This window comes from Parabacteroides sp. AF21-43 (assembly GCF_003635435.1).
Taxonomy (GTDB): domain Bacteria; phylum Bacteroidota; class Bacteroidia; order Bacteroidales; family Tannerellaceae; genus Parabacteroides; species Parabacteroides distasonis.
Map to the genome: position 1 here is coordinate 1 of NZ_QTMG01000013.1, position 115,343 is coordinate 115,343.

The 115,343-nt window shown below is 44.8% G+C and carries 87 protein-coding genes, 3 tRNA genes and 1 riboswitch (1 of these 91 running past the window's edge); of the genes, 36 read left to right on the forward strand and 54 right to left on the reverse strand.

Going from position 1 to position 115,343, the window contains the following annotated elements; genetic code table 11:
- Positions 1 to 27: 27 nt before the first annotated feature.
- On the reverse strand, positions 28 to 960 hold the full coding sequence (locus DWX84_RS10795) for a site-specific integrase (protein ID WP_008772726.1): 933 nt from the start codon (positions 958 to 960) through the stop codon (positions 28 to 30).
- A 98-nt stretch (positions 961 to 1,058) separates the two neighbouring features.
- Entirely contained in the window at positions 1,059 to 4,058 is a 3,000-nt protein-coding gene (gene secDF / locus DWX84_RS10800) for a protein translocase subunit SecDF (RefSeq protein WP_122377510.1), read from the reverse strand.
- Positions 4,059 to 4,230: 172 nt separating this feature from the next.
- Here secDF and DWX84_RS10805 point away from each other — a divergent pair, with 172 nt between their 5' ends.
- Entirely contained in the window at positions 4,231 to 5,205 is a 975-nt protein-coding gene (locus tag DWX84_RS10805) for a DUF4468 domain-containing protein (RefSeq protein ID WP_122377511.1), read from the forward strand.
- A 20-nt stretch (positions 5,206 to 5,225) separates the two neighbouring features.
- Positions 5,226 to 5,780 carry a DUF4468 domain-containing protein gene (locus DWX84_RS10810; protein ID WP_005859247.1) on the forward strand — a complete coding sequence of 185 codons (555 nt, stop codon included), beginning with the start codon at positions 5,226 to 5,228 and terminating at the stop codon, positions 5,778 to 5,780.
- Positions 5,781 to 5,790: 10 nt separating this feature from the next.
- Here the strand turns inward: DWX84_RS10810 and DWX84_RS10815 are convergent, their stop codons facing one another.
- The 3 genes from DWX84_RS10815 to DWX84_RS10825 are packed head-to-tail and all read right to left on the reverse strand — an operon-like array spanning position 5,791 to position 8,479.
- Positions 5,791 to 6,888 (reverse strand): endonuclease/exonuclease/phosphatase family protein, encoded by a 1,098-nt coding sequence (locus DWX84_RS10815; protein WP_008779258.1) that lies wholly within the window; start codon positions 6,886 to 6,888, stop codon positions 5,791 to 5,793.
- Positions 6,889 to 6,897: 9 nt separating this feature from the next.
- Positions 6,898 to 7,776: a rhomboid family intramembrane serine protease gene (locus DWX84_RS10820; protein ID WP_008777894.1), complete on the reverse strand. Its 879-nt coding sequence runs from the start codon at positions 7,774 to 7,776 to the stop codon at positions 6,898 to 6,900.
- A complete protein-coding gene (locus DWX84_RS10825; RefSeq protein WP_005867662.1) occupies positions 7,757 to 8,479 on the reverse strand; it encodes a rhomboid family intramembrane serine protease in 723 nt (240 codons plus the stop codon). Before DWX84_RS10825 ends, DWX84_RS10820 begins: the two co-directional genes overlap by 20 nt.
- Positions 8,480 to 8,665: 186 nt before the next feature.
- Here DWX84_RS10825 and DWX84_RS10830 point away from each other — a divergent pair, with 186 nt between their 5' ends.
- The 3 genes from DWX84_RS10830 (at position 8,666) to DWX84_RS10840 (ending at position 11,722) form a co-directional block, all read left to right on the forward strand.
- A complete protein-coding gene (locus tag DWX84_RS10830; protein ID WP_005859256.1) occupies positions 8,666 to 8,938 on the forward strand; it encodes an HU family DNA-binding protein in 273 nt (90 codons plus the stop codon).
- A 102-nt stretch (positions 8,939 to 9,040) separates the two neighbouring features.
- Positions 9,041 to 10,834 carry an arginine--tRNA ligase gene (gene argS, locus DWX84_RS10835; protein WP_005867661.1) on the forward strand — a complete coding sequence of 598 codons (1,794 nt, stop codon included), beginning with the start codon at positions 9,041 to 9,043 and terminating at the stop codon, positions 10,832 to 10,834.
- A gap of 9 nt (positions 10,835 to 10,843) precedes the next feature.
- A complete protein-coding gene (locus DWX84_RS10840; protein ID WP_005867660.1) occupies positions 10,844 to 11,722 on the forward strand; it encodes a VIT1/CCC1 transporter family protein in 879 nt (292 codons plus the stop codon).
- Positions 11,723 to 11,799: 77 nt separating this feature from the next.
- On the opposite strand, the gene topA is transcribed toward DWX84_RS10840, so the two are convergent.
- The gene (gene topA, locus DWX84_RS10845) at positions 11,800 to 14,148 is read right to left on the reverse strand and encodes a type I DNA topoisomerase (protein WP_008772731.1); all 2,349 of its coding nucleotides are present in this window, start codon (positions 14,146 to 14,148) and stop codon (positions 11,800 to 11,802) included.
- Positions 14,149 to 14,309: 161 nt separating this feature from the next.
- On the opposite strand from topA, the gene DWX84_RS10850 reads away from it, so the two are divergent.
- Complete coding sequence (locus DWX84_RS10850; protein WP_005859264.1) at positions 14,310 to 14,573, forward strand: tetratricopeptide repeat protein; 264 nt, start codon at positions 14,310 to 14,312, stop codon at positions 14,571 to 14,573.
- A 284-nt stretch (positions 14,574 to 14,857) separates the two neighbouring features.
- Here the strand turns inward: DWX84_RS10850 and DWX84_RS10855 are convergent, their stop codons facing one another.
- The 13 genes from DWX84_RS10855 to DWX84_RS10915 all read right to left on the reverse strand — a co-directional run bounded on the left by DWX84_RS10855 (position 14,858) and on the right by DWX84_RS10915 (position 32,801).
- Positions 14,858 to 15,154, reverse strand: coding sequence for a hypothetical protein (locus DWX84_RS10855; RefSeq protein ID WP_229040593.1), 297 nt, complete (start codon positions 15,152 to 15,154; stop codon positions 14,858 to 14,860).
- A 113-nt stretch (positions 15,155 to 15,267) separates the two neighbouring features.
- The gene (locus DWX84_RS10860) at positions 15,268 to 16,431 is read right to left on the reverse strand and encodes a PP2C family protein-serine/threonine phosphatase (RefSeq protein ID WP_005859268.1); all 1,164 of its coding nucleotides are present in this window, start codon (positions 16,429 to 16,431) and stop codon (positions 15,268 to 15,270) included.
- An 11-nt stretch (positions 16,432 to 16,442) separates the two neighbouring features.
- Positions 16,443 to 17,294, reverse strand: coding sequence for a sensor histidine kinase (locus DWX84_RS10865; protein ID WP_005867658.1), 852 nt, complete (start codon positions 17,292 to 17,294; stop codon positions 16,443 to 16,445).
- A 2-nt stretch (positions 17,295 to 17,296) separates the two neighbouring features.
- Positions 17,297 to 18,427, reverse strand: coding sequence for a sensor histidine kinase (locus DWX84_RS10870; protein ID WP_048927188.1), 1,131 nt, complete (start codon positions 18,425 to 18,427; stop codon positions 17,297 to 17,299).
- A gap of 15 nt (positions 18,428 to 18,442) precedes the next feature.
- Positions 18,443 to 19,543 carry a sensor histidine kinase gene (locus DWX84_RS10875; protein WP_057326177.1) on the reverse strand — a complete coding sequence of 367 codons (1,101 nt, stop codon included), beginning with the start codon at positions 19,541 to 19,543 and terminating at the stop codon, positions 18,443 to 18,445.
- A 17-nt stretch (positions 19,544 to 19,560) separates the two neighbouring features.
- On the reverse strand, positions 19,561 to 21,369 hold the full coding sequence (locus DWX84_RS10880; RefSeq protein WP_121960640.1) for a TonB-dependent receptor: 1,809 nt from the start codon (positions 21,367 to 21,369) through the stop codon (positions 19,561 to 19,563).
- Between the two features lie 9 nt (positions 21,370 to 21,378).
- The gene (locus tag DWX84_RS10885) at positions 21,379 to 24,378 is read right to left on the reverse strand and encodes a tetratricopeptide repeat protein (RefSeq protein ID WP_048927185.1); all 3,000 of its coding nucleotides are present in this window, start codon (positions 24,376 to 24,378) and stop codon (positions 21,379 to 21,381) included.
- A gap of 96 nt (positions 24,379 to 24,474) precedes the next feature.
- Positions 24,475 to 24,996 (reverse strand): NUDIX domain-containing protein, encoded by a 522-nt coding sequence (locus tag DWX84_RS10890; protein ID WP_008772740.1) that lies wholly within the window; start codon positions 24,994 to 24,996, stop codon positions 24,475 to 24,477.
- A gap of 103 nt (positions 24,997 to 25,099) precedes the next feature.
- A complete protein-coding gene (locus tag DWX84_RS10895; RefSeq protein ID WP_005867650.1) occupies positions 25,100 to 26,086 on the reverse strand; it encodes an ROK family protein in 987 nt (328 codons plus the stop codon).
- Positions 26,087 to 26,254: 168 nt separating this feature from the next.
- On the reverse strand, positions 26,255 to 26,632 hold the full coding sequence (locus tag DWX84_RS10900) for a VOC family protein (protein WP_005867648.1): 378 nt from the start codon (positions 26,630 to 26,632) through the stop codon (positions 26,255 to 26,257).
- A 48-nt stretch (positions 26,633 to 26,680) separates the two neighbouring features.
- On the reverse strand, positions 26,681 to 27,403 hold the full coding sequence (locus DWX84_RS10905) for an MBL fold metallo-hydrolase (protein ID WP_057326178.1): 723 nt from the start codon (positions 27,401 to 27,403) through the stop codon (positions 26,681 to 26,683).
- Between the two features lie 125 nt (positions 27,404 to 27,528).
- The gene (locus DWX84_RS10910; protein ID WP_057326179.1) at positions 27,529 to 29,376 is read right to left on the reverse strand and encodes a RagB/SusD family nutrient uptake outer membrane protein; all 1,848 of its coding nucleotides are present in this window, start codon (positions 29,374 to 29,376) and stop codon (positions 27,529 to 27,531) included.
- A gap of 44 nt (positions 29,377 to 29,420) precedes the next feature.
- On the reverse strand, positions 29,421 to 32,801 hold the full coding sequence (locus DWX84_RS10915) for a TonB-dependent receptor (protein WP_121960641.1): 3,381 nt from the start codon (positions 32,799 to 32,801) through the stop codon (positions 29,421 to 29,423).
- Positions 32,802 to 33,361: 560 nt separating this feature from the next.
- Between DWX84_RS10915 and DWX84_RS10920 the strand changes: the two genes are divergently transcribed.
- From DWX84_RS10920 to DWX84_RS10945, 6 genes are all read left to right on the forward strand, one after another.
- On the forward strand, positions 33,362 to 36,766 hold the full coding sequence (locus tag DWX84_RS10920) for a TonB-dependent receptor (protein WP_057326181.1): 3,405 nt from the start codon (positions 33,362 to 33,364) through the stop codon (positions 36,764 to 36,766).
- Between the two features lie 47 nt (positions 36,767 to 36,813).
- The gene (locus tag DWX84_RS10925; protein WP_048927181.1) at positions 36,814 to 38,667 is read left to right on the forward strand and encodes a RagB/SusD family nutrient uptake outer membrane protein; all 1,854 of its coding nucleotides are present in this window, start codon (positions 36,814 to 36,816) and stop codon (positions 38,665 to 38,667) included.
- A gap of 153 nt (positions 38,668 to 38,820) precedes the next feature.
- A complete protein-coding gene (locus DWX84_RS10930) occupies positions 38,821 to 40,560 on the forward strand; it encodes a DUF6057 family protein (protein ID WP_048927180.1) in 1,740 nt (579 codons plus the stop codon).
- A 9-nt stretch (positions 40,561 to 40,569) separates the two neighbouring features.
- On the forward strand, positions 40,570 to 42,039 hold the full coding sequence (locus tag DWX84_RS10935) for a PD40 domain-containing protein (RefSeq protein ID WP_048927179.1): 1,470 nt from the start codon (positions 40,570 to 40,572) through the stop codon (positions 42,037 to 42,039).
- 36 nt (positions 42,040 to 42,075) lie between these two features.
- Positions 42,076 to 43,848, forward strand: coding sequence for a DUF6057 family protein (locus DWX84_RS10940; protein ID WP_048927178.1), 1,773 nt, complete (start codon positions 42,076 to 42,078; stop codon positions 43,846 to 43,848).
- 7 nt (positions 43,849 to 43,855) lie between these two features.
- Positions 43,856 to 45,334 carry a PD40 domain-containing protein gene (locus tag DWX84_RS10945; RefSeq protein ID WP_048927177.1) on the forward strand — a complete coding sequence of 493 codons (1,479 nt, stop codon included), beginning with the start codon at positions 43,856 to 43,858 and terminating at the stop codon, positions 45,332 to 45,334.
- A 354-nt stretch (positions 45,335 to 45,688) separates the two neighbouring features.
- Here the strand turns inward: DWX84_RS10945 and purT are convergent, their stop codons facing one another.
- Entirely contained in the window at positions 45,689 to 46,870 is a 1,182-nt protein-coding gene (gene purT, locus DWX84_RS10950; RefSeq protein ID WP_048927176.1) for a formate-dependent phosphoribosylglycinamide formyltransferase, read from the reverse strand.
- Between the two features lie 431 nt (positions 46,871 to 47,301).
- Here purT and DWX84_RS10955 point away from each other — a divergent pair, with 431 nt between their 5' ends.
- The 8 genes from DWX84_RS10955 to DWX84_RS10995 all read left to right on the forward strand — a co-directional run bounded on the left by DWX84_RS10955 (position 47,302) and on the right by DWX84_RS10995 (position 60,747).
- On the forward strand, positions 47,302 to 47,985 hold the full coding sequence (locus DWX84_RS10955) for an ABC transporter ATP-binding protein (protein ID WP_005867634.1): 684 nt from the start codon (positions 47,302 to 47,304) through the stop codon (positions 47,983 to 47,985).
- Complete coding sequence (locus DWX84_RS10960) at positions 47,978 to 49,252, forward strand: ABC transporter permease (RefSeq protein WP_005867632.1); 1,275 nt, start codon at positions 47,978 to 47,980, stop codon at positions 49,250 to 49,252. Before DWX84_RS10955 ends, DWX84_RS10960 begins: the two co-directional genes overlap by 8 nt.
- 20 nt (positions 49,253 to 49,272) lie before the next feature.
- On the forward strand, positions 49,273 to 50,532 hold the full coding sequence (locus tag DWX84_RS10965; protein WP_048927175.1) for an ABC transporter permease: 1,260 nt from the start codon (positions 49,273 to 49,275) through the stop codon (positions 50,530 to 50,532).
- A gap of 33 nt (positions 50,533 to 50,565) precedes the next feature.
- Entirely contained in the window at positions 50,566 to 51,687 is a 1,122-nt protein-coding gene (locus DWX84_RS10970; RefSeq protein ID WP_005867627.1) for an efflux RND transporter periplasmic adaptor subunit, read from the forward strand.
- Positions 51,688 to 51,699: 12 nt separating this feature from the next.
- Positions 51,700 to 53,058 carry a TolC family protein gene (locus DWX84_RS10975; RefSeq protein ID WP_034531600.1) on the forward strand — a complete coding sequence of 453 codons (1,359 nt, stop codon included), beginning with the start codon at positions 51,700 to 51,702 and terminating at the stop codon, positions 53,056 to 53,058.
- Positions 53,059 to 53,475: 417 nt separating this feature from the next.
- Positions 53,476 to 56,691, forward strand: coding sequence for a TonB-dependent receptor (locus DWX84_RS10985; RefSeq protein WP_121960642.1), 3,216 nt, complete (start codon positions 53,476 to 53,478; stop codon positions 56,689 to 56,691).
- Between the two features lie 30 nt (positions 56,692 to 56,721).
- Positions 56,722 to 58,242 carry a RagB/SusD family nutrient uptake outer membrane protein gene (locus tag DWX84_RS10990; RefSeq protein ID WP_048927167.1) on the forward strand — a complete coding sequence of 507 codons (1,521 nt, stop codon included), beginning with the start codon at positions 56,722 to 56,724 and terminating at the stop codon, positions 58,240 to 58,242.
- An 87-nt stretch (positions 58,243 to 58,329) separates the two neighbouring features.
- Positions 58,330 to 60,747 carry a S9 family peptidase gene (locus DWX84_RS10995; protein ID WP_005867623.1) on the forward strand — a complete coding sequence of 806 codons (2,418 nt, stop codon included), beginning with the start codon at positions 58,330 to 58,332 and terminating at the stop codon, positions 60,745 to 60,747.
- Between the two features lie 227 nt (positions 60,748 to 60,974).
- On the opposite strand, the gene nagB is transcribed toward DWX84_RS10995, so the two are convergent.
- From nagB to DWX84_RS11030, 7 genes are all read right to left on the reverse strand, one after another.
- Positions 60,975 to 61,787, reverse strand: a complete 813-nt coding sequence (gene nagB / locus DWX84_RS11000; RefSeq protein WP_005859323.1) for a glucosamine-6-phosphate deaminase — start codon at positions 61,785 to 61,787, stop codon at positions 60,975 to 60,977.
- A 42-nt stretch (positions 61,788 to 61,829) separates the two neighbouring features.
- A complete protein-coding gene (locus tag DWX84_RS11005; protein ID WP_005867620.1) occupies positions 61,830 to 63,041 on the reverse strand; it encodes an FprA family A-type flavoprotein in 1,212 nt (403 codons plus the stop codon).
- A gap of 62 nt (positions 63,042 to 63,103) precedes the next feature.
- On the reverse strand, positions 63,104 to 63,937 hold the full coding sequence (gene lgt, locus DWX84_RS11010) for a prolipoprotein diacylglyceryl transferase (protein ID WP_005859327.1): 834 nt from the start codon (positions 63,935 to 63,937) through the stop codon (positions 63,104 to 63,106).
- Positions 63,938 to 64,032: 95 nt separating this feature from the next.
- Positions 64,033 to 64,929, reverse strand: coding sequence for a diaminopimelate dehydrogenase (locus DWX84_RS11015; protein ID WP_005867618.1), 897 nt, complete (start codon positions 64,927 to 64,929; stop codon positions 64,033 to 64,035).
- A 103-nt stretch (positions 64,930 to 65,032) separates the two neighbouring features.
- A complete protein-coding gene (locus DWX84_RS11020; protein WP_083434096.1) occupies positions 65,033 to 66,034 on the reverse strand; it encodes a metallophosphoesterase family protein in 1,002 nt (333 codons plus the stop codon).
- A 32-nt stretch (positions 66,035 to 66,066) separates the two neighbouring features.
- Positions 66,067 to 67,059 carry a sugar phosphate isomerase/epimerase gene (locus DWX84_RS11025; RefSeq protein ID WP_005859333.1) on the reverse strand — a complete coding sequence of 331 codons (993 nt, stop codon included), beginning with the start codon at positions 67,057 to 67,059 and terminating at the stop codon, positions 66,067 to 66,069.
- Between the two features lie 13 nt (positions 67,060 to 67,072).
- Complete coding sequence (locus tag DWX84_RS11030; RefSeq protein ID WP_048927165.1) at positions 67,073 to 68,227, reverse strand: Gfo/Idh/MocA family protein; 1,155 nt, start codon at positions 68,225 to 68,227, stop codon at positions 67,073 to 67,075.
- A 155-nt stretch (positions 68,228 to 68,382) separates the two neighbouring features.
- Between DWX84_RS11030 and DWX84_RS11035 the strand changes: the two genes are divergently transcribed.
- Positions 68,383 to 69,342 carry a hypothetical protein gene (locus DWX84_RS11035; protein ID WP_048927164.1) on the forward strand — a complete coding sequence of 320 codons (960 nt, stop codon included), beginning with the start codon at positions 68,383 to 68,385 and terminating at the stop codon, positions 69,340 to 69,342.
- Positions 69,343 to 69,399: 57 nt separating this feature from the next.
- On the opposite strand, the gene DWX84_RS11040 is transcribed toward DWX84_RS11035, so the two are convergent.
- Positions 69,400 to 69,711, reverse strand: coding sequence for an STAS domain-containing protein (locus tag DWX84_RS11040; protein WP_005859339.1), 312 nt, complete (start codon positions 69,709 to 69,711; stop codon positions 69,400 to 69,402).
- Between the two features lie 11 nt (positions 69,712 to 69,722).
- Positions 69,723 to 70,136 carry an ATP-binding protein gene (locus DWX84_RS11045; RefSeq protein ID WP_005859341.1) on the reverse strand — a complete coding sequence of 138 codons (414 nt, stop codon included), beginning with the start codon at positions 70,134 to 70,136 and terminating at the stop codon, positions 69,723 to 69,725.
- Positions 70,137 to 70,233: 97 nt separating this feature from the next.
- On the opposite strand from DWX84_RS11045, the gene DWX84_RS11050 reads away from it, so the two are divergent.
- Positions 70,234 to 70,635, forward strand: a complete 402-nt coding sequence (locus tag DWX84_RS11050) for a hypothetical protein (protein ID WP_008772763.1) — start codon at positions 70,234 to 70,236, stop codon at positions 70,633 to 70,635.
- Entirely contained in the window at positions 70,636 to 71,508 is an 873-nt protein-coding gene (locus tag DWX84_RS11055; RefSeq protein ID WP_048927163.1) for a DMT family transporter, read from the forward strand.
- Between the two features lie 10 nt (positions 71,509 to 71,518).
- Here DWX84_RS11055 and DWX84_RS11060 read toward each other — a convergent pair whose 3' ends face one another.
- The 4 genes from DWX84_RS11060 to recO form a co-directional block, all read right to left on the reverse strand.
- Complete coding sequence (locus DWX84_RS11060; RefSeq protein WP_008772765.1) at positions 71,519 to 71,860, reverse strand: DUF86 domain-containing protein; 342 nt, start codon at positions 71,858 to 71,860, stop codon at positions 71,519 to 71,521.
- Positions 71,844 to 72,140 (reverse strand): nucleotidyltransferase family protein, encoded by a 297-nt coding sequence (locus DWX84_RS11065; protein WP_005865085.1) that lies wholly within the window; start codon positions 72,138 to 72,140, stop codon positions 71,844 to 71,846. The genes DWX84_RS11060 and DWX84_RS11065 overlap by 17 nt, the downstream gene beginning before the upstream one ends.
- A gap of 180 nt (positions 72,141 to 72,320) precedes the next feature.
- Positions 72,321 to 72,392, reverse strand: a tRNA-Arg gene (locus tag DWX84_RS11070).
- 187 nt (positions 72,393 to 72,579) lie between these two features.
- Positions 72,580 to 73,305: a DNA repair protein RecO gene (gene recO, locus DWX84_RS11075; protein ID WP_048927162.1), complete on the reverse strand. Its 726-nt coding sequence runs from the start codon at positions 73,303 to 73,305 to the stop codon at positions 72,580 to 72,582.
- A gap of 77 nt (positions 73,306 to 73,382) precedes the next feature.
- Between recO and DWX84_RS11080 the strand changes: the two genes are divergently transcribed.
- The 9 genes from DWX84_RS11080 (at position 73,383) to DWX84_RS11120 (ending at position 81,632) form a co-directional block, all read left to right on the forward strand.
- Entirely contained in the window at positions 73,383 to 73,787 is a 405-nt protein-coding gene (locus tag DWX84_RS11080) for a DUF2721 domain-containing protein (RefSeq protein WP_005867604.1), read from the forward strand.
- 116 nt (positions 73,788 to 73,903) lie between these two features.
- Positions 73,904 to 73,975: transfer RNA gene (locus DWX84_RS11085), tRNA-Glu, on the forward strand.
- Between the two features lie 41 nt (positions 73,976 to 74,016).
- Complete coding sequence (rpsT, locus tag DWX84_RS11090; protein ID WP_005859369.1) at positions 74,017 to 74,271, forward strand: 30S ribosomal protein S20; 255 nt, start codon at positions 74,017 to 74,019, stop codon at positions 74,269 to 74,271.
- 68 nt (positions 74,272 to 74,339) lie between these two features.
- Positions 74,340 to 74,414 (forward strand) — tRNA-Glu (locus tag DWX84_RS11095).
- Between the two features lie 171 nt (positions 74,415 to 74,585).
- On the forward strand, positions 74,586 to 76,541 hold the full coding sequence (gene gyrB, locus DWX84_RS11100; protein ID WP_122297500.1) for a DNA topoisomerase (ATP-hydrolyzing) subunit B: 1,956 nt from the start codon (positions 74,586 to 74,588) through the stop codon (positions 76,539 to 76,541).
- Entirely contained in the window at positions 76,534 to 78,318 is a 1,785-nt protein-coding gene (locus DWX84_RS11105) for a gamma-glutamyl-gamma-aminobutyrate hydrolase family protein (RefSeq protein WP_122377512.1), read from the forward strand. The genes gyrB and DWX84_RS11105 overlap by 8 nt, the downstream gene beginning before the upstream one ends.
- Before the next feature lie 22 nt (positions 78,319 to 78,340).
- Entirely contained in the window at positions 78,341 to 80,191 is a 1,851-nt protein-coding gene (locus DWX84_RS11110) for a fused gamma-glutamyl-gamma-aminobutyrate hydrolase/peptidase (protein WP_008772769.1), read from the forward strand.
- Between the two features lie 13 nt (positions 80,192 to 80,204).
- The gene (locus DWX84_RS11115) at positions 80,205 to 81,194 is read left to right on the forward strand and encodes a M28 family peptidase (RefSeq protein ID WP_044545406.1); all 990 of its coding nucleotides are present in this window, start codon (positions 80,205 to 80,207) and stop codon (positions 81,192 to 81,194) included.
- A gap of 12 nt (positions 81,195 to 81,206) precedes the next feature.
- On the forward strand, positions 81,207 to 81,632 hold the full coding sequence (locus tag DWX84_RS11120) for a SufE family protein (RefSeq protein WP_005867596.1): 426 nt from the start codon (positions 81,207 to 81,209) through the stop codon (positions 81,630 to 81,632).
- A 117-nt stretch (positions 81,633 to 81,749) separates the two neighbouring features.
- Here the strand turns inward: DWX84_RS11120 and DWX84_RS11125 are convergent, their stop codons facing one another.
- The 5 genes from DWX84_RS11125 to DWX84_RS11145 all read right to left on the reverse strand — a co-directional run bounded on the left by DWX84_RS11125 (position 81,750) and on the right by DWX84_RS11145 (position 88,833).
- A complete protein-coding gene (locus tag DWX84_RS11125) occupies positions 81,750 to 82,349 on the reverse strand; it encodes a ribonuclease HII (protein WP_005859375.1) in 600 nt (199 codons plus the stop codon).
- Between the two features lie 126 nt (positions 82,350 to 82,475).
- Positions 82,476 to 82,877, reverse strand: coding sequence for a VanZ family protein (locus DWX84_RS11130; protein ID WP_008777889.1), 402 nt, complete (start codon positions 82,875 to 82,877; stop codon positions 82,476 to 82,478).
- Positions 82,878 to 82,879: 2 nt separating this feature from the next.
- On the reverse strand, positions 82,880 to 84,094 hold the full coding sequence (locus DWX84_RS11135) for an aminotransferase class V-fold PLP-dependent enzyme (protein WP_122143924.1): 1,215 nt from the start codon (positions 84,092 to 84,094) through the stop codon (positions 82,880 to 82,882).
- A 131-nt stretch (positions 84,095 to 84,225) separates the two neighbouring features.
- Positions 84,226 to 85,641 carry an arylsulfatase gene (locus DWX84_RS11140; protein ID WP_005867593.1) on the reverse strand — a complete coding sequence of 472 codons (1,416 nt, stop codon included), beginning with the start codon at positions 85,639 to 85,641 and terminating at the stop codon, positions 84,226 to 84,228.
- A gap of 24 nt (positions 85,642 to 85,665) precedes the next feature.
- The gene (locus DWX84_RS11145; protein WP_122297498.1) at positions 85,666 to 88,833 is read right to left on the reverse strand and encodes a TIM-barrel domain-containing protein; all 3,168 of its coding nucleotides are present in this window, start codon (positions 88,831 to 88,833) and stop codon (positions 85,666 to 85,668) included.
- Positions 88,834 to 89,006: 173 nt separating this feature from the next.
- On the opposite strand from DWX84_RS11145, the gene DWX84_RS11150 reads away from it, so the two are divergent.
- A complete protein-coding gene (locus tag DWX84_RS11150; RefSeq protein WP_008772777.1) occupies positions 89,007 to 90,854 on the forward strand; it encodes a glycoside hydrolase family 13 protein in 1,848 nt (615 codons plus the stop codon).
- A 102-nt stretch (positions 90,855 to 90,956) separates the two neighbouring features.
- On the opposite strand, the gene DWX84_RS11155 is transcribed toward DWX84_RS11150, so the two are convergent.
- The 8 genes from DWX84_RS11155 to rimP form a co-directional block, all read right to left on the reverse strand.
- A complete protein-coding gene (locus DWX84_RS11155) occupies positions 90,957 to 91,793 on the reverse strand; it encodes a GNAT family N-acetyltransferase (protein ID WP_121960647.1) in 837 nt (278 codons plus the stop codon).
- A 112-nt stretch (positions 91,794 to 91,905) separates the two neighbouring features.
- On the reverse strand, positions 91,906 to 93,258 hold the full coding sequence (gene sufD, locus DWX84_RS11160) for a Fe-S cluster assembly protein SufD (protein WP_048927152.1): 1,353 nt from the start codon (positions 93,256 to 93,258) through the stop codon (positions 91,906 to 91,908).
- On the reverse strand, positions 93,251 to 94,006 hold the full coding sequence (sufC, locus tag DWX84_RS11165) for a Fe-S cluster assembly ATPase SufC (protein ID WP_005859388.1): 756 nt from the start codon (positions 94,004 to 94,006) through the stop codon (positions 93,251 to 93,253). Before sufC ends, sufD begins: the two co-directional genes overlap by 8 nt.
- Positions 94,007 to 94,048: 42 nt before the next feature.
- Positions 94,049 to 95,494, reverse strand: a complete 1,446-nt coding sequence (gene sufB, locus DWX84_RS11170; RefSeq protein WP_005859390.1) for a Fe-S cluster assembly protein SufB — start codon at positions 95,492 to 95,494, stop codon at positions 94,049 to 94,051.
- 30 nt (positions 95,495 to 95,524) lie between these two features.
- Positions 95,525 to 96,016 carry a CvpA family protein gene (locus DWX84_RS11175; protein WP_005859392.1) on the reverse strand — a complete coding sequence of 164 codons (492 nt, stop codon included), beginning with the start codon at positions 96,014 to 96,016 and terminating at the stop codon, positions 95,525 to 95,527.
- 2 nt (positions 96,017 to 96,018) lie between these two features.
- Entirely contained in the window at positions 96,019 to 98,940 is a 2,922-nt protein-coding gene (gene infB / locus DWX84_RS11180; protein ID WP_121960648.1) for a translation initiation factor IF-2, read from the reverse strand.
- Between the two features lie 20 nt (positions 98,941 to 98,960).
- Entirely contained in the window at positions 98,961 to 100,226 is a 1,266-nt protein-coding gene (nusA, locus tag DWX84_RS11185; RefSeq protein ID WP_005859396.1) for a transcription termination factor NusA, read from the reverse strand.
- 4 nt (positions 100,227 to 100,230) lie between these two features.
- Positions 100,231 to 100,698 (reverse strand): ribosome assembly cofactor RimP, encoded by a 468-nt coding sequence (gene rimP, locus DWX84_RS11190; protein WP_005859398.1) that lies wholly within the window; start codon positions 100,696 to 100,698, stop codon positions 100,231 to 100,233.
- 237 nt (positions 100,699 to 100,935) lie between these two features.
- Positions 100,936 to 101,046, forward strand: a riboswitch (TPP riboswitch).
- Between the two features lie 42 nt (positions 101,047 to 101,088).
- On the opposite strand from rimP, the gene DWX84_RS11195 reads away from it, so the two are divergent.
- Genes DWX84_RS11195 through DWX84_RS11205 form a run of 3 tightly spaced genes read left to right on the forward strand, consistent with a single transcriptional unit; the run spans position 101,089 to position 104,572 of the window.
- Positions 101,089 to 103,287, forward strand: coding sequence for a TonB-dependent receptor (locus DWX84_RS11195; RefSeq protein ID WP_121960649.1), 2,199 nt, complete (start codon positions 101,089 to 101,091; stop codon positions 103,285 to 103,287).
- 20 nt (positions 103,288 to 103,307) lie between these two features.
- A complete protein-coding gene (gene pnuC, locus DWX84_RS11200; RefSeq protein WP_121960650.1) occupies positions 103,308 to 103,895 on the forward strand; it encodes a nicotinamide riboside transporter PnuC in 588 nt (195 codons plus the stop codon).
- 17 nt (positions 103,896 to 103,912) lie between these two features.
- Complete coding sequence (locus tag DWX84_RS11205; RefSeq protein ID WP_121960651.1) at positions 103,913 to 104,572, forward strand: thiamine diphosphokinase; 660 nt, start codon at positions 103,913 to 103,915, stop codon at positions 104,570 to 104,572.
- Between the two features lie 80 nt (positions 104,573 to 104,652).
- Here the strand turns inward: DWX84_RS11205 and DWX84_RS11210 are convergent, their stop codons facing one another.
- The 8 genes from DWX84_RS11210 to DWX84_RS11245 form a co-directional block, all read right to left on the reverse strand.
- Entirely contained in the window at positions 104,653 to 105,033 is a 381-nt protein-coding gene (locus DWX84_RS11210; RefSeq protein ID WP_008779217.1) for a hypothetical protein, read from the reverse strand.
- A 51-nt stretch (positions 105,034 to 105,084) separates the two neighbouring features.
- A complete protein-coding gene (locus DWX84_RS11215) occupies positions 105,085 to 106,569 on the reverse strand; it encodes a DUF3868 domain-containing protein (protein ID WP_122297497.1) in 1,485 nt (494 codons plus the stop codon).
- Positions 106,570 to 106,577: 8 nt separating this feature from the next.
- Complete coding sequence (locus tag DWX84_RS11220; RefSeq protein ID WP_005859412.1) at positions 106,578 to 107,135, reverse strand: DUF3575 domain-containing protein; 558 nt, start codon at positions 107,133 to 107,135, stop codon at positions 106,578 to 106,580.
- A gap of 42 nt (positions 107,136 to 107,177) precedes the next feature.
- The gene (locus tag DWX84_RS11225) at positions 107,178 to 107,465 is read right to left on the reverse strand and encodes an HU family DNA-binding protein (protein ID WP_122297496.1); all 288 of its coding nucleotides are present in this window, start codon (positions 107,463 to 107,465) and stop codon (positions 107,178 to 107,180) included.
- A gap of 1,050 nt (positions 107,466 to 108,515) precedes the next feature.
- Complete coding sequence (locus DWX84_RS11230; protein ID WP_122297495.1) at positions 108,516 to 110,990, reverse strand: DUF4906 domain-containing protein; 2,475 nt, start codon at positions 110,988 to 110,990, stop codon at positions 108,516 to 108,518.
- Positions 110,991 to 111,007: 17 nt separating this feature from the next.
- Positions 111,008 to 112,534: a hypothetical protein gene (locus DWX84_RS11235; RefSeq protein ID WP_122297494.1), complete on the reverse strand. Its 1,527-nt coding sequence runs from the start codon at positions 112,532 to 112,534 to the stop codon at positions 111,008 to 111,010.
- A gap of 21 nt (positions 112,535 to 112,555) precedes the next feature.
- Entirely contained in the window at positions 112,556 to 113,647 is a 1,092-nt protein-coding gene (locus DWX84_RS11240) for a hypothetical protein (RefSeq protein WP_122297493.1), read from the reverse strand.
- Between the two features lie 254 nt (positions 113,648 to 113,901).
- Positions 113,902 to 115,343 carry the 3' portion of a fimbrial protein gene (locus tag DWX84_RS11245; protein WP_122297519.1) on the reverse strand. The gene runs 85 nt beyond the window's last position, so only the last 1,442 of its 1,527 coding nucleotides appear in the window; the start codon falls outside the window, past its right edge; it ends in the stop codon at positions 113,902 to 113,904.

Genomic DNA, 115,343 nt, shown 5'->3' on the forward strand with positions numbered 1-115,343 from the left:
GCTACTCGCCAAGTAGCGTACTTTTCTTCACCCTACTTTCGGCGCATAATTATACACACTCTCGAAACAAAGTTTGTTTACGGTTGAGAGCTTTTCTAAAGAGAAACTCTTCAAGTATATTTGCGTAGTCTTGATAGATTTATGCCCTAACAGTTCACTGATCATCTCAATCGGTACGTTTTGCTCCTTCAAGGTCGTGGCGAAAGAGTGACGAATCGTGTATGAGGTAACCCGAGTATGAATGCCAATGGATTCCGACAGTATTTTCAATCTGCGGTTAAAACCTCCTAATACGGTATTATATTCCTTGTAGGCATCCTCACCGGTCTTCATTCCCTCTAAAAATGGAAACAGATAGGGCGAATCCTCGGTTGTATCGGCTGCCAACTCATTCAGCAGCCCTTGTGCCTCCGCTGGAATCTCCACCTGTATAAGGGATCCGCTTTTCTGCCGATAATAAGACAAGATCCCTTCCTTGATATCCTCCTTTCGCAAATGCGCCAAATCTACGAAAGCCATCCCGCAAAACAAAAACATCAGGCAAAAGGCTGATTGGGTCCTCTTCTGTTGCGGATCTGTCACCGGGCTTGTCATCAGCAAGCGTAAGCTTTCCGAAGGCAACGCCTTTTTACGTTTACTCTCAACCCCCGTAAACACATTCTTAAACAAATGAGGAATATAGGCAGCCTCACCCACCTCTACCGCTAAATTATAGATGTGACGAATCCGGCGCATATAAGTAGATACCGTGTTACGAGCACATCCCTTGGCCAACAGCCAAGATTGATAACGCAAAAGTGTATCCCGATTAATATACGCATAAGGAATCTCTTCCCGGCCACAAAAACATTTAAACGACCTCAACGCATCTTGATAACTCTTCGCCGTGGAATAACGCTTTTTCTCACGCAGGCAGGTGATATACGTAAGTACACCCACCACAAAATCATTCTCATTCATACTTTATCTCCTTAAGAATTAATACATAAAAAAATCCTCTATCTCTCCGTTGGCACGGGAAAGATAGAGGATCTTCATAAAATCCTTAAAGAAATATATTATTTTCCTGCTTTCTCAGCAGCAGCTTTCTTATTGATCTTCTTCTTCTGCAACTCGTAAGCGATCGGAGTAGCGATGAACAAAGTAGAGTATGTACCGATAATGATACCTAATAAGATAGCGAACGTAAAGCTTCGGATCGTGCTACCGCCCAAGATGAAGATACACAATACAACCACCAACGTAGTCAATGATGTATTAAATGTACGACACAAGGTAGAGTTCAACGCATCATTGATCACTTGATAACGATCACGCTTCGGATACAAAGCGATCGTCTCACGGATACGGTCGAATACAACCACGGTATCATTGATAGAGTAACCGATAATCGTCAAGATAGCTGCGATAAACGTCTGGTCTACCTCCATTGAGAACGGAAGAACCTTCCATAACAAAGTATAGAAAGAAATGATACACAATGTAGTCGTAGCAACAGAGGCGAACGCACCAACAGAGAATGACACATCACGGAAACGAAGCAGGATATAAGCGGCCATACAGATCATGGCGAAGATTACCGCTAAGATAGCGCTATTCTTGATATCGTCTGCCATGCTAGGACCCACCTTCTGCGAACTCTGTATGAAAGTAGTCGTGAACTCATCTAATGTAGTTCCTTCCGGAAGTAAGGACTTCACGCCCTCAAACAATTTATTCTCGATCTCTTGATCTACCGTAGGATCATTGTCTTCGATCTTATAGTTGGTAGATACACGCACTTGATCCGCTGTACCGATCTGGATAACACTAACAGAACCGTCTAACTGGGCATCCAGCATATTACGAACATCGTCTGTCTTCACCTCTTGATTAAAACGAATCACGTAGTTACGTCCACCCGTGAAATCGATACCGTTATTCAAACCGATCGTCATCATAGAAATAGCACCCAATACGATAATAGCGGCCGGAATCAAATAACCGACTTTGCGAGCACCCAAGAAATTGATCTTCGGGTTTGTCAGCAAGTCTTTCGTCAGAGAAGTCGTGAATGTCACGTTCTTCAATTTATCTTTCGCTAACAATGCCTCATAAACGATACGAGTCAAGAACACGGCTGTAAGGAAGGAAGCGAACAAACCGATGATCATCGTCGTAGCGAAACCACGGATAGGACCCGTACCGAAATAGAACAATACGATACCGGTAATGATAGATGTCAAGTTTGAGTCGAAGATAGCGGAGAACGCATTGCTGTAACCGTCGGCGATCGCCTTTCCTAAAGACTTACCGGCGCGAAGTTCCTCTTTCGTACGCTCATAGATCAATACGTTCGCATCGACTGCCATACCTAGCGTCAACACCATACCGGCAATACCCGGCAAGGTAAGAACCGCTTGGAAAGAAGCAAGGATACCCATCGTGAAGAAAATGTTCAATACCAAAGCACCATCGGCGATCAATCCCGGTACCAATCCATAGAATGCGCACATATAGATCATCAACAGCACCAATGCCAACACGAAAGAGATCACACCGGCATTGATAGCCTCTTGTCCTAATGACGGACCAACGACGTCTTCTTGAACGATATGTACGGAAGCAGCCATCTTACCCGATTTCAATACGTTCGCTAAGTCCTTCGCCTCTTCCGGTGTAAAGTGACCGGTGATTTGTGAACGACCTCCCGTGATCTCATCGTTTACGTTCGGAGCGGAATAAACCATCTCATCCAAAACGATAGCGATCTGGCGACCGATATTCTCTTTCGTCAAACGAGCCCAAGCCTTAGAGCCTTCGGCATTCATAACCATGTTAACCATTTGCTCTGAACGACCGGCTTGTTGCATAAAGTCAGCGTTAGCATCTGTTACTACGTCACCACCTAAAGCGGGACTTCCGTCACGGTTCGTTACCTTCAAGGCATATAACTCAAAGAACTGCTCTTTATCATCGATCGCCTTTACACCCCATTTTAAAGCCAAGTTACGAGGCAATACCTCTTTCACTTGTTTCATGTTCAGGTATTCGCTGATCTTCTCCATATCTTTTGCTTGAGCGATACCTACCGTCGAACCCGGAGACAACTGACCGTTGTACTGGCTAATCTGCAATAAAGCAAATAATGGATGTTGCTTAGCGAACTCTTCCATGCTTTGATTAGCTTCCGTATCTTTTTTATCTTGACCAAGCTCAGCCAACAAAGAATCGGCCTCACTTACATTCGCATCAGCGGCATCAGCGATTTTCTTAACATTATCGGTAGCTACAGAATCAGCGGAAGCCTCCTTACTTAGGATAGTAGCCAATACATTATCAGCGGCAACCAATTGTTGATAGATTTCCGGTAACTTATAAGTTTCCCAGAATTCCAAGTTAGCGCTACCTTGAAGCAACTTACGAACACGTTCCGGTTCTTTCACACCCGGCAACTCAACCAAGATACGACCCGCTGTCTCCAAACGTTGGATGTTCGGAGAAACCACACCGAAACGGTCGATACGAGTACGCAGTACGTTGAATGAGTTATCAATCGCACTCTGCAACTCTTGTTTCAAAACAGAAACAACCTGAGCGTCTGAACTCTGGGGCGTGATTTTATCTTTTAACTCGAATGTACTGAAAATAGCGGAAAGACGTGCGCCGCTATCCAACTTCTTATACTCCTCAGCGAAAAGGTCGATGAAATCTTTTTGGCTAGTCGCTTGATGCGCGTAAGCTAAATCCAACGCCTTGTTGAAATTCTCGTCTTGGTTGTTGTTAGACAACGAACGGATTACATCCGCCACGTTCAACTCAAGGACAACGTTCATACCGCCCTTTAAGTCAAGACCTAAACTAATTTCCATTTCACGGCATTGCTTAAGCGTATAGCCTAACCATACCTTCTGAGTAGATAGTGAGTCTAAATAAGCACTCTCTTTCGCAGGATCTCCACCCGCATACTCAGCGGCTTTACTGTTGTAATGTTGCGTCACGAACGAGAACGACAAATAGAACAAACAGACAAGCGTAAGTAACACCGCGAAGACCTTTACAAATCCTTTGTTTTGCATCTGAATCTTAGGTTTATGTTATTACATTATTTATATTCGTTTTTTCACAGGGTGCAAATATAGACTTTTTTTCTTTGATAAAGAGCAATTAGTATAATTATTTGTCACGCTCATAGTTTATTTCAAACGCAAATGTATATCTTTGGGGCTAAAATAATAAGGAAAATATACCATGAAACAGTTATTATTCGCTCTGTTATTTATCCCCGCCCTGCTATTCGCGCAAGAGGATCAACACTATCTGGCAGGGGCCGTTCCGGTTGCAGACGGTAAAGTCGTTTTTACCCGAGAGATTAATGCCCCCTCTTTAAGCAAGGCACAAATCTACCAACAACTATTAAAATGGGGACAAGAAAATTTTAACACAAAGGAAAGTAGAGTAGCTTATCAAAATGAGGCAAAAGGCGAGATCGCCATTATCGGGGAAGAATATATAGTATTCTCCAGCACAGCCTTATCCCTCGATCGGGCGATGATGAAATACCGTATTATCATTGAATGCAAGGAACATGCTTGTACCCTGCAACTTGCGGGCATCCGATATGAATATAACGTGTCTTACCAGAACGAGCCGGAGAAATACCTAGCCGAGGAATGGATCACGGACGAGTATGCCTTGAATAAGAGCAAGACGAAATTGAACCGTATCAGCGGTAAGTTCCGTAAGGCCACGATTGACTTCGCGGATAAGACGTTCGATAGCGCAGCCAACGCATTAGGCGCACAGTTGCTGACAGCTGCACCGGTAGAACCAGTATCCGCTCCGCAACGGGAAACACGACCTGTGGCACCGATGGAAGGTTTCGTAGCGTTCCAAGCGGACAAAATACCTAGCACGATCCTCCAAATGTTACCGGACAACGCTTTACAGATCAAAGCCGTAAAAGGAAATACGACCGACGCAAACGTTGAATGGAAAGGCATAGGCAATATGTTCGGTAAAACGATCAGTACAATCTCCATATCCAAAGATAGTCCTGCTTATAAAGCGATTGGCAATAACGACGTATATCGATTATCCTTCTCCAACCCCGGCACATCTGCCGATGCGCCATGGATTATTATCGAGTGCCGTAAACAAGGCGAGACCTCCGAAGGACAGCAAACGATGTTAATCGGCGAGATTACGAATGTATGGATCAAATAACGAAAAAGAGAGTTGCATTTATGAAAAAGATTCTATTATTAATATATATGATGTTCCCTGTGCTAGTCATGGCGCAGGGGCATAAAGGCGAGGTAGACGAATGCGCCCCCATGAAAAACGGGAAGGTATGCTATAGTGATGATGTAGAGATCGAGAATACCTCTAAACTAGAAATATTCAACGCTATTAACGCATGGGCTAAGAAATCTTATGGAAAAGATGTCTTCTTATCCAACGTAAACTCGAACAAGAACAAAGGGACCATCTTCGTAAGCTCTAAGGTTGAATTATTGTTGAATGATACAGACAAGACTATCATTAAATATAAAATGCGTATCACCTGCTTCGACAACCGATACACGATCGAGGCGAGCGATATCGTATATCAATACGATCCGCTAAACGATAAAAAGTACAAGACCTATAAAGCGGAAGATGTGATCGCCAATAATGGGGATAGCAATACGATAGCGCTGATCAAAGATCCTAAGCTATTCTGTAACGCTACCTTCTTCTTTGTCGAGAACTTGTTCGCCGACGTATTTGACGCTGCGCAGAACGCAGAATCCGAGTGATGAAACCCTTTTATTCAAGTTTCAGATAACACCATAACGGGTAGTGGTCTGAATAAGCGACCTTATCCACGGAACAATTCATAGAGGTCATGTTCGGGGAATGCAGGATATTATCGATACGGAACCAGAAGAAATTTTGATTATAGGTAATACCCATTCCCCGGCCAGACTCGGCAAAGGCATCCGTCAAATCCCCTTGGATCGTACGGTGCGCATAAGAAATAGGCGTATCATTAAAGTCACCGCATACCAAGACATAATCTCCTTTAGCGTTCTTAATCTCTTCTGATACCGCTTCCGCTTGCTTAGCCCGAATCCGGAAAGCAGGTCCTAGCTTTTGCTCGAACGCTCCTTTCAAATCGTCCAACCCATCCGAGCTAAAGCTCTTTATAAGGGATGAATAACGGGTCCGATCCTCCATCGTCAGTTTAAACGATTCCAAATGGTTATTAATCAAGGTCAACTTCTTTCCCTTGATGTTCACTTCATGTACGGAAGAGCCGTTATAATCCGAATCGTATTTCACCATCCGGGAATTCGACAGCGGATATTTGGAGAACACAGCGATGCCGAAACTCTGGAATTTCGTGGAGCTTTGATAAAATACGGAACGATAAGGATACATGCTCAACGCATCATAGATCTTAGAGGCAGTAAGGCTCTTCTCTGATTTAGCCGTGGCATATTCCTGCAAACAAACAATATCTGCGTCCGAGTTAGCGATATATTGGATAATCTTGTTCGGAGCTATCTTCGTATGATTCTTGTACCCAAAAGCCATCACATTATAAGTCAGCACCTTCAGTACCTCTTCCCGAGGAACATCCTTATGCGAGTGAAACGGAAAATAGCGTTTCACGGGACCCCAACATAACAAGAAGGAGAATATGCCGATCAATAAGAACTTCCATTCCCATAAGAACAGCCAATAGATAATAAAGCAAAGATTGACTACACATAAGACAGGAAAGGCTAATCCCAGATAAGATAACGTCATACTCGTCTCAGGAGACACCCGATCCGAATAAGCCGAGACTATCAACAATACGACAGCCACCACATTCGCTACGACGAATAAGAATTGAAGAAAAATCCGTAGAGTTTTCATAAGTATCTGTTATTTCTTACTGGCGTCGAAAAGTCGCTTTTTCTCTTCAGCGGAAAGGCTCTCATAACCGGAACGTTTCAATTTATCCAGTATAGTATCTAGATCCACCGACTCCTGATGTTTGCGTGCGTTATACTCATAATCCGTCTCGTTACGTTTATAAGTCACACGCATCTTCGGTTTCCGTTTGCCCAAATTCACGAACCAGTCGATCAACCGATTCATCGGAGCGGTCAAGTCCTTTCCATTACGAATACGGGAAGCGAACCACATACCAAACAAAGCCCCGCCGATATGGGCGATATGTCCTCCCGCATTATCAGAAGTCATCGCCAACAAATCGATCACCAGCGTAAAGATAGCCAAATAAATTAATTTGATCCTTCCGATCAAGAATAAATTAATCTCCAAATCCTTCCGGTAAAACGACACGGCGAAAACGATCGCCATAACAGATGCCGAAGCCCCCATCAAATAGCTAAAAGAAGCCACGTTCTGGAAATAAGGGAAAATATTATAAGCAAGGACAAACAATACCGCACCGGCAAGACCTCCCAATATATACAAGCCTCCCAACTGCCGCTCACTGAAGAAATTCAAGAACAATCCCCCGAACCAATACAACCAAAGCATATTGAACAAGATATGCAAGAAGTCAAAATGAGTGAACATATAAGTAAACAACGTCCACGGACGGAAGAGCAAAAGTTCCGGAGAAGCCGGTAACTGCAAATACTGCAAAAAAGGTACCCCTTGCACATTAAAGAGCATAAACAATACGCTGGCCAAACGTATCAAGATAAACAAGCCTACATTTATATATATCAGTTTCGACAGGATATTACCCGACTGAAACATACGCTTCAAATTAGTAAAAATACCGTCCATTGTCTGCATCTTTCTTTTTCCAATAACGAATTAGGAAATAACCGAATAACATACCCCCCAAATGAGCGAAATGCGCTACCGTATCGCCACCAAAACTAGCCACACCCATAAATAGTTCGGCAAGACCATAAAATATTACGAAATATTTGGCTTTAATCGGGATCGGTATGAACATCAAGTACAAAGGAACATTCGGGAAGATCATCGCGAATGCCAACAAGATTCCGAATACGGCACCCGAAGCGCCAATGGTCACGAAATAATTCAAGAACTCGCTTTTGCTGATAATCTGGGCTCCATTCAAGTTTATCATGTCTTGGCTAGCGAAGATCACATCCCGCAAATTAAAGAACCATACCACCTCTTGTACCAAACCGGCGCCTATACCCGTCACGAAGTAAAAAATCAAGAAACGTTTGGGGCCCCATACGTTCTCCAATACCCGGCCGAACATATAAACGGCGAACATATTAAAAAACACATGCGCAAACGAATGGGTATCGTGCATGAACATATAAGAAACGATCTGATAAGCCTTGAAGTCGGTAGCACCCGGGACGTGAAGCCCTAATAAATCCACTAAATCGACGCCGACTTTCGGCAGTGCAAGGCTGGCTACCCAAAATAGCAAGTTTATAATGATAAGATTTTTCGTTACCGGCGGGATACTATTCAAGAACCCCGAATTTGTCTGATTCATCATATACTACGTTAATTTAGCGGCAAAGGTAAATATATTTTAGCCGTTTTTGCCCATAATAATACTAAAACATATGTAAATCGGTAAAAAAAGTAGGTTTTTCTTTTGTGATATTTCAAAATAAAACTACATTTGGAGCCGTCTATCGGTTATCATAGTTTTGTTTAATATATTAACAGTCAAACCATCATGAACAAATCAGAATTTATTAGTGCAGTCGCTGAAAAATCAGGTCTCAGCAAAGTGGATGCTAAAAAGGCAGTAGAAGCTTTTGTTGACACAGTTTCTAACGAATTAAAAGAAGGCGGTAAAGTCGCTCTACTTGGCTTCGGTTCATTCTCTGTGTCAGAGAAGGCCGCTCGTAAAGGTGTTAACCCGAAAACTAAAGAAACCATTGAAATCGCAGCTCGCAAGGCCGTGAAGTTCAAGGCTGGTGCTGAATTGAACGAGCTAATCAAATAAGAAACACCATTATTCTCTATAGAAGAAGGATACGATGCAAATTGTATCCTTTTTTTGTGTACCTTCGCGTACAAATAAAATCCGAATTATAGTTAGACGAATATGGTTATCGAACAACAGATTACCGGGGCTATCATAGCCGGCATCAAAGAGCTGTACGGAGCGGATGTCACCGCTAGCCAAGTGCAGTTACAAAAAACGAAAAAAGAATTCAAGGGGCACTTGACCCTAGTCGTATTCCCATTCCTTCGCATGTCGAAGAAATCTCCGGAGCAGACCGCTCAGGAAATCGGTGAGTACTTGTTGAGAAACGAGCCAGCGGTAGCTGAATTCAATGTAATCAAAGGATTCCTTAACCTGACGGTCGCTTGCTCTTGCTGGATCGATTTACTAAACTCGATCAATGAGCAGCCCGCTTACGGTATCATTCCGGTTACCGAGCAATCGCCTTTGGTTATGATCGAATATTCCTCTCCCAATACAAATAAACCGCTTCACTTGGGCCATGTCCGCAATAACTTATTAGGATACAGCTTATCGAAGATCATGAAAGCGAACGGTAACCAGATCGTAAAGACGAATATCGTAAACGATCGTGGTATCCATATCTGTAAATCCATGTTGGCTTGGCAGAAATGGGGAAATGGAGCTACCCCAGAGTCTACCGGAAAGAAGGGTGACCATCTGATCGGTGACTTTTACGTATTATTCAGCAACAAATTAAAAGAGGAAACCCATGCGTTAGAAGCGAAAGGCCTTACCAAGGAAGAAGCCGAGGCTCAATCCACCTTGATGGCGGAAGCCCGTGAGATGCTTCGTAAATGGGAAGCCGGAGACAAAGAGGTGCGTGCGCTTTGGGAAATGATGAATAATTGGGTATACGCCGGGTTCAACGAGACCTATAAGATGATGGGCGTAGATTTCGATAAGATTTATTACGAGTCTCAAACCTATCTGGAAGGAAAAGGCAAGGTGATGGAAGGCCTAGAGAAAGGGATTTTCTATCGCCGTGAAGACGGCTCCGTATGGGCTGATTTGACGAAAGACGGGCTGGATGAGAAATTATTGCTTCGTGCGGATGGAACTTCCGTCTATATGACGCAGGATATCGGTACCGCCAAGCTGCGCTTCGATGATTACCCGATCAATAAGATGATCTATGTGGTAGGGAACGAGCAGAATTATCACTTCCAAGTATTATCGATCTTATTGGATAAGTTAGGCTTCGAGTTTGGCAAGGGATTGGTCCACTTCTCCTACGGAATGGTAGAGCTACCGGAAGGTAAGATGAAGAGCCGTGAGGGAACGGTCGTAGACGCCGATGATTTGATGGCCGAGATGATCAGTACCGCACGCGAGATTTCCCAAGAATTAGGGAAATTGGACGAGATGACTCCGGAAGAGGCTGAGAATATCGCCCGTATCGTAGGTCTTGGCTCCTTGAAATATTTCATATTAAAGGTAGACCCTCGCAAGAATATGACGTTCAATCCGAAAGAGTCTATCGACTTCAACGGAAATACGGGACCATTCATCCAATATACCTACGCCCGTATCCGTTCCGTATTGCGCAAAGCAGCGGAACAGGGCATCGCATTACCGGAGCAGTTACCGCTTACTTTCGCCATTTCCGAGAAAGAAGAGAACCTGATCCAAATGATCGCCGATTATGCAGAGATCGTGAAAGAGGCAGGTAAGCTATACAGCCCGGCCTGTGTCGCCAACTATATTTATGATCTGGTAAAGGAATACAATCAATTCTATCACGATTTCTCCATCCTTCGCGAAGAGAATCCGGAATTGAAGAACTTCCGTTTAGTCTTATCCGCCAATGTAGCTAAGATCGTGAAATCCGGTATGGATTTATTAGGCATCGAGGTCCCGGAAAGAATGTAACGATAGAAGATGAACATAAACGAGAAAACAAGAAAGGCTCTCCTTCGATTTCAACAAAATGAAATCACGGAGAGCCTTCTCTATACGCAACTCGCCGCTATCGAGAAAGATCCAAGCAACAAGGAAGTATTACTACAGATAGCGAATGACGAGAAAGGACATTATACGATCCTGAAAAAGTATACGGGGCAAGAGATCTCCCCGAATAAATTACGCGTCACCAAATACTACTGGTTGGCACGTATCTTGGGGATTACTTTCGCCATTAAGCTAATGGAAGGTAGCGAGGAAAGCGCCAAGAATGATTACGCCTCTTATGATGAGTATCCGGATTTGCAACAAATCGCACGTGACGAGGATGAGCATGAGCAGAGGTTGATCGCCTTGATCAATGAGGAACGGTTGGAATATATGGGTTCTGTCGTACTGGGGCTAAATGACGCTTTAGTAGAATTTACAGGTGCTTTAGCTGGCTTTACCCTTGCCTTGAGCGACTCTAGATTAATAGCGTTGACCGGAAGCATCACTGGAATAGCCGCCGCATTATCCATGGCTTCCTCCGAATATCTATCTACCAAGTCCGAGAATGGAAATGAAAACGGGAAACATCCTGTTAAGGCATCGATCTATACGGGAATAGCTTATATCTTTACGGTAGTCGCCTTGGTCGCTCCATTTATCTTTATATCGAACGTATTAATGGCTTTAGGGCTTATGCTCATCATAGCGTTAAGCATCATCGCCCTTTTCAACTATTATTATTCCATAGCGAGAAGCGAGAGTTTCCGGAAGCGTTTTACCGAGATGGCAGTACTTAGTTTTAGCGTGGCCGCATTAAGCTTCTTGATCGGATATGCGTTAAAAGAATTTACGGGCATCGATGTCTAAAAAAATCATAGTTATGTTTTGAAAAATTCATAGTTATGAGTTTAGTAAATCATAACTATGAATTTTTAGAGCTATAATCAAGCCTTTTTCCGTGTCGTACGTTTCTTCGTCGCAGCAGGTTTTTCTCCCGCCTCGGCGATTATCTTCTGGCATTCCTCCAAGGTCAAGTTCTCTGGTTTCTCTATCGTCTTAGGAATTCTGTAATTCTTTTTCTTATAAGAGATATAAGGGCCGAAGCGACCATTCAAGATTTCCATTTCCGGATCCTCATCGAACTTCTTGATAAATCGTTGCTCATCTTTTTGTTTTTTTGCCTCGATCAACTCGATAGCTTCCTCGGCTGTTATCGACAAAGGATTCAAGCCCTTCGGTATGGATACGAACTTTCCGTCATGACGGATAAATGGGCCAAAACGTCCGACAGCGGCAACCATGACCTTACCTTCATATTCACCGATCGTACGGGGTAGATCAAACAATTTCAAGGCTTCTTCCAAAGTAATCGTCTCGATAGACTGCCCCTTCATCAAGGTAGCGAATTGAGGTTTAGGAGCCTCTTTATCCTCTGGGTGCGCCTGCCCGATCTGTACGACTGGGCCATAACGACCGATCTTCACGAAAACAGGTTTGCCGCTCTTCGGATCGATACCCAATTCACGCTCACCCACTTTATGCTCCGTACGGACAGAGGCTGCCTCTTCCACGATCGGATGGAATAGTTTATAGAATTTATCGATCGCGTCCGTCCATACCATCTCGCCTTCCGCTACGGCATCGAATTCCTTCTCCACGCTCGCCGTGAAGTTATAATCCATAACACCCGGGAAATACTCCATCAAGAAATCATTCACGACCGTACCGATATCGGTTGGCATCAACTTATTCCGGTCCGCTCCTACGATCTCCGTCTTTTGGACTTCCTTGATCGTATGCTGAGCCAAGGTTATGATATTATAAGTACGCTCCGTTCCTTCCTTATCCCCTTTCACGACATACTCCCGATTCTGGATCGTCTGGATCGTAGGCGCATAGGTAGAAGGACGACCGATTCCCAATTCCTCCAAACGGCGAACCAAACTTGCTTCCGTATAGCGGGGAGGACGTTGCGTGAAACGTTCGGTAGCGACGATGTCCTTCATACTCAATACCTCGTTCAAGGTAACCGGAGGAAGAAGGCCGTTTTCCTGTTCCTTCTCATTCTCGTCATCAAAACTCTCGCGGTACACCTGAAGGAAACCGTCGAAAGTAATGACCTCACCGGTAGCCACGAACTTCTCTTTCTTGCCGCCGATGCCTACGGAGATCGTCGTACGCTCCAACTCGGCGTCCGCCATCTGGCAAGCGATCGTACGTTTGCGGATCAATTCGTATAATCTCTTTTCCTGAGCGGTCCCGCTTATCTCATCATTGCTGATATAGGTCGGACGAATCGCCTCGTGCGCTTCTTGCGCTCCCTTGCTCTTGGTATGATATTGACGGAATTTATAATATTTCTCACCGTAGGTATCCAAGATAGCTTCTTTTGCCGTCCCCAAAGCCAAATCACTTAAGTTCACGGAGTCAGTACGCATATACGTGATCAATCCGGACTCATACAGGCGTTGGGCGATCATCATGGTCTGCGAGACCGAATAACCCAACTTACGGGCGGCCTCCTGCTGCAAGGTAGATGTCGTAAAAGGAGGGGCTGGTGTCTTGCGCACCGGCTTTTTCGAGATATCATCGATCGTGAAAGAAGCGTCCTTGCAAGATTCAAGGAATGCCTCCACCTCTTCCTTATCTTTCAAACGACGGTTCAGCTCTGCCTTGAGGATTGTCGTACCATCCGGCAAGATAAAGCTGGCGATCACACGGTAAGCGGCCTCCGAGACAAACTCGTTGATCTCTCGCTCCCGCTCTACGATCAGACGTACGGCAACCGATTGCACGCGCCCCGCGGATAAAGCCGGCTTCACCTTACGCCAAAGAATGGGGGATAGCTCGAAACCCACGATACGGTCTAAGATACGACGGGCTTGCTGCGCATTCACCAAATCGATATTGATATCTCTCGGCGTCTCGATCGCATGTAATATAGCGTTCTTGGTAATCTCATGAAAAACGATACGTTTCGTATTCTCAGGTTTCAATCCTAATACCTCATATAAATGCCAAGAGATGGCCTCTCCCTCCCGGTCCTCATCGGAAGCCAACCAAACCTGCTCGGCTTTCTTCGCTTCGTTCTTCAATTCGGTCACGAGTTTCTTCTTGTCAGAGGGAATCACGTATTCCGGGGCATAATTGTGTTCGAGGTCTATACTGAAATCTTTCGTTTTCAAGTCGCGGATATGACCATAGCTAGACATAACCTTATAGTCCTTTCCGAGGAACTTCTCGATGGTTTTTGCCTTGGCGGGTGACTCCACTATTACCAAATTCTTTTGCATATCTATTTTTTGCTGGTTAGAAATCGGGTGCAAACTTACACAAATAATTAACGTACGCGGTATATCGGTCACTAAAAAAGCGTTTTTTCCTATACATTATATATATAGTCACTCGTTTCTATTTACCTTCGCGAGACAAAATCAAAAGGTTATTCAAAAATATGGAAGAGATAAAGCGACTTATTTCAGAGAATAAACTAGAAGAAGCGATCCGGCTCTTGGACGCTTACCTCACGGAGCAACCGAGATCCGACGAGGCTTGGTTTCTCCTCGGAAAAGCTCATTATAAACTAGGCAACGTACGCCTAGCCCTCAACAGCTACCTACAAGCGATAGAGATCAATCCGGAAAGCCCGGCACAAGCGGCCTACGATATGGCGATCAAGGTGCTGGACTTTTATAATAAGGATATGTACAACCATTAAGAAGACAGAGCACCCGCACCCAAATAAATTCCAGAAGTACAAGTAGCCCTACTTTATACGTTTATGAAGTTAGTTGTTATTGATATAGCGTTTATTTGTATAATGCTCATTTACAACCTATAACGTAAGCTCTTCATAATAGGCATCGTTAAAGGCTTACAATGGGCATTATAAAGTGCTTATAATGGGCAATGTTAGGTGCTAAGAATGCCCATCGTAATTTGTAGAGACGGGGCGTGCCCCGTCTCTACAAGATATACAATGAATTTATGTTTCTTTAGATTTCAATCTTCCATGGGAGTAATCGTATAGTCATGCAGACAGAAGAATTCCTCTGTCAACATAGTAGGTGGAATCTTTCCCTCTTCCAAGGAATAGCCCACTCCACTGAAACGAACATTCAGCCCTTCCTGCTGATAAGCCATCGGCATATCCTCCACATAGTAATTACCCACGAAATCGATTGGTTTGGAACAAACTATGGCCCATAGATTCACCCGATCGTCCCAACGAATACGACCAAACTCATCAACTAGATCCGTCCTTCGCCCCATGCTCATGCTTATCCTCATGCTCATCATCACCGCAAGCGGTAAAGCCTAGCATGGTAATAGTACACAGGCAAAATGATAAAAATACAGAAAATGCTTTTTTCATATAAGTAAACTTTAAGAAATTACCTTTATCCAAATGATTATCCTTTATAAGTCAGCGCCAACATCGTAATATCATCGCTCTGCGTAGCGCCGTTCACGAATGATTGGACGGATTCGGATATACCTTCGATCATAGATTTGGGGGATTGGTTCTTTACGGAGCTACAAGCCTCTACCAAACGGATATCTCCATATTGCTCATTCCGCAGGTTCATCGCCTCACTGATTCCATCCGTATAGAGGAACAAGCTGTCTCCCGCCTCCAGTTTCAAGGATTGTTCTTTATAAGCTAATCCCGGCACGACTCCCAAGGCCATCCCACCAGTCATCGGCAAAAGAGATACCTTATCGTTCTTACGAATCCAAACCGGACGATTATGCCCCCCATTGCAATAAACCACGTCGCCCGTATGGATATTCAAGATCGCATAAAAAGTAGTGACAAACATCCCATTGACACTCTCACGGCACAATAGATCATTCGATTCCTTCATGCAGACCGCCGGGGAAAGCTGCCTAAGCGCCGTAGCACGGATCACCGTACGACTGATCGCCATGAAAATAGCGGCGGGAATCCCCTTATCCGACACGTCAGCGATCGTAAAACCCAGATGATTATCGTCCACCAAGAAGAAATCATAGAAATCACCCCCCACGGCTTTCGCCGCACTCATGGTCGCATAAAGATCGAATTGCTTATATTGCGGGAACGGAGGGAACTGCTTCGGCAAAATCGATTGCTGTATCTCACGTGCCACGTTCAAGTCATATTGGATCTCCTCTAGCTGATGATGTTCCTTTTGGGCCTCCTTGATAAAAGAAATCTGCTCGACCGCCTTCTCGATCGTACGTTCCAGATCCTCCATATCGATCGGCTTGGTAGCGAAGTCGAAAGCACCATGGTTCATGGCGGTACGAATATTCTCCATATCCCCGTAAGCCGATACGATGATACATTTCAAGGCCGGGTTACGCATCTCGTTAATCTTCGTCAGCAATGTCAAGCCATCCATCTCCGGCATATTGATATCGCTCAATATGATATCAAAGTCCGGATGGTCCAACATCATCCTCAACGCCTCCAAGCCATTATGGGCAAAGGAGAACTCATACTCTCCCTTACGGATCTTCCGACGGAAATATTGGGTTAGCAACGCTTCCAGATCCTGTTCGTCGTCTACGCTTAATATCTTGATCGCCATAATTCTTCTGTTTATTTCGTTAATGGAATAAGGAATATGAAACGGGTAAACTCACCTTCTTTCGATTCCACCTCTATCTTCCCGTCATGCTTCTCCTCTATAATGGATCGAGTGATAGATAGCCCCAAGCCAGTTCCCTCTCCCACCGGTTTCGTGGTGAAAAACGCGGAGAATATCTGCTCCCGGATATCCTCCGGCATACCGATACCATTATCCTCGATACTTAATCTTAAAGAATCTCCCTCCTTCCGTAGATCCACGGATATAACCGGCTCATACCCGATCGGCGAGAGCTTGGATTTACTATAGACCGCATAGCAAGCGTTATTCATGACATTCAATACCGCACGGCTCAAATCCTGCGGGATCACTTTCAGCATCGGAAGCCCCTCCTCGTAATGCTCCCGGATCGCAATATTGAAACCTTTATAGTTCGCTCGCATCGAATGATAAGCCAGCCAAACATATTCCTTCACCAGATTCTTGATATCCGTAGGGATGTACTCGTCATCCTTCCCTCTGGAATAAAGCAAGATACCCCGGATGATACTTGTCGCCCGGTTTCCATGTTCCTCGATCTTCTTCAAGTTACCATGCAAATCGTTAACGATCTCGCTAAACTCCTCATGCAAGGCGGTCAGCTTCTCCCAAGATTCCGGAGGCAAGACATCTTTCTCTTCTTCTAAAATATCTTCCAAGTCATCCACTAACTTAGAGGACAGCTTACTGAAATTGATGACAAAGTTGAGCGGATTCTGGATCTCATGCGCGATCCCGGCACTCAACATACCTAAAGAAGATAATTTCTCTAAGTTCTTCACTTGCAAACGTAGCCGTTCTATTTCCTTACTCTGGTCTTCCATATCTATTCCTCCTCTTTAGGCGGTGTAATTGTTTTCGGTTGATATACAGGGATCGTAATTAGAAACTGGGTATATTCTCCTTTCTTACTCTCCACCTCGATGGTTCCCCGATGGTTTTGCACGATCTCACGGCATAGGTAAAGCCCTACGCCGGCCGCTTCCCCCGTTGTCTTTGTCGTGAAGAAAGGAGCGAATATCTTATCTTTTATATTCTCGTCGATACCGGACCCGTTATCCCGGATCGTTATTTCCAGCATATCCTTATTGACTTTCAATCCAAGGAATATCTCCGGACTAAAAGTCACGGTCTCCGATTTCTTCAACAGGGCATACATGGAATTTTTCAATATCCCGGCCAGAACCTTACTGAACTGCTCCACGTTTACCTCCATCATCAAAGACAGCGTCAAATTATCGAAAACAATCCGGATATTCTTCTCTTGAATATCCTGCTCATACGTTTTCTTCAATTTATCCAAGGCGATCCGGCATAATCCGTTTATGTTGGTAAGCGTAAGATTACCTCTTCGGTCTTTCAGCAATTCCTCCATCGCCTTAACGATACGGACCGTATTGAAACCATGCTCAGAGATCTTCTCCAAATTACTGGTCATCATATTCAGCAAATCTACCGAGTCGTCATACACATCCGGTTTCAGATGCTCTTTCTGACTATCCAGATTTTCCCGGAGATCCTTGGCCAACCCCGATGTCAGATTTGCGAAGTTATTGATATAATTCAGTGGGTTCAAGATACGGTCCACCAAACCTTGGGTCAATTGCCCTACGGTAGCCATCCGTTCCTTACGGACCAGCTCGTCCTGCGCCTCACCCAAGGCTTTCAAAGCCGCCGCCAATTTCTCGGATTCCTCTTGGATCGCGTCTTTCTCCGAACGGATCTCCTGCGTACGCTCCTCTACCTCTTTTACCAAATACTCTTTTTGTTTGAGTTTCCGCTTGAAAACCAACTTAGAGGTCTGGCAAAACAGAATCAAGAAAAGCAATCCGATCCATTCTTGATGACCGAACTTCACAGATACACAAATACCGACCAAGCTACCCAGCGTAACCCGCTCGCAAAGTTTAATCCGCCTTTTTAACCGATCAATCTCGGTATGTAAATCCTGTATCATGATGAACCTCCTTTCCTAACTATAAATAGGCAACGTAATCGTAACTTCCGTATATTTATCTTTCTCCGACTCGATAGCGATCGTACCCTTATGGTTCAAAACGACCTCCCGACTCAAGTAAAGACCTGTTCCTGCCGCTTCCGCGGTCGGTTTGGTGGTAAAGAACGGAGAAAAGACTTTCGTCTTTATCGTTTCTTCTATACCGACGCCATTATCACGGATAACCACTTGCAGCTTATCCGCTTGAATACGCAATACCAACGAGACAGAAGGCTGATATCCCGGCTCTCCGGCCTTTTTCAAGACCGCATATATACTATTATCCAATATCTGCGACAAGGCTTTTCCCATCTGATCGATATTCACCTCGATTGTCAACGGTACGGAAAGCCCGGAGAATGATAGATCTACTTGATTCTTCTCGATCTCCTTCGCGTAATTCTTTCGCAAGATATCCAGATTGACCTTACATAAATCATTAATATCCACGCAAGTTCGATTCGCCGAATGATCTTTCAGCAATTCTTCCATCGCTTTTACGATCCGCACCGTGTTATCACCATGCTTGGCTATCTTATCCAGATTGCTGGTCAAAAGAACCAGCAGTTCTTGCGTATCATTATAATTATCGTGTTTACCGGTCTCTTCGTCCTCATCGATATTCTGCTTGATATCTTTCGCTAATACAGCAGACAAATGAGCGAAGTTATTGATATAATTCAAGGGATTCAAGATACGGTCTACCAGACCTTTCGTTAATTGGCCGATCGATGCCAGACGTTCCTTACGAACCAACTCGTCCTGGGCATCCGCCAAGGCAGAAAGGGCACGGGATAGTTTTTCCGACTCCGCTTGCATCGCATCCCGCTGGAAACGCAATTCCATCGTTCGCTGCTCCACGAGATTAGAGACGAACTGTCTTTTTCGCAGACGGAATTGCGTATAATACTTTAACAGGAATAGAAGGACTACGGCTCCCACCAAATAATAAACCAGTTCTTCCTTCTTCTGGTAAACCGCCAAGGCGATCCACGCTGTCCCGATCACGGTCAGCGTCTCGATCACCCGCATCCTCCAGCGAAGGCTTTCCAGTTGTTTGATATTTATGTCACCCATCCTTCCTATTTCAAGTGTTAGAAATTGATATTAACGCCAATCATCGCACTAAAGCTTTGCAAAGGATATCCGTAATATACCTCATACTTCTGGCAAAGGATATTATTCAACTTAGCGTAAACACCAAAGGTATCGTTGAAGGTATAGGTACCTGTTAGGTTTAGCTCGTTGATGTTGTTCATCTTGTATTCGCCAGCTCCCGCAGACACGCTACTGTGATTTTCAGCTTCCCAGTAATTCTTTACAAAAGCATAACGTCCGGTGGCCAAATAATAATCCAAGGCAACAGATAACTTATCGATCGGACGCACGGTTACATTTGCGTTAACCTCCATTTCTGGCTTTCCATAAGCATGGCTTAGTTCAACACTCTCATCCCCTTGATTTGCCTTCCAATTATTATACACCCCTTTTAAAGAGATATCCAGCAATTGCTGATAGCTATATTTCAAGTTAGCCCCTACAAAAAGCTGCTTAGTATCGACATCCGGTATCGCTTCACTGAAATTGGAAAAAAAGTCAGGTTTAGATGTGGCCACTTGACTGAAAAGCACATCGCTACTAGTTATCTTATAACCAGCGAACACGTCGAACCAAAATCCCGGTGCCACGCCACTCCGGATACCCAAGATAGCATTCAACCAGTTACGAGAAGGAGCCAACTCTTTCATTGGATACAGATAACGGTTGATCTGTGACATATCGTACATGCTGTTGGAGTAAAGCTTTCCGTCAGCCTTTACATATAGCTCCGTTTTATCAGCAACCTCCACATCAGCGGCAATATTTGGCGAGGCCATGAACTCCGCATCATCACCTGTAGCCAACATCACATTCGCACCTAATTTGATTTTCCAATTATCACCCTCAACTTTATAATATGGTGATAACATCACCTCGGCATGATTCTTAAACTCATAAACATACGAATTAGAAGCTGCCTCCGGAAAGTTGTAGTTGAAATACTCCACCAATCCACCCAAGCCAATCCGCATATTCCCATTAAAACCTGCGTTCAAATCAAACTTCGCCTCTAAAGTATGCTCCGTCGGTCCATCTATATTCTTGTTCAACCCATATTTATGGGAGAAATTTATATAACCTAAATCCAGCAAATATCCGAACGGGGCATCTTCCTTCGACTCAAATCCTATATTAGCAGCTATCGTCTGGTTTACTTGGTTTGTTTCCCGATCCACTCTATCCAAACTACCCTCTGCCATCATAGACCAAGCATCCGCAATAGGCAGTCCATAATAATTAAACGCCGAATATCCGTACTTCGCACCAATACTAAATATCGTCTTATCAAAAACATGCTTGAAATTGATGCCTCCCAGATTATCGTTGATCTTCGCCTTCACCTTCTCATCGTCCATCTGAATATATTTCACCTTTCCATTCGTAGAACGATGTGAATACCAAATATTCAACTTATCCTTCTCGGTACTCAAGATATGATATCCCAAATCACCGTTTATATTCAGATATGTGCCTACACCGAAGTTAAAATATCCCCGGCGCTTGTTGTAGTCCATCTGCGTCATGATATTTCCGGAAGGCAACAAACTAATCTCTTTCTGCGGATCGGCGGCGATCGTATAATTCGAGTAATCGATCGGGATCTTACGAACCTCCGGCTCTTTCACCACGGGAAGCGTATTTACCTTGCTAGCGTCCTGCACGGAAGGATCATACTCCCGTTCAAGCGTCATCTCTCGGTTCAGGTTCTTTTCTTTCGTAACATCCTCTTGCGCACTCGCAGCAGCAGCCGAACCCAGCAAAGCTACCACACACAACGCCTTTACATTATATATAGTCTTCATCGCTTTCTTTTATTTCTTTAGTTTACCCAATCTGTCTTCGATCATCGCGGCGATCTCATCATCGCCCTTGTAGTTGTTTTGCAAACTGGTCAGATATTGACGAGCTTGGAAATCATCACCTTGGCGGATATAAATATCAGCCAACAAGATAAAGCCCCGTGCCAACCAATATTGGTGAGGCGTACCGTTCTCGATGAAGTTCATCAAGACAGTCTCGGCATTCTTATCATCCTTATTATCATAATACAATTGAGCCAATAGATATTTAGCCTCCGCCCCGTGTATCGTACGGGTATCCTTGCTGATCTCCTTCAAGTCGGCCAACGCCTTGTTCTCCTGCTTCAAGCTGATATAAGCCTTCGCACGGACATAACGGGCCTCGGACATAATCTCGGGAGATAGCTTCGGTTCCTTCAGCAAATCGTTGGCGGCAAGCAAAGCCTCTTGCGGCTGACCGGTCAACTCGGCGCAACGCATCAAGCCCAATTTAGCGGCCTCCTTATTCTCCGGATTCTCCGCTACCGCCTGTAGATGCTTGAAACTTTCCATAGCGGCGGCGTAATCCTTATCCAGATACTCGATCTCAGCCTTACGAGCCCAAGACTCTTCCCTGAATTTCGTATCACCGCTCTCCAATACCAACGAGAACAGACGTTTCGCCTCCTCCAGATCTTTCTTGGCAAAAGCGATACTTGCCAAATAGAAATTAGCGTTCGAGCTAAACGCTCCCTGCGGGAAGGTTTGCAAATAATTCGTCAAGCTACGACGAGCGCCCTCATTATCGCCTCGCATAAATAACTTCTCGGCCGCCAGATAGGTCAAGGAGTCTTGCTCACTCACCTCGAAACGAACATTTCCACCTAACGAATTCGCATAGGCGGCAAACGAATTGATATCGTTCAGCTCGATATATACGGACTTCAAGTCTTGCAAGGCCACTTTCGCCTCCTCGCTACCCGGATAATTGCTAATCACGCTCTTATAAGCGTCGGCCGCTTTCTCCGGCTGATTGTCGTTGAAGTAAATCAAACCAAGCTGTACGCCGGCCTTACGAGCCAGACTGCTTTGCGGGAAATCACGCATCAATTGCTCAAAGCTTGCCGCAGCCGCTTGATTATTATCCAATAACACGTAAGAACGTCCTTTCTCAAACAAGGCATCGTCCACATATTGTGATTCCGGGAACTCACGGATCAAGCGATCCATCACGCTGATCTTTCCCTTATAATCTTTCTGCAATCCCAGCAAGAAGCCCTTCTGATACACCGAATAATCTCCGGCGGACGGTTGCAATTGCGCCGCACGGGTATAATTCTCTTCCGCCATAGCGAACTGACGGTTGTGGAATAAACAATCGCCGATACGATTATAAGCGTCCGCATAAGCCGGAGTCTGCTGATTGCTTTCCAAATTCACGTATTGACGGAAGCGGTTCAACGCCTCGCCATACTCTTTCAATTTGAAGTAGCTGTAACCTAAGTTATAATGTGCCAAGGCATACATATCCGTATTACGTTGGCGGGTATTATTCAAATAGGTACGATAATCGGAAATCGCCTTGTTATACTCACCTTGGCGATAATAAGATTCCCCACGCCAGAAATAAGCGTCGTTACGAGATTCCAGATTATAAGCGCCCAACGAAATCGCACGGCTGAAAAGATCGACCGCCTTATCCAATTCCATATTCGTGAACGCCTGCGTTCCCAACTGGAATAAGATATCTTGCTTCGCCTCCAAGATCTTCGTGCTCGGATGCTTGATCTTATCGATAGAGTTCAGAGCCGCTTGATAGTTCTTGGTAGTCAAATAAACCTCCACCAGATAATCGTTTACCTTATCGGCATATTTGGAATTCGGGAAATCATTCAAGAAATCCTCGAAGATTGTCACCGACTCGCCAAAGCCAGTGAAAGCGGTCTCGTGGATCAATAAAGCGTAATTATACATAGCCGCCTCTTTCACTTGCTTATCGAAAGAAGAAGTCGCGGCAGCCTCGAAGGCCATACGGGCGTTATTCTTATCTTTTAATTTCAGATAACTTTGCCCCAGATACAGATAAGCGTTCTGCGAAAGGGCATCGTTCTCACGTACGGTCCGCCCCAAAGCGTTCACGGCGCTACTGTAATTACCCTTATTGTAATAACATACGCCCAAGATATATAAATCGCCCCTCAACGGGCTATCCGTCGAGGATACATATTTACTCAGCATATTAATCGCCTGATCCTCATTTCCCAGATGATAGTAGGCGTTACCCATGATACGGTAAACCTCGCTATTGTTCTCGCTATCCGGATAAGAGGCTAGCAATTCCTTACCTTCGCTGATCACTTTCTCGTATTTATTCTGGATAAAATAAATTTGCGTGATATAGTACAAAGATCGCTCCTTATAATCAGGCAAGTCCTTCAAGCGGGTAAATTCCACCAAGGCATTGTTGTATTTACCGGTTGCGTAATCGATATAAGCGACATAATAGGTAGATGCTTCCCGGTACTTCGTTCCGATCTGCTCGATCCGTGCGAAATAACCACGGGCCTTCTCCATATCCCCAATTTGCAACAAGGAATAAGCCAAACGGAAACAATAAACCTCCTGTTGTTCCGGACTTAGCATATCAATGTTCGATTCGTTAAACCAAAAGATAGCTTTCTGATATTCTCCCTGTCCGAAATGGGCGGAACCGATCAAGAAGTTCACCTCGTCCGCATGACGGGAAGCCGGGTACACATCCAGATAATCTTTCAATAACTCAACGGCATTGGGACGGCCTTGCTCATAAGCGGAGTAGACCAACATATAATCGGCTTCTTGAATCAAGTCGGCATCCGTGGAATGCTGTTTATACGCCTCCAGCTTATCGATGCAACCTGAATAATTCTTCAAACTAAACAACTCCTTGCCTTCGACAAACAAACGGTTCGGCGCATCAAATTGATACGATCTCTGCCCGCTTGCCATGTGGCTGCCTACTACCAGACACAGCGGAATAAGTATTCTTTTCATCACTCATTTGCTTTTTAATACAAGCACTTACTTCAGTGCCTATTCGTTCTAATTCGCAAATATAAGTAATATGCGCCAAACAGCAGGCAAGTTCTATCAATATTTACCAAGATAGATCGGTACCGCCTTTCGGATAGAGTCTAAACCGAAGTCTTCCGGATTCACATCCTCCGGGTGAAGGATCACGATCTCGGCGGCATCATCTTCCGCATGCACGTTATTGAAATCATCTACCAAACACTCATAAAACATATCCAGCGTATGCACCTCAAAGCCGGAATACATATATAAATTAGGCAAGGAAAACAAATAACGACAATTCTGGATATGCAACCCCGTCTCCTCCCTTACTTCCCGGCGAGCGGCCTCCTCCCCCGACTCAAACATATCGACGAAGCCACCGGGCAAATCCAATGTACCCTTAGCCGGCTCTTTTCCTCGGCGAACCAGCAATAACTCCCCCTTAGCGTTCTTTATGAAACAAGCGACAGCCGACGACGGGTTGAAATAATAAACAAAACCGCACGCCATACATTTTTTCGCTTTCTCGTTATGTTCCACGAAAGCTTTTGCCCCGCAAACCGGGCAAAACTGAAATTGATACAACGGATGTCTCATACTTTATGATTTATAATTCAATTAAAAACAACAAGCCGCACCTAAATATAGATGCGGCTTGCCTTATTTCGCAAATGTCTTTTCGTTATACGCAAAACCGGATTTAGACTTCCAAACCAGCGCTTTGGTCTCTTACTTCCCAACCCAAAGCACTTGCTCCTAATACGGCAGCATCGCTCTCTTTCAATTGAGAGAATAATAATTTAGTCTTACCTGCGTAAACTTTCAACATATTTTTCTCCATTGAACGTTTAATCGGGTTCATGATCAAATCACCAGCTTTCGTAAGACCGCCAAACAAAATGATAGCCTCCGGGCTAGAGAATGCTACGAAATCAGCGAAAGCCTCTCCCAACATAGAGCCGGTAGCCTCGAAAATCTCAAGAGCGATCTTATCATTCTTCATAGCTGCGTCGTATACGTCTTTTGAAGTGATTTCATCCGGATCCAAGTCGCGAAGAACACTCTCGTCCTTACGGATTTCCAGATATTCACGAGCCGTACGAGCCACACCGGTAGCTGAAGCATAAGCCTCCAGACATCCTTGGCGACCGCAACCGCACTGACGACCATTGTTACGACGCATGATAACGTGGCCCAACTCGCCGGCAAAACCGTCATGTCCGTATACCAAGTTACCACCGATTACGATACCGCTACCCACGCCAGTACCCAAAGTGATCACGATAAAATCTTTCATACCGCGAGCGGCTCCATAAGTCATCTCACCGATAGCGGCAGCGTTGGCGTCGTTTGTTAAAGCAACAGGAATACCATCGATCTGTTCGCTGATCAATTGAGCCAAAGGAATCTTACCTTTCCAAGGCAAGTTCGGAGCGAATTCGATACATCCGTTGAAAAAGTTTCCGTTCGGAGCACCTACACCCACACCTTTAATCTTATCCGGACCACCAGCCTGATCAATAACAGACTTCAGACCTTTAGCAAGTTCCGCTACATAGTCATTAACGTCTGCATATTTACCAGTCTTAATTGATCCACTATACAAGATTGTTCCTCTTGCGTCAACTACACCAAAAACAGTGTTGGTACCACCTATATCGATACCTACTACATAAGGCTTCTCCATGATTTTATATTTAGGATTAATAATGATTTTCCTCTTTCTGGGTAGCAAATATAAGAGGTTTAACACAAGTTGCAATACGATTTGAAGAAAATTTTACAGATTCCTGTCATTTTATCTTCTTTTTTCGAAAACTTATGTTAAGCAACATTGTTATATAATAATGGAGAATTATCGCAACGGTAATATCTCGATCCAATAGTCATCCGGATCATTAATAAAATACAATCCCATCTTGGTATTCTCGAAGCAAACCGCTCCCATTTCCTTGTGGTATTTACGTACCTCCTCATAATCGCCGGCTACCCGGAAACAAAGATGGCTCTCATTGTCGCCTAGCTCATAAGGTTCTTTCCGGTCACGCAGCCAAGTCAGCTCCATCAAGAAACCGGTTTGCTCATCCGTTAAATAAACCAATATAAAAGAACCGTCTTCTGCGACCTTTCGATGATGCTCTTTCAATCCCAACGCTTTGTTATAAAAAGCGATACTTTTCTCCAAATCCAATACGTTAATATTGAAATGGTCAAATCTGCCTTTAACTTCCATACCTAAATAAATTTATATGTTTTCTAAAACCTATACATTAATAATATATTATATATCGGTACCCTCACCCGGTACAGAAAGGACAACATACCGGCAACCTTTCGATTCGGCATACGGGGCAAAAGCCATGACCTCCGCCGGACGTTCCCAGAAATGCATCGGCACAAAGATACCGGTCTTTATCCGGTCGATGAATTGTTGGGCACCTCGCATAAAATCGGTCCCTAAGCGGGGATCTACCGGAAACATGACAACATCCATCGCCTGCGTATATTTCGCTATTATATCCAGTTCTTTCAGGTAATTCCCTTCCGCCTCCGCAACTTCCTGTGGAGTAGACTCATCTTTCCAATGCCAATTATTCAAGTCTCCGGCATGAAAAATCAGTTTACCTTGCGCCTCGATCAAAAAAGAGATACCGACATCGGTCGATCCGAACGCCCTAATCGTTAAATGCTCATCTTGGTACACATCTCCCTTCTTCATATAAAAAGCGTCCTCGGCTTTTGCCCGGCGGCGTTTCAAGATATCCTTGGAGAAAATATATTTGATATCGTCTTTCTCCTCTTTCCATTTCAACACGTCCGGATTAAAATGATCCGGATGGAAATGTGATGCCAAGACGTACAACGTCCCCGGACGTTTTAATAGCTCCCCACGCACAAACCCCTTCGCCGGGCCCGGATTCGTATCTTTGAAATAATCGATCAAGATGGAGAAGCCTTCCGCCTCTACAACAAACCCGCTATGATAAATATACACCAGTCTCATCCTATTCTCTTTATTTGTTTATTAAAAAACACCGAAACCCTCCGGGTTGTTGACTTCATGCCGCAAATATACAAAACGGTCAGACATATCACATGCCTGACCGATACAGATTATTAACCTACGATTTATTTCCAATTCTCATTCTGGACTAAAACGCCTTCCATGGTCACGATTTGATCATTCGGGATCGGAAGAGTTACCCATTTAGCGTTATAAACGCAGTTGGCAAACTTTCCGAGATGCCTCTTCTCGTAAGTGATATAATTACTTATCTCATCGTACGCTATTCCCCAACGAGCTAAGTCGTACCAGCGATGACCTTCCATCGCCAACTCTAATTTACGCTCGAAACGTAAAGCGGCTAAAGCACCATCCTTGCTGTTGAATTGCGAATCCGGATACAAACCTACACGATAATTAGCCGCAGCGTTCGAATCCAACTTCCCATTCACTTTATCATCCAAGACATAAGATGTAGAAGTGGGCAACATCGTGGCAGCATCAACGCCCTTCACATACGAGTTTGCCGCACGGGCACGTACCTCATTTATATACTTCCCGGCCTCCTTATAATTTCCGTCGTGAATCAAGACTTCGGCATACCAAAGTAAAACATCCGCATAACGGATCAAATGGTAATTCTTGGCTGTAGAACTCGTCTCCGTAGATACGCTCGTACCGCCTTTATCCGCTTTTTTCGGTTGCCGCTTCTTATTCATATAAGGACCACCATTCGCGATATCACGTACCCACCCATCCAAGATAGAAGGAACCGTCCAGTCCCAATAAGGGACATCAAAACGACCGGTACTGATATCCAGACGAGGATCGGTAAAAACCTCTAAATCCGTATGTGGAATATTATCTGTCAAGGTAGTCAACGCCGGTTTATCTTGATATGATTTATCCAGATACGGCAAACCACTCTCGTCTACGATATGTGAGTTTACCAACTCATAGGAAGGTTGATAGAAACCCCATCCGGATGTACCCATACCTCCCGGAGGAGCCGTATGCCATGAACCTTCGATAGAGTTCGTGATTACCTGAGAACCAGAGATAGTCCGCTGTATATCGAACACGGACTCACCGCTCCAATCGGCACTACCTGCCGTAAACAAATCCTCATAAGTATCCGCTAGTTTGAATTTCGTGCCATTATTATCCTGCCCATTCGCGATAATAGCCTCCAATAAAGCCTTGGCATCCGCCCAATGATCGGAAGTACCATTCGTACCGTTATAGGGTGAAGACTGATACAGCCTCAATTTTGCCAAGAAAGCGGCGGCGGCCCATTTATTGACACGCCCTTTATCGCTCGCCCAAATATCCGGCAAGTTATCATAAGCGAACTGTAAATCCTCAGCCACCTTATCCCATATGTAAATATAATTGCCAGACTCATCCACATTGGAAACTTTTGGGTTTACATCGCTAGCGAACTCCTCGCTTCCCACGTAAGGAATAGCGGCACCAAATAATTTCATTCCCTCAAAATGCCAGAATCCGCGGAAGAATCGGGCTTGGGCGATCGCTTCGGTATAAAAATCCTTTGATACGCCTTTTACGGAGGAAAGCTCGTCCTTGATTTTATCGATCATATTAATCACGTTGTTCGCACGATAGACACCTTCATAAACCACTTTCCATTTGGTATTCAAATATCCGTTGTCCGTAGTGATCGCATACGTTTCCAAGTTCGTAAAGTCAGACTGGTCCGTAAACGTAGACCCTTTATTCGCGCTTCCACCCAGTACATCGCCATAGGCATAATTTGTCAAAGGAGCCGCAAAATACTCCTGTGTAAGCATCGATGAATACATTCCTGTAATCGCATAATTTACGCCTTCCTGATTCAGTAACTCTTCTTCACTGACCGCACCCACCGGCTTCACATCCAAGAAGTCAGAGCAAGAGGTCATCGCTCCTAATGAAGACGCCACTAACATTGAATATATAAATAGTCTTTTCATACTGTTTTTTTTAATCGTTATCAATATCCTTATCGAAAATCCTTTTAGAAAGAAATATTCACGCCTAAAATGAACTGGCGTGGCATACCATAAGAACCGTAGTCGATACCTTTCATCATATCGTTACTGCTATCTTCATTATTGCTACGAACCTCCGGATCCAAACCTGAATAGCCTGTTAATGTAAACACATTGGAAACCTGACCGTAAACACGAATCTTCTCAAATTTGATCTTATTCAAGATACTCTTTGGCAACGTATAACCGAGCGTCAATGTCTGCATACGCAAGTATGAACCGTCTTCTATATAAGTAGAATTGGATTCATTAGCCGCCTCCGTACCTTCATTAGATGTACCAGCCCATAATGGATAGATACCATCCGGGTTTGTAACGGGATCCCAAGAGTTTTCCAAGCGATCTTTAGAGAAGTTACTTTGTAATGCCCCGAAATGCGTATAATACTGATAATGTTTATACAAGTCGTTACCTACAGAGAAATAAAGGTATGTACTCAAATCAAAACCTTTCCAACCAACACTAAGGTTCACACCTCCCGTGAAGTCCGGATGCGGATTACCGATAATCGTACGGTCTTCCGCCCCAATCTTTCCATCTCCGTTCACGTCACGAATCTTATAACGACCTACCCATGATTGAGGATTCAAGCTGGCCTCGTCCGCCACGGCATACGGTAAAATCGTTTTTCCATCCGCGGTCTTATAGTTCAGCACATCTTGTTCACTCGTATAGATTCCGTCCACTTGATAACCGTAGAACATCGCTACCGGTTGACCAACCGTGGTGATGTTTACCTTACTCAAACGCGTATTCGTAAATAGATCCGAGGAACCTAATTGGGTAACCTTATTCTTATAGGTTGAGATATTGGCGTTTACCGAGTAACTAAAATCACCGACTTTATCTCTCCAGCCCACACTGAAATCAAGACCTTTATTCTGCATATCGCCAATATTGATCTTTGGCTTAGTAGCGTTACCGGCCAAAGCGGACCAGTTAGCGTTCACCAACAAATCTGAAGTCTTCTTAATATAATAATCGATACTTCCGGTCAAACGATTATTCAACGCCGTTACGTCTAAACCGACGTTAAACATCTTGGTTGTTTCCCACTTAGCATTCACATCACCCAGATTTGAGATCGCATAGCCCGGAGACGCCCCTGAATCCGCACCTGTGATTCCATATAAATAATCATTTCCGGTCGCATATTGAAACGCATAATTATAGGCTCCGATATTAGAGTTACCGGTCGTTCCATAACCCGCACGCACCTTTAAATCATCCAACCACGTACGTGTCTTTTCCATAAAGACCTCATCCGACATACGCCAGCCTAAAGAAAGAGAAGGGAATGTACCCCAGCGGTTATCCTCGCCAAACCGGGAAGAAGCATCCCGGCGAACCGTTACAGTTGCCAAGTATTTACCTTTATAGGAATAATCGCCACGGAAAAACAAGCCGAACATCGTACTTTTATCAAACATTTTTCCTTCATTCTTCATATTGTCGGAAGAACCATTGTTTAATATCCATGTATTGGGATTATTCTCGAAGATATAATCATAGCGAATGGCTTTCATACTTCGTCCCACACCAAATTTCATAGCTTCCGTACCGATCATAAATGTCACGTCATGATCTTCATTGAATTTCGTCTTATAAGTCGCCGTATTGGTCCACTGATAATCCAACCTCCAATTCGCGTTTTCCTCCAGATAATTTTGAGATTGCCCCTCTTTATTGGTAGCGATCGTCTTCTCACTCAACGCTTGGCTCCACATACCCATCAAACGAACACTGAACTGCGTACGAAGACTCAGGCCTTTGATCGGTTTCAACTCGGCGAAAGCCGCACTTTGCAATCGCATGAAACGAGTCCAATCATCCTGTTGATTCATGGCTGTCTGATAAGCCGTATTCGCACGTCCACCTTCCGAGGCCTGTGATCCCGCATAATCGCCACCTACATTATAAACAGGTACCCATGGCTGGATCGTATATGTTTGGGCGAATACGCTCGCATCCCCTTGACGACCCCGCTCACCGCCCATCTCCATTACGGCGATATTGGAATTCTGGCCTATCGTGAAATATTTATTCGCGTTATAAGTAGAGTTGGCACGCAGTGAATAACGTTTAAAGAAAGAAGAGATAATCGTTCCTTCCCGATTAGTATAGCCTAAAGAAGCCGAGTAAGTTCCTTTCTCTCCACCTCCTAATAAAGAGATCTGATGATCCTGTACTTTACCCGTACGAGTCACCATATCATACCAATTCGTTCCTTTCTGGGCCTCCGCTTCCGAATATCCATCTTCCAACATCTGGTAATAAGCGGAGCGTGACCACGAATTACTACCATCCGGTTTATAGGAAGCCACCCACGCATCGATACTACCAAACTGCGAGATTACTTGATCTTTTGATAAACCAGCCGGTTTAATCGCATAAGGCATCGTCAATTCATCTTTATCGTTCAACGATCCGAATTGAGGATGAGCGGTGGGTGTTTGTCCGCGATAATCCCGCACGTTTCTCATACCTTGTGCTTGCCATTCCATCGCCTCCCATCCATTCAACAAATCATAACCACTATTCGCCATCTTCGCCACACCAAAGTAACCATCATAAGATACTCGTACCCGGCCGCTTTTAGTTCCTTGCTTTGTCGTGATAATGATTACACCATTCGCTCCTTGCGCACCGTAGATCGCAGTAGCGGAAGCATCTTTCAAGACTTGCAAAGACTCGATATCATTCGGATTGACCGCATCGATATCCACATTCGAGACACCGTCCACAACAATCAATGGGTCCGAACCATTCAACGAGCCGACACCACGGATACGGATAGTCGTCTCACCACTAGGTCCACCCGAGTTCGAGATATACACACCGGAAGCCTTTCCTTGCAAGGCTTCTGAGAATGTCGCTACCGGAGTCTCCTTCAACTCTTCCGTAGATACGACAGCGACAGATCCCGTAATATCTTTCTTCGCTTGGGTACCATAACCTACAACAACGACCTCATCCAAGGCTTGTGTGTCTTCCGCTAATTTTACTTTGATATTGTTCTGGCTATTCTTCAGAGAGATCTCTTGAGTTACATAGCCAATGTAAGATACCACCAATATGGTATTATCCGGCACACCATCAAGTATGACCCGTCCGTCCATATCGGAAATATTTCCGATAGTTGTCCCTTTAATAAGGACATTCGCTCCAACAATTGGTCCAGCTTTGTCTGAAATAGTGCAAGTGACTCTACGTCCATCTTGTTGCAGGGCATTGCCCCTTACGTCTGGTACTAAATCGCCTACTTCTGTGGCCATAACTGGACTTGTGCCACATAGAAACAAAGAGGCTCCTAGAAACACCTGTTTCCATAATACTACATTTCTCATACAACATTAGATTTTAAGGTATAAATCAATAAAAAACACAATCTAACAGCAAAATGATCTTTCTATATACAATAACATTCTAGATTTCAGCAAATTCTTGAATACTTATGGTCTAAATGTTTTTTCATAAAACGACTAATCGAAACGATCGTTTCTATTAGTCGTTTGTAAAGGTCTGTTTTTTTTTCGACACGTGCAACTTTTTGTTGATTTTTTTTTATTTTATCTTATTGCTAATGGGAGAGATAACCCTTCATCGATCTAAAAAAAGATTTTCTTTTTCAAATCATCATTTCCTCTTTTCAAAAACGCAAGATTTAAACGATCGTTTAGACTAGTCGTTTTTTTAGTATTATGAAAGATAGCAAGAAGCGGCTTTTATCATTAAAGACATGATAATGAAGAAGCTACACAAATGAAGTTGAGAAGAAGAGAATGATGTTTGCCTATTTTGAGATGTAAACAGATGTAACATACCCTAGAGGTATGGCAGAGTAGTGAATTCATTTTGTTAAAAGTCTGTGTTTTTTATTTTATTATACCTTAAATTCTAAATTTGTATGAGAAATGTTGTATCATGGAAGCCATTAGTCTTAGGAGCTTCTTTTCTTCTGTACGGAGCCGGAACTGCTTTTGCTACAGAAACAGATTATTTGTATCCAACATCCAGTACAGGACTTATGAGCGTACAGCAAGATGGACGACAAGTTAACTGTACCATCGTAGACAAATCTGGCCCTATCCTCGGAGCTAATGTAGTCGTAAAAGGGACTACTATCGGAAACATCTCGGACATGGACGGTCGTGCTATAATCGACAATGTGCCCGCAAACGCAGTCTTAGTAGTATCTTACATCGGATACGTAACTCAAGAAGTGCATCTTAAAGATAACCAGACCTCTATCAAAATTACATTAGTAGAAGACTCCCAAGCCTTGGACGAGGTTGTCGTAACGGGTTATAGTACCCAAGCGAAGAAAGACATTACCGGATCCGTGGCCGTAGTCTCTACAGATGACTTAAAAGAGACTCCAGTATCCAACTTCGCCGAGGCCTTGCAAGGCAAGGCAGCCGGTGTATTCGTACAGGCTGGTGGCGGTCCGTTGGGTGAGACTACGATCCGTATCCGTGGTGTAGGCTCCGTGAATGGTTCCGACCCGTTAGTGATCGTGGATGGTGTATCCGGTGTAGATATCGATGCCGTGAACCCGAACGATATCGAGTCCATGCAGATCTTGAAGGATGCCGCCGCCGCCGCCATCTATGGAGCGAAAGGAGCGAATGGCGTTATCATCATCACCACCAAACAAGGAAAGAAAGATGACCGTGTAAAGGTTTCTTACAACGGTTATTTCGGTGTGGCCAAGATGGCTAATAACGGTTATGATCTATTGGACGCATGGGAAGCGATGGAATTCCAAGAAGAAGGTCAGCGTAACCTGTTGAAATATCGCGGTTTGACCACGACTCACGCACAGTTCGGCTCAATCGGAGCAGATGGTTCAGGCCATTTAACAATGCCTTACGCACTGAAACCTGCTGGTTATAGTAAGGATCAAGTCATTCAAGAGTTTGGTTCAATCGACGCATGGATAAAATCCTATAAGGATGACGGAACAAACACATGGTCTCGTTCCGCTTACTACCAAATGCTGGAGGATGGTTATTCAGAAGAAGAAGCTCGTAAAGGTACAAACTGGTACGACGAGGTAGTACAGACCGGTAAGGTGCAGAACCACGAGATCTCAGTAACAGGTGGTGGCGAGAAGGCTACCTACTCGGTAGGTTTAGGCTACATGAACCGTGAGGGTACAATCAAGGAGTCTTGGTTCCGCCGTTATTCTTTGCGTGCAAATACCAACTTCTTCGTAAACAAGTGGTTCAACATCGGACAAAATACGAATCTCGCCGTAATAGAGAACTCCGGTGAGCGGGGGCGCCAAGGTGACGACAACACATTCGGTAAGACTTTCTCCATCCAGCCGTGGGTACCTATTTATACGGTAGGTGGAGACTATGCGGGATCCGTGAACAATGAGGGTGGACGTGCGGAAAGTGCCGTGATGTCTGTTAACCACGGTAAGGATAACCGCCGTCGTTTCTTGCGTGCGCAATCCGCTATCTATGCGGAGATCAAACCATTGGAAAGCATTGGTGAGGACTTGACGATCCGTACGCAGTTCAGTGCCCGCTTAAGTGGCGCTTGGGACTTTTGGATGAACAAGCGTACTATCATGACCAACAAGGAGGGACGTAACAACAACGAGTTCTACGAGAACGCCAGTTATTGGTTAGGCTACCAATGGACGAATACGGCCACTTATAAAAAGACAATCAACGAAGACCACTCAATCGGCGTAGTATTAGGAACAGAAGCTATCCGCGAGGGCTTAGGCCGCGTGATACAGGCCGGCCGTATTGATTACCAGTTCGAGGATGACCCGAACACATGGCAAATCGACAACGGTTCTGCCGCCAACTTACGTAACAGTGGTTACATGCACTCACCCAGCACCATGTTTGGTATCTTCGGACGTGCTGATTACGCTTACCAAGGCAAATACTTGGCTACCGTGACCGTTCGTCGAGACGCATCCTCTCGATTCTCCGAGAAAAACCGTTGGGGTACATTCCCTTCCATATCTTTGGGATGGCGTATGTCAGACGAGAATTTCATGGAAAAGACTCGTACATGGTTAGACGACTTCAAGTTGCGCGCCGGTTACGGTACGACAGGTAACTCTAATATCGGAGCATACAACTGGGCATTCCGCTACGGTACAGGTAACACGTGGCTCTATAGCATCACCGGTAGTGATACGGACGTAATGACAGGATACGGTGTTACGGCCTTAGGTGATATCGATGCGAAGTGGGAAACCTCTAAGATGTTGAACGTAGGTTTCGATGCGACAGTCTTCGACCAACGCTTAGGCATCAACTTCGACTGGTACCTAAAGAAGACCTCCGATATGTTGATCGATGCGAACTGGTCTGCTTTGGCTGGTAACGCAGACAAGCCTAAAGTAAATATCGGCGACATGGAAAATAAGGGTGTTGACTTGAATTTGACATGGCGCGACAAGGTCGGCGAGGTAGATTACTCGATTGGCGTGAACCTTTCTCACTATAAGAACAAATTGACAGAGATCGGTACGGAAGCCGGTATCTTCGAAGGTACTCGTATCTCCAACATGAATGTCATGATGAAGGGGTATGCGGTTGGTATGTTCCACGGTTATCAGGTGGATGGTATCTACAAGAGCGAGGATGAGGTTCGCAACTATAAGAATGATGCTGGAGGCGCAGTATTACCATACGGTACGGCAGACGCCGCTTCGTTAAATCCGTCTCAATACGTAGGTCAATTCAAGGTGAAAGATGTGAACAACGATGGTAAGATCGACGCAAGTGACCGTACATTCATCGGTAACCCGCATCCGGACTTGACTGGTGGTGTTAACCTAAGCGTAGGCTGGAAAGGTTTCGACTTGAGCACTTACTTGTACTTCTCCGTAGGTAATGACATCTTTGCCATGTATAAATACTATACACACTACGGTTCTTTGCAATCTGCTTATTCAAAAGATCGTCGCGACAACTCTTGGAGCCCGGAGAATCCAAACGGAATCTACCCGATGTGGGCAACCGCTACAGGAGAAAGTACGATTGCGGCCAACGAATCTAATTCCAGCTACATAGAGGATGGTTCCTTCTTGCGTATGCAAACATTAACGTTGGGTTATACCTTGCCGAAAGCATGGATGAACAAGATCAAATTCGACAAGATCCGTATCTATGGTCAGATCTCTAACGTATTCACATTGACCGGTTATTCCGGATTGGATCCTCAGGTTCGTACGGATGATGGTTCCGGTAATTCTAAAGACCGTAACATGGGTACAGACTATGGTTCATACGGTATGCCACGTCAATTTATCCTTGGAGTTAATGTTACGTTCTAAAACTAGGAATGAAAATCTGATTATATTAACAATTAAGTAGAACAATAATGAAAAAAATATTTATATATTCCGCAATGGCGGCAGTTCTAGCCTTAGGAAATACGTCTTGTTCGGATTTTCTAGAGGTCAAACCCGCTGGTTCAGTAAGTGAGCAAGATTTCGTGTCAGCGAAAGGGGTAGAGCAATTGGTGACAGGTATGTATGCAAAAATGCACGACAACTCCTATTTCGAGGCAACATTGAGTAACTATGTATATGGCGACGTGATGGGCGGTAGTGCCAATAAGGGCTCCACGTATCAAGACCAACCGGACTTCACAAGTTTGGAGACCTATACGTTTACCACAGACAACGGTTACCTAAACGTGAAATGGAAAAAATGCTATAACGGTGTTTTCGTGGCAAACAACGTGATCAAGTTGGCAGACATGGCCAAAGAAGAAATGTCAACGGTCAATGGAGAGGCGAAAGACAACTATACGGAAACGATCGCACAGGCACGCTTCTTCCGTGCTTTCTGGCATTTCGAGGTTGTAAAATTATTTGGAGCCGCTGTTCCTTACGTGGACGATCTGGCTATGCAAGAGAACGTAAACCCGCAGGTTTCTAATGTAGACGAGAGTGGTAACTACATTTATATTTGGGATAAGATCATCGATGACTTACAATTTGCGTACGACAATCTTCCAGATCGCTGGACTACCGACAAGGGGCGTATAAACAAATGGGCCGCAGGTGCCTTATTGGCAAAAGTAAAAATGTATCAATCTTCTCCATACGATGGAAAGAACGGCTCACAAAACCGTTGGACTGAGGTCAAGAGCCTTTTGGAGGAAGTCATGGCGAACGGTAAAGACAATAACGGCACAAAATACAAATTGGCTGACACATATGAGGAGCTTCACATCGCAGGTGAAGCCGATTGGACTGGCGAGTCTGTATTTGATATCCAAATGGCAATCACTGGTACTGTGGAAGAAACTTCCAGTATCAACGGACCATGGCACATCGGTTTTAACGGTGCGTTAGGTACAGGAGGTTGGGGATTCTATCAGCCCTCCAACGATTTGGTAAACTCACATATCGTTGACGCAAACGGTCTGCCGATGATGGATGGTCAGTATAAAAACAGCCCTGCGCTTACGACGCTAGACGCAAACAACATTCCTCATACGGATCTAACGGTTTACACCGACCCGCGTCTGGATGTTTCAACCGGACGTTTCAATACTCCGTTCTGGGATTGGACAGTTCCTTCATCTTTGGATGGTTGGGTACGCGATTATAGTAATGGTGGCTTGTACCTGAACAAGAAGAACATCCCGCGTAAGGCAGACAAGGGTAGCTTGTCTATCGTAACAGTAACGAACTCTTCTGCGAAGAACTTCCACCTGATCCGTTATGCAGACGTATTACTATGGTACGCCGAGGCATTGATTGAAACAGGCAACCATAAGGAGGCCGGTAAATATATCAATCAAGTCCGTGCCCGTGCCGCCAACGGATATGTAAAGGCTGCCGATCCGAATAATGGTATGGCAGAGACTACATCCTCATATGTATTAGAGGACAAGGTAAACGGAAAGACTCTATCGAATGCCGCGGCTAACTACCGTATCGGCTTATATCCCGATTCTCAATTCGCTTCCAAAGCATCTGCGACGCAAGCGTTACGTTGGGAACGTAAGATTGAGATGGCTCTTGAAGGTCACCGCTGGTATGATTTGGCTCGCTGGGGTATCATCGCCGATGAGTTGAACAGCTACGCTTCTTATGAAAAGAAATTCTTATTGAAATATGCGAATAGCGTTTACAACGCAAAATGGTGCGTATTGCCTATTCCATTGAATGAGATTCAAAAGATGGACGGCCTCTTGGTTCAAAATGAAAATTGGAAATAAACAAGTGGGTTAACATTAATATCGGGTAACCAGGCATGTGATATGTGTGGTTACCCCCTCACAAAAGCGAAAAGCGAATGCTTATTCGCTTTTTTCATTTTAAATACATATCTTTGTTTGACTTTAAATCATAATGAAACGTATACTCTAGCCATGAGATATAAACAAATACTCTTCGGTTTGATACTGTTTGCCATATTAGGGGTTTTCTTGCAAATAACCAGCAAGTTTCATTTCTTTTATATCGAGCAGCTTCAACTATTCCAATTTTCCGGAGACTATCTTGCGGATAAAATCAGTTATCCGGGAGGTTTATCTTCGGTCATCGGGGAATTTTTGACACAATTTTTTATCACCCCTTATCTCGGTCCCTTTATCTTTGCCGCATTGCTCACTGGCATAGGGCTTACCATGAGGGCTGTCGTAAGACAAATCACCCCGGAAAAAGAGTTGTATCTGATTTACTTACTCCCCGTCTTATCCTTATTATTGGCTCAATACGATTTCAATTACTTACTACAAGGAACAGTGGCCTTTTTAATTTGCCTACTTTGTTTGAATGGGTGGATACGGATCAATAACTTTCGATTCCGATTATTTACGGCCCTACTTATCACACCTCTACTTTTCTGGATAGGAGGGCCTATAGCCGGATTATTCACGGTCTGCGCATTCATCAAGGAATTATTCGGCCAATTCAAACAAGGAGTTGTCTTCTTGGTGATCCCCATCGAGTTTACACTCATAGCGACCAGTTGCGTATGGGCGACAGTCATTACCGATTATCATTTCGCGTTCCTACCGGATGCCTATTATCATCCGATCTTACAAGCTCCGAATGTCATATATTTTTCCTGGGTCAGTTTGCCGCTTTCGCTGATCTTCGCATTTACATGGCCTAAAGGCACTTCGAAAAAGAGAGATTGGATAGAGATCTCCGTACAACTTATCATAATTCTCGCACTTTGCAGGTTCGGGATACCAAGATATAATGATCAAAAATCTTATCAACTAAAGGAACTAGATTATTATGCCCGAAACGGACAATGGGATCAAATCATCCGGAACTGCCAAGGTCCGATCAAGAATTACTTATACTTGACTTACCTAAACAACGCCCTTGCTGAGAAAGGCGAGTTAGGAAACCGGATGTTTGCGTTCGATCAACACGGGCCTCAAGGATTATTAGCCTCTTGGAATAAGACTTCTTCCGTATCGACCTTACTTAGCGACGCCTATTTTACGCTTGGAGAAATCGCCTTATCGCAAGAGATGGCATTTGAAGGATATGTCACCGTGATTGGGGCCGGTAATCCCCGGAACCTACAACGTCTAGTCCAAACCAACTTGATTTACGGTACATATCCAATCGCAGAGAAGTACATCGATATATTAGAGAAGACTTACGCTTATCACGACTGGGCAAAACGACATAGGGAATTTCTATATAATGATAAAGCCATAGAAGAAGATCCGGTACTGGGGATTAAACGAAAAGGACTTCCCCTTCGTAACAACCTTTCCGGTGTAAACGGGTTAGAACATGATTTATTGATCCGGGCAGAACAAAACCCGGAGAATCAGATTCCCATCCAATTTGTCGGAGCCATCTATCTTTTATCCAAGGATATGAAATCTTTCCAGACATTCATTGAGAAATATTACGGTACATCTACACTTCCTTCCCTTCCGACGAGTTTCCAAGAAGCGGTTATTTTACTAGCCGAGAAAGACTCGGATTATTGGAGACGGTTCAACGTGTCCGAAAATGTCATCCGGAAATTCACAGGTTACAGGAATCTTGTATTGCAGAACCGGAATAACCCACAGCTACCCCAATTGATAAAAAACTCTTTTGGAGACACCTATTGGTCTTATTACCTTCTTAAATGATTCATTGCCATGAAAAAGCACTATCTATATATTATATGTGTATGTTTTATCGTACTGGGGATATTTTCATGTTCAGACACGGTTCCGGTAAGCAAGGAAACCTCTGAGAAACCGATATTATACCCAGATTACGCAGATGTAACGATACCGAATAATATCGCTCCCCTGAATTTTAAAATACAGAATGCACATACGGAAGCGTTCGCTGTTTTCTGTTTTGAGGAAGTGAAGTTGCAGGTGAAAGAAAAAAAGGGGCAATTCCATATTCCTGCCGCCAACTGGAAAAAGCTACTTAGGAAAGCGACAGGCAAAACGATACAAGTAAAACTTTATGCTAAGGATAAGGAATGGCTGAGCTATCCGGAATTCTCGTTGTTTATCGCACAGGAACCTATGGATTCCTATCTAGCCTACCGTCTGATAGAGCCCGGATATGAACTTTGGAACCAGATGGGTATTTACCAACGGAGCCTGGAAACCTACGAACAAAGTCCCATTATGGAAAATAAACACAGTGGACAAAATTGCATGAATTGCCATTCATTTTGTATGCAAAACCCCAACAAGATGTTATTCCACATGAGAGATAAATACGCCGGGACTTATTTGATAGACGGAGATAAAATAGAAAAATTAAATACGAAAACGGAGCAAACAATTTCCCCCTTGGTTTATCCCTCTTGGCATCCCTCCGGGAAATACGTGGCATTCTCGGTAAACCAAACGAGCCAGAGCTTTCATTCCAATGACAAAAACAGGGTCGAGGTTTTCGATAGCCAATCGGATGTAGTGGTGTACGATACCGAGAAACATGAGATCATCAGTACTCCCGCTATTCGTACGAAAGAGGCTTTTGAGACATTCCCTACCTTTTCCCCCGACGGAAGAACGCTTTATTTCTGTACCGCCGAGGCACGTTCGATGCCCCACGAGTATTCGGAGGTAAAGTATAATCTTTGCTCCATAGCGTTTGATCCGGTAACAAGGAGTTTCGGATCAAAGATAGACACATTATATAATGTACGAGAGAATGGAAAAAGTGTCTCTTTTCCCCGTGTCTCTCCCGACGGGAAATTCTTGTTATTCACCTTATCGGGCTACGGGAACTTCTCTATCTGGCATAAAGACGCTGATTTATATCTTCTGGATATCGAGAGTGGTTTTTTCCATCCCTTACGAAACGCGAACAGCACAGACACGGAGAGTTATCATTCGTGGAGTAGCAACAACCGATGGATCGTTTTCAGCAGCCGACGAATCGACGGATTATATACCCGACCTTATTTCGCCTATATCGACGAGAGCGGAAATGCCTCCAAACCGTTCCTATTACCACAGGAAGATACGGATTTCTACCACCGGTTCATGAAATCATATAACATACCTGAATTTATCACAGGAAAAGTATCATCTAACATACGGAAAATCAGCAAACTTGCCAAAGAAAGCAAGGGGGTTGACGTTACTTATCATAAATAGATCGAATCTGGGAAACATACATAAAGTAAAAAGAACATGAATAATTCAAGCAAAAAGATCATACCTATTCTTCTGCTCTTATTGTGCACCTGCCTTCTGGGGTTACATTTACAAGCCACTCAAGAAGCAACCTTCTTCTACCGGGAACAACAGCAGATCTTCCTATTCAATAGTGAATATGTATTGAATATACTTAAGACAATTGGAGGATTGGCTACGATTTGTTCCCAATTTATTATACAGTTCTTCAAGGTGCCGCTGATCGGATCGCTGGTGACTGCATTGATCGGTGGAATCTCCGGTTGGTTATTCTGGCTGACCTTACGAAAGATACATCCAGCATTGTATCTTCTGCCCTTGGCCTTTCTCCCCATCTTATTCCAATATCTTTACCTAATGAAAGATAGCTATCATTATGAAGGGCTGATAGCCATGTTATTTTGGTCATTGGCTCTTAGCCTGTACAGTTACGGGGCACGAAAATTTAATTGGACCTACCGCACCTTAATCGGTTGCTTGCTGGCGACCGGATTGTTTTACACGATGGGATCTGTAGCTATATTATTCGCCCTTAGCAGCTTACTATTTGATGTATTACAAAAAAGCGAACGCTGGTACGCAAGCTTCATCCCGTTGATCCTGCTGCTTATCGTAGGTTCTCTATGCGTTCTAGGGGGCAGTAAACCCGATTATGACTATGTATTTTGGATGAAAGATTACGTAGAGTATTTCATTGAGCTGGAACCATTCTACGGCTTCTCTTGGCAAGTAGCGCTACTCGTTATGCTTCTATTCTTCCTATCACGTTACTTAGATCACATAAAAACCTATTTAAAAGCTTTAGTAGCCGTAGCATTACTTGCCTTATCCGGTATGTATTATACGCAAACGGCTCTTCAACAGAGGAATAAAGATTTCTATACGTTGATGCAAATGTTTCATTATATAGATACCGAGCAATGGGACGCCATAATCTCGTCCACCGATCTGAACTATAATAACTACTTACACCTAAATTGCTTAAACCTTGCCTTATCGCATAAGGGGGTCATGCAGACTGATTTATTCAAATATCCGCAAAGCGGAATACAATCTTTGGTCTCAAAGTATCAAGCGCATATAGAGGAAAGTTTCCTGTTCAGCCAGATATACTACCATGTAGGAATCACGTCCTTGGCATACAATTTCGCTTTTGGTACCTCGGTAGGAATTACATACGGCAGTCCCGTCATGACTAAATTATTAATAAAATCCCATTTGATATACGGACAGTATCCCGCGGCCGAGAAGTTTATATCCTTATTGGAAAAGACATGGGCCTATCACGGATGGGCCTCCTCGCAACGAAAGTTCTTATATAATGACCAAGCGGTGGAGAGTGACCCGGAATTAGGTACAAAAAGAAAAAGCCTATCCAGCGACAAAGACCTTTTCGCCAATATAATCGGATTGTTTGATAACCTGATGATTATATTGGAAGAGAATCCCCTGAATAAAGCCGCATTGGATTATACGATCGGTACGTTATTATTATCGAAAGACCTGCCCGCTATAAAAACGTTTGTTGAAAGATTCAGTGGGACGGAAGTACTCCCCGCATTACCCGAACCCTTGCAACAAGCCGTGATCTCTTATGCGGAGCATGATCCGGAATATTGCCGCAAGTATGGGGTAACCGATAAAGTCCTGTCCGAGTTCTCGATATTCAAGCAACGTGTATTGGGACTAAGGCATGCCCGACAAAATGTAGCGACTGGAATAGCCGACTATCAACCTACTTTCTGGTACTATTTGATACTCTCTAAATAAAACACATATGGAAAGACAGACTTACACAAATACAAACCGATATCTTTTCCTTTTTCTCATCGCCTTGATGGTTTCATGCTCCAAAAGCGACGTACAGATCGCCAAGAGTCTAAACAAGGAAATCGCCATTTATCCGGATTACAAGGATGTGACCATCCCTGTGAACATCGCCCCGCTCAATTTCTCTATCGCCGATAGCAGTGAGCACTGCCTTATCATTAAAGGGGAAAAGACTCAACTCCAAGTCTATAGCGATGAGGGGCTCTTTGAGATCCCACAAAAGAGATGGAAAGCCTTATTGAAAGAGAATGCCGGAAACCAAATAGAATTGACCATCGCTAAACGCATACAGGGCGAATGGAACGCCTATACGCCTTTTCATATGGACATCGTAAATGATTCCATTGATAAATATATAGCCTATCGGTTATTAGCCTTGAGCAATGATATGTGGAACAGGATGGGTATCCATCAACGAAACTTGGAAAATTATGACCAAAGCGTGATTTATGAGAATAGCCTAACCGACTATAACTGCGTAAACTGCCACACGTTTTCCTCCGGGAACCCGGATAAAATGATTTTCCATATGCGAGGTAAACACGCCGGTTCCGTACTGATTGATGGAAAGAAAATCACCAAGCTAAATACAAAGACTCCCGAGACCGTCTCAAACTTTGTCTACATGTATTGGCATCCGAATAGTAACTATCTGGCGGCCACCGTATGCGATACCTACCAAAACTTCTTCATCAATAATCCCAATACGCTGGAAGTATTGGATCATAACTCCGATATCGTGATCTACGACGTGAAGAAGAACGAGGTATTCTCTTGCGAAGCGTTAAATTCCAAAGACGCATGGCAAATATTCCCAGCGTTCTCTCCCGACGGGAAGAGCCTCTATTTCAGTTCGACCGCCGCCGTAGATTCTATTTCTAAGAATTTCAGACAAATGACCTACAGTCTATGCCGTGTCGGCTTTGACCCGGAAACCCGCACTCTAGGCCAGCAAGTAGATACTTTATACAATGGCCGGGCCAACCACAAAAGCGTATCCTTCCCTAGAATCTCACCGGATGGTAAATATCTGGCTTTTACCCTACAGGAATATGGCGGTTTCGGGGTTTGGCATAAAGACGCCGAATTATATATGATCCGCCTATCCGACGGAAAGACGTACCCGCTGAGCGAGGCGAACAGTACCGAAGGAGAAAGCTACCATTCATGGAGCCACAACAATCGTTGGCTGGTATTTAGCAGTCGCAGGTTGGATGGATTATACACACGCCCGTTCTTTAGCTATATCGATGATAAAGGCACGGCCCATAAACCATTCCTCCTGCCACAAAGAAATCCCGTAAAATATTATAAAGACTTGTTGTGGACTTACAACCTCCCGGAGTTTATACAAGAAAAGGTCCAAGTAGACACTCATGCCGTGATGGAAACAATGAGAAATACAAAAGGAATCCATGTAAAATAAGAACAATAGCTAGGGTGGGTGAAAGGAGATAAGGATGTCTGTTTGGTTAAATCTACCCACCCTTAGCTATTGATCTGTTTGCTCACTCTTTTATCTTCACCGAGAATAGAAATAGAGCGTTTCAAATCAACGCCCATATTTCCATTTGTCGTATTCATAAAATAAGTACAAACTTTCGGCAATCAGATTTCACTCTTTAGTGAAACAAACATATGTAATCTGCGTTTATAGATTATCAAATGTCTCTTTAAAAACTTGAGACAAAAATAAACTATTTTGATAGAAAAATAGGTCTGTAAATATTCACATTTTATTCACAACACACACCAAAACGTTCATTTATCCTAGGAAGCATCACAATTTAACATCTAACCGCTCCATCATCACTCCGGTCTTCTCCCTTGCCTCCGTCACATCCAAACCACGAGCCAGCAAGACGGCCATACGGCGATGTCCATGAACTTCCGGTTTTCCAAAGAAACGCATCTGCGTATCGGGTTGTTCCAAGACCTTATCCAGATTCCCCAAAGACAACCGGTCACTGTCCCCTTCCACTACGACGGCACGGGAAGCTCCCGCTCCATGAAACACGATATTAGGGATCGGCAAGCCAAGCACCGCACGGGCGTGCAAAGCGAATTGAGACAAATCTTGCGTAATCATCGTCACCATTCCGGTATCGTGCGGACGGGGGGAAACCTCGCTGAATATGACATCGTCTCCTTTAATGAATAATTCCACGCCGAAAATACCACGTCCGCCTAAAGCCTCGGTGATCTTACCGGCGATCTCACGGGCTTTCGCTTTAGCGGCAAGGCTCATGGCTTGCGGTTGCCAAGACTCCCGGTAATCACCGTCCACCTGAACATGTCCTACGGGTTCCAAGAAAGACGTTCCTCCGATATGCCGAACCGTCAGCTGGGTAATCTCATAGTCGAAATCCACGAAACCTTCCACGATCACCTTACCCGCTCCAGCACGTCCGCCTTCTTGGGCGTACTGCCAAGCACGATCGATATCCTTTTCCTCACGAACCACGCTCTGTCCGTGTCCGCTCGAGCTCATGATCGGCTTCACCACGCAAGGCATACCGATTACCTTCACCGCTTCCTTAAATTCCTCCTCGGTCTCGGCGAAACGATACGGCGAGGTAGGCAAGCCCAGTTCCTCGGCCGCCAAGCGGCGGATTCCCTCACGGTTCATCGTCAGCCAAGTGGCACGGGCGGTAGGAATCACATGGTATCCCTCTTCCTCCAGTTCCATCAAGGTACGGGTAGCGATCGCCTCCACCTCCGGCACGATATAATCCGGTTTCTCTTTCTCGATGATCTCCCGCAAGGCATCGCCATCCAGCATGGAGACCACATAGGAACGATGCGCCACTTGCATGGCCGGAGCGTCCGGATACTTATCCAAGGCGATTACCTCCACGCCATAACGCTGCAACTCTATTACAAACTCTTTCCCCAATTCGCCCGAGCCACAAAGCACGACTTTAGTTGCCGTAGCCGATTTGGGCGTACCAATTGTTACCATAAATCTTTCTGCTATTTGAATTTCGCCGCAAAGGTAAGGGTTTAGATAAAGATAGCCTAGGGCTTTTTTCTTTATCTATTAAGTGGAAGAAGCAGAGAGATTCATTATCTATCAGTTGTTGGACGATCATGCACCAACTGTTGGATGATCGTCTACCAATTGGTGCATGATCGTCCAACGGATGGTAGAAGATGTATACATATAGTACCGGCACGTAAAGTTACCGCACGTACAAGCTAATAGATATAGATGGTAGAGCTAAACCTTTTCGATCAAAACCTTTTGTTAATATTACATAATTATAAGTACCTTGCGATACAAGGTATCTTAGTAAAGCATATATTTGTAACCAAATGATAAAAGTGTTCACCAACAGTGTAACTTATTTAGCAAACTGTACGTCTAATATATTAAAGTAACTACATAATATGATGATTCAACTGAGAGGAATAAACAAAACGTACTTTAATGGAGCCCCATTGCACGTTTTGAAAGGTATCGACCTAGATATAGAGAAGGGAGAGATGGTATCCATCATGGGAGCCTCCGGTTCCGGTAAGTCAACCTTATTGAATATCTTAGGGATATTAGATACGTACGACACGGGCACCTATCAATTAAACGGGCAGTTGATTCAGAATCTCAGCGAAAGTCGTGCCGCCGAGCTCCGGAACCGAATGATCGGCTTCATTTTTCAATCTTTTAACTTAATCTCATTCAAGAACGCCATGGAGAACGTCGCCCTCCCACTCTATTATCAAGGGGTCAGCCGGAAAAAGAGGAATGCCATGGCACTGGAATACTTGGACATGGTGGGATTGAAAGATTGGGCGGAGCATATGCCGAATGAGATGTCCGGTGGACAGAAGCAACGGGTAGCGATCGCCCGGGCCTTGATAGCGAAACCTCAAGTCATATTGGCCGACGAGCCGACCGGAGCGTTGGATAGCAAAACGACCGTGGAGGTAATGGAACTACTACGCAAGGTAAACCTAGAAGGGATGACCATGGTGATCGTTACCCACGAACCCTCCGTAGCGGAGGCTACAGACCGGATTATCCGGGTAAAGGACGGGTTGATTGAACGTATCGAAAAAGAAGAGAATCATGTTTGACTTTGATAATTTCAGGGAAATATGGAGCACCATCAAAAAGAATAAGCTCCGTACCTTCTTGACCGGCTTCTCGGTCTCATGGGGTATTTTCATGTTGATCGTGTTACTGGGGGCGGGAAACGGGTTGCGCAATGGCATCATGTACAACTTCAGGAATATGTCTACCAACCGGGTCGAGGTATGGACACGCTATACCACCAAGCCTTGGAAAGGTATGCAATCCAACCGCAGCATCAGTTTCAAGGAAGAGGACCTAGGCGCCTTGAAGAGAGACTTCAAGGAGGTGGATCTTTGCTCGGCTACTATCTCCCACAATGACACGATCACTTACAACGAGGAATATGTGACGGGACAAACCAATGGCGTATATCCGGATCATGCCCCGATCAATTACGTGAATGTAGAGACGCATAACGGCCGCTTCATCAATGAGCAGGACATGAGGGACCGAAGAAAGGTGATCGTGATCAGTCCCCGTATGGCGGAGGTCTTGTTTCGTGACGAGAAGCCGCTGGGTAAATACGTGAAATGCGGGAATATGATGTATCAAGTAGTCGGCGTGTACAACGATGATGACAAAAGTAATAACGCTCCCGCTTACATCCCATTCTCCGTAGCCCAATTGCTATATAATAAAGGATACGGTTTCGGATCGCTAACGTTTACCTTGAAAGGGGTGACTACCGAAGAGGAGAATGAGGCTTTCGAGGAAAGTTTCCGGGAATGGATGGCACGCCGCCACCAATTCGACCCGACAGACAAGAACGCTATCGGTATGTGGAACATGGCGAATGAGTTCTTGATGTGGAATAATATAATGAACGGGATTACCTTGTTTATCTGGATTATCGGTATCGGAACGTTGATGGCAGGAATCGTGGGAGTTAGCAACATCATGCTGATCACCGTACGGGAACGGACCCGGGAGTTCGGCATACGCAAGGCATTGGGAGCTAAACCCGGCTCGATCTTGGCATTAGTAATCGCCGAGTCCATCCTCGTAACAGCCGTTTTCGGCTATGTCGGGATGATCATGGGGATCGGGCTCACGGAGCTAATCAATCACGCGATGGAAATGGCCCAAGCCGGAGCCCAGTCCGGTGGGAATATCGGAGAAGACACGACGGTCTTCCGTAACCCGACCGTCAATCTGGCGATAGCTAGCTCCGCTACGGTCTTGATCATCGCGGCCGGTGTATTGGCGGGTTATTTCCCGGCACGCAAAGCGGTGAAAGTCACGGCTATCGAAGCCATGAGAACGGAATAATCATAAAAAAGAAAAGAACCATGTTTGACATAGACAGATGGGTAGAGATATGGGTGACGATCACCCGAAACAAGACACGCAGCTTGTTGACCTGCTTCGGCGTATTCTGGGGAATCTTGATGTTGGTGATTCTATTGGGAGCCGGAAACGGGATGAAGAACGCTATGTTCTCGAATATCAACGGATTCGCCACGAACTCCGCCTTCTTTTTCTCCGACCGGACCAGCGAATCGTACAAAGGCTTTAACAAGGGGCGTCAATGGGACATGCGAAACCGGGACGTGGAGAGCATCCGGAAACAGGTGAAGGACATCGAGGCCGTCTCCCCCATCATCTGGGGAAATCGCTCGGACAAGAATATCGTTTTCGGCCAATTAAGCGGTACTTATAACGTAAAAGGCGTGCAGCCCGATTATTTCAAGATCGAGACCCAGCAGCTTTATTACGGACGGTTACTAAACGAGATCGACGAGATCGAGAAACGTAAGGTTTGCTTGATCGGCGCTAAGGTGAACGAGGTATTGTTCAAGGGAAGTGATCCCTGCGGGAAATATATCCGGGTAAACGGGATTTACTACCAAGTGGTAGGCGTCACGAAGCAACGAGCTTCTAGCGTCAATATCGGCGGACGGGCCGAGGAAAGCGTATTCCTCCCTTTCAGCACCATGCAACAGACGCTGAACCAAGGGGATATCATTCACTTCTTGTGCGTGAGCGCCAAACCCGGCTATAAGATCGATCCGGTGATCACGCAGATCAAGGATATTGTAAAGAGCCAGAACCAGATCTCTCCTACCGACCCGCAGGCCGTGACGGTGATCAACTTGGCGGCTCAGTTCGAGACCTTCAATATGCTATTTATCGGTATCGACATCTTGATCTGGCTCGTGGGTATGGGTACGTTATTGGCGGGTATCATCGGTGTAAGTAATATCATGATGGTAACAGTTAAGGAGCGTACCCGGGAAATCGGCGTACGCAGGGCTATCGGAGCGAAACCTTGGAACATCATCTCGCAGATCATGAGCGAGAGTCTGCTACTTACAGCCTTAGCGGGTTTGTTGGGGTTAAGCGCCGGGGTATTCCTGCTCGATCTGGTAGATAAGATCATGAGTGCCCAGCCGGCTTCCAACGGAACCATGATGGAGCATCCGGAGGTAAGCATCCAGATCGCGGTAGCGGCCACGGTGATCTTATTATTCAGCGGTCTGCTGGCCGGGCTGATCCCCGCATGGCGAGCTATGCAGATCAAGGCGATAGATGCCATACGAGAAGAATAAACAACAATTGTCAATTAATAAAACTATATAATCATGAAGAATCGCATTGTAAAAAAGATCCTGCGTATCATCTTATTAGTACTTGTGGGAGCAGCGGTAATCGGTACATTCTATTTCTTATGGAAGAAAGCGCAACCGGTCATCACCGTTTATGAGATCGTAACCCCAGAAAAAGGGGATGTGGAAACCAAGACGGTCGCTACCGGAAACGTAGAGCCTCGTTTCGAGGTGGAGATCAAGCCGCAGATTTCCGGTATCATCTCCGAGCTGAAGAAAGAAGCGGGGCAGATGGTCCAAGCGGGAGAGATTATCGCCATTATCAAGGTAATCCCCGAGATGGTACAGCTCAACAGCGCCGAATCGCGTGTGAACCTTGCCAATATCTCTTTAAAGCAAGTGGAAGAGACTTATAAGCGGGATACGCAATTATTTAAGCAAGGTGTTATCGCCCAAGAAGATTTCGACCTTTCCAAAGCGAACTACCTGAAAGCCGTGGAGGAAAAGGATAACGCGCAAAGTGCCTTGGAGATCATCCGCGACGGTATAGCCAAGAACTCCAGCGTAGCCAGTACGACCCAAATCCGTAGTACCATTACCGGTATGATCTTGGACATCCCCGTTAAAGTAGGTAACTCGGTTATTCAAGCGAATAATTTCAATGATGGTACGACGATCGCTACCGTAGCCAATATGAACGACATGATCTTCAAAGGAAACGTAGACGAGACCGAGATCGGACGCATCCACGAGGGAATGCCGATCAAATTGACCGTCGGCGCCATGGAAAGCCGTTCATTCGACGCTTTGCTGGAATATGTATCGCCCAAGGGAGTAGACAAGAATGGAGCTATTCAATTTGAGATCAAGGCGGCCGTAACGATCCCCGAAGATGCTTTCATCCGTGCGGGATATAGCGCCAACGCCGAGATCGTGCTAAAACGTGCGGAAGACGTGCTTACGATCCCGGAAAGTACGGTTGAGTTCCAAGGGGATTCCGCATTCGTTCAGTTAGTTAAACAAGAGCAACCGGAACAAGTCTTCGAGAAGCATCCTGTAAAGGTAGGTCTGTCCGACGGTATCAAGATCGAGATTCAAGAAGGACTGGCCGCGACCGATAAAGTCCGGGGCGCAGCTATTGACCCGAATAAGAAATAAAAGAAAGATTGTATGATGAGAAGAAACTTATATATACTGGCAATCGCTTCCCTCCTGTCCGGAAACTATGTTTTCGCTCAGGATGCGGTGAAGCAATGGAGTCTGGAGGAGTGCATCCAATATGCCATCGAGCATAATATCGACTTAAAGCAAAAGGAGCAGGAACAGGAAAGCCGAAAGGTAGACTTACATACCAGCAAATACAGTTGGCTCCCGGCCCTAAACGGCAGTCTTGGACAGAGCTTCCAGTTCGGACGCTCCACGTCTAAATCCGGGGTGATCGTAGACCAGAACGCCGCCAATTCCACATTGGGGATCAATCTGGACATGCCTTTATTTGACGGGTTAAAAATACCGAACGATATCGCCGCCCGCAAACTTGATCTAAAAGCGTCTATCGAGAACTTGAATAAGGCGAGAGAAGACCTATCCATCAATATAGCTTCCTACTACCTGCAAGTACTTTATAATAAAGAGCTGCTGAAAATAGCGCGACTGCAAGTGGAACTGGACAAGGAGCAGGTGAATAAAACGGAGGCCATGGTGAACGCCGGAAAGGTGCCTCTTTCCCAACTGTATGATATCAAGGCCCAATTAGCGAAAGATGAGGTCACGCTTACCGAGTCGCAAAACAATGTGAACCTCGCTTTATTGGATCTTGCGCAAAGTCTGGAACTAGAGCGAAGCGACCGGAATTTCGATATACAGACTCCTGTAATTGAAGATGCTGTGGCTGATAATATGAGCAGTATCCTACCTCCGGAAAACATTTACGATCATGCGGTTACGTTCAAGCCTCAGATCAAGGAACAACAGTATTTGCTAGAGAGCCAAAAGAAAATGTTGCGTGTCGCGCAAGCGGGCTATTACCCCAAGTTAAATTTCGGGGCTAGTTACAGCAATGGATATTATCATTCTACTTCCGGAGGTGAATTTGCCGATACTCGTTCCTTTAGCGAGCAGTTTAAGCAGAATGGGCAAAAGATCGTCGGATTCTCATTGAGCATTCCACTTTTCAACCGCTTCCAAGTACGCAATAGCGTTCGTACCGCAAGGATCAACATTATCAACCGGGAATTGCTGATGGAAAATACAAAGAAAACATTATACAAGGAAATCCAGCAAGCGTACTACAACGCAACGGCTTCCCAAGAGAAATATACGGCTTCCGACAAATCCGTCACGGCGAGCAAGGAAGCGTTCAATTATGCCCAAGAGCGTTACAACGCAGGTAAAAGCACTGTCTTTGAATTTAATGAGGCTAAAACAAAATACGCGCAAAGTCTAGCGGAACAGGCACAGGCCAAATATGATTTTATCTTCCGTACGAAGATTCTAGATTTCTATAATGGTAACCCTATCCGTTTATAAACGTTAATTAATACTTCATTTTTTTCATTATACACACAAAGTTTAAGGGAAGATATCCTTTATGGACATCTTCCCTTTCAGCATCCATTAAGGCATTTAGTCTGCACAGAACTATGTTTAATAGCATAATTAACAAATAGATAGCTAAGACCAAAAACCCTCCTGCCAGCTATCATAATGCAATAAGATCCCCAGTACAACTAAATTGAATTTGGCAATATCAATCAATATTATATTAGTTTTAGAATGTTTTATAACAGTTTGCTTTTTTATAATAAAAATTAGTATATTTGCGGCTGTGATTTTCAGGAGTCTTGGTGTGTACATTTTTTTGATAAGTATTTTAACTGTAGTTCTGTGCAAACTATGGTCTCTTGAAAAAATAATGTGTGTCTAATTAACAAACAAATTCATTCTATGAAGCACAAATTAACGCTTGTACTACTCTCATTCTTTCTGGGAGTGCAGTGTATGGTCGCCCAGCAAATGAAGGTGACCGGTGTAGTGATTAATGAAGATGATGGGGAGCCTGTTATAGGTGCATCCATCGTAGTAAAAGGAACCACTATTGGAACCATTACCGATTTAGATGGTAAATTTGAGTTAGAAACTCAGAAAGATGCTAAGCTAATTATTTCTTATGTAGGTTTACGGACTCAAGAAACTACAGCTCAGCAAAACATGAGAATTGTTCTTTCTTCAGATTCTCAAGCTATAGATGAAGTTGTTGTCGTAGCTTATGGTACCGCAAAGAAAAGTTCTTTTACAGGTTCCGCATCCACGGTGGGTGCCGCTTTGATGGACAAACGTCCATTGAGTAACGCCCTCTCCGCATTGGAAGGAAACACTTCCGGAGTACAAATGACTTCCTCTATCGGACAACCGGGAGAAGCTGCCAAGGTAACGATCCGTGGTTTTGGTTCTGTAAACGCGGATAATGCTCCTTTATATGTAGTGGATGGCGCCATCTTCAGTGGTGATATCTCTTCTATCAGCCCATCTGATATCGAATCAATGACAATTTTAAAAGATGCCGCTTCTACATCTTTGTATGGATCTAGCGCAGGTAACGGTGTGGTTTTGATCACGACCAAGAAAGGTTCTACCAGCAGTGGCGCAGGTGTTACCTTGAGTATCTCACAAGGTTGGTCTAGCAGAGCTTATAACGATTACGCAAAAGTAGGTGTATACGATTATTATCCTTTGCAATGGCAAATGTTGAGAAACGCAAATATGTCACTCGGACAAAGTGCTGCCGACGCTGCCGCTAATGCTTCTAAAGATATTATCAACAAATTAAAATATAATCCTTTCGTAGGAATCGCCAATGACGCAATCGTGGGCACAGACGGTTTATTGAATCCATCAGCCTCGGCTTTAAAATGGGGTGAGGACCTTGATTGGGAAGATGCCGCTTACCGTACCGGACATCGCCAAGAATATAATGTAAGCTACAATACAAAAACAGAAAAGAGCGACACATATGCTTCCATAGGCTATCTGAATGATAAGGGATATATGATTAAGACAGACTTTGAGCGTTACAACGCACGCTTGAACTATAATATCTATCCAGTGAAATGGTTCAAGAGTGGATTGAATTTAGGTTTAAGTCGCACAAATTCCAATTATTCTACTTCTACTTCTAGCAACTCCGCTGGTTATGGTAACTTATCTCGTTTCATTCGTTCTATGGCACCGATCTATCCGGTACATAAGCATGATATTGAGACAGGGGCTTATTTGGATAAAGAAGGAAACGTAGTTACTGATCCGGCTTTATATACCTATGATTATGAAGGAGCCCGTATCTCCAGCAATGGACGCGACGGTATCGCTGAGGCCCTGTGGAACGATCGCTTGATGTCTACCACAAACTCTAGTGCCCGTACTTATGTAACGATCACTCCGATCGAAGGATTGAACTTAACAGTGAACTACGCATTTGACAATAAGGATGAACGCCGTAGAGTATATGAGAACCCAGAGGTAGGTGACGGAACCGCAGGACCGGGACGTTTGAACATCCGAAATAGAAACTACTTGACCCAGACTTTCAACCAATTGATCAATTACACAAAGACTTTTGGTAAACATAACATCGAAGCTTTGTTAGGCCATGAGAACTATAGCTACCGCTTCCAACATAACTATGGAATGAAGACCAACGAGATCGTTTCCGGAACATACGAGTATGGTAACTTCGTAAACGTAAGCTCAATGGAGTCTTACACACGCGAATATAAGAAAGAAGGATACTTCGCTCGTTTGAACTATGATTTCGATGATAAATATTATGTAACAGCCTCGTATCGTCGTGACGGTTCCTCTCGCTTTAGCAAGGATAACCGTTGGGGTAACTTCTGGTCATTCGGAGCATCTTGGCGTATCAGCCAAGAAGATTTCATGGAAAACTTGACTTGGGTGGACAATTTGAAACTGAGAGCATCCTACGGTGAAACCGGAAACGATGCCATCTATTATACAGATGATGACACACAACAGGATTACTATCCTTATCAAACCTTGTATAATTTGGGTATCAACAACGGTTCGGAAGCAGGTCTCTACTTCCCGACTATGGCAAACAATAATTTGAAATGGGAGACACAGGTTTCTACCGACGTCGCTTTAGAATTCGGATTGTTCGGTCGCTTAAATGGTACGGTCGAGTTCTTCCGTAAGGCCTCCAGAGACTTGTTATTCAATGTTAGCCAGCCGTTATCCAGTGGTGTCGAAAAGATCGTACAAAACATTGGTAAAGTTCGTAACCAAGGTGTGGAAATCGACTTAAACTACCAAGTATTAAAATCAAAAGATTGGAAATTATCAGTCGGCGCAAACGCTACATTCATCAATAATAAGGTGACTCGTCTGCCTGATGCCAACCGGAAAGATGGTATCATCAAAGACTCTAAGAAATTGATGGAGGGACATTCAATCTATGAGTTCTGGTTACGTCAATGGTGGGGTGTTAATCCTGATAACGGAGATGGATTGTATATCTTTGATGCCGAAAACAACACCGATGCGAATGGTAATATTAAAGATGCGGTAAAAAAGACACTTGTAGAGAAAGATGGTCAAGTATTGACAAACTCTTATAGCTATGCGAAATATGATTTCAGTGGTTCTGCCGTTCCGAAAGTATATGGTGGTTTCAATATCAATTTGAGCTATAAGGCATTCGACCTTTCTACCGTATTCTCTTATTCATTAGGAGGTAAGGTGCTTGACTCGAGTTATAGAGGATTGATGGATGTAGGTGAGTTCGGTTATGCGGTGTCACCGGATCTACATAACGCATGGACAACTCCGGGCCAGATCACAGATGTACCTCGTTTGGACAATAACTCAGGTCATGCGACTAGCATCGGACAATCCTATTCTACACGTTGGTTGACAAACGCAAATTACTTGAACTTGCGTACTGTAACTTTGGCTTACAACTTGCCTAAGTCTATCCTAAACGTTATCAACATCAAGAGTGCACGCGTCAATGTCAGCGCAGAGAACTTATTCATGTTGAAAGCCCGTCAAGGTCTGAATCCGCAAGCTAACTATGCCGGAGTATCTTACAATGAATATATGCCGGCTAAGAACTTTACGATCGGTTTAAATGTATCGTTCTAAATTCATAATACATCAAACAAAGGAAAAGATATGAAAAATATACAATTATTCAAACACATCGCAGCAGGACTGCTTCTAAGTGGCTCTCTGGTCGGCACAAGCTGTTCCAGCGATTATATGGATACAATCCCAACCGAGAACGTTTCATTCACGACAGTATCCACTTCGCTCGACAATCTTTATCTTGCACTGAACGGTATTCATCGTAAGATGGTATCTCAAGACTTAGGCAACCAAGGTTTGGGAGGTGAGCCCGGTTTCATCATCGGTCGAGAAGCGTTGGCTGATGATTTGACATGGGACACGCAGACTTGGCATCAAGGTTTCTTAAACTGGAGTTATCCAACGAACGCAACAAGTTCGTACAACTCCGGTGAGTGGGAAACTTATTATAAGTTCATTTTGAATGCAAACAACATCTTGAAAGCGTTGAATGATAACTTTAGCGATGAGTCAAAACTCACAGATAGCGAAAAAGCGCTTGCGAACCATATCAAGGGCGAGTGTTTGGCAATTCGTGCATGGAGTCATTTCAATCTAGTACAATATTATGCGAAACCATATCGTAACGGACAGGACAACTCTCAACCGGGAGTTCCTTATCGTACGAGTCCGGAAATCGAGCCTATGGCACGTAATACGGTAGAAGAGGTGTACACGAAGATTCACGGGGACTTAGACGAAGCGTTGAACTTATTGGCAGACTATGAGCCAAATGATAAGAATCATTATAGCCTAGCATCGGTTTACGGATTGAAAGCACGTGCTCTTCTGACTCAACAGAAATACGCAGACGCAGCTACGGCCGCAGTGAATTCTATCAATGAAGCAGAGAAAGATGGCTGTAAGATCATGTCTCAGTCTGAATTGATGAATGGTTTCGCTAATATCACTTCCGCTACGAAAGAGGCTATGTATGCCGCTATGACGCAGAATGACCAAACAGTTTATTTCTACTCTTTCTATGCGTATATGTCTTGGAACTTCAACTCCAGCTCTATCCGCACAGGTATCAAATGTATCAGCCAAAGTACTTACGACTTAATGTCGCCAACCGATCTTCGCCGTCAATGGTGGGATCCGACAGGAAAGGCAGAAGTACCCGCAACTTCTTACAACCAGCGTGTTTATCAGAACCGCAAGTTCACGGCACGCTCTACAGCTGATGCTGTAGGTGATTTTGCCTTCATGCGTATCAGCGAAATGTACTTGACAGCAGCCGAGGCTTTCGCTCGTTCCAATCAAGACGCAAAAGCAAAGGAATATTTGCAAGCCTTGTTGAAAGAACGTGATCCAGAGTACAAGGATTTGGGTAACACAGGCGCAAAACTAGCGGATGAGATCATGACACATCGCCGTATCGAACTTTGGGGCGAAGGTTTCCGTTGGTTCGACTTGAAACGTCTAGGTTTGCCATTGGATAGAACCGGTTCTAATTTTGACGCTACTTTCTGTGGTTTCTTGCACAAGGATCCGAATGCTGATGGCTGGATCTTCGAGATTCCAAAAAAGGAAACAGATTTCAACGACTTGATCGAAAAGAACTATTAACACTCTTTTTACGTTAACTTACATTAATCACAATCCCCAAAGTATACTTTAACAGGTTATCTTTGGGGATTTCTTATATCACTATTTATGAAAACAAATCATTTATTTTCAGCTCTGCTCTCTTTAGCGCTTATATGTCCTGGAATAGCGCAAGAAACACATTATCAACGTCCTCCTGCAGTTATCGAGGAAGTGGCCTTGGCCAAGCTTTCTCCTATCATCCGAATTAGTGATAACAATCAGTGGGCACTCCAGTTAGAGCGTTCCCCGTACCGGTCTATCGCCAAGCTTGCGCAACCGGAGCTTAAATTAGCGGGAATGCGTATCAGTCCCGAAACATTCAATACGAGCCGGCAAGCCGAATATACGGGTGCCAGTTTAATGAACATCGCTACTCAAGAAGAAATCAAGATAGAAGGAATTCCTGACAACGCAGTAATCACAGAAGCCTCATTCTCTCCTTCATCCAATAAGGTAGCTCTATTCGTGGAAGAGGCGAATGGCGTATATCTTTATAACTGTACCCCGGAACAGCCCGTAGCTCAGAAAGTAAGTACCCGTAAAATCAACGCGACAAGTGGAGCGGAGATCTTATGGATTAGCGACAATGAGTTTATTACGCTTATGGTTCCAGAAAACAGGGGGAAGGCACCGGAGAAACCCACAGTCCCATCCGGGCCCATCATTCAAGAAAGTACTGGAAAGGTGATGCCCGCTCGTACCTATCAAGACTTGCTGAAAAATCCGTACGACGAGCAATTATTCGACTATTACTTCACCTCCCAATTGGTACGTATAAAAGAGGGCATTGTGTACGAGATCGGAAAACCGGCAATCTACGGCAGTACACTTTCATTATCCCCGGATAAATCTTTGCTACTTATCGCGACAGTCCATCGTCCGTATTCCTATCAAGTACCGGTATATAACTTTCCACAAAAGTTCGAGGTTATCGACTTACAAGGTAATTCCATTTATACGTTAGCGGATAATCCAACCATTAATATACCGATGGGATATGACACGACCTCGCCTTATCCCCGCCAATTCGGATGGAGATCGGATCAACCGGCTACCGTTTACTGGGCGGAAGCGCAAGATAAAGGAGATCCTAAGCAAAACAAGACCGATTTCATGGATATTATCTACCAAATAAGCTATCCGTTCAACAGCGAGAAACAGGAAGTCGCAAAGACAGAGAAACGTTTCCGCAACATCCTGTGGAATGACGATGCTTTCGCTTTATTGATCGAGACTTCCCGGGAGACTCGAAAAAACAGGACATTTACTTTTAAGCCTTGCTCTTCTGAGTCTCCGGTTCTATTATTCGATGTATCCACCGACGATAATTACAACAATCCGGGAAATCCACTTACGGTTAAAAATGCGTATGGTAAATATATCGTTTATATCAATAAAGCCCACAATGAGTTATTGATGCTTGCCCAAGGTGCCTCTCCTAAAGGGGATATGCCTTACCTTAGCCGTTACAATTTAAAAACAAAAAAGAACACAGAACTTTGGCGCTGCGAGGACGGATATTATGAGACCATCCTAAAGGTAGCGAATCCGGAAAAGCTGCAATTGATCACTTCACGGCAATCCATTACAGAACCGGCGAATCTCTGCTCTCGTGACTTGAGAAAGAAAAAATTCGCTCAATTGACTCATTTCGCCAATCCATATCCGGCCATGGCAAACGTTAGTAAACAAAAGATCAAGTATAAACGTGCGGATGGTTTGGATCTAACAGCGACCGTATACCTCCCTGCCGGATATGATAAAGCGAAGGACGGTCCATTACCTGTCTTAATGTGGGCCTATCCGAGAGAATATAAAAGCAAGGCCGAGGCTTCTCAGGTACGAGGTTCTCAATACATGTTTACGAATATCAACTATGGTTCTCCCGTCTATTGGGTTTTACGTGGATTCTGTATAATGGAAAATGTCGAGATGCCGATCGTTAGTACCAGTGAGGGAGCGGAGCCGAACGATGATTTCATTGAGCAATTGACAATGAACGCCGAGGCGGCCGTAAAAGTCATTTCCGAGATGGGTGTAGGTGATCCGAATCGTGTAGCCGTAGGAGGACATTCCTATGGAGCTTTCATGACAGCGAATCTATTAACACATACCAAACTGTTCAAAGCCGGCATCGCACGTAGCGGAGCTTACAACCGTACGCTTACCCCATTCGGCTTCCAAACAGAGACCCGTACGTATTGGGAAGTGCCGGAAATATATAATGCCATGTCGCCATTCATGTCTGCCGATAAACTACATGGAGCTTTATTAATCATACATGGTGAGATGGATAACAACTCCGGAACCTTTCCGATCCAATCCGAGCGCCTGTTCAGTGCCCTAAAAGGCCACGGGGCGATCGCACGTTATGTCGTATTGCCCTATGAGAGTCATGGCTACGCCGCCAAAGAGAACATATTACATCTATTGTATGAATGTGACCTATGGCTGGATCGTTACGTCAAGAACGCAAAAAAGTAAGTAGTACTGACTTTGTCAATGAAGTATATATCCTCTGACAGGAAAAGTATATTTCCTCTAACCAGTGAAGTATATCTTCTATGAGGAAGCCAGCCGGCAGCCACCAATTACCCTAAAACAACGATGCCCATCGTAAGGTTATAAGAATGCCCATCGTAAACTCCTTACAATGGGCATTCTTAACTCCTTATGATGGGCATTCAAAGAAAGCCCTATCTGAGATTCGTTTATTTTAGCAATGAACAAGGACAAAGATGATCCTTCTCGATATCCTTGAAATAGTTATAAGTACCTACCTTAAGATCCGCGCAAGCCGCCTCATCGCAAACAATGATTCCCTTCGGATGCAACTGCAAGGCGGTAATTGTCCACATTTGGTTCACGGCGCCCTCAACGGCTTGTTGCAACGCACGAGCCTTGTTATGACCATTTACCATGATCAATACCTCCTTAGCGTCAAGAACCGTACCTACACCAACCGTTACAGAAGTCTTCGGAACTTTATTCACGTCATTATCAAAGAAACGGGAGTTAGCGATAATCGTATCTGTAGTTAACGTCTTGATACGAGTACGAGAACTCAAAGATGAACCCGGCTCATTGAACGCAATATGGCCATCAGGACCGATACCACCCAAGAACAGGTCTACGCCACCGACCGCTTTCATGCGAGCCTCATAAGACGCACACTCAGCCTCCAAATCCTCGGCGTTACCATTCAAGATATTTACGTTCTCCGGTTTGATATCGATATGACTGAAGAAATTATTCCACATGAAAGAATGATAGCTTTCCGGATGATCTTTCGGAAGGCCGACATACTCATCCATATTGAAAGTGATCACGTTCTGGAACGATACGACACCCTGCTTGTTCAATTCAATCAGGTTCTTGTACATACCCAGCGGAGAAGATCCGGTAGGCAAGCCCAGTACGAATGGTTTTTCAGCGGTTGGATTCGCGGCTTTGATCTTCGCTGCTACATAATTGGCAGCCCATTTTGAGAGTTGCTCGTAATTAGGTTCGATAATTAGTCTCATAACGTTATGTTTTTTAATTGAAAGTTGTATCAACTTTCTTGTTTATAAATTAGATTTGTCGTTAATTGTTTTCAATTTCCCAGCCATTTCCTTGCCCAAAGCTAAACACTCCTCGTATTTAGTAGCGCTTAAACCTTGCTTCTGCTCAACCGGCGTACCGACAGTCTCCCACTTCATCTTCTCGCCAAAAGCCGCCAAACGTTTCACGGCGGCTCCAGCCCATGTGAAAGACCCGAAATAACCGAAAATACGATTTTTCACTTCACGCAACTCGATCTTACTCAACACAGCTTCCACCTCCGGGAACAATTGATTGCTATAAGTCGGGCTACCTACGATCACTCCTTTATATTTGAACACATCTTTCAAAATATAAGAAGAAGGGCTTTTGCTAACATTATGCATCACGATATTCTTAATGCCATTATCAGCCAAAGAAGCGGCGATCGCCTCAGCCATCTGCTCCGTGTTACCATACATGCTGCCATAAATAATAACCACGCCTTCCTCACCTTCGTAGCGGCTCATACGGTCATAGATATCGATCGCTTTCGACGCATATTCACGCCAAACAGGTCCATGGGTAGAGCAAATCGTCTGGATATCCAAGCCCGAAAGCTTCTGTAATGCCCTTTGTACTGGACTTCCATATTTTCCGACAATGTTGGAGTAATAGCGAATCATCTCTTCCCAATAATGCTCCACATTCATCTCCGTATCGATCACACCACCATCCAATGTGCCATACGTACCGAACGCATCCGCAGAGAATACGATTTTATCCGTAACGTCATAAGTAACCATCACTTCCGGCCAATGCACCATCGGAGCCATATAAAATACAAGCTCATGACGACCCGTATTCAAGGTATCACCCTCTTTCACCTCAAACAAGCCTTCCTTGATGCCATGATATCCTTCCAGCATTCCGAAAGTCTTATTGTTTCCGACAATCTGTACGTCCGGATATTGCTGACGCAACAAACGGATACTTCCCGCATGATCCGGCTCCATATGATTTACCACGAGATAATCCAAAGAACGTCCGTCCAAGGCATCCGCTACTTTTTTCAAGAAAATATCAGAGTAACAAACATCGACCGTATCGATCAATACGGTTTTCTCGTCTACGATCAAGTACGAGTTATAGGAAACGCCGTATGGCAACGGCCACATATTCTCGAAGAGGGCCTTTTGACGGTCATTAACTCCTACATAATAAACTTTATCCGCAATTTCTTTTAACTTGTACATCTTTTTTAATTGATAATTGATAATTGAAAATTGATAATCACGAAGCGTGTGCTCTCTAATCTTCAATTTTCAATCTTTAATTTTCCATTTCTTAGTGCTCTCCAGACAAACCAGCACCCTGCCAAAACAAACGGGATACTTAGCCATTGCCCCATATTCAACATCATTCCAGCCTCGAAAGGCTCTTGGTCATTTTTCACGAATTCTATGAAGAAACGAGACCCGAATACGCATATCATAAATACGCCGAAGATAAGTCCTTGCTTTTTCCAAGCCTCTTTCTTGAAATATAGCCACATACAGATAGCGAACGTCACCAGATAACAAGCGGCCTCATACAATTGCGTCGGATGGCTCGGAGCGGTAAAAATAGGCTCCGCCCCCATTCTCCATGCGTGTAAATTATCGATAAAACGAAATCCCCAAGGCAAATCAGTGGAATGACCGTAAATCTCATGATTCATCAGGTTTCCCAGACGAATCATAGCAGCTACCAATCCTGTCGGAACCACCAACTTATCGAAAGCCCATAACATACTTTTATGGCTTACTCGCTTCGAGTAGAAATAAATGGCGATAATTATACCTAACGTACCACCATGGCTAGCCAAACCTCCCTCCCAAATCTTGAAAATCTCAATCGGGTTGGCTAAATAATATTCCGGCGCATAAAACAAACAATGCCCCAAACGGGCACCAATCACCGTACCGAGCATCGTATAAATCAAAAGGGAATCGATCCATGCGGGCGGCAGTCCCTCTTTTTTCCACATCCGCTCTACAATCATATAGCCAATAGCGAAACCAATCGCGAAAGCCAATCCATACCAACGAATCTCCCGGGAACCGATGGTAAAGATAGCGGGATCGGCAGTCCATGTAATAAAATCAAGCATAATTATTTCAGTTGGCAATTGACAATTGACAGTCGACAATCGCAAGTCAGGATTTCCCGAACTGTCAATTGCCTGCTGTCAACCATCAACTTATATTAAACGAGTCTTCTAATTAAGTTCTCTCTCTCGCCGTACAGCATATCGATTATCGGCAATTCGATCATCGTATATGCGCCCGGTTGTTGCTTCAAGCTCGCACGAGCGACAGAAACCAAGATTTGAGCGGTCAAGGCAGGGTTATTGATCTTCATATCGAATTCGATCAACTGGTTCTGAGTCTTGCCCGATACACCTTTACGAACCAAGTTCACACCATGTCCCATGTCCAACAAATTATCGACACATTCAACCTGCATTACATGAGTCTCATCATGAGCGAAATAATCATCCGCCTTGATAGCGGCAGACACTTGCTTGAAATCGTATCCGTCTTCCACCTCGATATAAACCATACGACGGTGTACACCTGTTCCCAAAGGAATCGTCATACTTAAAGCCGCTTTCACGCCTTCGATAGCCTTCACGGCAACCGTATGCCCCATACTCATTCCCGGACCGAAGTTCGTATAAGTAATACCTTTCGGCACCATCGCTTCTAACAAAGCACGTACCACTGAGTCGCTTCCCGGATCCCAACCGGCAGAAATTACAGCTACCGTATTATGAGCCTTCGCTACAGCGTCCAAAGAACGACGTAAATCCACGATACCTCCGTGGATATCGAAACTATCGACCGTATTGATGCCTAATGCCAGAATCTCTTTCGCATGCTCTTCCACGCTGCGTGTAGGAGTAGCCAAAACCGCTACGTCAACCTTATCTAACTTGGTGATGCTATCAGTAACCGTGTATGCCTTCAACTCGTCCGGAATATCATTCGGATTACGACGAATAATACCTGCTACCTCAAAATCCGGGGCAGCTTCAAGGGCCTCTAACACATATTTCCCGATGTTGCCATAACCTACGATGGCGGCTCTAATTTTCTTCATACTCTAGTTTTTACTTTTCAACCAACCGCAAAGTTAGATATAATTTAGAGCTTTAACAATAAGGAATACAGTTTTTATATCATTTTCAGAATGATATAGATCCTCACTCTTTCACGAATGAATCCGGATAGGTAGTAAGCTGCTCTACACCGGCTTTCGTACGAATCCAAGTCTTGAAGGTACGGGCTCCCTCGTTCAACTCGATCACACGTGCTCCATTTGGTATATGGATGTATTCCGTCGGACCACCCGTAAAACGACCGTAAGCCAATAATACGTCATACCAGCAAACCGCATAATCATCGTCATGATCATGGCCGACAAATACGCCCATCACGTCCCCGTTTTCCTTAATCGCCGTAAATAAGCCGGAATTCAAGGCCGGAGCGCATGCCTTTTCCCTACGTATGCCATAGAGTTGGGCATTCTCATCGGAAGACGCTTGATTAAACTCCGGCAATGCGATATGGAAGAAAGCCAAAGAAGGAACCGGCTCTCCCCCGTTATTCCGGGTAAACTCTGCGCTTTTCTTACAATACCAATCGATCTGGTCACGCTTAATATAATCGTATCCTTTTACCCCTTTGATAGTTGAATAGGTATTCGAGTCGATGCAATACAAAACGCAAGCATCCTTCTTACCATCGGACGAACGTACGGTCAAGGCGTAATTACCAACACCAGAGATTTCGGGGACCTCATCCGCCGTCAAACTATACGGTAGGCTTTCGGCTACTTTCAGCAACTCCTCTTTTGTCGCCCCCTGCTCATTATCATGATTTCCGAAAACAATGGAGAACGGTATTTTACGGTCGGAGACTGTCTTCAATACATTCCGCATATTTTCCAACGCAGGTTTGCTATAGATAATATCTCCCGTAAAAATCACCAAGTCCGGTTTCTCGTCATCCAACACTTGGTTCATACGCTCAAAAGCGATGTCCGAGCGAGGGTCTTGCCATTTTACATGCAAGTCCGTAAACTGTACAATCTTAAACTTCTTATCCGGATTAAACTTCAACCCCGGTTTCTGGGCAAATCCCAAAGAACTCAAGCCGGCGGCCAATAACAAGGCCCCGGCAAACATCCACTTTCTCACACTCATCAAATCTCGTGTTTTTTGTAATTAATAATTATTTATTCCTTTCCGAAACAAGCGTCGAACGCATGTGCGGAAGGTTGGAAATCCACTCTCTTCACCAATTCGCAAGATTCCCGTGCCCCATGTTCCCGATCCATAGCGCTATCTTCCCATTCCACGGAAAGCGGACCTTGATAGCCAATTGAATTCAAAGCACGGATAATCTCCTCAAAATTAATCTTTCCTCGTCCTAAGCTACGGAAATTCCAATATCGGCGGGGATCGCCGAAAGTAACATGACCGCCAAATATACCCACCTGCTTGGGGGTATCACTCCAATATACGTCCTTCATATGCACATGAAAGATACGCTCCGGAAACTGATAGATGAAATCCACATAGTCCACCCCTTGGTATCCTAGATGACTCGGATCATAGTTAAAACCGAAAGCAGGATGGTTATTTACCGCCTCCAATGCTCTGCGTGCGGAAAAAGTATCGAACGCGATCTCTGTAGGATGTACCTCCAACGCAAAACGTACACCCAGTTTCTGAAACTCATCCAAGATGGGCGTAAAGCGACGGGCGAAATCATCATACCCCTTTTGTATCATCGCGTCCGTTACCGGAGGGAAAGAATACAAATAATGCCAAATAGAACTACCCGTAAAACCTACAACCGTATCGACTCCCAGCATCTTTGCCGCATGAGCGGTCCGGATCATCTCCTCGGTAGCCCGTTGGTGAACCCCTTCCGGATCGCCATCTCCCCAAATATAATCCGGCAAGATCGCCTTATGGCGCTCATCGATATTATCGCAAACAGCCTGTCCTACCAAATGGGTAGAGATCGCATAAAGCCGTAAGTCATATTTCTTTAACAGATCCTTGATTCCTTGATAATAAGCCGTATCCGTACGTCGGACATCCACATGATCGGGAAGTCCCAATTCCACACCGTCGTATCCGAATTCTTTCGCTTTTTGACAAACTGTTTCCAGTGATAAATCTCCCCACTGGAGGGTATACAATGTTACAGGACGTGCCATAATAGTATTATTTTTAGTCGATTATTTTTATCCATTTATTCTCTGTCGATCCGGTAGCTACAATCGTCTCGATAAACCGCATGCCACGGACACCGTCTTCGGCGGAAGGGAAATCCAAGGTCTCAAGAGCCGGTTCCTCACCAGCCAGAATCGATTGCAAAGCCAAGGCGAAATTCCGATACAAATTAGCGAATGCCTCTATATAGCCTTCCGGATGCCCGCCCGGTGTACGGGAATTATGAGCGGCGATACCCGACATATATCCATTGGAAGTACGGACGATCTCCACCGGACGATCCGGCCAACGCATAACCATCGTATTCGGTTCTTCTTGACGCCATTCCAACCCACCTTTCTCTCCATACACACGAATATTCAAGCCATTCTCTACACCTACGGCGATCTGGCTAGCGGTCAGCACCCCTTTCGCACCTCCCTCATAACGGATCAATGCCGCCCCATCGTCATCCAAAAGACGATCCGGCACGAAGGTATTCAATTCACCGCATAATTCCACGGCCTTCAGCCCTGTTATATATTCCGCCAGATTAAACGCATGCGTCCCGATATCCCCCATGCAACCGGCCTTGCCCGACCGACCGGGATCCACCCGCCAAGCCGCCTGCTTATTAACATCAGCGCAGTCATTATATAGCCAGCCTTGAGGATATTCCACATAAATACGGCGTATCTTACCTAAATCCCCCCTGCGTACCCTTTCCCGAGCCTCCTTCACCATCGGGTAAGCGGTATAGGTATGAGTCAGCATAAACAATTTTCCGGTTTCCTTCACTTTGTCACGTAATTGTTTCGCCTCATCCAAGGTATATGTCATCGGTTTATCCAGCACGACATGAAAACCATGTTCCAACGCCATCATGGCCGGACCGAAATGCACATGATTCGGGGTAACAATAGACACAAAATCCATCCGTTCGCCTTCAGGCAGGGCGGCCTCTTTCTCTATCATTTCCTGATAAGATGCGTAAATACGATTATCCGGTAAAAATAAAGATTGTCCGGTAGCCAATGAATTCTCCGGGCGAGAACTGAAGCATCCACAGACCAACTCGATCTGTCCGTCTAAATTAGCGGCGATACGATGAACGGCCCCGATAAACGAGCCTTGTCCTCCACCGACCATTCCCATTCTGATTTTTCGTTTCATGGTATTATTCCGTTTTATTAAACTAAGGTAATTACATTGTTGATTCACAAAGCTATGAAAAATAACCCTGCGTACGCCAATTTAACAGCTTAATATTTTTTAATTCACAAAATATATCGTTCCTTTGCGTCAAACATTTACCAAAAATATCAACTATGAAGAAAAATGAATTAGTGGCTATCGCCTGTCTGCTTTGTTTTTGTTGTTGTAATGGAACGGAAAAGGAAGTACCTAACCCCGACCTACAAGAGGAATTATCACCCATACAGTTTACGATCGATTTACAAAAGGAAGTATTACCCTTCCCCGTAACCAAGAGTATTCCCGAGCTGAATATCCCTGAGCCTATTCCCCAAAATCCCGATGCCGAGGAAGATCCTTCTACACCGGATATCGATCCGGATAATTTATACAACCGGATCGATTATATCGTATACCAAAGCGGAAAACCGGACATTCTGGTAAAACATAAGCAATTCACGCCTCAAGATCCGGATTTCACGATCATTTATGATTCACTGCCCTCCGGCGACTATCATATTTGTTTCCTAGCCCACTCAGACAAGAATATCTCCGTGTCCGGACAAACCGCACTATTCAGTAAAGTCTCAGATACGTTTCATCTTTTTCTCACCCAAGAAGTACAAACGGGAGAAAGAATCATTAAGGATATCACCTTACAAAGAATCGTCGGTAAAATAGAGTTCATATCCACCGATGCCGTACCTAAAAACCTAAAAAGCTTCACGATAAATGTCTCCAATTATCAAAACAAGATTGACTTAACCACCGGGAATGGCATTTCTCAAAACACGCCTTATACACAAACCGACACTTTTAACGACTCTGATATCGGGAAAACAAATTTCTCCCATTCCTTCTTCACGTTTATCCCGGCTCCGGAATTCATGCTCAAAGCACACCTCTCGGCCAAAAATCAGATAAATGAAGTAACCCGGGAAAGAGAGGTTAATGACATCCTGCCTCTCAAAAATCACATTATTCGTTATACTGGGATTCTCTACACCCCGAAGGAATCAGACGATACCTTCACCCTTGATATATTAAACGGTGGCAAATGGGATAGCCCCATCGACAAAGATCTAAAAGATTAATACAAAGCCGGTGTGCCAAATTTGACACACCGGCTACCTTTTTCCTAACCTTCACACTTATTTTGCGTCTTCTATCTTGAAGAGAGCGTTAAATCCCGTCAAACTAAAGGTCTCACGAACCACATTCCGCATACCGATCAAACGTAAAGACCCTTTCTTGGCAGTCGTCATTTTTTGTAATATTAAAAACAATCGGAGGCCCGCACTACTCACATATTCCAAATCAGAACAATCGACACATACTTTTACTCCCGGATTCTCCCATACCGGCAAAACCTTTTCCTCGCATTCGCGAGCCGTATTCGTATCCAATCTTCCTTTGATCTTAATTACAGTCTCTTCACCTTTTTGGTCAATAACTACTTCCATATCTTTATATTTTATTCGGTTATTTTTTTCTTCATGATAAAGACATTCCGCTCATCTACTCTCTGATAAGAGACCTCATCCATAATCTTCTTGATCAAGAAAATACCCAACCCTCCGATTGGACGGTCTTCGGCAGATAAAGTAATATCAGGGTCTTTTCTTAAAGTCGGATCGAAAGCAATCCCATGATCTATCAAAGTCACGATCAATTCCCCACCTTCCCTGACCAACGAAATGTCTACGGCATCCTCAACATCTCCCTTATACGCATAAAAAATTATATTTGAGACAGCTTCTTCCATCACCAGATTCAGGCTCATCATGAAAGCGGTGCTTAATCCCAATTCTTCTCCAGCTTCCTCCAAGAACTGATTCATCATGGAAAGCTCATGAATATCGTTCTTAATGCGTAATGTTTTTTGCATATATCTGAAAATTTTGCGCTAAAGATATAAAAAAAAGAAATATCCTTTCCTTAAATTTGTATCTTTACCTCCGAATAGTATTTAAAGGTATAGAGTTATGGCTAAAAGATATTTAATAAACATATTCTTATTGATCGCCGTCTTATGCGGGTTCAGTAGTTGCGAGGAGGATCCGTATTATGATCCGTATGAGGAAATCACCTATGATTTATGTAATTATGTATGGACTGATTGGTTTGTCGTAGACGGTTTAGATTGTGAGCAGCAACTTACATTTAATCCGGATGGGAAAGGATGGGATACAAGAATTTATCATTACCCAAGCGGACGCATAGATCGAGAGGAAATTCCATTCTACTGGGACTGGGACAATTACTATACCGATATACTTTATATGGACTATGAAGACGGCCAGACGGTCTTGAAGGACATATGGATAAGCGGCCGAACTTTTGAATGTCAATACAATGGCGAATGGGTGACGTTTAAAGCCTATTAAATGATACTCACCTCTGTTGCGATCATATTAAGGGTATTATCGAATCCGCTTGGTAATGTTTTCCAAAAGCAATTAACCAATCGGTATAACCACCCTTTATTAATCAACTTCTTGACATTCCTACTATTGAGCGTATTCTGTATCATCCCGGCGATCCAAGTTCGCTGGCTTGAGTTGCCTTTCGAATTCTGGAAATATTGTATTCTAGCCGGAATCGTGGGAGCTACCGGGAATGGATTCTTAGTAAAAGCTTTACAATGCGGGGATCTATCGGTACTGGGCCCCATCAATTCCTACAAATCCGTAGTAGGTATTATTGTCGGTATCTTCTTATTAGGGGAGATCCCGAACCTATGGGGTATCGCAGGAATGTCACTGATCGTATATGGGAGCTATTATGTTTTGGATACGATGGATGAGCATTTTTCCTTGGCTCTTTTAAAACGGAAAGAGATTCAATACCGGATATGGGCTATGGTCCTTACAGCTATCGAGGCGGTCTTTATCAAGAAAATCATCTTATATTCATCCACCACCATCTCGTTCATTGTTTGGTGTTGGTTTGGCGCGATTTTCTCTTTCGCTCTTTTATTCGCTTTCAAGGTCCATCTTGTCAAAGAATTCAAGCGAATCAAAATACGGGATATTTCCTCCTACTTTTATTTGGTCCTTTGTATCGGCACCATGCAATACACCACCAATTACGTATTCGATCATATGGAGGTAGGTTATGCGTTAGCCTTGTTCCAACTCTCTACGATCGTAAGTATCTTCTTAGGATACCGTATATTCAAAGAGGAAAATATAACGAAGAAATTGATTGGCTCCGTTATCATGGTAGCGGGATCGGTCATGATCATCTTATTAAAATAATACATTGAGCTTATTTACAGATCAACCGTTCTATCTTATCCTTAAGCGGAAATAGATCTGTTTGAATGGTTCCCCACACTATCTCATCCCGAATCTGATAATACCCATGCACTAACACATGGCGCATGCCTATGACCTCATTCCATGCGATCTCTTGATGTTCCTCCCGAAATTCCTTTGTAATCAAATAAGCCGCCTCCCCTATAATCTCCAAATTCTTGATGACCGCAAAACGCAATATCTTGTTCCTGGAATACTCCTCAAAAGTCACATCTGTCGTGAACTCAATGACATTATTTATCGCCTCCAGCATATGCCGTAGACGTGTATTGTCTTTAGGCTTCTCTCTCATATACCAATATTTTATCCCGATCTACAGAAGAAACGGCAAAATCCTTCAATTGTCCTTCCTCCACCAAATCAACCTTACGATGCAACAATTGGCTTAGAGCTTCCACCATACCCGCATACTTGAATAATGTAATACGAGCGTGGGAGTCAAAACGAACCAGAATATCAATATCGCTATCCTTCGTCTCCTCTCCACGTGAACAGGAACCAAACACCCATGCTTTCTCTATTGGTTGCAAAGAGAAAAAGCCTCTTAGCTTATTAATTATCTGTTGTTTCATCTTTTAGTGATTACCTTGCGCAAATATAAACAATATTCTCACCACAAGAAACAACCTGCAGTAAGAAAACGCTTATTTTATTTACTCTCTCTTTATACAAGAGACAAAAAAACGTTTAACAATAAGGAGATCAACTTACTTGTTTTGACCAAGTTTGATAAAAAAGAGAGGAAATAAAAGTAGTCTCGCCGGGAATCGAACCCGGATCTAAAGTTTAGGAAACTTCTATTCTATCCGTTGAACTACAAGACCAACTCTTTTGAGATTGCAAAAGTATAATCTTTTCCTCAAATAGGCAACCGTTATCGGATGTTTTTCCCGCCTATCCGGAAGCTTCTCATTATTTCCGAAAAAACATGTACGTGTTTCCGGAAAAACATGTACGTCTTTTTCAAGAAACACGTACGTGTTTTCAAGAGCTAATATAACATCAAATAGATCAATCAAATAAGCTTTGCATCACCGATAACGATTTGATTTCCGGAAAATCCGGGAGATGTAGACGGTAATACTCAAGAATACGATGAATAATACGGACCCGCTCTTGCCGGGAAAAACCATAAAGCGACATATTCTCAAAACTGATACGCAGCAAACGGGAAAAGAAAGCGCTCTCCACCTTATTTAAATAATGCCGATGCATCGGGATATGATCCGTAAACACCCCATTCAACATATCGAAATAATATCCCACCCTATGCGATTCCATATTCGGGAAAATACCGAGATGGTGGAGAAGACCTAACAAGAAAACCATATGAAAATTAGCGATACCCTTATCCGCATACTCCAATAGATGTATGGACTCGTATAAATAATCAAATAAACGGGGATCCGACTCCGTATCTTTCACGACCCTAAAAAGAACCTCCGAGAGGAAAAGCGCCAATACATTCTTAACCGGATCACAACAAACATCATTCAGCGGAAAACAAATGCGGGTCTCCTTAATCCGGTGCAAGTCCCGCTTATTCAAGTGCTCCACCTCCATTTCCAGAACGGACAAAGGTATAAACAAAGCCTTCGATACCGTGCTTTTCTTCCCACGGCTACGACTAACCAGATACGAGGCCCGGCCAAACGCCTCCGTATACATATATATAATAGAATATTTATCATTGTAAGGGATCGTATGCAAGACAATCCCCCTCGTTTTACACAACATAATTCGTATCTTTGCGACGATGATTAAGAACAAAGATACTCAAATTAACGTTATACATATAATTAAAGTATAGAATTATGTTGGACTTAACGACCCCTTCTTTATTATTTTCCGCCATATCATTGATATTGCTGGCCTATACGAATCGCTTCCTTTCATACGCCAGCGTAGTGCGCGCCTTGAAAGAAAAGCATCAGCAAACCCATGACCCCAAGGATATCGCCCAGATAGCGAACCTGCGGAAAAGGCTCTATCTGACCCGTTCCATGCAAATATTAGGAATACTCAGTTTGCTGCTCTGCGTGATCGCTATGTTCTTCATTTATGTATCGTGGCAGATTTTCGCCGCATGGATATTTGGCATAGCCTTATTGCTATTAGCGGCGTCGTTATGTGTATGTATCTGGGAAATAAATATTTCCGTTAAAGCCTTGGAAATTCATCTGGAAGATATAAGTTCTAAAGAGAAGTTAAAACAGTGAGTAGTATTAAATTTTCCTTCGAAATGTTTTGCCAGTTCGGAGAGATCGTCTATCTTTGCACTCGCAATCGGGAAATCACTTTCTTAGAACGCTATAAGTGAGAGCTTTGACATTTTGGCCCATTCGTCTATCGGCTAGGACGCAAGATTTTCATTCTTGAAAGAGGGGTTCGATTCCCCTATGGGCTACAATAAACAGGATTAAAAAACAATAAAGAGAAGATCGAGAAATGGCAAATCATAAGTCATCAATCAAGAGAATCAGACAGACAAACGCAAGACGTTTGCGTAACAGATATTACGCAAAGACAGCTAGAAACGCTATGAAAGTTTTGCGCGCTACTGAAGACAAGAATGAGGCACAAGCTTTGTTCCCTAAGGTATGCTCTATGTTGGATAAGCTTGCAAAAAAGAACGTTATCCACAAGAACAAGGCCGGTAATCTGAAATCTAAGTTGGCTAAGCACGTTAATGCGCTAGCATAAGCAGAAGGTAATTACTTTTACAAGTATAAAGCCGGACTCTCAATAAGCCCGGCTTTTTTAAACCTAATGGCCCATTCGTCTATCGGCTAGGACGCAAGATTTTCATTCTTGAAAGAGGGGTTCGATTCCCCTATGGGCTACCAACCAAAAGGAGAGAGATAAGTTCATGGCTTATCTCTCTCCTTTTTTATTATACCCGTCCTTTTTTCGCTATTTTCACATCCCCCACTTCGCTATCTCGATAAAAATCACTACATTTGTTAGATTTTTTTTGAGGACATAGATAATTACAGATTTTAAAGAAAGATAAACTCATGAGTGAAGAAATTAAGAATACTTCTACAGAGTACTCCGCAGATAGTATTCAAGTACTTGAAGGGTTAGAGGCAGTACGAAAAAGGCCATCCATGTATATTGGCGATACCAGCGAGAAAGGTCTCCATCACTTAGTGTATGAGGTCGTAGATAACTCCATAGACGAAGCGCTAGCCGGATATTGTACATACATCGACGTGGTAATCAATGAGGACAACTCGATCACGGTTACCGACGACGGCCGTGGTATCCCCGTGGATATTCATGAGAAAGAAGGTAAATCAGCCTTGGAGGTAGTATTGACGGTGCTGCACGCCGGCGGTAAGTTCGACAAGGGAACCTATAAAGTATCCGGTGGTTTGCACGGTGTGGGTGTATCTTGCGTAAACGCCCTCTCTACTTATCTGAAAGCGGAAGTTCGCAGGAACGGCAAAGTACATATGCAGGAGTTCTCTTGCGGAAAGCCGTTGCACGACGTACAGGTTATCGATAATACGGATAAAACAGGTACTACGATCTCTTTCAAGCCGGACGGTTCTATCTTTACGGTCACGGAATACAAGTATGATATCTTGGCTACCCGTTTGCGTGAATTAGCGTTCTTGAACGCAGGTATTACGCTACGTCTGACAGATAAGCGAGTTCAGAAAGAAGACGGTTCTTTCAAGTCCGAGGTATTCCATTCGGATGAGGGATTGAAAGAATTTGTCCGCTATATCGACCGTTCTAAAGAGAAACTGATTCCAGACGTAATCCATATCGTTACCGAGAAGCAGGGTATCCCTGTCGAGGTGGCGTTAACTTATAATACTTCTTACAACGAGAGCGTATTCTCTTACGTAAATGATATTAACACGATAGAAGGTGGTACACACTTAGCCGGTTTCCGCCGTGGCCTGACCCGTACGTTGAAAAAGTACGCCGAGGATTCTAAATTATTGGAGAAAGCCAAGGTGGAGATTCAAGGGGATGACTTCCGTGAAGGTTTGACCGCCGTTATCTCTATCAAGGTAGCCGAACCTCAGTTCGAGGGACAGACAAAGACGAAGCTGGGTAATAGCGAGGTTACCGGTGCAGTGGATATGGCGATCGGTGAGGCGTTAGGCTATTATTTGGAAGAACATCCGAAAGAGGCGAAAATAATCGTCGACAAGGTGATCTTGGCCGCTCAAGCCCGTCATGCCGCTCGTAAGGCTCGCGAATTGGTACAACGCAAATCTCCGCTGACAGGAGGTGGGCTTCCCGGTAAATTGGCGGACTGTTCCTCTAAAGACGCGTCGATCTGCGAATTGTTCCTTGTCGAGGGAGACTCCGCAGGTGGTACGGCTAAGCAAGGACGCGACCGTAACTTCCAAGCGATCCTACCATTGCGCGGTAAGATCTTGAACGTGGAGAAAGCGATGGATCATAAGATCTTCGAAAGCGAGGAAATCCAGAACATCTATCGCGCGATGGGCGTAACCGTCGGTACGGAGGATGACCCGAAAGCGTTGAACATGGAGAAGCTGCGTTACCACAAGGTGATTATCATGACCGATGCCGATGTGGACGGTAGCCACATCGCCACATTGATCTTGACCTTCTTCTTCCGCCGTATGCGTTCCTTGATCGAGAACGGATATGTGTATCTGGCGACTCCTCCCCTCTATTTGTGTAAGAAAGGTAAGGTTGAGGAATATTGCTGGACCGAGCAACAACGTCAGCAGTTCATCTTAAAATATGGAGGAGGCAACGAGAACTCGATCCATACACAACGATACAAAGGTTTGGGAGAAATGAACGACCATCAATTGTGGGATACGACCATGAACCCGGAAAACCGTACGTTAAAGCAAATCACGATCGACAACGCAGCCGAGGCTGACCAAATCTTCGCCATGTTGATGGGTGAAGACGTAGGCCCTCGCCGCGAGTTTATCGAGGAAAACGCTACATATGCTAACATAGATGCTTAAAATCATGAAAGTCCGTCGTCCGAATCTAGAGGCCCTATACAAAGAAGTTGATAATTATATACCGGCTAAAGAAAGCCTTCAACCTCCCCGAATAGGAATATCCGCTAACCGGAGAGACGGACTTTCCTGTATAGCCGAGACCTACGTGCAAGCCGTGCTGGATGCGGGGGGAGCCCCGGTACTTATCCCGGTGATCACGGATCTGAAAGCATTGACCGTACTGGTTTCCGAACTAGACGGATTGGTTATGAGCGGGGGTGGAGACATCAATCCGCTCTATTTGCATGAGGAGCCTATCCCGCAATTGCAAGACGTAGATACGCTACGTGACGAATACGATTTGATCTTGCTTCGCTTGGCCGCTAACCGACAAATTCCGATCATGGGTATTTGCCGAGGGCATCAGATCATGAATGTAGCGTTCGAAGGAAGTGTCTATCAAGACATCCATTCACAAGCCGATCACCCGCTATTGAAACACAGCCAGACATTGGCGCGGGAATATCCGTCGCATACGGTAACTCTCGAACCGGGAACGAACCGGTTACGCGCTATTTTCAATGGAGAAGAACAAATCCTTGTCAACTCTTTCCACCATCAAGCGGTAAAAGAGGTCGCCCCCGGATTTAGGGCGACAGCGACCGCCCCGGATGGAATCAATGAGGCTATGGAACATACGGAGAAAACGATATTCGGCGTACAATGGCATCCGGAGGCCATGGCTCCGCAAGGGGATGAGGCCATGAAAGCCCTATTCGCTTACCATATCGAGAATGCCCGCCGTTTCGCGAAAGCCAAAGCGATCCATCAACGGATCGTGACGATCGATTCCCATACAGATACCCCGATGATCTTTCCCGGTGAATTTAATATCGGGGAGAAAGAAGGAGGGAAAGTGAATCTTCCTTTTATGGAAGAAGGGCGTATCGACGCAACCTTTATGGTCGCCTATATCCCGCAAGGTAAACGAGATGAGGCATCCTTACAGGCAGCGACAGCGTATGCGATAGAACGGCTGAATCAAGTAAAACGCCAGCAAACCTTACATCCGGACCGGATGGCTATAGCGACTACCCCCCAAGAGATCCGAACAATCAAAGCGCAAGGGAAAAAAGCGATCTGCCTCGGTATCGAGAACGGGTACGCTTTAGGGAAGCAGATCGAGAACCTACGGATGTTCAAGGAGATGGGAGTTTCTTATATCACCTTATGCCATAATGGGGATAACGATATTTGTGATTCCGCTAGAGGAAAACAGGAATGGAAAGGACTAAGTCCTTTCGGTAAGGAAGTGGTAAAAGAGATGAACCGATTAGGAATCATGGTTGATATCTCGCATGCGGCGGAAAGTACCTTTTATCAGGTAATGGAAGTGAGCGAGACGCCAATCATAGCCTCCCACTCTTCCGCACGTGCGCTTTGCGATCATCCTCGTAACTTAACAGATGATCAGCTGAAAGCACTGGCTGCTCAAGGAGGTGTCGCCCAAATCTGCCTATACAAAGGATTCATCAATAAGGAAGAGGACAAAGCTTCTTTAAGCGACGCTATCCGCCATATCAATCATATCGTGGATTTAATCGGTATCGATCATATAGGAATCGGCTCGGATTTTGACGGAGACGGGGAACTGATCGGTTGCTCGGCTACCAACGAGTTGATTAACATTACCGTCCGACTTTTAGAAGAAGGATATACGGAAGAAGATATACGGAAAATATGGGGTGGAAACTTGCTAAGGGTTATGACCGCTATACAAGATTTCCCAAACAAATAGCAAACGAAAACAACTACATATTATGAAAAAGATCTTATACACAGCAATATGCGCCTGTAGTATCTTATGTGGAGCACAGGCACAGACACCCGGATCGGAAGTACCCAACTTAAAAAAGCTATATGAGTTGACAGACTCTTGCGATGTAAACGTGCGGGCACGATTCTCCCCATTGATCGGGATTTCCGCTAGTATCTCCAATGGTGCTTCCCGGGTGGGGGCCACCTATATCCAATCCATCGTAAAGGCAGGGGGAACTCCGGTTATCATCCCGGCTGTTACTGACGGTAAGGTACTCAGGAATATCGTATCGAATTTAGACGGGCTAGTTCTTATAGGAGGAGCGGATGTAAACCCTCTATGGTATGAGGAGGAGCCTCGGGAAAAGCTGGAGGAAGTCGATCCGGTACGCGATTTGTATGAGTTGAAACTAATCAAGATGGCTACCGACCAAAATATTCCCGTCTTAGGCATATGCCGGGGATTGCAACTGTTGAATGTAGCGTTTGGCGGTACGCTTTACCAAGACATCCCCTCACAACGTGGCGATCATTCTGTCAAGCATAGGCAAGATTTACCCAGTTCGTATGGCTCACACCGTGTCTTTGTTGACGCAAACTCACAGCTAGCCACTATTCTAGGGAAAGATACCTTAGCCGTAAACTCTCTTCATCATCAAGCGATCAAGGAGTTGGCGCCTATCTTCAAGGCTACCGCTTATGCGCCCGACAGTATTATCGAGGCTATCGACGCTTATCCGAACCGATCCATCATGGGAGTTCAATGGCATCCGGAAGCATTGACTTACGGAGGCGACACTACGATGTTAAAGATATTCCACCATCTGATAGGAAAGGCCGAGACTTTCCACCAAGCCAAAGAGATGCACAAGCATTTCCTTTCCGTAGATACACATACCGATACTCCTTTCTGGTTTAAACGTGCCGGATTCAGCATCGCCGACCGGGAACGTAACCGGGTAAACATCCCTAAGATGCAAGAAGGGAAACTAGACGGGGTGTTCCTTGCGGCCTTCATCGGACAAGGTAAACGTGATGAGGCCTCTTTACAAGAAGCCGTACAAAAAGTAACAGGCTTGATCGAAGGTATTCGCAAGCAAGCTGAATTGAATAAGGATTTATGTGGCATCGCCGTTACGAACCAAGACTTCATCCGCTTGAAGAATGAAGGGAAAAAAGCGTTCTTTATCGGTATAGAGAATGGATACGGCATTGGTAAGGATCTGGCGAATATCGCTAAGTTCAAGGCGATGGGTGTCAATTATATCACGCTCTGCCACTCCTACGATAACGATATTTGCGACTCATCCACCCATACCAAGAAAGAATGGGACGGTTTAAGTCCGTTTGGCGAAGAGGTCGTGAAAGAGATGAATCGCCAAGGTATCATGGTGGATATGTCTCATGCCTCTGAGAAGGCATTTTGGGATGTTATCAAATTGTCCAAGGCCCCGATCATCTGCTCGCATTCCTCATCCATGGCGATGTGCAAGCACGACCGTAACCTGACCGACGAACAACTAAAGGCCCTTGCCCAAAATGGAGGCGTAGCGCAAGTTTGCTTGCTCGACCGCTATATCAATGAGGATTATAAAAACGCGAGCCTTACCGACGCGATCGAACATATCGATCATATGGTGAAAGTCGCCGGTATCGATCATGTAGGTATCGGCTCTGATTTTGATGGCGGTGGCGGAATTATCGGTTGCGAAAGTGACAACGATTTCATACAGATCACTGTTAAATTAATAGAGAAAGGATATACAGAGGAAGATATCGCCAAGATATGGGGTGGAAACTTGATGCGTGTATTAGACGAGGTTCAAGCGACTGCCTCCGTAAAAACATTATAAACAAAACAGATTTATGATCAGATTATTTTTTGCGTTATTGAGTTTTGCTCTTTTATCATGTGGAGCCAAAGGAACCAAAGAGACAGGTAATATGCCGGAGATCAAAAAACAACCGATCGCCTCAGCTGTTCCCGATTTCAACGCAGACAGCGCTTACGCCTATGTAGCGAACCAAGTCGCTTTTGGTCCCCGTGTACCTAACACGGCGGCTCATAAAGCATGCGGGGATTACTTAGCATCTGAATTGAAGCGCTTTGGCGCCAAAGTCTACCAACAGGAAGCGATACTGACCGCCTACGACGGAACGAAGCTGGAAGCGAGAAACATCATAGGCTCGTTTGATCCGGAGAATAGTAAACGTATTTTACTATTCGCGCATTGGGACAGCCGTCCCTATTCGGACCACGATCCCGATCCTTCCAAGCACCGAACTCCATTGGACGGGGCGGACGATGGCGGTAGTGGTGTAGGTGCCTTATTGGAAATCGCCCGCCAAATCGGACAAAAAGTCCCGGGTATCGGTATCGATATTATTTTCTTCGATGCGGAGGATTATGGTACGCCGGAATTCGTAACCGATTATACACCGGATAGCTGGTGCCTAGGTACCCAGTTCTGGGCAAAAAATCCGCATGTCCCCAATTATACGGCGGAATACGGAATCTTATTGGATATGGTGGGCGGCAAGAACGCCACGTTTTTCAAGGAGCAACAATCCTTACGTGCGGCAGCCCCGATCGTCGAGATGGTATGGAGCGCGGCCCGCGATCTGGGATATGGCAAATATTTCATTAACGCCACCGGCGGAGCGCTCATAGACGATCACCAATATGTGATTAGCGGACGTAATATCCCGAGTATCGACATTATTAACTACGACCCTGAGTCTAAAACAGGTTTCGCCAGTTATTGGCATACTCAAAAAGATAATATGGAAAATATAGACCGTGAGACTCTAAAAGCTGCCGGTCAAACCGTACTGGAAGTAATATACAATCGATAAAATACTGATAAAATGACAATCAATGAACTTCAAGACAATGTAATCGAAGAATTCTCAGTCTTCGATGATTGGATGGATAAATATGCGTTATTAATAGATCTGGGAAACTCCCTTCCCCCGCTTGATGAGAAATATAAAACGGAAAGCAACTTGATCGAGGGTTGTCAAAGCCGGGTTTGGTTCCAAGCGGATTATGTGGATGGAAAGATTATTTTCCAAGGAGAAAGCGATGCCGTGATCGTAAAAGGTATCGTATCTTTGCTGATACAGATCTTATCGGGCCATACCCCTCAAGAAATCTTGGATGCGGATCTATACTTTATAGACAAGGTAGGATTAAAAGAGCATTTATCCCCTACCCGTTCCAACGGGTTGGTAGCGATGGTGAAGCAAATGCGTCTGTACGCGATGGCTTACCGGGCAAAGGAACAACAATAAAAACAGGTGTTTTCACATGTATATAGGCACGAGCCGATACGTATATACGTGTAAGCCTACACCGATATAGGCATAGCCTCATACGTATATACGCATAAGGTTATGCCTATATACGTATTAAAAACCGAGTGTAAGCTGCTCCGGTAAGAGCGTAAAAGTCTTGCGATGATAAGGCGTGATTCCGTGGGTACGAATCGCTTCCCTGTGGACCTTGGTAGGATAACCTTTATTGTCCAGCCAATGATAAGCGGGGTATTCCAAGGCCAATTCATTCATATAATCATCCCGATAGGTTTTAGCCAATATAGAGGCGGCGGCGATACTCAGGTATTTGCCATCGCCTTTTACTACGGTCGTATGTGGAATATCGGGATAAGGGGTAAAACGGTTTCCATCGATCAATAAATGTTCCGGCCGTACTTTCAATTGCTCGATCGCACGATGCATGGCCAAGAAAGAGGCTTTCAAAATATTAATCTTATCGATCTCTTCCGGGCTAACGATACCTACCGCCCAAGCGATCGCCTCACGCTCGATAACGGGACGAAGCTTATACCGTTTCTTCTCGCTTAATTGCTTGCTATCGTTTAAATCCTCATTCTTAAAATCTTCCGGAAGAATCACGGCGGCGGCGAATACCGCACCCGCCAAGCAGCCTCTTCCCGCCTCATCACACCCAGCCTCTATACGCCCGGTTTCCATATAGGGTAATAACATGTATCTATCTCTTTTTATCGTAAAACACGCCACATGCTTACGATGCTCATTCAAGCATCCTTACAATGGGCATCGTAAGCACCTTTAAATGCCCATCATAAGCTCCATTGAATGGGCATCGTAATTTTAACTATTCAAATCCTTCACAATCCAAGGGCGAAGCACGAACCAAGCGAATGCCGTAGCGGCGATCACCCCGCAAGTATTCGCCAAGAAATCAAACCAATCCCCACCCCGGTACGTCGTACAATATTCTTGCAATATCTCAATAATCCCACTCATAACGATCGGGCATAAAACCGCCCCGATCCAAGCATGCCATAATACCGTCTCATACTTCCGGTGATTCCGCAAGAACTCCAGCCATAGCATACCCGACATCCCCCCATACATACAGAAATGAACCACCTTGTCCACACCCGGGAATAAAGGGATATCATCCATCCTCGGCGGCTTAAAGAACGACAAGTAAATAACGATCAATATAATCGCCAGTGAAAACGGATATTTCTTAATATAATACATCATACTCAAAACATCTTCCGAACTCGTTCCACACCTGCGATGAACGTATCGATCTCCTCTTTCGTATTATAAAAGGAGAAAGACGCCCGCACCGTCCCCTCGATCCCTAAGGCATGCATCAAAGGCTGGGCACAATGATGCCCTGTACGAACCGCTATTCCCAAACGGTCCAGCAACATCCCCATATCGTAATGATGGATATTACCCACCAAAAAAGAAAGCACCGCTCCTTTATGATCCGCTTGTCCGAAAATACGCATCCCTTCGATCGTATTTAATCCAGCGGTCGCATATCGCAAAAGCTCATCCTCATAAGCAGCTATATTCTCTATACCGATCCGGTCTACATACCGCAAGGCTTCCGCCAACGCCGTGCTACCAATATAATCCGGAGTTCCCGCCTCAAACTTAAAGGGAAGCTCATTAAAAGTTGTCTTCTCGAACGAGACCGTAGCGATCATCTCGCCTCCTCCCTGATACGGAGGAAGTTTATCCAACCACTCCTCTTTACCATACAAGACCCCGATACCCGTCGGTCCGTAAATCTTATGACCAGAGAAAACATAGAACTCCGCATCCAAGTCCTGCACATCCACCTTCATATGCGGAACGGCTTGAGCCCCGTCTACCAACACCGGTACGCCTTGTTCATGAGCGATCTCGATCATCTCCTTTACCGGATTCACCGTACCCAAGACATTAGACACATGAGTCACGGAAACCAAACGAGTCTTATCCGAGAATAATTTACGATACTCATCCAGATTCAACTCCCCTTTCTCATTCATCGGGATCACCTTCAACGTAATACCTTTCCGGGCCGCTTGTATCTGCCAAGGAACGATATTGGAATGATGCTCCATCACGGACACGATCACCTCATCCCCTGCCGACATACATTCATCCGTAAAGCTGGAAGCGATCAAATTAATGGATTCCGTAGTTCCCCGGGTAAAAATAATCTCATTCGAGGAACGGGCATTCAAGAAATGCTGTACCGTTTTGCGAGCCTCCTCATGCGCCTCTGTCGCCGCTTGGCTCAAGAAATGTACGCCTCGGTGGATATTGGCGTTTACGTTATAATATCCATTCTCTATCTTTTCTACCACTTGACGAGGTTTCTGGGTAGTAGCGCCATTATCGAAATATATCAGCGGTTTATCGTATATCTTATGATCCAAGATCGGAAAGTCTTTTCGGATCGCTTGAACGTCTAACATAGTCTTACTTCTTTTTGTCTTAAAATTACGAGAGCCAAAGATACAAAAAAAAGGCTTTCTCGCTGAAAGAAAGCCTTTTTTATCATTACCTAACAGATATTACGCCTACACTTTATTCTCTTCTCGCACGTTTACTTTTCTCTTCCAAAGTTAAAGTACGGAGACTCTGTGCGGGCGTTGTCCATTAAGGATACTAGTTCTTTTACCTTATCGGGATACTTCTCCGCTAGATTCGTATCCTCATGTATATCATTACTTAAATCATACAGTTCCAATATAGTTTCACCCACGATCGGTTGCCGGATTAGTTTCCATTTACCGGAGCGCAATGCTTCCCGGCCATTCAACTCGTGAAATTCCCAATATAAATAATCATGGGCCTGTTGATTTTTCTTTGATAACAAGGTTGGTAAGAAAGAGATTCCATCCGTCTGCTCGGGCAAGACCGTACCTGTAAGTTCTGCCAATGTCGGCATGACATCCCAGAATGCGCTTATATGATCCGATTGAGCTCCGGCCTTGATCGTACCCGGGCACCATGCCACCATAGGTATACGGATACCTCCTTCATATACATCCCGTTTGATCCCCCTGAAAGGTCCGTAGCTCTTGAAAAAATCGGGATCAGCTCCACCTTCATGATGTGGGCCGTTATCGCTGGTAAAAATCACGATCGTATTCTTATCCAAACCCAACTCTTTCAATTCAGCCATTACATCCCCCACGTATTTATCCAACCGGGAGACCATGGCGGCAAAGGAGGCCAAGGGCTTCTCCGAGGTGTTATAACCGCCATACACTTTATCAAACTTACCAATATAAGGAGTCTCCTCGAATGAGTTCTCGTACATCTTATAAATAGAATCATGCGGAAGATTCAATTCCGCATGAGGCAGCGTATAAGTAAGCATCGCAAAGAACGGTTGCTCCTTATGATCCCGGATGAACTTCAATGCTTGCTCATGAATCAAATCTTGTGAATATGTCTTGCAAGCATTGTTCTCGTTTTCAGGAAAAAGAACCTTCTCCTCATTATGCCATAAATGATCCGGATAGAAGGAATGCGACTGCCGTTGGCAATTATATCCATAAAACTCATCGAAACCCATCTTATTAGGAATGGAGACAGAGCCCGGATTTCCCAACCCCCATTTACCAAAGATACCGGTCGTATAACCGGCCGATTTCATTAATTTACCCAACGTATAGGTATCCTCCCGCATCGGCTGTTGGCCTTCGGGCGTGATCTCCCGGTTTCCCCGGACTTGCGTATGTCCCGTATGCAATCCGGTCATCAAGGAACAACGGGAAGGGGCACTCACCGTACATCCGGCATAATGCTGCGTAAACAACATTCCCTCCTTCGCCATCCGGTCTATATTGGGAGTCTTGATAATCTGTTGGCCATAACAGCCAACATCTCCATATCCTAAATCATCCGCTAAGATATACACAACATTCATAGGACGCTCCGGAGTTTTTTCGCAACCGGACATTCCGATAAGCGTCAATGTCCCGGATATACATAAAGTCAATTGTGTTTTCATATACCTTTAAAATAAATAGAAGTGTTAGAAACCAATTACAATCTTCTGATCTTGATTCGTAGACAAGCGGTTCGTCCGTACCTTAACCCTTCCCATACGGTCCGAGGCATCGAAGTACCAGCCTTCTTGTCCGGCATTGAACGCTTCGGGGGAGATGGCAGATAGCGGCTTCCCGGCTACGGTTACGTTTGACGGGCTGGATTCTGAGCGGACATCCAATAGGTAAGTACGCTCTTGGTAACGTCCTTTATAATCTCCTTTCGCTTTCGCTATATCCACGGTGATCGTGCCTTTCTCACCTTTTGGGGAGGAAACAGAGATTAAGGTACGGGCAAATTCGCCTTTCTTATAATCACGGGTGAGACCGTCGTCTTCATATAAATTGAAAGAGGTGTTTCCGTAGGGATATAAGTCCAAGGTCAAGACATCCGCAGGTTTCTCGCCGACATAATTCATATCCGGGTACATCGGGATAATGGCGCCTTGACGGATAAATACCGGGCAAATATCCAGTTTAGCCTCATATTTATCCAACCACTTGCCACCCTCGTATGTCTTTCCGGTCCAATAGTCGTACCATTCTCCGGCAGGGAAGTAAATACTATCGCGTACGTTCTTACGGGTATATACAGGAGCAACCATCATCCACTCGCCACTCATAAATTGATATTGGGTGGTCGTATCACGGGTAACCACGTCATCCGGGAATTCCAGTACCATCGCACGAGCCATCGGTACACCGGTCGTATGCGCCTCATGGCAATAGGTATAGGCGTACGGGTTCAGACGCATCTTCAGCTTTAGGAATTTACGGTTGATATCCGTGTACGGATGCCCATATACCCAAGGCTGACGGTCGGCATCCGCCCAGCCGCTCATGGTCATAAAGATCGGGGTGAAGACCTTCCATTGCAAGTCGCGGGTATAGGTTTTCGGGGAACCGCCGAAGATACCGTCCACATCGCTAGTAGCGGCGTTCATGGCGGAAAGGCCGGCACCCGTGATCGTCGGGATATGGTAACGGATATAATCCCAGTTGCTCACTTGATCACCGCTCCATACCGTAGAATACCGCTGGGTTCCGGCCCAACCGCAAACAGCCCATACGAAACCCCGTTCGTTCGTATTGTTCTCGATACCCTCGAATGCGGATTTACAGCCGTTCAAGGCAAACTCATAGCCTTCTCCAACCCAAGCCACATCCAATTTACACAGGCGGGTACCACATTTACCAACCTCGTAGGCAATCTTATCCACACCATTCTCTGTCCACAAGCCCGTATGGAAACCTCGTTTACCTAATTCCGTCACAACAGAATCCAATTTCACATAGCCGCAACCATAGCCATCGTTCGGCAAGATCCAGCCACGGGGCATATCATATTCCACATATTTATCAGCAACTTGGCTGATTACGTCCGGGGTGGATTGAGGCCATCCGGTGCGCTGTTCCCCTTTGTTATAGCAGTCGGCGTCTCCCATCGTAAGCATCCACATCGCCGGCATAAAAGGTTTTCCGGTGATATCCGTATAGTCGTTCAATAGGTCTTTCAAGGAAGGGCCGTAGAAGTAGAACGCATCAAAGCGATTCTCGTTATGCGTCAACTGACTGGTGAAGCCCATCAGCTTAAAGCCATCATCATAGTTCTTGTCCAGCATCTCCGTGCCGTTGAAGGCATAATGGCCCGGGGCAAACGTATTGCGGAATACGCCATATCCTTTCGTGGACATATAGAAGGGAGCCGGGTTAGAGGATTGATCCTCATCCCAACCGGTCACCTCGATATCCGCTTCCTTCCCGGCGTATGAGAAATTACCTTGTTGCATACCGCAACCGTAGAAATCCTCATCACCGCTACGGCGCATCGTTTGGGTCGTTTTCAGTCCGAAGGCAAGTGGTTCGGCCTCCTCGTAGATCACGGCACGGTTATTCTTGTCATACATGGCGAAACGAATAGGGTTCTTATAGACACGTACGACACATTGGGGAGTCGTGAACTTATAATAGCTGCCGTTGTCGGCCATGGAGACTCTCGGGTTCTTTACCCCATAATCCACAACGATCGAGTTTGCCGCCGGATTGGTATATTCCCCATCCGGTGCCAACCAGATACGGAAGATATCATCCCGGTAAAACATCAACTTAACCTTAGCGTACCCGGAGACGAACTCATATTCCGTGTTGCTGATCTTATTGAACTTCGTCAACTTACCCAAGTTCATACGGGCGGCGAACAGGTTCGCTTTTAATACGTTGTTTGACGAACGCTCATCCTTCGGGTATTGGATAGCGAACTCTATTTTATAGGAGCCCATCTGGGTTAGGTCGGTAGCGGGGAAAGCTACCTCATATTCCTCTTGTTTAGCGATCGGATGCCCGGAGGCGGTTACCGTGGCGGTTAGTTTCTGACCGTTGTTCAAGGAGGCGGTTACCGTGAAATCCTCGTCTACGGGCTGGGAACCAACGTTCTTCAGCTTCACTTTCAACACGTCTTCCTTCGTGAACGTATTCCCGGTTTCTTGGTGTGAGGTCACTTTCTCCAAAGCCAAATCATGTGCGAAAGGCTCTGTCAGCTCAATATCATCGACCATCCAATACCAAGAGAAGATATCCCGCCAGAAGAAACGCAAGTAGACAGTTTTCTGGTTTGCGGCTACCTCGCTGATGTTGATCTCCTCATTCACCGGGGCGTGAAGCTGGGTAGCGGCGGGGATCTTATCCATCACGTTATACTCTTTCCAATTCACCCCGTCGTTGCTGACGCCAACCCAAAGGCCGGCACGTTTTCCGGTGAACCAATTATTCCAACGAAACAAGTGTTGGAATTTCAACACCACATCGTTCTTTCCCGCGCAATCGATAGCGCTAGTCTGGAAATAGCCGTTCGGGTATTCCTCCCGTTGATTCCACTTCGTGATCTCCTCCCCGGTGACTACGCCCGGCCGGAATTGCATATGATAGCCACGACTCGTAGAGGCGATGGGAGGCGCTTGTTGCTCAAACTGGAAAGAACCGGGATAAGGCTGATCGGTAACAATCCATTCACACTTTGCCGATTTCGTCGAATCGACAATCATCCAGCCGTCGGGTAATTTCCCGGCAGAGAAATCTTCTTTCCAAAAACTTTGTTGTGCGGACAGGGAGGAAACGCAACCTGTCAGAAGCATGGATACAATTAGACTTTTTATCATTTGAATTAGTTGATTAGATTTAGGCAGTAAAGATAGTCTTAATTTACGAGGGTTCGCAAACGTTCGCGTGATTTTTATTCTCTTTTCGCTGGGCGGAAACGTGTTATTATCAATGGAATCCTTCTATCTTCGCGTATGTACAACCTTGTCATATAAATCAATAAACATATATCATGAACAGACATTTATTCTTGAGCCTTTTACTGGCCCTTTTCGCTTCCAGTACGCTTTCAGCCGATAACCTTAAAATCGAGCCGGCCTTCTGGTGGAGCGGTATGAAGAACCCGGAACTCCAGCTGATGGTGTATGGTAAGGATATCGCCGGATATCTCCCTAGCGTGAAATATCCCGGCGTACAGTTGAAAAGCTCGGTAGCGTTGGAAAGCCCGAATTACCTATTGATCTATCTGGACGTGGAAAAGGCCAAGCCCGGCAGGTTTGATATCACGTTCACGAAGGACAAAAAGAGTTTCAATTACTCGTATGAGTTGAAGGCCCGTAAACCGAACGCCGATCGGATCAAGGGGTTTGACTCTTCCGACGTGCTTTATCTCATCATGCCGGATCGTTTCGCGAACGGAGATCCCTCGAACGATCAAATCCCGATGCGTACCGCTTATAAGGTAGACCGTAACAGCCCGAACGCCCGTCACGGAGGCGACTTGGCCGGTATCGAACAGCATTTGGATTATATCGAAGATCTGGGCGTTACCGCTATCTGGCTGAACCCGGTATTGGAGAATGACATGGAGGGAGGCTCTTATCATGGATATGCCACGACGGATTATTATCGGGTAGACCCACGCTTCGGCACGAACGAGGATTACGTCCGCTTGATCGAGAAGACACACGAGCGGGGCATGCGTGTCGTAATGGATATGATCTTCAACCATTGTGGAAGCGATCATCCTTGGATGAAAGATATCCCTAGCCACGACTGGTTTAATAATCTCGATAACTACGTGCAGACCAACCACGATAAAGAGGCTTATTTCGATCCTTACGTGTCGGATTATGATAAGGAGACGATGCTGAACGGCTGGTTTGTCCCGAGCATGCCGGACTTGAACCAAAAGAACCCACATGTAGCCAAATACCTTATCCAGAACTCTATCTGGTGGATCGAGTATTGCGGCGTGGATGGTATCCGTCAAGATACGTATCCGTATGCCGACGTGGACATGATGCGGAATTGGTGTACGGAGGTCATGAACGAGTATCCGGAGTATAACATCGTAGGCGAGGCGTGGATGAACTACACGATCGGTTCCGCTTATTGGCAGAAAGGCAGCCGGTTGAACTTCGGACAGGATACCGAGCTGAAATCGGTAATGGATTTCCGCTTGATGGGTATCGCGAGCAAGGCGTTCCATGAGGAGACTGGGTATTCCGGAGGCTTGCATACGATCTTCGAGCATATGTGTTATGATTATGTATATCCCGATATCTATAACGTATTGCGTTTCTTGGAGAACCATGATACGGATCGTTTTCTTCCCTCCATGCCTAAGTCTGTCGATGATTTGTACGCGTTCAAGCAAGGGGTGACATTCTTGTTGACGATCCCCGGTATTCCCCAGCTCTATTACGGGCAGGAGTTGTTAATGAACGGCACCAAGGAGAAGGGAGACGGATATATCCGCTTGGATGTTCCCGGTGGCTGGCCCGGCGACAAGGTGAATCAATTCGAGGCATCCGGTCGCAGCGAGGTGCAAAATGACGCATGGAATTTCCTCCGGACTTTATTGAAATGGCGCAAGGGCAACGATATAATCGCTAAGGGCAAGATGAAACATTTCATGGTGAACCAAGGTGTCTATGTTTACGAGCGCAGTCTGGATGGCCGGAGCGTATTGGTCTTGATGAATGGCAGCGATAAGGAGGTGAACCTCCCGTTGGCCCGCTATGCGGAAGTATTGCGAGGTAAAACCTCCGGAAAAGAGATATTAACCGGAAAGGAGATTCCATTGGGAGACGAATTATCCTTGGCACCAAAAGGGATCTTCGTGCTGGAAATGTGATACCATTAGCCCCGATGATTTTTCATTCGGGGACCTATTTATAGATTACTAATAATTAAATCGGGAGGCCTCTTAAACCTCCCGATTTTCTTTTCATATATACTATTTTAATCTCTTTTCAAGAATCAATTGATGCCTGCATTGAATGCCGTTCTCCCAGATAGGCTCGGCATAGTTCCGTACGAAATAATCGCGATCTACGGCTACCAAGTCAAAGCCTTCCTGTTGATAAAGCATCATCGGGCCGGCGGCTGAGGTTCCGGTGCAAATACGCAAAAGCTCGACATCTTGAGCCGGAGCCCATTTATTAGATACATGCCGTAATAGTTTCCGGGCGATTCCTCGCCGACGGAAGATATCCGCCACGGCAAGATTCATGATCTCCGCCTTGCCACCCTCCTCCTTGCGAACCACGATCACGCCGGCAACGGAATTTCGTACCGTAGCGATAAAGCAATCCGAATCCTTTAGGTAAGCCTCTACTTTCTCCCGATCCGGATCGGCTTCCAGCAATAACTCATAAGGAGGGAATAAAGCTACTTGTATCTCCGGCTCCCCGTTAGCGACGATCTCTACTATATTTCCGTCAGGATCTCGGATTACACCCTCATAGTAACCATCCCCGGAAGTGCGGGTCTCACCGGCGATCGTGTATCCATCCATCCGGAAACGTTCGATCATTTGATCCACTTGCTCCTTCGTATCCGCATGAAAGGCCAGATGAGCCAAGCCGATATGATCCTTGTCGTAAGCCTCAGTAATATCTTGCCGTTGCATGATCTCCAAAGCGGGGCCACTCTCGAAAGAGACGAAATAAGAGGCGAACCCTTTCTTTGGATTCACATATTTCTCGTTACTCTTACCATTGAAATACTTTACATAGAAATCCCGTAAACGTTCCAGATGATTCGTCCACAAAGCGATGTGTGTTAATTGCATAAGTTGGTGGTTTTAATTTGTCACTGCCAAAGATATAAAAAAATCAGACATGGTTCCCTACATTATCGTCGGGATAATCCATGTCTGATTACTGTTTTCTTCTTATTTGCGATTATTTACAAATCCGGCAACCGGCGCATTTAGCCAGTTCACCGCGGAAACGTTTCTCTACCAGTTTATGCAAACGGTCTTTCAACGCCTCCAAGCGTACATGGTCGATCACGTCGGAAGTGAAAGCCACGCTCAATAACATACGGGCCTCGTCACGCGGGATACCGCGGCTTTGCATATAGAACAAAGCGTTCTCATCTAACTGACCGGTCGTCATACCGTGCGAGCATTTTACATCATCCGCATAAATCTCCAGTTGCGGCTTGCTATACATACGTGCCTCACGGGTAGCGCACAGATTACGGTTCGTCTGGTAAGCGGCGGTCTTCTGGGCATCCTCTTTCACCAAGATACGTCCGCTGAAGACACCTACGGCATGATCATTCAGTACGTTCTTGAACAACTCGTTGCTGGTACAATTCGGGACCGCGTGGGTAATATGGCTATAGGTATCCATCTGTTGCTCCTTGTCCAGAACGGACATACCGCATAAGGTAGACTCGGCATACTCGCCATTCAGTTCCACATAATAATTGTTGCGAGTCAAGCCATTCGTCAACGTAATACCGTTTATCAAGACATTGGTCGAGGCCGCCTGCTTTACGTGTACGGAAGAGAAACGGGTCGTAGACTCGCTGCTTTCTTCCAAATCATAATAATCAAAGCGAGCACCTTCCTCCGCAAAAATCTCAACCACTTGAGTCGCCAAGAATTTCACGTCGTCGATACTATGATCGCAAACCAATAGCTTCGCTTCCGAATGAGGTTCCATAATCACCAGAACACGACGGTTCGCCATCGTATCCACATCATTACGGAATATATTCACTAATTGGATAGGACGCTCAACTACGACATTTTTCGGTACATACACCACGAAACCATCTTGGGCTAACATCGTATTCAACGCGATAATACCATCCTTGCTACTCGGCGCCGCCTTTCCGTAATACTTGGAAGCGATCTCCGGATATTGCTCCGTAAAAGCCTTCAACCCTCCAGCATACACGCCTTCCGGCAAATGCGCTTTCGGTAAGTCCTTATCGTAAAACGTATCGTTCACGACAAAGTATAACGATGTGCTCAGGTTCGGCACGTCACAACGGAACACGTCATAAGGATTCACCGGGATAGCGACCCGGTTGATATTCAAACCGTAATCCGGAGCGAACGCTTGGGCTACATCCGTATATTTATAATCCTCGCTTCTCGTGGAGGGGAATCCGAGTCGCTCAAAGTTCGCCAAGGCATCAGCCCTAAGGGCATTCATCACCGGCGTACTATGACGACATACCAGATCCTCACATTGGGCGAAAAGATCGATATATTGTTGCTCGGCCTTCATATTACTCATCTCCCATCTCTTTCTTGATCCAGTCGTAACCTTTCTCTTCCAGTTCCAAGGCCAATTCCGGACCGGCGGTCTTCACGATACGGCCTTTGTAAAGCACATGAACCACATCCGGCTTGATGTAATCCAGCAGACGCTGATAGTGCGTGATTACGATAGCGGCATTCTCCGGAGTCCTCAACTGGTTCACGCCATGCGCTACGATACGCAAGGCATCGATATCCAAACCACTATCCGTCTCATCCAAGATCGCCAATTTCGGCTCTAACATCGCCATTTGGAAGATCTCGTTCCGCTTTTTCTCTCCACCGGAGAAACCTTCGTTCACGCTACGGCTGGCTAGTTTATTATCCAGCTCGACGATCGCACGCTTCTCACGCATCAATTTCAAGAAGTCCGTAGCCGAAACCGGTTCTAGACCGTTATATTTACGGTGCTCGTTCAACGCCGCACGCATAAAGTTCACCATACTAACTCCCGGGATCTCGACCGGATATTGGAAGCTCAAGAAAATACCCTCACGGCTACGATCCTCGGGAGAAAGATCCAGCAGATTCTTACCGTTGAAGATAACCTCTCCTTCCGTTACCTCAAAAGCGGGATTACCTACCAATACACTACTTAACGTACTTTTTCCGGAACCGTTCGGTCCCATGATAGCATGTACCTCACCCGCTTTCACCGACAGGTTGATACCTTTCAATATCTCTTTGCCATTTACGTTGGCATGTAAATTCTTAACCTCTAACATCTTTTCTAATTGAAAATTGAAAGTTGAAAATTGAAAATTATTCTATCCTACGCTGCCTTCCAGCGAGATCGTTAGTAATTTCTGAGCCTCGACGGCGAACTCCATCGGTAACTTATTCATTACCTCACGGGCATATCCATTCACGATCAAACCGACAGCCTCTTCTACCGAGATACCCCGTTGCTGGCAGTAGAACAATTGCTCCTCGCTGATCTTACTCGTCGTAGCCTCATGCTCCACGATCGCCGTCTCATTCTGAATATCAGCGTAAGGGAACGTATGAGCTCCACAAGTAGAGCTTAGTAACAAACTATCGCATTGGCTATGGTTACGGGCGCCTTCCGCACGGGCGGACACCTTTACCAATCCCCGATAGCTATTCTGGCTATGACCGGCAGAGATACCCTTGGATACGATCGTACTTTTCGTATTCTTACCCAGATGGATCATCTTCGTACCCGTATCGGCCTGTTGGTAATTATTGGTCACGGCAACCGAGTAAAACTCACCTACCGAGTTATCACCCGCCAAGATACAGCTCGGATATTTCCAAGTGATCGCCGAACCGGTCTCTACTTGCGTCCAAGAGATCTTGCTACCCTCACCTTTGCACAAACCTCGTTTCGTCACGAAGTTATAGATACCGCCTTTACCTTCCTTATCACCCGGATACCAGTTCTGTACGGTAGAATACTTCACCTCAGCACGCTCGTTCGCCACGATCTCCACGATAGCGGCATGCAATTGGTTCTCGTCACGCATCGGCGCCGTACATCCTTCCAGATAACTTACATACGCCTCATCGTCAGCGACAATCAAGGTACGCTCGAACTGTCCGGTATTAGCGGCATTGATACGGAAATACGTACTCAGCTCCATCGGGCAACGTACGCCCTTCGGTATATAAACAAACGAACCGTCCGAGAACACGGCCGAATTCAAGGCGGCGAAGAAATTATCACGATAACCAACCACGCTGCCCAAATACTTCTGCACCAAGTCCGGATGATGTTGTACAGCCTCGCTGAACGAACAGAAAATAATCCCCTTCTCCGCGAGATTCTCCTTGAAAGTAGTCTTCACGGAAACACTATCCATCACGGCGTCTACCGCCATTCCGCTTAAATGCTTCTGTTCTTCCAAAGGAATACCCAGTTTATCGAATGTTTTCAACAACTCAGGATCTACCTCATCCAAGCTCTTTGGTCCCTCTTTTTTCTTAGGGGCGGCATAATAGATAATGTCCTGATAATCGATCGGCGGGATATTCAAGTGAGGCCATGTAGGCATCTCCAACGTCTGCCAATGGCGAAAAGCCTTCAAACGGAACTCGAGTAACCATTCCGGCTCGTTCTTCTTGGCAGAGATAATACGGACCGTCTCCTCGTCTAATCCACGATGGATCACCTCCGTATCAATATCGGTAACGAAGCCGTATTTATAATCTCCGCTCGTTACCTCATTAATTATATGATTTGAATCCTGCATAATTAAAAATTAACCATTGATAAAAGCCCTTCATTCTCCTAATGAAAACAAATTATGTGGGAAAATTGTTGGTACTATTTGCTTCACGCTATAATAAAAACGAGATTCTATCTTTGATTGGCGATGAATCAAGACCGATCCGCGATCCACGAACTCCAGCGCGTTCAACAGCAAACTGGTAAAGACCAAAACGACCAGCAACCCGAAAAAACCACCAAACAAATGGTTGATAACGCTCAACGGTGTCGCCCCTACCACCTTGGTAACCAGTTCACCCGCTAGGATAAATACCCCCATAATCAAGATAAAACCCGCTATATAACTCAAGATCGTAACCCCTTCTTCCGGAAACCAACCCAACGCCAAGATATATCCTTTCAGCCAAGCCGCCGCTTTTCCGCAGAAAAAGATCGCGATCACTAGGGCTATAAGCGAAACAACCTGTTTGATGATTCCATCAAACAGGCCTTTCACAAATCCTATCCCTGCCAGACATAGCAATGTAATGTCCAACCAGTTCATCGTTATAACGTCTTCTTAATTTCTGTCTCTTCGTAAGCCTCGATCATATCGCCCACTTGGATATCGTTGAAGTTCGTAATATTCAAACCGCAATCCAAGCCAGCCACGACCTCTTTCGCATCGTCCTTGAAACGTTTCAAAGAGCCTAGCTCGCCGGCATAAATCACGATACCGTCACGTATCAAGCGGATCTTGTTCGTACGCTTGATCTTGCCTTCCTTAACCATACATCCGGCAACCGTACCGACCTTGGTGATCTTGAATACCTGCCGAACTTCCACATAAGCGGTAATCTCCTCCTTGATCTCCGGAGAAAGCATGCCTTCCATAGCGCTCTTCACCTCCTCGATCGCATCGTAGATGATAGAGTACAAACGGATCTCTACACCTTCCTTCTCGGCGTTTCTACGTGCTTGCAAAGACGGACGAACTTGGAATCCGATAATGATAGCGTTCGAAGCCGCTGCCAAAACCACATCCGACTCGGAAATCTGACCAACCGCCTTATGAATTACATTCACCTGAATCTCCTCGGTAGACAAACGGATCAAGGAGTCGGACAAAGCCTCTACGGAGCCATCCACGTCACCCTTCACGATCACGTTCAACTCTTGGAAGTTACCCACGGCGATACGACGTCCGATATCATCCAAGGTAAGCATCTTCTGCGTACGAAGACCTAACTCACGCTGCAATTGCTCACGACGGTTAGCGATCTCACGCGCCTCTTGCTCAGTCTCCAATACATTAAATGTATCACCGGCCTGAGGAGCACCGTTCAAACCGAGGATCAATACCGGCTCGGAAGGACCAGCCTTCTCCACCCGTTGATTACGCTCGTTGAACATCGCTTTGATACGTCCTTGATGAGTTCCCGCCAAAACGATATCTCCCATCTTCAACGTACCGTTCTCCACCAATATGGTAGATACATAGCCACGTCCCTTGTCCAAAGAAGACTCGATGATAGAACCAACCGCACGTTTTTTCGGATTCGCTTTCAAATCCAACAGGTCGGCCTCCAACAGTACCTTCTCCAACAACTCCTCGACACCGATACCTTTCTTAGCGGAGATCTCTTGACTCTGGTACTTACCCCCCCAGTCTTCCACCAAGTAATTCATATTCGCCAACTCCTCCTTGATCTTCTCAGGATTAGCATGTGGCTTATCGATTTTATTAATAGCGAAAACAATAGGAACACCGGCAGCCGAAGCGTGATTAATCGCCTCAATCGTCTGAGGCATCACATTATCATCAGCGGCCACGATAATAATCGCGATATCCGTCACCTTCGCGCCACGGGCACGCATAGCGGTAAACGCCTCATGACCCGGAGTATCCAAGAACGTGATACGGCGGCCATTCTGCAACTTCACGTTGTAGGCTCCGATATGCTGCGTGATACCACCAGCCTCACCAGCGATTACGTTCGCGCTACGGATATTATCCAATAAAGAAGTCTTACCATGGTCAACGTGTCCCATCACCGTTACGATAGGCGGACGGGCTACCCAATCCTCCTCGTTATCATCTTCCTCATCAGCGTTGATCGCCTCGACAACATCCGCGCTTACATATTCAGTCTTATAACCGAACTCCTCAGCCACGATATTGATCGTCTCCGCATCCAGGCGCTGATTGATCGAAACCATAAGGCCGATGCTCATGCAAGTACCGATAACCTCCGTTACAGATACGTCCATCATGTTCGCCAAGTCGTTGGCCGTAACGAACTCGGTCAGCTTCAATACCTTGCTTTCCAGTTCTTCCTGTTCCATCAACTCGTGCTCACGTTTCACAGCGGCGTCACGTTTATCACGACGGTATTTAGCCCCCTTATTATTCTTATTATTCTTGTTGGTCAAGCGAGCCAAAGTCTCCTTGATCTGCTTTTGAACATCCTCTTCACTAACTTCCGCTTTCACCGGCTTCTTCAAGCGAGGCTTACGGTCGTTATTCGGACGATCGTCACGATTCGGGCGCGGATAATTCGTACCCGGCGTATTATTCACGTCTACCCGATCTTTCTTGATACGTTTACGCTTCTTCTTAGCGTCACCTTCCTCACCCGGTTTAGCAGGAGCGTTCGGTTTAATCAAAGTCGGCGAATTCGGACTCTTATGAGGAGCGCCCGGACCGTTGCTATTATTACCCGGCCGATTGTTATTAAACTTTTGCTTCTCATCACGCTCTTTCCGCTTCTCCTCCTTCGTTTTCTTTTTCGGACGAGTCGATTGGTTAAGCGCATCCAAGTCAATCTTACCGGTTACCTTGATCTTTGACTCCAATTTAACCGAGTTCAAACGGAAAAGATTATCATCCTTTTCCTCGGTCTTCTCTACTTCCTGTTCCGGTTTCACACTTTCCACCTTAGGTTCCGCAACAACCGGTTGCTTCTCTACGGTTTTTTCTTTTTCCACTTCCACTACTATAACTTTTTCTTCTTTTTTCTCCGTGGGAGCCTGCGCAGGCTGCGCGGGTTTAACAGGAGCTTGAGCAGCGGGAGCGGCAGGCGCTTCCTTCACTTTCGGCTCTTCCTTTACCTTAGGCTCTTCTTTCACCTTCGGCTCCTCTTTAGCCTTCGGCTCTTCCTGCTGTTTTTTATGTTGTCCACCATCCAAATCGATATGACCCTTCATTACGATCTTAGGTCTGAATTCTTCCGGTATCACTGTCTTTATTTCCGCGGTCTTCTCTTCTTTCACAGAAGGAACCTCTTTCCGCATACGATCCGCCGCAAAATTACGATCTTTCTCTGGCAGATCCTTTCCAAACTCTTTTACGAGCAAAGCATACTGTTCATCACTGATCCTCGTGTTGGGATTATCCTCAACCGAGAACCCATTCCGGTGCAGGAACTCAACCACCGTGTTGATTCCCACGTTCAATTTTCTCTGTACTTGAATTAATTTTATAGGCATATCTAACTTTGTCGTAATACTTATTCGTTACCTTCATCTTCAAATTCCGCAGATAAGATAGCTAAAAGATCGTCCACGGTCTGTTCTTCCAGATCGGCACGTTCAATAATCTCATTGCGGTCCATAGCAAGGACGCTCTTCGCCGTATAGCATCCTATATTCTTCAGTGCGTCGATCACCCAGCTGTCGATCTCGTCGGAGAACTCATCCAAGTAGATATCCTCCTCGTCCGCTCCTTCGATATCACGGAATACGTCAATCGTATACTCAGTCAACATACAAGCCAACTTAATATTCAGACCGCCCTTACCGATCGCTAAAGAAACCTCCTCCGGACGTAGATAAACCTCAGCTTTCTTTTCCTCCTCATTCACACGGATAGAAGAGATCTTAGCCGGGCTTAAGGCACGCTGGATAAACAAAGAGAGATTTGAGGTGTAATTAATCACATCAATGTTCTCGTTTCTCAACTCGCGAACGATTCCGTGGATACGAGAGCCTTTCATACCTACGCAAGCGCCTACCGGATCAATACGGTCATCGTATGACTCGACAGCCACCTTGGCACGCTCTCCCGGGATGCGGGCGATAGCCTTAATCGTAATCAAGCCGTCATTAATCTCCGGAACCTCCAACTCAAACAACCGTTGCAAGAAGACCTTATCCGTACGGGAAAGAAGGATCTTCGGGTTGTTATTATAGTTATCCACACGTTGAACGATCGCACGTACGGTCTCTCCCTTACGATAGAAATCGGTCGGGATTTGCTCGGATTTCGGCAGTAGCAACTCATTACCATCGTCATCCAGCAACAGGATTTCTTTCTTCCACACCTGATAAACCTCAGCGGCGATGATGTGGCCGATTTTATCCTTATACTTAGCGTACAAGCTGTCTTTCTGCAATTCAAGTATCTTTGAAGCCAAAGTTTGGCGCAAGTTTAAGATCGCACGGCGTCCGAAGTCTGCGAAATGCACCTCGTCGGTCACTTCCTCGCCCACCTCACAGTCGGCATCGATTTTACGGGCCTCCGTCAACGTAAGCTGCAAGTTCTCATCCTCCAGTTCATCATCAGCCACAACCGTACGGTTTCTCCAGATCTCGAAATCACCTTTCTCAGGGTTGATAATCACGTCATAGTTCTCATCCGTGCCAAACATCTTGGCGATCACGTTACGGAACGAATCTTCCAAAACGCTAATCATCGTATCTTTATCGATATTCTTCAACTCCTTGAACTCCGCAAGGGTGTCAATCATACTGATTGTTTCCTCTTTCTTGGCCATAATCTTACTTGAATCTTATTAAGTATTTTGTATATTTTATTTCATCAAATGTATACGACTCATCCTCCACCACAGTCACCTTCCGCTTAGCGCCTTCCGGTTTCACCTTCTTCTCGACAGAGACAACCACACCGTTCTCGTCGGCAGATTTCAACACACCGGTCAGCTTCGAGCCGTTTTTCAACAGCATCTCCACCTCGTTTCCGATGTTCTTGACGTATTGGCGAAGTACCTTGAAAGGAGAAGTAATGCCGGCGGAGCCAACCTCCAGCTCATAATCCTCGACGTCACGATCCAGATGCTCCTCCAAATACCGGCTCAACTCGGCGCAATCATCAATGCTTACCGCTTCATCGTTATCAATTTCAACGACTATCAGGTTTCCCGGTTTAATCACCACGTCTACTAAATAATTGCTTGAAGAGGCTAGTTTTTCCTCTATTAATTGGCTTACCACTTTCTTTTCTATCATACACATATCTGTTAAGAACAAAAGAAGGGGACTACCCGCCCCCTCCTCAACTTCACTTAATCGCCCGCAAATATACAAAAAATCAATGAGTTCTCAAAATATCCTCATCTTTTTACAGAAAAAATTAATACGACACAAACCGGATTACTATCCATAGTAATCAGAATTAATATCTATAGAAATCTGATTTACTATTGATAGTAATATTTATTAACACTTTTATGCCTATCTTTGCTGCCGAATACGAAGGGGTGCTCGCAAAATCCTTCACGAAAGGAGCGGGCTGAGATCATACCCATAGAACCTGTACAGGTAATGCTGTCGTAGGGATTCATGCTTCTCCCATCCTTTCTATTCATCTATTTAGTTTTAAAGCAAAAAGATGAAAAGATGAAAAATGTATTGGTTATCTTGGCCGGCTCCTTGCTAGCTACAACCGTCAAGGCGCAAATGCCCAGTCCGGTCGACTCCTTGAAAATCTCAAAAGACGTATCTTTGGATGAAGTGGTTATTACCGCTACCAAAGTCGGGAAAGAAACCCCGGTAGCTTATAGCGACATCTCCAAACAAGAGCTAAGCAGCCGGAACAACGGGCAAGGTATCCCATTCCTTATCTCCCAATCCCCGTCTGTTATCATGACCTCGGATGCCGGAACAGGTATAGGTTACTCCGGTTTTCGTATCCGGGGTACAGACGCAAACCGTATCAATATCACGATCAATGGCGTACCGGTTAATGACTCCGAGTCTCATACCGTATTCTGGGCTAATATGGCCGATATAGCCTCCTCGGTAGAATCGATCCAGATCCAACGAGGCGCCGGAACCTCTACGAACGGAGCCGCAGCTTTTGGCGCTACAGTCGCCATGCAGACCGAGAAACCGTCCTTAAAGCCTTACGGCGAATATTCCGTATCAGCAGGTTCTTTCGGTACGCTGAAGCATACGGTAAAAGGCGGTACCGGATTACTTTACGATCATTTCGCTTTCGACGCCCGCTACTCCAATATCCGTAGCGACGGCTTTATCGATCGTGCCTCCGCCCGTATGAGCTCTTACTATGCCTCCGCCGCTTTCTATGCCGATAATACATTGATTAAATTCCAAGCCTTCGGAAACAGCGAGAAGACCTATCAAGCATGGAACGGTGTTCCGTCTTATTTACTTGACACAGATCGTAGCTATAATCCATGCGGAGAATATGAGGAAGATGGAGTGAAGAAGTTTTATAACAATCAGACGGATAATTATTGGCAACACAACTACCATTTAATGGCCAGCCAGCGTATCGGAGATTTCTGGAATATGAACCTGACCCTTCATTACACCGATGGTAACGGATATTACGAGGATTATAAATCGAAAGCCAAATTCAGCAGTTATAAGCTACCGGAATATATCGATCCGGAGGGTAATACCGTAAAAAAGACGGACCTTGTGCGCCGTAAATGGCTCGACAATTATTTCTATGGAGCCGTTTATAGCGCGAACTATCAACATGACAACACCCGCCTTACGCTGGGAACCGCCGTCAACAACTATGTAGGCGACCATTTTGGCCGGGTAATGTGGACCAAAAGCGCAAACGTCTTGCCACAACCGGATTACGAATATTACCGCAATACCGGTAAGAAATTAGACTACAACGCATACGCGAAATTGACCCAACGTCTTTCCCCTCTTTTCACCGGCTATCTGGACTTACAATACCGTGGGATCCATTACACCATTAAGGGAAACGATGACAAAGCCGAGGAAGAGCTGGACATTCATAAGAACTGGAACTTCTTCAACCCGAAAGCCGGTATAAACTTCCATAATAACGGCCATAACGCATTCGTCTCTTTCTCCGTCGCAAATCGGGAACCGAACCGTGACAATTTCACGGAGGCAGGCCCCGAAGAACGTCCTACCCACGAGACCTTATATGATTACGAGGCCGGTTATAGTTTTGGTAACAACCGTTTCCGGGTTGGAGCCAATCTCTATTTCATGGATTACAACAACCAATTGATCCTGACCGGCAAGATCAGCGAGATCGGCGAGGCCCTCACTTCCAATATAAAGGATAGCTACCGAATGGGCATCGAGCTTACCGGAGGTGTACAAATCACCTCTTGGCTGAATTGGAACGCAAACGTAACCCTCAGCCAAAATAAAATCAAGCATTTCGTGGAATACGTGGATAACTGGGATACCGGAGTACAAGAGATCAACGATCTAGGTACAACGAATATCGCTTTCTCCCCAGACCTAATCGCAAACAGCATGTTCGATTTCGCTTACAAAGGATTTATCGCTAGTTTCAACTCGCAAGTAGTAGGCCGCCAATACATAGACAATTCAAGCAGCAAGGATCGTTCCATCGATCCCTACTTTATCAATAGCCTACGTATCGGTTACGCCTTCCAGCCTAAGTTCATGAAAGAAATAACCCTAGACGTGACTATCAACAACCTCTTCAACGAGAAGTACGAGACCAACGCATGGGTATACTCGTATATCGAAAACGGCACACGTAAAAAGGATGACGGTTATTTCACCCAAGCTGGCACGAACGCCATGGCCAGGATCACCTTCAAATTCTAACTTAATTTTCAATTACTAAAATGGTTTGGCTAGAATACTTCGGAGTAATAACCGGTCTACTCTATCTCTTTCTAGAGATTAAACAACATAAGGCCATGTGGGTGGTGGGATTCCTCACCTCCCTCGTGTATGTATTTGTCTTCCTGTCCGCTAAGATCTATGCGGACATGGGATTGCAAACCTATTACGTAGGAATCAGCATATACGGTTTCTATCAATGGACCCGGAAGAAACATGAGACACACAAGGAAAACGACAGTCTTCCCTCCGACCGTATCCTATACACCCATCTGAGCCTTCCGCTTTTCGTGGGGATTATCGGAACATTGGCCGTTGTATTCGCCATCTTATGGTATCTCCTTCATCAATTCACGGACTCTCCCATCCCCGTAGGCGATGCGTTCACCACGTCGGTAGGCATTGTCGCTACTTGGATGCTGGCAAGGCGAATTATCGAGCATTGGATTTTTTGGGTAATCGTAAACCTCGTTTCCGTATATCTTTATTACCTTCGGGGCTTGTATCCGACGATGCTACTCTATTTTTGCTATGCGACACTAGCCATAGTAGGCTATTACAATTGGCGGAAGAAAGGGGAAGAGTTTTGAATTATGAATTTTGAATTATGGGAGATAATATGGAAAGTCTGGAAGGAGGATGTGTGATCGTAGCGAATGGGAGATTTCCTTCCGCTGAGTTACCCTTGAGATTATTAAAGGAAGCGAAAACGATTATCGCTTGTGATGGAGCCGTAAAGACACTTTATGAAAAGGGTATTCATCCGGACGCTATCGTAGGAGACTTGGACAGCATACCCGCCGGCCTGCGCGAACGCTACGCAGACCGAATCCATCATGTAGAGGACCAAGAGATCAACGACCTCACCAAATCCGTCCGTTTCGCCCATACCCAAGGCTATCGAGAAGTTCTCATATTAGGAGCTACCGGATTGCGTGAGGATCATACATTGGGAAATATATCCCTTCTTATGGACTATGCCCACTTATTCACGCAGGTGGAGATGTTATCCGACTATGGCCTTTTCACTCCTATCTTAAAAACAACAACCTTCGCTTCTTATCCGGGACAACAAATCTCCATTTTCGTTCTTTATCCCGAAGGAGAGATTAGTACGGAAGGACTCCGTTGGCCCATTCGCCGGCGAAAGCTCACCTCATGGTGGCAAGGAACTCTCAACGAGGCTTTGGGAGACCAATTCACCGTCACTCTCTCCCCGGATTGCCGGGTAATCATTTACAGGGAGGCATCCCATACAAAAGAATAGTCCTGAAAAGTATCACTACTTTCCAGGACCCTTACACCCCTCAACTTTACATGCTTAAATAAGAAGCGTTCGCTTCCTTATCAAGCAGATAATTTTTTTAACTCATTCTCTTTCCATTCGGAAAAACCTTCTACCCTATCCCTTATCTGGAACTGTAGCTTATCGTCGGCAACCAACTTCAGCACAGCCGTGGGAGAAAGCGGCAAATACATATCATTCACGGCGAAAAAAGCCTTCAGTAAGACCACATCATAGTCGCTGCGGATCACTTCTTTCTTTAATACAACCGGTACCTCCATCTGAGTCAGATAATAGGCTGAACGTTCGTATGCGCACCAAGCATCTCCTTCCAGATACAGATAGACACTGTTTGGATTATCTACCTCATGAGGCAGAACCAACTCTACTACATCTGATGCTTGTTCCATATAAAAGAAATTATTATTAATATTTGTCTTCATGACATTTACAAATTAAGTGCCTTCTGCCCTATACCTAGGGAGGAATAGCTATCATTTTACAGCGTTGAAACTATCAAATACCGCATTATCCTCTATTTTCTTGCGCAATTCCTCTAAATTTATCGCCGCGGCCTTTACACCCATATCCTGAGCCTGCTTCAATAGGGTCTCCGCTTCTGTCAAATCACCGGTCAACATACTTAACACTCCTTTTGCGTGAACCGCCTCCGGAGCGTTCCCCGCCTTCGCCAAATAGTTCTTAGCGGAAGCATAATCACCCTTGCCCATAGCGATATTCGCAGCGTTAAGATTCGCTACCGGATCATTCGGGAACATACGGACAGCAATATCAAATACATTATCATATTCGTCACTACCGATCTCATAGCTGTTAGCCACCGCGAACATCTCCCCTAAACTTAGCTGTTGCGGACGAGTCTTGATGATCTCACGCCCCTCATCCACCGTAAACTCACGCACCGTATAATCAATCTTATATTCCGAACGACGTAACGAAGGGAAAATATCTTTCAACACATAACGGAAAGCGGCGCCACCACCCAAGGCACGTAACTTAGCCTCCTTGCGATCCGGATCATCCGAGCTATCGATAATCGCCAATACCTCGCTACGATTCGGCACATTCGGATCGGCCTCTACCTTTTCCTTAAAACCGACCCAATCTTCCGGTTCCGAGCTCATCGTGAAAAAATCAGCCTTGAAGTCATTCTTCTGGCGGATATAGTCACGTAACGCTTTGACACGATTATCCGCCAATTTCTTATTACTAGCGTAAGAGCCTTCCGGTGAGGCATATCCTTTCAGTACGATACCTGTCGGTTTCACGTTCTTATCCTCTGTAACGGTACGGATCGTATTATTGATCTTCGCCAACTCCACCGCATTATTACGGAAATCAGGAAGAATCTGATATTTACCCACTTGGAAGTCCAAGAAAGCCGTACCAACTTCCGCACGATGCTTCTCCGTCTCTGCCATCGGCGTGATATAAGAGAATGTAGGCTGAACCTCATAGCGCTTATCCGGACGACGACGAATCTTGTCCGCGATCAATAACGGACTACCGGCCTCTTCCTTACCGCAACCGCATAGATTCGGGTCTAACACGACACGTGCGTCTTTCATCCAATCCTCAAAAGGCACGGCGGTTTTATAACTTACCACTTGATCTTCCTTATCGGCTTTCAAGATAGTATAATGAGGTACGTCGTTCAAATTATCTAAAGCGACCTCACGGTTATATACTTTCTGGCGGATACGTCCGTTCACCAAAATAGAAGGAAGCCCCTCTTTTTGCGAAGCCGACTCCAAGACGGGGGTCAGTTCCAAATAGCTACGGGATTTCACCGCATCGCCACTTACCGTCACCACGGCATCGATATACACCGAGTCGCCCTTCTGTACCACGTCGTTACAAATCACTTTAACCCCATCCGAGGCAGTCTGTCCCATGATTGCCGGAGACACGACGGCCATCATAGCCGCCATCATATATGTATTTATCTTCTTGTTCATCGCTTGGGTCATTTAATAAAATAAATAATAGAAATAGCGGCTTTCGTAACCCCGAAATAATCTTTCGTATCGCTTTTCAATACGGTTCCGCAAGTGGCACAAGGATATTTATCATAATCCAGATGCGCCCAACCAATACCCAGCACGGCTTCCATGCTCCACCGGTCGCTCAACAACCACTGATAGCCATAAGAAAGTCCGGCTCCATACAAATTACCTTGATACCGATGATTCTCCATATTCTTGCTCAAGAACTTCAGACCTCCAACATTGTAATCCGCATAGTGCGCATGCAAGCCGAAGAAATGTCCGTTGAACTTCTCGCACAACCAATAACGAGCTTCTGGTTGTACCAGCCAATGTTTCATACGAGCCTCATCGCCAAACTTCCATCCATTATAGTTGCCGGATAGATCTAGCGACCACTTTTTCGCCAAGCCAACCTCTACGCCCAAGTTGATCGTAGCAGTCGCATCATAGAGCAAGTTCGACTTCACCGCGAACTTCTGGCCGTAAACGCCTGTCGTAGCTACCAAGAGCAGGACTAGGAAAAGAATTCTCTTCATATCGAATATTTTTTCGTTTTTATTATACATTCATGAATGCCTTCACTTCGACAAGCTCGCATTCAACCGTTTAAGTAATAACTTACCAGGCTTAAACTTCACGCTTCTACGAGCTCTTATCATATAAGCCACTCCATTCCTAGGATTTCTGCCGATCCGTTCGGTTTGTTCCCAAGCGGAGAACGTCCCAAAGCCCAATAGCATCAAAGAACCATCACTTTCCAAAGCCTCTGTTGTAGTCTCTTCCCAAGCTTGAACAAAGCGCATCGCCTCCGCTTGCGTAACCGACAATTTATCAGCCAATGTTTTCACGAGTTCTCTCCTATTCATCCCTTTCACTTTTAATTTGCATCACAAAAATAGATTATAACATTTCTTAGCACGATAGGTGTGAGTTTCAACTTTAAAGGGTAAACCTACCAACTATCCTTGATTGATAAGAACACCTATTCATTTCAAAGAAGGTGATAGGAACACCGACACTTTATAAAGACAGCAAGGGGCAGACTTGTGTAAGCCTGCCCCTTATCAGTCATACTGTATTTATCAGACTCGGATTCTATTAACACCATCAATCCGCATCATCCACTTCTAATTCTTAATCTCCTCCTTGCGGATAAGGTTCTCAAGGTCATTCACTTCCTCCAAGGAAAACCCCGTAGATTGGGCGATCACAGCCGGATCCGCCCAAAAGTCTTACCTGTTTGCTCGTTTGCCAGAACCACGTCCGTTCGCCATGAAGGGAACTCGGGAAGGCTGAAGTTCAGAAAACGTATCTATGTCGTAAAGGTAAGGACTATTTTCCGAATAAAAAATCTCGTCTAGATAAAATAAGCCATTCATATCACTTTAGTATCAAAGATCAACCTGTTAGCCAAACGAACATTATCTGATCCTTTTGATCAATATAAGACGCATATCGTGGCATTCCCTTTTAACGAAAGCCACACAATAAAGACATGGAGCGCCGCTTTATTCATGTTTTAGGATAAAAAAGGACGGTTTTCAACGCACATTAGGAGGCAAAAGCCTACACATACGGTGGCGTTGGGCATCGTAAGCGGTCGCTAATAGGGTTATAAGCGGTCGTGAATGGGCATTCTTGTACCGTTACACCCCAGTCGTAAGCCTGTTTTTCCCCTTTTCACCCTACTTGATATGAATTACGATGAATTAATTTAGCTAGAATGAAAGGGCATTTTTCAACATCTACGTATATGCTAAGCAATTACTGTTTTTTTCTTGCGTATTTGGAGGCAAGTCGTAGGTCGGGACGGAAAAAGGGATTCTCCGGGAGTTAAGAATACAAAGTGTCAGATTGATTTCTGTTAAATAGAGAGAGACGCAGCATGCTGCGTCTCTACAACTAGATATATCAATTTATTTTTCACTCCTCACACAACGAACAAACATGCCGTTATTCGTATTTAATGTTCCGACATTAATAGGAACATTGGTATTCAGAGAATACCAAAAATCTATAAAAAGCATATTCGTATCAGCATGAGAGTCACCAGATCCAGACCAATAAAAAGCCCCATATCGATGGGCTGTATTATAGAGAAGTCGACCTCCACCCAAATACCCAATACCAATCTCATCAATCCCTGTATCCTCTGCAGCACTCCCATGCTCAGTCATAACAGCCTTTCCATAAGAGAAGAACAAATTGACAGGTTCTCCAGTAGAACGAACCATTAATGTCCCTTTAGCCGGATTGCAATCTATAGTTTCATCTATAACCGCATTGCCTTCTGAATCCCACTGCCAACCAAAAGGAGTATTCTCAACCGGACAACTATCATCATACACATATCCTCCATATGTAAATAATGTATTTTTCTCCGTAGCACTCTTAATAGCACTGTAATGGCTAGCCGCAGGAACTTTATAACCACTCGGACATGGACCTTGCCCATACTCCCATTTGTATTTTTCATTGCGCATGTCCTCCGATGTTTTTTCTTTCCAATTCAAATGCTTATTACCATAAGTCACATCCCATGGTGTATAATAGGAATCTGAAGCCCCTCCTTGATAAAAATATCCAGATTGGGTCGGAGCGTTGGTGATAGAGCCTTTTGTCGTACAATTGAATAAAGACCAAGTTGCCCCACCATCCAACAATTGCGTATCCGCATAACCTTGACGCAAATAAATCATATGCTCGCAACGGTTATTATGATAGGTTACCTTGATAGCGCCATAACGATTGGTGGAAGAACTTCCTGTGCTCGAATTCGGTTTATAATTAAAAACAATATCACCTCCAGTACCTGTAACAGACTCCGATGTTCCGACGACAGACTGTCCGTCATCTGTAGATAGCGTAAACCAATCTCCAGCGGTAATAGTAGCTGTCCAAGGGCCAATAGAATTCAATATCTCATACTTTCTCTTCTCCTTATTAAATTCTCGCACCTTAACTTTGACAAGCTCCCTGTTGTCCCATTTCTTATAGAAAGCTATCGGATCGACCAAACGGATAACTTGATTGACAGTTACAGTTTTAGAGATTGATTTTCCATCCTTCCCTGTAGCCGTAATCGTCACGGTATTAGTTATGTGATCCTTACTACTAATATTCGTTTTCTTCGTGATAACTCGAATCGTATTCGTATTTTTATCATACGCACCAATCTGGAAATCCTCACGATTTGAACCTTCCACACTCCATGTACAATTATCAAACCAACCATGGTCTGTTGGCAACTTCACTTGGATATCACTTATAGAGCCTATCCGATACCCGATATAAATATCATCCACCGTAAAATCCCAGTTGAAATCTTTCGTCACACGCCAAGAAGCCTCGTCAACCCCGCCCTTACCAGTTAGATTAAGCGTTACGTTATAATGGGCGTTTCGCTCTACCTCAAAATTGGTAAAAGCGTTATCTCCTAAGAAAAAACGATAAACAATCTTCCCATTAGCACCCATTTCTGAATACTCTGCTTCCACACGAATATAAGAACAAGTCTTATCCGTTTCCACAGTGGCGACATCCTTTATAGGGGTGTTACCTAAACTTGCCGGGGTTTTATAAGCCTCTACATACTGTCCGTCTTTCAGTAAGCAGACACCATCCGGTTGCTTATTCTCATACATAAAGAAAACACTGTTATCTTTCATTGAACTAACATTTTCTACCGGATTGGAAAATTCGATCATATCAGCCTCCGTTATATAATCTGAAGGTGACGGATTTGCCGGGATTAAGTTGTTCATAAACAATTTACCAGTAGCCGGTACTTGATGCAAAGATACTTTTAGGGGCTTGATCGTACGATCTTTCAATCCAGAAGTATTCACAGATACGGATATCATAGCGTAAATACGCTTTAACGAAAGGATGGCAGAACCTTTTCCTCCGCTAACTGATACATCATCAGCGGATGCGCTCATTACCATCTTTGGCAAATTATCTAACGTTCCATACGATAGATTATCTATCTTATCGAACGGCTCCGCACTCAAATCAGATTCTGCGTTCGCAATTACTCGTACACGATAAGAACCATTCTGTAAAGCTATATCGTAATTAACCGCCTTATTCTCTTCGTTATTATTTACGGTAAAGCCATTCAAGGCTGCACCGGTCAAATACAATCCTTTAACTAAGCGATTATTATCCTTATTATACACAAGGATATTCAAATCGCTAATAGCATTAGCATCAGTAGCCGAGGCTTTCGTGAGCGGAGAGATCACGTCGCTAGCGGAAACGCTCAAGGACAGTCGTAATCCATCAACATTCTGCTCTCCTCCATTCACTTCCGTCTCTTCCATGCAGGAACCTAGTCCTAGCATTAACAGGCCCAAGAACAAGGCATATATATTTTTTATCGCTTTCATAATATTCTATTTACTGTTTAATTAAAGTTTGCGCTAACATCTTTCCCAACCCAAGGAGCTACCCATATATTAAACTCACCTGTTGATTGTTTCAACATTCCTGTCACATGATAATAGTTACCGTGGATCAAACCGTCCGTGCATTCATCCGCTTTATATTCAGGGTTGATTGGGATGGAGTATTGATAGTCCGTACTCTCTCCGGTAGAAGTTATATCTATTTTAGATACGGTTCCACCCATTTCCAATTCTTCCGTATTGATAATAAACTTAGTGTTTGAACCTTCTCCCCAGCCCCCATCTTCATCCCATGTGGGATGAAAACCTGTAGACTTCAACTTATAAGTTGCTATTTCCTTTTTATCACCCTTAACGTATTCCCCAACTATCTTCACAGACAAGGCTTTTGTTAGATCACTGACCTTGTCTCTTTCATACGTGTAAAAAGATAAATTGACCTTAGTATCTGCCATTCCTCCTAGGATAGATCCATCTCTCAAACCAATCGCATCATTCAATTGATTTGTGGGGATAATCAGTTTCGATTGTGTATTCACATTCAATACTTGAACACTTATCAAATTAAACAACCATGTTGGAGTTGTAGTAGTTATCGCCATTGTAATAGGGTTTCCCGAAGAAAAACTTTCTATATGCGCATATTTATTACTAGTATTAGGTTGATTAGCACAGTCTTTATCCGCAGAGTTATTCCATGCCCGCGCTAACGCCTTAGCACCAGCTGGAACTTTTTCTCCCGATCCTGTTGCCTTCAATGCACCAGACTGATCCACATATACAATAACAGGTTTATTTTTGTTAGATGCGCTACTCATTCTTTTAGATAACTTATTGATAATGTCATCTATAGAATAACCATCCAACGTCCACTTACTCGTAGTCGTAGAGCCTTCCATCTTCGGCAACTCCACATCCAAGTCCAACTCTACTTTCGCCGCCAATTGCTTCAAATGGACATCCTTGCCGCCAGAAATCACACCGCTAGTAGCGGTAAATTTCATATCCTGCTCGCCTGCCTTTATCAAGGTTTTCGGATCGAATGTATAATAACCCTCTCCACCCAACGTACCAGTATAAGTTACCGTCTCGGCACTTAACCCATTATAATCCATTTCCGCATAAGACGCAACCTTGTCCTCCAATGGATTCACGATAGCTACCACCTTCAGTTCCGTGTTAAGCGGTAAGGTTAAACCGGTCAATTTAAAAGAGCCGGAACTTTGTGTCCCGACAAAACTGCCATCACCTAAGGTTCCAGTCTTAGAAATCAAGTATTTCCACTCGTTATCCACCTTCTTGAAGATGGAGACGAAAATATTGTTTATGTTAAGCTCATCCGCCGTAGCGTACTGATAAGTACCACCGGCATTTATCGCTTTCGTCTCCACGCCCTCAGTAGAGAAAGAGATCGAAACCGTACCTGTTTCCATCGGTCGCTCATCTATCAGCTTCTCTTCCGTACATGCGGTAAAGGCCAAGAGCGCCAAAAATCCTGTCAATACTATATCTTTTAACTGCTTCATGTTATGTTTATTTTACCCTGTTTACTTAACTGGTTCTCCAAAAATATCACCGACACTCAAGGTATTCGGTATCCAATCTTCAATTACAAAATCAATATCCTCGCTGGCATTACCTATTGTCACAGATAACTTATAGAGATTCCCCCCAACAACCTTCACCGCATCTCCCGGCTTTGTCTTGATCGGATAGGTACGATCCATTACCGCACCATCGACCTTATAGGTTATTTTCATGGAAGTCTGACGATCCACATCCGTATTATCATAGCCATAAAAACGGATCTTATCGTAAGTACCGTAAATGTCTTTCTTCGGATCACTCTGGTTCACATCGGTTGGCTTCAGAATATTATCATCTACTCCGGAAAAAGAGCTACCATACTCACCTACCACTTTAGCGCTTAGCTTAATGTTCAGCATCTGTACGGAAACGACCTCTACATTCGGTACTACCGGATACTCACCATCCACCTTTTCTTTACTCGTGTCTACCACCTTGAAGGAAGCCAGTTCAAACGCCGCAACTCTCTGCGATACGGGAATTGTTATTTTGTTACAATTCACGTCATCGTGAGTAGCCAATTGAGTAGTTGTTTTATAAGATCCAATGGGTTGTTCTCCTACTTTTACTAGAAAATTAGGTTCTGCCAACTCTACATCTCGAATACCCGCTATGGTTGTACAAGCCAATAACTTATCGGCAGTCGTCTGTGTCAGGTTCGCCACCGCATAAGCCGTAAGTGCTGGCTTATCACTTGGCACTTTCACGATCATGTGGCGCTTGATATCCGTAGTAAAGGACTCGCTACTCGTCTGCAAATCGCTTGTTGCGTACCAATAAGAAGACAATACATTGTCATCTTTAATAATAGCTACAAAACAATTACTGATAGAAGATTCCGTAGAAGTAACATCATTGGGATTTTCCGTTATTTCACCAGCCTTGGTCATAGAGCTTTTGCCGGAAAGAGAGAAGGCAAAAACGGCCTCGGTGTTTGCGATATTCGTCCCAACGCCTCCCATATCCACGTTATTCAAAATATCGTCTTCCATGGAGCAGGACACTCCGATGCAAAGGAAGCATAACAATGCTAGTATATTCTTTATTTTCATAATGGATTGAATTTTTCTCTTGTTTTACGCTAGCAAAATTAGAGGAATCCATTATTCGACACGATAGGCGTAACTTTCAACTTTAAGGGGTAAAACTAGCATATTGGAAATAGCATTTTAAGGGTGTGGTTAAAGCTATCTTAGGCGATAGGGATACCTATGCAGGGTGCAAATCCATCCATCATAGGACAAAAAAACGGAGCCCGGAAATTCCGAACCCCGTTCTCGCTATTAATCGTTATGAAAGAGTTTAATCAATTCACGTCTGTCTCGGTTTGCGTGATGACCGTCCAAGGCTCAACCTTAATACTGAAACTGATACAAGCGTTCAACTCGCTTGTGTCAGGGTCCTTTGAGCCTTCACCGGTTATCGTAGCGTATATCTTATAGATGGTATTACGTTGTACACCAATAATGCCACTAGCCGCATCTTGCTTAATTGGTATACGGTAGTAGCGATCTTTTTTAACCACATCATTACCGAGTCCTTCCGTTTTTCCTTTTGGATACCAATCGCCTCGAAGAATTAACATGGTCTGTATATATCCAGATGGAGTATCACTTTTACCCGGATCTGAAGGCATATCTTTATCCCCCTTCATTTCAAACACATAAAATTGAGGCATATCTTTACGTCCTTGTTCATCACCGCGAATCGTTTGATCATTAAAAGAGAACCAATTTTTAGCATTATAATCTATGGAACCATCGGCGTTCAAATTAGAAGAATGACTATGACCCGTCATTGCGATAAGTACCCCCTCATCCATTTCACAATGTAAAGAAGCTACATTTTTACTACCGTTCACTAAGAAATAGTCATCCCGGTTATAGCTACAACCATGAGAATACGCTTTAGCATTGTCCAAACTATACGGTTCCGCGTCAGCATAGATAAGGGAAGTATTGCTAGCGTTCGCAATATATACATCTTTCAACTCAAATGACGCGTTAGCATAATTGTTCTTGAAGTCGCAATCAATAGCTTGAAGTTGGACACGGGCTACATGGCGGGTTAATGGGATTTTATCAGCATCTGGAATACTTGCCGGATCATAAGAGGAACTTTTTTCAGTCCATCCTTCCGCTCCACTTGTTTTCTCAATCACCCTATGTGCTGCACCTACTGCCGCATTGTTTGTATATATAATAGAAGGGGCTGTAGATCCTTTCACCCAATTATCATATGTTGTTCCTGCCAGAAGCTTATAACTACTACCTCCACCAATCGTAACTATCTGGCTGAACATCGGTACATAGTATCGCATACCACCCATATGCACATACGAAAAATCAACGAGATCTTCAAGTTCGGCAGTTTTCACATCCCCCAAATTAGAAGGAGGCGTAGCAAGTTTCGTATTCGCCAGAAATATCACTTTCAATTGCGTATCGGAAAGTTCACCTGCCGCCGTAGCCTTTACCTTAACAACGATATCCTCAATGGTTTTCACGGAGTTGGTGCCATCCGAAGTTACCGTTTTCATAGCGGCGAATTTATATGCATCCTCGTTCACCCCATTGTCTACATAAAACAAATAGGCGGTTAGTTCATTAATAAATTGCTCGTTATTACTGCCAGATTCTAGCACAGCATCACCGCCCTCTTCCGTTGCACCTTTTGTCTGTATCCCATCCAAAGCCGTAGCGGTAAGAGAGACGTTCGCGTCTATCATCTGATAGTTCTCTTCCGGTA

Bases quoted from the DNA above. Each gene is read 5' to 3' on its own strand.
- DWX84_RS10955 (WP_005867634.1), top strand. From the start codon at position 47,302: ATGATTCAACTGAGAGGAATAAACAAAACGTACTTTAATGGAGCCCCA.
- DWX84_RS10995 (WP_005867623.1), top strand. From the start codon at position 58,330: ATGAAAACAAATCATTTATTTTCAGCTCTGCTCTCTTTAGCGCTTATA.
- DWX84_RS11195 (WP_121960649.1), top strand. From the start codon at position 101,089: ATGAAAAATGTATTGGTTATCTTGGCCGGCTCCTTGCTAGCTACAACC.
- infB (WP_121960648.1), bottom strand. From the start codon at position 98,940: ATGCCTATAAAATTAATTCAAGTACAGAGAAAATTGAACGTGGGAATC.
- DWX84_RS10975 (WP_034531600.1), top strand. From the start codon at position 51,700: ATGATGAGAAGAAACTTATATATACTGGCAATCGCTTCCCTCCTGTCC.
- rpsT (WP_005859369.1), top strand. From the start codon at position 74,017: ATGGCAAATCATAAGTCATCAATCAAGAGAATCAGACAGACAAACGCA.
- DWX84_RS11225 (WP_122297496.1), bottom strand. From the start codon at position 107,465: ATGAATAGGAGAGAACTCGTGAAAACATTGGCTGATAAATTGTCGGTT.
- DWX84_RS10915 (WP_121960641.1), bottom strand. From the start codon at position 32,801: ATGAGAAATGTAGTATTATGGAAACAGGTGTTTCTAGGAGCCTCTTTG.
- DWX84_RS10945 (WP_048927177.1), top strand. From the start codon at position 43,856: ATGGAAAGACAGACTTACACAAATACAAACCGATATCTTTTCCTTTTT.
- DWX84_RS11175 (WP_005859392.1), bottom strand. From the start codon at position 96,016: ATGAACTGGTTGGACATTACATTGCTATGTCTGGCAGGGATAGGATTT.
- DWX84_RS11125 (WP_005859375.1), bottom strand. From the start codon at position 82,349: ATGTTATTACCCTATATGGAAACCGGGCGTATAGAGGCTGGGTGTGAT.
- DWX84_RS10850 (WP_005859264.1), top strand. From the start codon at position 14,310: ATGGAAGAGATAAAGCGACTTATTTCAGAGAATAAACTAGAAGAAGCG.
- DWX84_RS11220 (WP_005859412.1), bottom strand. From the start codon at position 107,135: ATGAAGAGAATTCTTTTCCTAGTCCTGCTCTTGGTAGCTACGACAGGC.
- DWX84_RS11050 (WP_008772763.1), top strand. From the start codon at position 70,234: ATGGCTAAAAGATATTTAATAAACATATTCTTATTGATCGCCGTCTTA.
- DWX84_RS11040 (WP_005859339.1), bottom strand. From the start codon at position 69,711: ATGGAAGTAGTTATTGACCAAAAAGGTGAAGAGACTGTAATTAAGATC.
- DWX84_RS10925 (WP_048927181.1), top strand. From the start codon at position 36,814: ATGAAAAAAATATTTATATATTCCGCAATGGCGGCAGTTCTAGCCTTA.
- DWX84_RS11020 (WP_083434096.1), bottom strand. From the start codon at position 66,034: ATGAGTGTGAGAAAGTGGATGTTTGCCGGGGCCTTGTTATTGGCCGCC.
- topA (WP_008772731.1), bottom strand. From the start codon at position 14,148: ATGCAAAAGAATTTGGTAATAGTGGAGTCACCCGCCAAGGCAAAAACC.
- DWX84_RS11215 (WP_122297497.1), bottom strand. From the start codon at position 106,569: ATGAACAAGAAGATAAATACATATATGATGGCGGCTATGATGGCCGTC.
- DWX84_RS10875 (WP_057326177.1), bottom strand. From the start codon at position 19,543: ATGGGTGACATAAATATCAAACAACTGGAAAGCCTTCGCTGGAGGATG.
- DWX84_RS10900 (WP_005867648.1), bottom strand. From the start codon at position 26,632: ATGGAAGTTAAAGGCAGATTTGACCATTTCAATATTAACGTATTGGAT.
- DWX84_RS10990 (WP_048927167.1), top strand. From the start codon at position 56,722: ATGAAAAATATACAATTATTCAAACACATCGCAGCAGGACTGCTTCTA.
- DWX84_RS10870 (WP_048927188.1), bottom strand. From the start codon at position 18,427: ATGATACAGGATTTACATACCGAGATTGATCGGTTAAAAAGGCGGATT.
- DWX84_RS10920 (WP_057326181.1), top strand. From the start codon at position 33,362: ATGAGAAATGTTGTATCATGGAAGCCATTAGTCTTAGGAGCTTCTTTT.
- DWX84_RS10805 (WP_122377511.1), top strand. From the start codon at position 4,231: ATGAAACAGTTATTATTCGCTCTGTTATTTATCCCCGCCCTGCTATTC.
- DWX84_RS11210 (WP_008779217.1), bottom strand. From the start codon at position 105,033: ATGAAGACAAATATTAATAATAATTTCTTTTATATGGAACAAGCATCA.
- DWX84_RS11055 (WP_048927163.1), top strand. From the start codon at position 70,636: ATGATACTCACCTCTGTTGCGATCATATTAAGGGTATTATCGAATCCG.
- DWX84_RS10880 (WP_121960640.1), bottom strand. From the start codon at position 21,369: ATGAAGACTATATATAATGTAAAGGCGTTGTGTGTGGTAGCTTTGCTG.
- DWX84_RS11035 (WP_048927164.1), top strand. From the start codon at position 68,383: ATGAAGAAAAATGAATTAGTGGCTATCGCCTGTCTGCTTTGTTTTTGT.
- DWX84_RS11130 (WP_008777889.1), bottom strand. From the start codon at position 82,877: ATGATGTATTATATTAAGAAATATCCGTTTTCACTGGCGATTATATTG.
- sufB (WP_005859390.1), bottom strand. From the start codon at position 95,494: ATGCAGGATTCAAATCATATAATTAATGAGGTAACGAGCGGAGATTAT.
- secDF (WP_122377510.1), bottom strand. From the start codon at position 4,058: ATGCAAAACAAAGGATTTGTAAAGGTCTTCGCGGTGTTACTTACGCTT.
- DWX84_RS11025 (WP_005859333.1), bottom strand. From the start codon at position 67,059: ATGGCACGTCCTGTAACATTGTATACCCTCCAGTGGGGAGATTTATCA.
- nagB (WP_005859323.1), bottom strand. From the start codon at position 61,787: ATGAGACTAATTATCGAACCTAATTACGAGCAACTCTCAAAATGGGCT.
- DWX84_RS11235 (WP_122297494.1), bottom strand. From the start codon at position 112,534: ATGAAGCAGTTAAAAGATATAGTATTGACAGGATTTTTGGCGCTCTTG.
- DWX84_RS11015 (WP_005867618.1), bottom strand. From the start codon at position 64,929: ATGAAGAAAATTAGAGCCGCCATCGTAGGTTATGGCAACATCGGGAAA.
- DWX84_RS10795 (WP_008772726.1), bottom strand. From the start codon at position 960: ATGAATGAGAATGATTTTGTGGTGGGTGTACTTACGTATATCACCTGC.
- DWX84_RS10935 (WP_048927179.1), top strand. From the start codon at position 40,570: ATGAAAAAGCACTATCTATATATTATATGTGTATGTTTTATCGTACTG.
- DWX84_RS10860 (WP_005859268.1), bottom strand. From the start codon at position 16,431: ATGGCGATCAAGATATTAAGCGTAGACGACGAACAGGATCTGGAAGCG.
- sufD (WP_048927152.1), bottom strand. From the start codon at position 93,258: ATGAGTAATATGAAGGCCGAGCAACAATATATCGATCTTTTCGCCCAA.
- DWX84_RS10865 (WP_005867658.1), bottom strand. From the start codon at position 17,294: ATGGAAGACCAGAGTAAGGAAATAGAACGGCTACGTTTGCAAGTGAAG.
- DWX84_RS10940 (WP_048927178.1), top strand. From the start codon at position 42,076: ATGAATAATTCAAGCAAAAAGATCATACCTATTCTTCTGCTCTTATTG.
- sufC (WP_005859388.1), bottom strand. From the start codon at position 94,006: ATGTTAGAGGTTAAGAATTTACATGCCAACGTAAATGGCAAAGAGATA.
- DWX84_RS11115 (WP_044545406.1), top strand. From the start codon at position 80,205: ATGATCAGATTATTTTTTGCGTTATTGAGTTTTGCTCTTTTATCATGT.
- DWX84_RS11140 (WP_005867593.1), bottom strand. From the start codon at position 85,641: ATGAAAACACAATTGACTTTATGTATATCCGGGACATTGACGCTTATC.
- DWX84_RS10810 (WP_005859247.1), top strand. From the start codon at position 5,226: ATGAAAAAGATTCTATTATTAATATATATGATGTTCCCTGTGCTAGTC.
- DWX84_RS11135 (WP_122143924.1), bottom strand. From the start codon at position 84,094: ATGTTAGACGTTCAAGCGATCCGAAAAGACTTTCCGATCTTGGATCAT.
- DWX84_RS10885 (WP_048927185.1), bottom strand. From the start codon at position 24,378: ATGAAAAGAATACTTATTCCGCTGTGTCTGGTAGTAGGCAGCCACATG.
- DWX84_RS11155 (WP_121960647.1), bottom strand. From the start codon at position 91,793: ATGCAATTAACACACATCGCTTTGTGGACGAATCATCTGGAACGTTTA.
- DWX84_RS11060 (WP_008772765.1), bottom strand. From the start codon at position 71,860: ATGAGAGAGAAGCCTAAAGACAATACACGTCTACGGCATATGCTGGAG.
- DWX84_RS11230 (WP_122297495.1), bottom strand. From the start codon at position 110,990: ATGAAAGCGATAAAAAATATATATGCCTTGTTCTTGGGCCTGTTAATG.
- DWX84_RS11030 (WP_048927165.1), bottom strand. From the start codon at position 68,227: ATGAAACGAAAAATCAGAATGGGAATGGTCGGTGGAGGACAAGGCTCG.
- DWX84_RS11065 (WP_005865085.1), bottom strand. From the start codon at position 72,140: ATGAAACAACAGATAATTAATAAGCTAAGAGGCTTTTTCTCTTTGCAA.
- DWX84_RS10815 (WP_008779258.1), bottom strand. From the start codon at position 6,888: ATGAAAACTCTACGGATTTTTCTTCAATTCTTATTCGTCGTAGCGAAT.
- DWX84_RS10830 (WP_005859256.1), top strand. From the start codon at position 8,666: ATGAACAAATCAGAATTTATTAGTGCAGTCGCTGAAAAATCAGGTCTC.
- DWX84_RS10855 (WP_229040593.1), bottom strand. From the start codon at position 15,154: ATGATGAGCATGAGGATAAGCATGAGCATGGGGCGAAGGACGGATCTA.
- DWX84_RS10825 (WP_005867662.1), bottom strand. From the start codon at position 8,479: ATGATGAATCAGACAAATTCGGGGTTCTTGAATAGTATCCCGCCGGTA.
- DWX84_RS11205 (WP_121960651.1), top strand. From the start codon at position 103,913: ATGGGAGATAATATGGAAAGTCTGGAAGGAGGATGTGTGATCGTAGCG.
- DWX84_RS10820 (WP_008777894.1), bottom strand. From the start codon at position 7,776: ATGGACGGTATTTTTACTAATTTGAAGCGTATGTTTCAGTCGGGTAAT.
- pnuC (WP_121960650.1), top strand. From the start codon at position 103,308: ATGGTTTGGCTAGAATACTTCGGAGTAATAACCGGTCTACTCTATCTC.
- DWX84_RS10890 (WP_008772740.1), bottom strand. From the start codon at position 24,996: ATGAGACATCCGTTGTATCAATTTCAGTTTTGCCCGGTTTGCGGGGCA.
- recO (WP_048927162.1), bottom strand. From the start codon at position 73,305: ATGTTGTGTAAAACGAGGGGGATTGTCTTGCATACGATCCCTTACAAT.
- nusA (WP_005859396.1), bottom strand. From the start codon at position 100,226: ATGGCCAAGAAAGAGGAAACAATCAGTATGATTGACACCCTTGCGGAG.
- gyrB (WP_122297500.1), top strand. From the start codon at position 74,586: ATGAGTGAAGAAATTAAGAATACTTCTACAGAGTACTCCGCAGATAGT.
- DWX84_RS11005 (WP_005867620.1), bottom strand. From the start codon at position 63,041: ATGTACAAGTTAAAAGAAATTGCGGATAAAGTTTATTATGTAGGAGTT.
- DWX84_RS11105 (WP_122377512.1), top strand. From the start codon at position 76,534: ATGCTTAAAATCATGAAAGTCCGTCGTCCGAATCTAGAGGCCCTATAC.
- DWX84_RS10960 (WP_005867632.1), top strand. From the start codon at position 47,978: ATGTTTGACTTTGATAATTTCAGGGAAATATGGAGCACCATCAAAAAG.
- DWX84_RS10910 (WP_057326179.1), bottom strand. From the start codon at position 29,376: ATGAAAAGACTATTTATATATTCAATGTTAGTGGCGTCTTCATTAGGA.
- DWX84_RS11080 (WP_005867604.1), top strand. From the start codon at position 73,383: ATGTTGGACTTAACGACCCCTTCTTTATTATTTTCCGCCATATCATTG.
- DWX84_RS10985 (WP_121960642.1), top strand. From the start codon at position 53,476: ATGAAGCACAAATTAACGCTTGTACTACTCTCATTCTTTCTGGGAGTG.
- DWX84_RS11045 (WP_005859341.1), bottom strand. From the start codon at position 70,136: ATGCAAAAAACATTACGCATTAAGAACGATATTCATGAGCTTTCCATG.
- DWX84_RS11120 (WP_005867596.1), top strand. From the start codon at position 81,207: ATGACAATCAATGAACTTCAAGACAATGTAATCGAAGAATTCTCAGTC.
- DWX84_RS10970 (WP_005867627.1), top strand. From the start codon at position 50,566: ATGAAGAATCGCATTGTAAAAAAGATCCTGCGTATCATCTTATTAGTA.
- DWX84_RS11150 (WP_008772777.1), top strand. From the start codon at position 89,007: ATGAACAGACATTTATTCTTGAGCCTTTTACTGGCCCTTTTCGCTTCC.
- purT (WP_048927176.1), bottom strand. From the start codon at position 46,870: ATGGTAACAATTGGTACGCCCAAATCGGCTACGGCAACTAAAGTCGTG.
- argS (WP_005867661.1), top strand. From the start codon at position 9,041: ATGGTTATCGAACAACAGATTACCGGGGCTATCATAGCCGGCATCAAA.
- DWX84_RS10930 (WP_048927180.1), top strand. From the start codon at position 38,821: ATGAGATATAAACAAATACTCTTCGGTTTGATACTGTTTGCCATATTA.
- DWX84_RS10895 (WP_005867650.1), bottom strand. From the start codon at position 26,086: ATGGAGAAGCCTTATGTAGTAGGTATCGATATAGGTGGTACCAACACT.
- DWX84_RS10905 (WP_057326178.1), bottom strand. From the start codon at position 27,403: ATGAGACTGGTGTATATTTATCATAGCGGGTTTGTTGTAGAGGCGGAA.
- DWX84_RS10965 (WP_048927175.1), top strand. From the start codon at position 49,273: ATGTTTGACATAGACAGATGGGTAGAGATATGGGTGACGATCACCCGA.
- DWX84_RS11145 (WP_122297498.1), bottom strand. From the start codon at position 88,833: ATGATAAAAAGTCTAATTGTATCCATGCTTCTGACAGGTTGCGTTTCC.
- DWX84_RS11240 (WP_122297493.1), bottom strand. From the start codon at position 113,647: ATGAAAATAAAGAATATACTAGCATTGTTATGCTTCCTTTGCATCGGA.
- DWX84_RS10840 (WP_005867660.1), top strand. From the start codon at position 10,844: ATGAACATAAACGAGAAAACAAGAAAGGCTCTCCTTCGATTTCAACAA.
- DWX84_RS11110 (WP_008772769.1), top strand. From the start codon at position 78,341: ATGAAAAAGATCTTATACACAGCAATATGCGCCTGTAGTATCTTATGT.
- rimP (WP_005859398.1), bottom strand. From the start codon at position 100,698: ATGATAGAAAAGAAAGTGGTAAGCCAATTAATAGAGGAAAAACTAGCC.
- lgt (WP_005859327.1), bottom strand. From the start codon at position 63,937: ATGCTTGATTTTATTACATGGACTGCCGATCCCGCTATCTTTACCATC.